Origin of the sequence: Nocardiopsis sp. NPDC006832 (assembly GCF_040635885.1) — a bacterium.
Classification (GTDB): Bacteria; Actinomycetota; Actinomycetes; order Streptosporangiales; family Streptosporangiaceae; genus Nocardiopsis.
Window position 1 is genome coordinate 1 of record NZ_JBEYLC010000023.1, and the last position, 86,713, is coordinate 86,713.

General features: G+C 70.0%; 66 protein-coding genes and 1 pseudogene. 20 read left to right on the plus strand and 47 right to left on the minus strand.

What is annotated here, in order from left to right; translation table 11 throughout:
- Positions 1-784 precede the first annotated feature (784 nt).
- The gene (locus tag ABZ717_RS13245; protein WP_358509005.1) at positions 785-2,635 is read left to right on the plus strand and encodes a calcineurin-like phosphoesterase family protein; all 1,851 of its coding nucleotides are present in this window, start codon (positions 785-787) and stop codon (positions 2,633-2,635) included.
- A 239-nt stretch (positions 2,636-2,874) separates the two neighbouring features.
- Positions 2,875-4,719, plus strand: coding sequence for a translation initiation factor IF-2 (locus tag ABZ717_RS13250; protein ID WP_358509007.1), 1,845 nt, complete (start codon positions 2,875-2,877; stop codon positions 4,717-4,719).
- A 1,240-nt stretch (positions 4,720-5,959) separates the two neighbouring features.
- Here the strand turns inward: ABZ717_RS13250 and ABZ717_RS13255 are convergent.
- The 3 genes and pseudogenes from ABZ717_RS13255 to ABZ717_RS13265 all read right to left on the minus strand — a co-directional run.
- Positions 5,960-6,646: pseudogene (locus tag ABZ717_RS13255) on the minus strand (NB-ARC domain-containing protein); the annotation flags it as partial.
- A 204-nt stretch (positions 6,647-6,850) separates the two neighbouring features.
- Positions 6,851-8,260, minus strand: coding sequence for a sodium:solute symporter family protein (locus tag ABZ717_RS13260; RefSeq protein ID WP_358509009.1), 1,410 nt, complete (start codon positions 8,258-8,260; stop codon positions 6,851-6,853).
- A 104-nt stretch (positions 8,261-8,364) separates the two neighbouring features.
- Positions 8,365-9,198, minus strand: a complete 834-nt coding sequence (locus ABZ717_RS13265; protein WP_358509011.1) for a MurR/RpiR family transcriptional regulator — start codon at positions 9,196-9,198, stop codon at positions 8,365-8,367.
- Between the two features lie 164 nt (positions 9,199-9,362).
- On the opposite strand from ABZ717_RS13265, the gene ABZ717_RS13270 reads away from it, so the two are divergent.
- Positions 9,363-10,610, plus strand: a complete 1,248-nt coding sequence (locus ABZ717_RS13270) for an amidohydrolase family protein (RefSeq protein WP_358509013.1) — start codon at positions 9,363-9,365, stop codon at positions 10,608-10,610.
- A gap of 95 nt (positions 10,611-10,705) precedes the next feature.
- On the opposite strand, the gene ABZ717_RS13275 is transcribed toward ABZ717_RS13270, so the two are convergent.
- The 5 genes from ABZ717_RS13275 to ABZ717_RS13295 all read right to left on the minus strand — a co-directional run bounded on the left by ABZ717_RS13275 (position 10,706) and on the right by ABZ717_RS13295 (position 16,468).
- Positions 10,706-11,602: a GAF domain-containing protein gene (locus ABZ717_RS13275; RefSeq protein WP_358509014.1), complete on the minus strand. Its 897-nt coding sequence runs from the start codon at positions 11,600-11,602 to the stop codon at positions 10,706-10,708.
- A 96-nt stretch (positions 11,603-11,698) separates the two neighbouring features.
- Positions 11,699-14,227: an MMPL family transporter gene (locus ABZ717_RS13280; protein WP_358509016.1), complete on the minus strand. Its 2,529-nt coding sequence runs from the start codon at positions 14,225-14,227 to the stop codon at positions 11,699-11,701.
- Positions 14,228-14,268: 41 nt separating this feature from the next.
- On the minus strand, positions 14,269-14,964 hold the full coding sequence (locus ABZ717_RS13285; RefSeq protein ID WP_358509018.1) for a TetR/AcrR family transcriptional regulator: 696 nt from the start codon (positions 14,962-14,964) through the stop codon (positions 14,269-14,271).
- Positions 14,965-15,021: 57 nt separating this feature from the next.
- Positions 15,022-15,492 (minus strand): hypothetical protein, encoded by a 471-nt coding sequence (locus tag ABZ717_RS13290; RefSeq protein WP_358509019.1) that lies wholly within the window; start codon positions 15,490-15,492, stop codon positions 15,022-15,024.
- A 145-nt stretch (positions 15,493-15,637) separates the two neighbouring features.
- Complete coding sequence (locus ABZ717_RS13295; RefSeq protein ID WP_358509021.1) at positions 15,638-16,468, minus strand: siderophore-interacting protein; 831 nt, start codon at positions 16,466-16,468, stop codon at positions 15,638-15,640.
- A gap of 435 nt (positions 16,469-16,903) precedes the next feature.
- On the opposite strand from ABZ717_RS13295, the gene ABZ717_RS13300 reads away from it, so the two are divergent.
- Complete coding sequence (locus ABZ717_RS13300; protein ID WP_358509023.1) at positions 16,904-22,372, plus strand: carboxyl transferase domain-containing protein; 5,469 nt, start codon at positions 16,904-16,906, stop codon at positions 22,370-22,372.
- A 295-nt stretch (positions 22,373-22,667) separates the two neighbouring features.
- Positions 22,668-23,372 (plus strand): VOC family protein, encoded by a 705-nt coding sequence (locus ABZ717_RS13305; protein WP_358509025.1) that lies wholly within the window; start codon positions 22,668-22,670, stop codon positions 23,370-23,372.
- A gap of 6 nt (positions 23,373-23,378) precedes the next feature.
- On the opposite strand, the gene ABZ717_RS13310 is transcribed toward ABZ717_RS13305, so the two are convergent.
- A complete protein-coding gene (locus ABZ717_RS13310) occupies positions 23,379-24,182 on the minus strand; it encodes a siderophore-interacting protein (protein ID WP_358509027.1) in 804 nt (267 codons plus the stop codon).
- A 284-nt stretch (positions 24,183-24,466) separates the two neighbouring features.
- Between ABZ717_RS13310 and ABZ717_RS13315 the strand changes: the two genes are divergently transcribed.
- The 5 genes from ABZ717_RS13315 (at position 24,467) to ABZ717_RS13335 (ending at position 28,702) form a co-directional block, all read left to right on the plus strand.
- Positions 24,467-24,814 (plus strand): DUF3817 domain-containing protein, encoded by a 348-nt coding sequence (locus ABZ717_RS13315; protein ID WP_358509029.1) that lies wholly within the window; start codon positions 24,467-24,469, stop codon positions 24,812-24,814.
- Between the two features lie 278 nt (positions 24,815-25,092).
- Positions 25,093-25,896 carry a peptidoglycan recognition family protein gene (locus tag ABZ717_RS13320; protein WP_358509031.1) on the plus strand — a complete coding sequence of 268 codons (804 nt, stop codon included), beginning with the start codon at positions 25,093-25,095 and terminating at the stop codon, positions 25,894-25,896.
- Between the two features lie 159 nt (positions 25,897-26,055).
- Entirely contained in the window at positions 26,056-26,877 is an 822-nt protein-coding gene (locus tag ABZ717_RS13325) for an alpha/beta hydrolase (protein ID WP_358509033.1), read from the plus strand.
- A gap of 110 nt (positions 26,878-26,987) precedes the next feature.
- Positions 26,988-28,073, plus strand: coding sequence for an S-(hydroxymethyl)mycothiol dehydrogenase (locus ABZ717_RS13330; RefSeq protein ID WP_358509035.1), 1,086 nt, complete (start codon positions 26,988-26,990; stop codon positions 28,071-28,073).
- Complete coding sequence (locus ABZ717_RS13335; protein ID WP_358509037.1) at positions 28,070-28,702, plus strand: MBL fold metallo-hydrolase; 633 nt, start codon at positions 28,070-28,072, stop codon at positions 28,700-28,702. Before ABZ717_RS13330 ends, ABZ717_RS13335 begins: the two co-directional genes overlap by 4 nt.
- Positions 28,703-28,789: 87 nt before the next feature.
- Here the strand turns inward: ABZ717_RS13335 and ABZ717_RS13340 are convergent, their stop codons facing one another.
- The 7 genes from ABZ717_RS13340 to ABZ717_RS13370 all read right to left on the minus strand — a co-directional run bounded on the left by ABZ717_RS13340 (position 28,790) and on the right by ABZ717_RS13370 (position 35,857).
- Positions 28,790-30,328 carry a protein kinase gene (locus tag ABZ717_RS13340; protein WP_358509039.1) on the minus strand — a complete coding sequence of 513 codons (1,539 nt, stop codon included), beginning with the start codon at positions 30,326-30,328 and terminating at the stop codon, positions 28,790-28,792.
- Complete coding sequence (locus ABZ717_RS13345) at positions 30,325-32,604, minus strand: transglutaminase domain-containing protein (protein ID WP_358509041.1); 2,280 nt, start codon at positions 32,602-32,604, stop codon at positions 30,325-30,327. Before ABZ717_RS13345 ends, ABZ717_RS13340 begins: the two co-directional genes overlap by 4 nt.
- Positions 32,592-33,722 (minus strand): DUF58 domain-containing protein, encoded by a 1,131-nt coding sequence (locus ABZ717_RS13350; protein WP_358509042.1) that lies wholly within the window; start codon positions 33,720-33,722, stop codon positions 32,592-32,594. Before ABZ717_RS13350 ends, ABZ717_RS13345 begins: the two co-directional genes overlap by 13 nt.
- Positions 33,722-34,726, minus strand: coding sequence for a MoxR family ATPase (locus ABZ717_RS13355; protein WP_358509044.1), 1,005 nt, complete (start codon positions 34,724-34,726; stop codon positions 33,722-33,724). The genes ABZ717_RS13350 and ABZ717_RS13355 overlap by 1 nt, the downstream gene beginning before the upstream one ends.
- Positions 34,727-34,756: 30 nt before the next feature.
- Positions 34,757-35,137: an ABC transporter permease gene (locus ABZ717_RS13360; RefSeq protein ID WP_358509046.1), complete on the minus strand. Its 381-nt coding sequence runs from the start codon at positions 35,135-35,137 to the stop codon at positions 34,757-34,759.
- A 23-nt stretch (positions 35,138-35,160) separates the two neighbouring features.
- Positions 35,161-35,457, minus strand: a complete 297-nt coding sequence (locus tag ABZ717_RS13365; protein ID WP_358509048.1) for a hypothetical protein — start codon at positions 35,455-35,457, stop codon at positions 35,161-35,163.
- A 67-nt stretch (positions 35,458-35,524) separates the two neighbouring features.
- Entirely contained in the window at positions 35,525-35,857 is a 333-nt protein-coding gene (locus ABZ717_RS13370) for a hypothetical protein (RefSeq protein ID WP_358509050.1), read from the minus strand.
- A gap of 393 nt (positions 35,858-36,250) precedes the next feature.
- On the opposite strand from ABZ717_RS13370, the gene ABZ717_RS13375 reads away from it, so the two are divergent.
- Complete coding sequence (locus ABZ717_RS13375; RefSeq protein ID WP_358509052.1) at positions 36,251-36,679, plus strand: hypothetical protein; 429 nt, start codon at positions 36,251-36,253, stop codon at positions 36,677-36,679.
- 66 nt (positions 36,680-36,745) lie between these two features.
- A complete protein-coding gene (locus ABZ717_RS13380; protein WP_358509054.1) occupies positions 36,746-39,475 on the plus strand; it encodes a hypothetical protein in 2,730 nt (909 codons plus the stop codon).
- 61 nt (positions 39,476-39,536) lie between these two features.
- Here ABZ717_RS13380 and eccD read toward each other — a convergent pair whose 3' ends face one another.
- Positions 39,537-40,883 (minus strand): type VII secretion integral membrane protein EccD, encoded by a 1,347-nt coding sequence (gene eccD, locus ABZ717_RS13385; protein WP_358509056.1) that lies wholly within the window; start codon positions 40,881-40,883, stop codon positions 39,537-39,539.
- A 358-nt stretch (positions 40,884-41,241) separates the two neighbouring features.
- Here eccD and eccCa point away from each other — a divergent pair, with 358 nt between their 5' ends.
- Complete coding sequence (gene eccCa, locus ABZ717_RS13390) at positions 41,242-45,129, plus strand: type VII secretion protein EccCa (RefSeq protein WP_358509147.1); 3,888 nt, start codon at positions 41,242-41,244, stop codon at positions 45,127-45,129.
- Between the two features lie 51 nt (positions 45,130-45,180).
- On the opposite strand, the gene ABZ717_RS13395 is transcribed toward eccCa, so the two are convergent.
- The 5 genes from ABZ717_RS13395 to ABZ717_RS13415 all read right to left on the minus strand — a co-directional run bounded on the left by ABZ717_RS13395 (position 45,181) and on the right by ABZ717_RS13415 (position 52,383).
- Positions 45,181-45,636 carry a hypothetical protein gene (locus ABZ717_RS13395; RefSeq protein ID WP_358509058.1) on the minus strand — a complete coding sequence of 152 codons (456 nt, stop codon included), beginning with the start codon at positions 45,634-45,636 and terminating at the stop codon, positions 45,181-45,183.
- Between the two features lie 37 nt (positions 45,637-45,673).
- Positions 45,674-47,809 (minus strand): fibronectin type III domain-containing protein, encoded by a 2,136-nt coding sequence (locus ABZ717_RS13400; RefSeq protein WP_358509060.1) that lies wholly within the window; start codon positions 47,807-47,809, stop codon positions 45,674-45,676.
- A gap of 355 nt (positions 47,810-48,164) precedes the next feature.
- Positions 48,165-48,887: a DUF4352 domain-containing protein gene (locus tag ABZ717_RS13405; protein WP_358509062.1), complete on the minus strand. Its 723-nt coding sequence runs from the start codon at positions 48,885-48,887 to the stop codon at positions 48,165-48,167.
- 369 nt (positions 48,888-49,256) lie between these two features.
- A complete protein-coding gene (locus ABZ717_RS13410; protein WP_358509064.1) occupies positions 49,257-49,718 on the minus strand; it encodes a GNAT family N-acetyltransferase in 462 nt (153 codons plus the stop codon).
- A 109-nt stretch (positions 49,719-49,827) separates the two neighbouring features.
- A complete protein-coding gene (locus tag ABZ717_RS13415; protein WP_358509065.1) occupies positions 49,828-52,383 on the minus strand; it encodes a M14 family zinc carboxypeptidase in 2,556 nt (851 codons plus the stop codon).
- Between the two features lie 131 nt (positions 52,384-52,514).
- On the opposite strand from ABZ717_RS13415, the gene ABZ717_RS13420 reads away from it, so the two are divergent.
- From ABZ717_RS13420 to ABZ717_RS13440, 5 genes are all read left to right on the plus strand, one after another.
- Complete coding sequence (locus ABZ717_RS13420; RefSeq protein WP_358509067.1) at positions 52,515-53,030, plus strand: pyridoxamine 5'-phosphate oxidase family protein; 516 nt, start codon at positions 52,515-52,517, stop codon at positions 53,028-53,030.
- A gap of 105 nt (positions 53,031-53,135) precedes the next feature.
- The gene (locus tag ABZ717_RS13425; RefSeq protein ID WP_358509069.1) at positions 53,136-53,345 is read left to right on the plus strand and encodes a hypothetical protein; all 210 of its coding nucleotides are present in this window, start codon (positions 53,136-53,138) and stop codon (positions 53,343-53,345) included.
- Between the two features lie 88 nt (positions 53,346-53,433).
- Positions 53,434-53,826 (plus strand): VOC family protein, encoded by a 393-nt coding sequence (locus tag ABZ717_RS13430; protein WP_067604217.1) that lies wholly within the window; start codon positions 53,434-53,436, stop codon positions 53,824-53,826.
- A 293-nt stretch (positions 53,827-54,119) separates the two neighbouring features.
- Positions 54,120-55,370: an AI-2E family transporter gene (locus ABZ717_RS13435; RefSeq protein WP_358509071.1), complete on the plus strand. Its 1,251-nt coding sequence runs from the start codon at positions 54,120-54,122 to the stop codon at positions 55,368-55,370.
- 42 nt (positions 55,371-55,412) lie between these two features.
- Positions 55,413-56,510, plus strand: coding sequence for a M20 family metallopeptidase (locus ABZ717_RS13440; protein WP_358509074.1), 1,098 nt, complete (start codon positions 55,413-55,415; stop codon positions 56,508-56,510).
- A 17-nt stretch (positions 56,511-56,527) separates the two neighbouring features.
- Here the strand turns inward: ABZ717_RS13440 and ABZ717_RS13445 are convergent, their stop codons facing one another.
- The 24 genes from ABZ717_RS13445 to ABZ717_RS13560 form a co-directional block, all read right to left on the minus strand.
- Complete coding sequence (locus ABZ717_RS13445) at positions 56,528-57,124, minus strand: bifunctional 4-hydroxy-2-oxoglutarate aldolase/2-dehydro-3-deoxy-phosphogluconate aldolase (RefSeq protein ID WP_358509077.1); 597 nt, start codon at positions 57,122-57,124, stop codon at positions 56,528-56,530.
- On the minus strand, positions 57,117-58,097 hold the full coding sequence (locus ABZ717_RS13450; RefSeq protein WP_358509080.1) for a sugar kinase: 981 nt from the start codon (positions 58,095-58,097) through the stop codon (positions 57,117-57,119). The genes ABZ717_RS13445 and ABZ717_RS13450 overlap by 8 nt, the downstream gene beginning before the upstream one ends.
- Positions 58,094-58,954, minus strand: a complete 861-nt coding sequence (locus ABZ717_RS13455; protein ID WP_358509083.1) for an SMP-30/gluconolactonase/LRE family protein — start codon at positions 58,952-58,954, stop codon at positions 58,094-58,096. Before ABZ717_RS13455 ends, ABZ717_RS13450 begins: the two co-directional genes overlap by 4 nt.
- A gap of 16 nt (positions 58,955-58,970) precedes the next feature.
- Positions 58,971-60,116: a galactonate dehydratase gene (gene dgoD, locus ABZ717_RS13460; protein ID WP_358509086.1), complete on the minus strand. Its 1,146-nt coding sequence runs from the start codon at positions 60,114-60,116 to the stop codon at positions 58,971-58,973.
- Entirely contained in the window at positions 60,113-60,844 is a 732-nt protein-coding gene (locus ABZ717_RS13465) for an FCD domain-containing protein (protein ID WP_358509089.1), read from the minus strand. The genes dgoD and ABZ717_RS13465 overlap by 4 nt, the downstream gene beginning before the upstream one ends.
- A 25-nt stretch (positions 60,845-60,869) precedes the next feature.
- Entirely contained in the window at positions 60,870-61,625 is a 756-nt protein-coding gene (locus tag ABZ717_RS13470; RefSeq protein WP_358509091.1) for an SDR family NAD(P)-dependent oxidoreductase, read from the minus strand.
- Between the two features lie 9 nt (positions 61,626-61,634).
- Positions 61,635-62,837 carry a hypothetical protein gene (locus ABZ717_RS13475; protein ID WP_358509094.1) on the minus strand — a complete coding sequence of 401 codons (1,203 nt, stop codon included), beginning with the start codon at positions 62,835-62,837 and terminating at the stop codon, positions 61,635-61,637.
- Complete coding sequence (locus ABZ717_RS13480) at positions 62,834-63,922, minus strand: zinc-binding dehydrogenase (RefSeq protein ID WP_358509097.1); 1,089 nt, start codon at positions 63,920-63,922, stop codon at positions 62,834-62,836. Before ABZ717_RS13480 ends, ABZ717_RS13475 begins: the two co-directional genes overlap by 4 nt.
- 21 nt (positions 63,923-63,943) lie before the next feature.
- Complete coding sequence (locus tag ABZ717_RS13485) at positions 63,944-64,954, minus strand: ABC transporter permease (protein ID WP_358509099.1); 1,011 nt, start codon at positions 64,952-64,954, stop codon at positions 63,944-63,946.
- A 14-nt stretch (positions 64,955-64,968) separates the two neighbouring features.
- Positions 64,969-66,489 (minus strand): sugar ABC transporter ATP-binding protein, encoded by a 1,521-nt coding sequence (locus ABZ717_RS13490; RefSeq protein WP_358509102.1) that lies wholly within the window; start codon positions 66,487-66,489, stop codon positions 64,969-64,971.
- Positions 66,490-66,540: 51 nt separating this feature from the next.
- Positions 66,541-67,539, minus strand: a complete 999-nt coding sequence (locus ABZ717_RS13495) for a substrate-binding domain-containing protein (protein WP_358509105.1) — start codon at positions 67,537-67,539, stop codon at positions 66,541-66,543.
- A 202-nt stretch (positions 67,540-67,741) separates the two neighbouring features.
- Positions 67,742-68,539, minus strand: coding sequence for a carbohydrate ABC transporter permease (locus ABZ717_RS13500; protein ID WP_358509108.1), 798 nt, complete (start codon positions 68,537-68,539; stop codon positions 67,742-67,744).
- A gap of 34 nt (positions 68,540-68,573) precedes the next feature.
- Positions 68,574-69,539, minus strand: coding sequence for a sugar ABC transporter permease (locus ABZ717_RS13505; RefSeq protein WP_358509111.1), 966 nt, complete (start codon positions 69,537-69,539; stop codon positions 68,574-68,576).
- A 25-nt stretch (positions 69,540-69,564) separates the two neighbouring features.
- Positions 69,565-70,881 (minus strand): extracellular solute-binding protein, encoded by a 1,317-nt coding sequence (locus tag ABZ717_RS13510; RefSeq protein ID WP_358509114.1) that lies wholly within the window; start codon positions 70,879-70,881, stop codon positions 69,565-69,567.
- A gap of 175 nt (positions 70,882-71,056) precedes the next feature.
- Complete coding sequence (locus ABZ717_RS13515) at positions 71,057-72,109, minus strand: LacI family DNA-binding transcriptional regulator (protein ID WP_358509117.1); 1,053 nt, start codon at positions 72,107-72,109, stop codon at positions 71,057-71,059.
- Positions 72,110-72,175: 66 nt separating this feature from the next.
- Positions 72,176-73,006: an ATP-binding cassette domain-containing protein gene (locus tag ABZ717_RS13520; protein ID WP_358509120.1), complete on the minus strand. Its 831-nt coding sequence runs from the start codon at positions 73,004-73,006 to the stop codon at positions 72,176-72,178.
- 2 nt (positions 73,007-73,008) lie between these two features.
- Positions 73,009-74,073: an ABC transporter permease gene (locus ABZ717_RS13525; RefSeq protein WP_358509123.1), complete on the minus strand. Its 1,065-nt coding sequence runs from the start codon at positions 74,071-74,073 to the stop codon at positions 73,009-73,011.
- Between the two features lie 2 nt (positions 74,074-74,075).
- Positions 74,076-75,053, minus strand: a complete 978-nt coding sequence (locus ABZ717_RS13530) for a substrate-binding domain-containing protein (protein ID WP_358509126.1) — start codon at positions 75,051-75,053, stop codon at positions 74,076-74,078.
- 43 nt (positions 75,054-75,096) lie between these two features.
- Positions 75,097-76,047 (minus strand): TIM barrel protein, encoded by a 951-nt coding sequence (locus ABZ717_RS13535; RefSeq protein WP_358509129.1) that lies wholly within the window; start codon positions 76,045-76,047, stop codon positions 75,097-75,099.
- Positions 76,048-76,067: 20 nt separating this feature from the next.
- Complete coding sequence (iolD, locus tag ABZ717_RS13540) at positions 76,068-77,975, minus strand: 3D-(3,5/4)-trihydroxycyclohexane-1,2-dione acylhydrolase (decyclizing) (RefSeq protein WP_358509131.1); 1,908 nt, start codon at positions 77,973-77,975, stop codon at positions 76,068-76,070.
- A complete protein-coding gene (iolB, locus tag ABZ717_RS13545; protein WP_358509134.1) occupies positions 77,972-78,859 on the minus strand; it encodes a 5-deoxy-glucuronate isomerase in 888 nt (295 codons plus the stop codon). Before iolB ends, iolD begins: the two co-directional genes overlap by 4 nt.
- Complete coding sequence (locus ABZ717_RS13550; RefSeq protein WP_358509150.1) at positions 78,856-79,740, minus strand: aldolase; 885 nt, start codon at positions 79,738-79,740, stop codon at positions 78,856-78,858. Before ABZ717_RS13550 ends, iolB begins: the two co-directional genes overlap by 4 nt.
- A 25-nt stretch (positions 79,741-79,765) precedes the next feature.
- Complete coding sequence (iolC, locus tag ABZ717_RS13555) at positions 79,766-80,707, minus strand: 5-dehydro-2-deoxygluconokinase (RefSeq protein ID WP_358509153.1); 942 nt, start codon at positions 80,705-80,707, stop codon at positions 79,766-79,768.
- A 41-nt stretch (positions 80,708-80,748) separates the two neighbouring features.
- Complete coding sequence (locus ABZ717_RS13560) at positions 80,749-81,750, minus strand: Gfo/Idh/MocA family oxidoreductase (protein WP_358509136.1); 1,002 nt, start codon at positions 81,748-81,750, stop codon at positions 80,749-80,751.
- A gap of 137 nt (positions 81,751-81,887) precedes the next feature.
- On the opposite strand from ABZ717_RS13560, the gene ABZ717_RS13565 reads away from it, so the two are divergent.
- Together ABZ717_RS13565 and ABZ717_RS13570 are read left to right on the plus strand one after the other, a co-directional pair.
- On the plus strand, positions 81,888-82,628 hold the full coding sequence (locus tag ABZ717_RS13565) for a GntR family transcriptional regulator (RefSeq protein WP_358509139.1): 741 nt from the start codon (positions 81,888-81,890) through the stop codon (positions 82,626-82,628).
- 85 nt (positions 82,629-82,713) lie between these two features.
- Positions 82,714-83,169, plus strand: coding sequence for a hypothetical protein (locus tag ABZ717_RS13570; protein ID WP_358509142.1), 456 nt, complete (start codon positions 82,714-82,716; stop codon positions 83,167-83,169).
- 1,065 nt (positions 83,170-84,234) lie between these two features.
- Here ABZ717_RS13570 and ABZ717_RS13575 read toward each other — a convergent pair.
- Positions 84,235-85,602 carry a DUF222 domain-containing protein gene (locus ABZ717_RS13575; protein WP_358509144.1) on the minus strand — a complete coding sequence of 456 codons (1,368 nt, stop codon included), beginning with the start codon at positions 85,600-85,602 and terminating at the stop codon, positions 84,235-84,237.
- Positions 85,603-86,713 lie beyond the last annotated feature (1,111 nt).

Below are 86,713 nucleotides of genomic sequence, written 5' to 3' on the forward strand. Positions count from 1 at the left end.
AAGACCAGAGCCGGCCACCGCAGGGACGCGGCCCGCCCTGTGTCCGGCCTGTAGCGGGCCCTTCGTGACCGGACCCGTCACGTAGTGGCGACGCGCCCCACGAGGACACCAGAGGGAAGGGAAGGGATCCGGCCGGCCACGGCCGGACCGGGCCCCCGGGGCCCGAAGGGCCCTGGGCCGTTAGGACCCCAACCACTCTCCCCCCTTCCCCGATAGCCGCCAAACCGCCGCCCGTGCCGTACGGGTCAAGGCCACCAACCCCGCTGATGAGCAACTCAACATTGCCTTGACGCGTACGGTGCGGGCGGCAACAATCACGCGGCGGGGAAGGAGGGAGAACCCACCCCCACCCCGCCCAACCACCCCAAGGTTCTCCATCTCAGGCGCCCCACCAACCCACCCCCACCCCGCCCAACCACCCCAAGGAACTCGACCCCAGGCGCCCCACGTACCCGCCCGAGCAACGCCCAACAACCCCCACCCCCACCACCGGCAGCACGAAACCAGACGCCCCTCTCCAAGACTCCAAACCCCCAGACCCCAAGCCCCCAAGCCTCCAACATCTAACGATGAGTGAACAACACGTCACCGACCGATAATCGGCTGTTGGTCGGCAACTAGGTCCGTGTTCAGCCCCATCGACGAAGGTTGCTTTCCGTCGGTCCCCCGACCGGCTTCACCCCCGAGGCGACGGAGAGCAATCCGCATGCTCACGAAACGTTCCCAACATGCTCGAAACCCCTTCCCTCCGCAGGCACGCCGCTGTTCTCGTGCCCTTATCGCCGTGTCGACGGCGGCGGTCGTCGTCGGTGCCCTCACCTTGGTGCCCGCCACGGCCGCGCCGACCCAGCCCCAGGACCAGCCCCAGGCCCAGCACCAGAACTGGGACGACATCGCCTACCGTGGCGCGATCGAGGTCGTTCAGGCCGAGGACACTCCCGAGGACGACTCGGTGCTGACCGGCAAGGTGTTCATCGACCAGGACCGGGACAGCGCCAGTGACGACGAGGCCGGGCTGGCCGGGGTCACGGTGACCAACGGCCGCGACGTGGTGCGGACCGATGACGAGGGTCGGTACGAACTGCCCGTCTTCGACAACATGACGGTGTCGATCACCCAGCCGTCCGGCTACCAGGTGCCGGTGGACGAGTACAACGTTCCGCAGTTCCACTACAACCACCTGCCCGAGGGCTCCCCCGAGCTGCGTTACGGGGGCATCGAGCCGACCGGTCCACTGCCCGGCGCGATCAACTTCCCCCTGGTGGAGAGCGAGCTGACCGCCGAGGCGGCGCAGAGCTGCGTCATCGCCGGTGACCTGCAGACCTATGACAAGCAGGAGGTCGAGTACGCCCGGGCCGGCGCCATCAAGGACCTGTCCGAGCGTGACGACTACGCGGGTTGCGGCACTCTGTTCGTCGGCGACGTCGTGGGTGACGACCTGTCGCTCTACCCCGACATCAAGGAACTGACCGCCGAGACCAACGGTCCCGCCCGTTTCCTGCCCGGCAACCACGACCTCGACTTCGATGCCCCGAGCGCCGCGCACTCCTTCGACACCTTCCGCGAGCAGCTCGCCCCCGCCTACTACTCCTACGACGTGGGCGACATGCACGTGGTCGCGCTGAACACCGTCGACTACCCGTGCACGGCGGCCGAGGACAGCCCGGAGGGCATCGAGGAGCACTGCGCCGACCCGGAGGGCAGCCCGTCGTACAACGGCCGGATCAGCGACGAGCAGCTGGCCTGGTTGGAGAGCGACCTGGAGAACGTGTCCGACGACAAGTTGATCGTGGTCGCCGGGCACATCGGTCTGCTCAACTACGCCGACGAGAGCTCTCCGGTGCACCAGGTCGACCAGGTCGTCCGGGTGCACGAGCTGTTGGAGGGCCGTGAGGCCGTCACGGTGGCCGGGCACAGCCACAGCATCGAGAACCTCAAGACCGGCGACGACGTCGAGGGCTGGCGTGACCTCTTCGGCATCGAGGGAATCCCGTTCCCGCACATCACCGCGGGCGCGATCTCCGGTGACTGGTACTCCGGCGAGGTCGGCGAGGACGGCTACCCCACCGCGATCGGCCGTGACGGTGGCCGCCCCGGCGTGGTGACGTTGGACGTGGAGGGCAACGAGTTCCAGGAGCGTTACACCGTCACGGGCGAGTCCGACGAGGTGCAGACGCAGCTGAGCCTGAACAGCCCCACCTTCCGCGAGTGGTTCGACGAGCGCCAGGAGTGGAACGACGACCCCGCCGGAGAGGCCCCCGAGCTGGACGAGCCGCTGGTGCTCGACCGGGCCGACCTGGCCGACGGCACCTGGCTGACGACCAACTTCTTCATGGGTTCCACAGGTTCGACCGTCGAGGTCGCCGTCGACGGAGCCCCCGCGCAGGAGGCCACCCGCACCCAGCAGATGGAGGGTGAGGACGTCAACGTCGGTGTCGAGTACTCCGACCCGTACGCGATCGCCCAGCAGTTGGTGCACGGCGGCAGCCTCGCCGACCGGAGCATGCACCTGTGGCGGTTCGACCTGCCCGGCGACCTCGAAGCCGGCGCCCACACCGCCGAGGTGACCGCGACCGACTCCTACGGCCGCGAGTTCACCGACGTCCTCGAATTCGAGGTCGTCGAGGAGGGGTAGACCTGCCCCCACGACAAGGGTCGTCGCCGGTGTTCGATCACCGGCGACGGCCCTTCGTCGTGGCCGGGAAGCATCACTGCGCGCAGCACGGTCGTCGTCCGTGGTCTCGCGTATGGCCTCTGTCGCACCTGGGGTCGGACCCCGGGTCGATCGCGCGCCCTGACCGGAGCTCCCGTAAGCTGACCTGCCGAACCGGGACGAACCGGACCGGCGATCCAGAGAGCTCCGAGAACCGCAACGTGAAGCGTCGAGCGCCCGAATGGGCGACCCTCTCCCCCAGGCGCGAGGTCCTCGCCGTCGTGCGCAGCGTCCCCGCCGCCGGGCGGCTGCTGGACGTCACCTCGCTGCTGGCCGACGAGCGGGTCGGGGTCACCTTCACCATCACCCCCGGTTCGGCCTCCGAGTCCGGGATCGAATCCCTACTGCACACCGCCGGTGTCGACGAGGTCCTGCCCTGGGAAGAAGCCCTGCGCAGCCCGCACGACCTGGCGTTGGCCGCCAGCGCCAAGGGCGCCCCTCACCGGGTGCCGGCCCCACTGGTACTCATGCCGCACGGGGTCGGACACAACCGACGGGTGGGCGCCGCCCCGGGTTCGTTGGCAAGGGCCTCCGGGCTGGATCCGAGCGAACTCCTCCACGAGGGCGAACCCATCGCGACGCGATTCCTGTACTCGCACCGTGAGCAGCTCGAACGTCTCCATCGAGTGCTCCCGGAGGCCCGGGGCCGTGGTGTGGTGGTGGGCGACCCGGCCTTTGATCGGATGCTCGCCGCCGGCGGGCGCCGCGACCGGTACCGGGAAGCCCTGAACGTGGACGCTCGTCGACTGGTGGTGGTCTCCTCCACCTGGAATCGGGGGTCGTTGTTGGGCGCGCGCCGCGACCTGGTGCGGGCCCTGCTCGCCGAGCTGCCCCACGACGAGTACCGGGTAGCGCTCATCGCCCACCCCAACGTGTGGCGATCGCGCGGGCGGGCCCAGTTGGAGCTGTGGTTGGCCGACGAGATCGAGGCGGGTCTGGCCCTGATCCCGCCGGAGGAAGGATGGCGCGCCGCCCTGATCGCCTCGGACGTGGTGGTGGGCGACGTGGGTTCGGTGACCTACTACGCGGCCGCCCTGGGCCGGCCGGTGCTGCTCGCGGCCTTCGACATCGCCGACATCGATCCGGCCTCGCCCCTGTTGGAGTTCGGTTCCCTGTTGCCGCGTCTGGGTTCGGGGCGCCTGGTCGAACAGGTGGACCTGGCCACACGGTCCCCCGTGGTGCCGGTGGCCGATCTACTCATCGAACACCACGGCGACTCGGCGTCCCGGCTCCGTACGGTGCTGTATTCACTGCTGGATCTGACCGAACCCGAACGCCCCGCCTACTTCCCGCCCTTGCCCGACCTGGAACCTCAGGTCGACGACGTCACCGCCTGGCGGATCGACTCGGAGGCCGTTGAGGGGCCGGATGGGACAGAGCTGTCTCTGCGACGCCACCCTTCGGCCGTGCCCATCGGGTCGCCGGAGGAGGCCGCCACCCGCCCGTTGGTGGTGGACGCCGAGGACACCGCCCTCCCTCGCCGGGACGCCGCCGACGCCTGGTCGCGTCGGCGGGTACGGAGTGAGGCGGACTCGGTCTCCTGGGTGAAGGAGCGGATCGCCTCCTATCCGCGTGCCCGGTCGGCGGTCGCCGCCCTGGACCGGAACTCCACACTGTTGTTGGACCGTTCCGGTGCGGCGATGCGGGTGCACGACGTACACGGCGACCACCCCCTGGACGCCTCCATGGTGGCGGCCGCCGCCGTGGCCTGGTCACGCCGTGCCCACCCGTGGCGGGCCTGGCACCATGGGTTGCCCCTTCGCGTGGGTGAACGAACCCTGCGTCTGAAAGGCACCCCCCCCCCCCGCCGGAATTCGCTTTTCTGGGGGATGTCGAGGAGGTCCGGGGCTATCGGTAGAGTTCGCGCCGGATCTGCGCCGATTCGGTTTCCAGGTGGTAATGTCCGGCCACCTTCCCAGCCCACTCCAACCGCTTGCGTGACAGGTCGTGTTCGCCCCGTGTGCGGTCCAGTTCGGCCAGGAACCGCGCGCCCCGCACCTGTTTGACGGGGTCGGCCACCTGGACGAAGACCTCCAGGGCCGCCTCGGCCTTGCGCGCGGCCTCGTGGGTGCGGTCGATCCCGGCCAGGCCCCGCGCCAGGAGCAGTCGGATCCGGGCCCGAAGCTGTTTCCAGTCGTCCACGACCCACCGTGCCCACCGGTCCGGGCTCTCCCTGTCGAGCTCGGCGATACGCCGGTCGGCGATGTCCTCCGCGTGGGTGAGCTCGTGGAGCGCCTCGGTGAGATCGCCTCGGCGCAGGGCCTGACCACCCAGCTGGTAGGTCTGCATCGCCTCACCGCGCGGACGTCCCGCCTCGCGGTGGATCCGACGGCAGCGGGTGAGCAGTTCGCTCGGAGAGTCCTGGGGCGACCCGGGCAGGTCGGGGTCGCGTTCCTTGAGCAGCGCCTGTGTCTCCAAAACCACCGCGCGGTCGAGCTCGTGGTCGGTACGGTCGGCCTCGCGTTCCGCCTCGGCGACAAGGGGAAGCGCCTGCTCCGTCATGTCGAGCTCGATGTACAGACGGGCGAGGTAGTTGGCGCAGCGGGCGACGGCACCGTGGTGTTCCGACCGCCGTGCCACTTCCAGGGCACGTTGATAGATACGAACGCCGGTCTTGAGACGACGACGGCCGTAACAGGTCGGCCAGACCGCGTCGGCCAGTACCGGCACCGCCAGGGGGCGGTCGAGTTCCAGGGCCAGGGACATCAGTTCGGGGACACGCTCGATCTGACGGTCCTGCCACTCCGCGGCCTCCCGCCGGCCGTCGAAGGGGACCAGGTGGTCTCCGGGCGGAACGGTGAGTTCGGCGGTGGGCAGGTCGTCGGTGAGCCGGTGTCGTTCCCCGAGCGCCGCGCGATCGGCCAGGTGGTGGGTGACGGTGTGGTAGCGCAGCACGGCGAACGCGTCGGAGGCCCAGTTCTCACCCGCCTCCTCCCGGACCCGTTCGCGGACCAGTTCCACCATCCCGCGACCGCCGCCCTCGCCGCGATGCAGCATCCCGGCCTCGGCCAGTCCGTTCAGCACTTCGTCGGCCCGCTCCCCCAGCACGAGATGGGCCAGTTCCCGGTCGAAGCCGCGGCCCGGGTCCGTGGCGAGGACGTCGAGGACTCGGCGCCGATCGGGTGCCAGACCGGAGACCGCGAGGTCGACCACGACCTCGGCGCCGCTCCTTGGCGGAAAAGTGGAGCGTTGCCGTTCCCGGATCGCGCTCACCAGTTCGGCCACGCCCAGTTCCTGGGCCTCGATGTGCCCGGCGGCCATCCTCAGTGCCGCGGGCAGGCCCCCACAGAGTTCGACGAGCCGTTCGGCGGCGGCCCATTCGTCACGGCCCCTCAGACGTCGGTCGACACCGTGGAAGGAGCGTAGGAGCGCGAGCGAGTCGTCCCCGCCCAACGCCGTGAGGGTGACGGCTTCGGCGCCACCGGCCACCAGCTCCGCGGTCGAGGTGAACCCGAAGGCGCAGGCGGCCACGACCAGGTGCGGTCCGGTGCCCAGGGACAGGGCGCGAAGATCCCTCTCGTCGGCGACCCCGTCCAGGAGCAGCAGGAGCGGCTTTCCCGTGGTGGTCCTGCGCAGCCGGCCGTGCAGGACCGACGCGTCGGTCTCCTCGCCCACGTCCCCCACCTGGAGTTCGGCGAGCATCCTGCGCAGCACCGCCGCCACGTCGAGCACACCTTCCCCGTCGCGCCAGTCGCGCAGGTCGAAGTAGAGGTCGCGGGCCTCGAACCCGCGTCCCACACGGTGGGCCACCTCCGCGAGGGTGACGCTCTTGCCGACCCCTCGTTCCCCGGTGAGCAGGGCGAGCGCGCCACGTCGTTCCCGTAGGACCTGCGCGGCCACACTCTCCAGCCGGGCGAGTTCATCGACGCGGTTGGTGTACTTGCGATCGGCGTTGGGCGCCTGGTGCGGCGGCGCGGGCGGCCTCGGCTCCATGAAGGTGACGGAGACCCGGTCTCCTTGGATGGACGTGCCGTGGTTGTCCCGCAGCTGGTAGTGGTGTCGGGGGTCGGACACCTTCGGCCTCCTAAGGGTGTGTTCGCACGCGTGCGCCGAGTGGTCACGGCCACCGCCGATCCTAGGCCCCGGGCCGGGCCCGGGGCCTAGGACGCCCCCATCTGTCCGTTTCCGGTCTCGGGTTCAGTCCACGCCGGCGGCCTCAAGGGTGCTCGCGTCCGGGGCCTTGCTGAGCAGGCTGGCGATCACCAGTGCCAACACGGCCGCGGGCAGCGCCACGATCACGCCGTTGAAGCCGCCGGGCGCCCCCGCGACCTCCCAGCCGATGGTGACGGCGGACCCGGTGATCAGGGCCGCCACGGCACCGGCGGTGGTGGCGCGTTTCCAGAACAGGACCGCCAGGACTGCCGGGGTGATGGCCGCGCCGTAGACCGTGTAGGAGTACATCTGCAGGTCCAACACGGTGGGGAAGTACAGGCCCAGGGCGATGGCGACCAGGGCGATGGCCACGACCGAGGTGCGCTGCACCACCAGGGTGCCCCGTTCTCCGATCTTGTCGCCGGCGAACCTGGCGAACAGGTCGTAGGCGACGTTGGAGGCGCCCGACAGCATGAAGGACGATCCGGTGGTGACGACGAACGCGACCGCGCCGGCCAGCAGCAGGCCGCCGATGATGGTGGGCAGGTGGCCGTCGGATGCCAACCGCAGCACGGACTCGTCGCCGTTGATGCCGGGCATGAGCACGGCGGCGGAGGTGGCCAGCATGATCACGGGGACGAACACGAAGAAGCTGGCGATGAGCATGCCCAGGGTGGAGTTGCGGGCGGCGCGTTCGTCCTTGGCCGCGGCCAGTCGCTGGTAGAGGTTCTGGTCGGCGAGCAGGAGCAGGAACAGCGGCAGGAAGTAGCCGAGCAGCTGCAGCGGGCCGAGTCCGCCGGTGGGGGTGCGCGCGACCTCGGGCAGCCCTTCCCAGTAGGCGGGTAGTCCGCCGACGGCGACCAGGATGAGCGGTACCGCCACGATCAGCGCGCCGAAGACGAGGATGGCGGAGACGAAGTCGGTGTAGGCGACCGAGAACAGACCTCCGGTGACGGTGAGGATGGTGACGACCGCCGCGACGACCAGCGCGCCCTGGGTGGGGCTGAGCGGTGTGATGAGCGCGAGGACGTAGCCTCCGCCGACGAACTGGGAGGCGACCAGACCGATGTAGGCGATGGTGGTGACCACCGCGGCGACCGTACGGACCCCGGTGCCGAAGCGGGCTTCGAGTAGTTCGGGGACGGTGTGGCGAGCCGCCCTGCGGATGCGGCGTGCGGCCAGCAACAGGACGAGGATGCCCAGGGGTGTGCCGGCGAAGAAGACCATGCCCGCCATGGGGCCGTGGTTGTAGGCGAAGTTCGCGCCGCCGATGATGGTGCCCGATCCGACCCAGGTGACGACGAGGGTCGCGATCATGACGGGGGTGGACAGGCTCCGCCCGGCGAAGAGGAAGTCCTCGCCTGTGCGGACCTTCGAGGATCGGGTGTAGTACAGGCCGATCCCGACCATCACCACGAGGTAGAGGGTGATGAGGATCAGGTGCGTCGTTTGCATGGATGGCCTCTAGAGGGAGACGGAGGGGTTTGGCTGAGGCCCGATGTAACCAGCAACGACGACAGGAATGCAATAGATATTGCATCTTATGTGACCTGGATCACCTAGAAGAGTTCCGCCTGCTCCCACAGCCGTTCGGTGCGACGCACCGCGGCCAGGGCCGTCTCGCCCCCGACCCTGGCCAGATCGGCCAAGATCGCGTGCACGATCACCATCGCCGCGGTCAGCGAGGGGAACATGCCCACTCCCTCGCTGGGCACGACGACGACGTGGTCGGCCACGGCGACCAAGGGCGAGTCCCGACGGTCCGTGATCAGCGCGACCGGCACCGATTCGTCGGCGGCCATACGCGCCGCCCGACCCAGCGCGACGGGGAGCATCCACAGATCACAGACCACCAACAGGTCGCGCTCGTCCATCCGCGCCAGGGCGTTGACCAGTGAGGTGCCGCCGGAGTCATGGAGTCGCACGTCGTAGCCCATGATCTGGGCGGCGTGGGAGAGCTGGACCCCCGGCGCGGCGAAGGTGCCCGAGCCCAGGACCAGGGACCTGCGCGCCCGGTGCAGGGCGGCGGCCACCGCGCGGACCCGATCGGGTTCGAGGGTCCGCTCCAACAGACGCAGGTTCTCCCGGTCCGAACGCACCGCCGCCCGTACCGGATCGGCGTCGGAGCCGGCGTGTTCGGCCAGCACCTCCCCCGCGCTGAGCGAGGCCAGGTAGCGCGAACGCAACTCCACGCGCAGCGCCGGCCAGCCGGAGTAACCCAACTGTTGGCCGGCCCGCACCACCGTCGCGACGTTGACCTCGGCCCGTTCGGCCACTTCGGCGGCGGTCGCGTAGGAGGCGAACCTGGGCTCGTCCCGCAGCACCCTCAGCACCCTCTCGGTGGCCCTGCCCGCGCGCCCGCGCTCCAGTGTCTCCTCGATCCAGTCCGCCATCGCCCCGTCCGTTCTTCGTTCGAGCGATCCGGACCGCCCGGTTCGCGCCGAACCCAGCGATATCACCCCCGCTGGACAACGACACCCAGATGCAACGTATATTGCATTTCATCGTCGTGGCCCATCCTACGACCGACCGTGCACCCACGCCTTGGAGGTTCCCCGTGACCGACCACCCGCGCCCCATCGTGTACACGAACACCGCGCTGCTCGATCCCGAGACCGGAACCCGCGCGCCCGGGAGCTGGTTGCTCGTCGAGGACGGCGTCATCGCGGCCCGTGGTGCGGGTGAGGTCCCGTCGAGCGTCACCGACCGGTCCGAGACGGTCGACCTCGCCGGGGCCACGCTCATGCCCGGCCTCATCGACGCCCACGTGCACGCCACCGCGTTGAGCGCCGACCTGGGCGCCGTAGGCGACCACTCCCCCTCCTACGTGGCCGCCTACGCCGCGAACTCACTGTCCGACATGCTCGGCCGGGGGTTCACCACCGTTCGCGACGTCGGCGGCGCCGACTGGGGGCTCGCCGAGGCCGTGGACGACGGACTCATCGACGGGCCCCGCCTGATCTTCGGCGGCAAGGCCCTGTCCCAGACCGGCGGGCACGGAGACTTCCGTCCACGCGGCAGGCACGGCACCGACCAGCACGGATGCTGCCCGGGGGCGGGTCTGATCTGTGACGGACCGATCGAGTTCCGCCGCGCCGCCCGTGAACAGCTGCGCACCGGCGCCCACCACGTCAAGGTGATGCTCTCGGGCGGGGTGGCGTCGCCCACCGACCGGATCGACTCCACCCAGTCCGCCGAGGACGAGCTGCGCGCGGTCGTGGAGGAGGCCGAGGCCGCCAACCGCTACGTCACCGGGCACGCCTACACCGCCCGGGCGGTCAACCGCGGGTTGCGTCTGGGGGTGCGCTGCGTGGAGCACGGCAACCTCATCGACGAGAGCAGCGTGGAGCTGTTCGTGGAGCACGGCGCGTTCCTGGTCCCGACGCTGGTCACCTACCGCGAACTGTCCCGACAGGGAGCTCGCAACGGGCTTCCCGCCGAGAGTCAGGCGAAGGTGGACACGGTGCTGCACCGGGGTCTGGAGGCCCTGCGGATGGCACACGAGGGCGGGGTGCGCCTGGTGTTCGGCACGGACCTGCTCGGTGGCATGCAGGTCCACCAGAGCGCGGAGTTCGCCATTCGCGGCGAGGTCCAGCCCGCGGCCGACGTGGTGCGCGCGGCCACCAGTGAGGCGGCGGCCCTGCTGGATCTGGAGGGCGAGGTCGGCACGCTGCGCACGGGGGCGCGCGCCGACCTGGTCGTCGTGGACGGTGACCCGCTGACGGACCTGTCGGTGCTGGCCGAACCCGAGCGTGGCGTGCGGGCGGTGCTGCGCGGCGGTGTTCTACGCCGCGGGGGTCTTTGAGGGCACGGGTGCGCCCAAGGGATCAGGCGGGGCGGACCGCGCCGGTCGAGCGCAGCAGCGCCCGGTCGCGCTTGCGGCGTTCGCAGCGCACTTCCTCAAGAGCCCTCTTGAGCTTTTCCTCGGGCGTTTCCGTTTTCTCGGCCAGGTAGTTCTCGCGGGGGCTGGTCAGTTTGAACTTTCCCATCACGACCATTCCTCTTCTCGGGGTCGGGCCCTCCGGTCGCGCCTCGGGCCGCCTCCGCGAACAATATACCCAGTGCGGCGGCGAACAAAGCGATCGTGGATCCGTGCTGGTGGTCCAGGCTGCCCGGGTCCGGGGCGTCGATGGTGACCATTCCGAAGGCGTGTTCGGTGGAACGGATCGGCGCGGCGATGAAGGTGCTGTAGTGGGCGCCGGTGCCCGCCCAATAGGGGGTGTCGGCGCCCTCGGAGCGCAGGTCCTCGACGATGACGAAACGGCCGGGTAGTTCGTCGAGGATACGGAAGGCCTGGTCACCGCGTTCGGTGCCGCGGACGAAGTCGCGGGGGCGGTCGGGGCGCCCCGCGGGGAAGCGGGGTTCCATCCGTCGCCCGTCGTTGGAGACCACGAACACCACGGCTCGTACCCCCGGTACCGAGATGAAGGCGGCCCGCAGGTCGCCGGCCACCCGCATCGCCGCGGCCTCGGCGGTCTCCACCCTCTTGTCACGGGGGCGGAAGGTGACGGTCGCGGCCAGTTCCAACAGCGGCGCGAGCGCCTCCTCCAGGACCTTCTCCCGGGCGGTGGTGAGTTCGTTGTTGTTCTTGCTGCGCCGTTCCCACCAAAGGTCGAGGGCGGGGATGACCACGCCGACGACGATGGGCGGCACTCCCCACCAGATCACGATTCCGGAGACGATACCGCCGAAGGCGACCAGGAGCCCGGACAATGTCAGGGCCAGGGGTTTGTGACGGTGCGCGATGTAACCCAGCCACGAAAGCGTGCCCAGGAGGGGGTTCACGGGCTTTTTCACGCGGCTCACTGTAGCGGGGTCGGCGCCCTTGCGTGACGAAGGCCCGGTGGGCGGCACCGGCGTGATGCCGGGTGCTCCACCGGGCCCGAGTACGGATCAGTGACGACCGGAGGTGACATCCGATCCGGGTTCGATCTCCTCGGTCGGTTTCCGGTCCTCGTCGGTCTCGCCGGTCTCCTCGACGGTCTCGTCCTGGTGCAGGTGGGCGCGCTCCAGGGCCGATCCCTCCACGTCCACGTCGGGCAGCACACGCTCCAGCCACTTGGGCAGCCGCCAGGCGGCGTCACCGGCCAGGTGCATCACCGCGGGGATGAGCAGCATCCGGACCAGGAACGCGTCCAGCAGCACACCGAACGCGAGCCCGAAGCCCACGGAGCTGATCATCATCATCTCGGAGAAGATGAACCCGCCGAACACCGAGATCATGATGATCGCGGCGGCGGTGACCACCGAACGGCCGGCCCGGAAGCCCTGCACCACCGCGAGGCGGGCCGGGGCGCCGTGCACGTAGGCCTCGCGCATGCCGGTACCGATGAAGAGCATGTAGTCCATGGCCAGGCCGAACAGGATGCCCACCATGATCGTGGGCAGGAAGCTCAGCACCGGACCCGGGTTCTCCATCCCGAGCAGACCGCCGAGCCAACCCCACTGGTAGACGGCGACCACACCGCCCAGGGCCGCGAAGTAGGACAGGATGAACCCGAGCGTGGCCACCACCGGCACGAAGATCGACCGGAACACCAGCAGCAGGATGACCAGGGACAGGCCCACGACCACGGTCAGGTAGGTGGGCAGGGCACCGGCGATCTGCTCGGAGATGTCGATGTTGCCGCTGGCCATACCGGCGACGCCGAGCGGCGCCTCGCCGTGGATGGGTTCCATGCCGCGCAGCGTGTGGACGAGGTCCTCGGTGGACTCGCTGGAGGGACCCTCCACCGGTTCGACCTGGAAGATGGCCAGGGTCTGGTCGTCGGAGACACCGATGGGCGCCACCGCCTCGACGTCCTCCAGCGCGTAGATCGCGTCGGCGACCTCGTACTGGTATTGCTCGGCGTTGGCCTCGGCCTCGTCGTCGTTGGGGCCGCCGGGCAGATCGGCGGTGACCAGGAGCGGGCCGTTCTGGCCCTCGCCGAAGTTCTCCTCGATGGCGGTGTAGGCCTTGAACTGGGTGGAGTCGACCGACTGCGAGGAACCGTCCGGCAGGCCCTGACGCAGGTCCAGGACGGGCAGGGCGATGACGCCCAGGACGATGATCGCGATGGCGGCCCGGCCGAGTGCCCGAACGTTGGACATCGGCTTGACGTGGCCGGGCCTCTCAGGAGCCTGGCCGTTGACTGAGGCGGCGCCCAGGCGGGCGTGCTCACGCTTGGACAGGATGCGCTTGCCCACCAGTCCCAGCAGTGCCGGGATGAGGGTGATGGCGACGATCACCGCGATGGCGATGGCGATGGCGCCGACACTGCCCATGAGGCCGAGGAAGCCGATGCCGGTCAGGTTCAGGCCCAGCAGGGCGATGAGCACGGTGGCGCCGGCGAACACCACGGCGTTGCCCGCGGTGCCGTTGGCCAGACCCACGGACTCCTGGAGTTCCAGTCCCTGCTTGAGTTGGCGTCGGTGCCGGTTGACGATGAACAGGGCGTAGTCGATGCCCACCGCCAGGCCGAGCATGAGACCCAGGATCGGGGTGATGTCGGCGATGGCCAGGACACCGGACAGCGCCATGGTGATCAGGGTGGCGATGCCCACGCCGACGAGGGCGGTGAGGATCGGCAGGCCGGCTCCGATGAGGGTGCCGAGCATGACCACCAGGACGACGCCGGCGACAACCACGCCGATGATCTCGGCCTTGCTGACCAGGCTGGGCAGTTCCATGGCGATGTCGTCGGCGAACTCGACGGTGGCCCCGTCGACCGGTTCCGACTCGAAGACGGAGATGACGGCGTCGCGGGTCTCCTGGGAAACCTCCTCCTGCGCGTCGGTGAAGGAGACCATCACCATGGCGGCGTTGCCGTCCTCGGAGACGGTGCCGATGCCGTCGGCCATCTCCATCAGGGCCTCGCCCTGTTCGAGCTGCTCCTCCTCGGTCTCCAGGGTCTCCAGGCCCTGGTCGATCTCGTCCTGTCCGCCGTCGAGGGCCTCCTCCATCTGGTCGAGCATCCCGGCGGCCTCGGCCTGGGCGCGGTTCTCGTCCAGTTCCTCCTGGCCGGCCTCGATCTCGGCGCGGGCGTCGTCGATCTGTTCGCGCCCGTCCTGGAGGAGTTCGACCTGCTCGGCGCGCTCGTCCTCTGTGGCGAACGGGTCTACGACACCCTCGACCCCGTCGACCTCGGTGGCGAGGTCGACCCGCTCACCGATGGCCTCCTTCTGTTCGTCGCCGAAGGGCTCACCGTCATCGGTCTCGTAGATGATGGTGCCGGCGCCGCCGCCCATGCCCTCGAACTCGGTCTTGAGGCGCTGGTTCACCTGGTCGGTGGCGGTGCCGGGGATGGAGAAACCGTCCTCCAGCTCTCCCGAGAAGAGGAAGAAGGCACCGCCGGCGGCGACCAGCAGGGCCAGCCAGAGCGCGATGACGATGCGGGCGTGCCGTGCCGAGGCACGCCCTAGTCGGTAGAGAAGTTCAGCCATGGTTCTTCCGCAGGAGTGGTGGGTGTGGTGAGCGGATCCGCTCAGGTGGCCGCGGTGCCGGTGTCCAGGGTGCCGAGGCCGTCGCGGTAGGTGCCGATCATGCGGTCGAGCAGTTCGTTCCAGACACGGCGGGATTCGGCGGTGTCGGCCCCTTGGGTGGCCCTCTCCCAACGACGGACCACGACCAGGGCGCCCCCGATGAGGGCGCCGCACATCAGTTCGACCTCCATGGGGTCGGCCGAGGGGTGGTGACGCAGGGTGGTGGCCGCGATCCGGGTTCCCAGGTCGGTGAGGGCGCGCTCGAAGAGCACGGCCTGGCGCGGGTTCAGGGCCCGGTCACCGGTGGCGAGGACGTGGCCGGCGCCGCGGTCATCGGTCTGGAAGATGCGCGTGAGTTCGTTGATCGGGGTGACCAGGTCGGTGGCGCGCAGGGCGCCCGCGACCCGGTCGAACATCGATGTGCCCTCGTCGGTCGCGGCGAGGTTGGCGTCGACGCCGTCGAGGATGACCGCGAGCATCTCGCGGAACACTTCGAGGGTGATGTCGTCCACCGTCTTGAAGTGGTTGAAGACGGTGCGTCGGGAGACGTCGGCGCGCGCGGCGAGACGGTCGACGGTGAAGTCGGTGCCGCCGATCTCGGACATCAGCTCGGCCGCGGCGTCGACGATGGAGCGCCGGTGCCGTGCCTTGAGAGCCTCACGTCGATCGAGGGCGGGCGAGCGCCGCTGTTCTGCCATGGTGCAAGACTACGGAACTCGGTGCACTCAGTGCAACGACGCACTGAGTGCACCGGATCACATCGCTTCGGACGTGTCCACCCATGGGCCCACCGAACGGACATAGGACGCGGTCGTGGCGACCATGAGCACCAGCGCCGCGACGCCGAGCAGGCCGTGGTACCACTCCCATTCCGGGCCCGATCCGAGGAAGGCTCCACCCACCATCGCCACGGCGGCGGCGCCCACCCCGATCAGCGCACCGGCCAGGAGGAACAGCATCAGCAACCGTGGCACTCGGCGGCCGGCCTCGGTCACCGCGGCCAGGATCAGCAGGGCTCCGGCGAGCCCTGTGGCGGCCGCGAGCCACTGTTCGGCGGCCACACTCAACACCGCGCTTACGGGGCGTTCATAGGCCTGGGGCGGCACGTCCGGGCCGCCGGGAAAACCCAGACGGCCCTGGGAGGCGTAGTAGGCCTTACCGAGGGCGTAGCCGAGGAAGGCCACCACCAGTGGCGCGGCGAACCATCGTGGGCGGCGGTCGTTCACGAACGTTCCCCTGTCAGGCGCGGGCCGGCCGGTCGCCGGGCCCTCACACCCAGAATAGTCCCGTGAGGTCGGGTGGGGCCTCCCCCGTTGGAGGGAGCGGTGTCCCACGGTGGGGGGAGTCGTGGCGCGCGAGCGGGCCCCGATGTCACTTGCGCTTGGCGCGGCGGCCCACACGCCAGTAGGCGCAGAACTGGATCTCGTCCTTGGGCACCCCGCAGGTCCGGGCCAGGGAGCGAACGGCCAGGACGAAGGACGCCTCGCCCACCACGTACACGCGGGTGTCGGCGGCGATGCCGCGTGAGCGCAGGTGTTCCAGGGCCCGGTCGCCGGCGGACTCACCGTAGGTGCGCACGTTCCAGACCGGGTCGGCGCCGACCAGTTCACGACGGTCAGCGGCGTCGGGGATCTCCAGGACGTAGTCGCAGGGCGCGCCGTTCAGGGAACGGGCGATCCCCTCCACGCCCGGCAGTCCGCTCTCGTCGGCCACCACCAGGACCGGGCCCGTGTGGTCCTCGACGTTGAAGATGCGCCCCTGGTCCAGCATGCCGATGCGGTCACCGGGGCGGGCCTCCAGGGCCCAGCGGGCGGCCACACCCTCGACGTCGCCGGTGGTGACGCAGCGGTGGATGACGAAGTCCAGGTCCAGCTCCCAGACATCGCCCACCCGGCGGGCGTCACGGATGGTGTAGTTGCGCACCAGCGGACGGTGCGACTCCTCGATGTCCAGCAGGCGGGAGTACCACCCCTCCGCTCCGCCCAGGGGCAGGTCGAGGGTGCCGTCCGGGGCGGTCAGGAACAGTCGGAACCAGTGGTCGAAGCCCAGGTACTCGAAGTCGTCCTCGAACCCGTCGCCGGTGCTGCGCAGGGTGACGCGGGCGAAGCCGGGGAAGGGGCGGGAGGTGGCGTGCACGGCCAAGGAACGGACCGAGGCGGCGCGGGGGTGGACGGGGCGAAAGTCGGCGAGCTTCTCGGCCATGGGGGTGCCTCCTCAAGGTGCGGGTGATCGGGAGGGGGCGTCCTCGATCCGCGGTTCGGGCTGTTCGGGGTGGGTGCGGCCACGATTCCGGACGGGAACCCGAAGGACCTCACCTTGGCCAGGTTAGACTAACCTAACTAAATTATCGAGGCCGGGTCGGCATCGAATTTCCAAGCCGGCCGGGTCGGGGTTGTGGGAACCCCACAGAGCGCTCCGTGTCACGGTGTGGGCGGGAACACGCCCCCCGGAGGTCCGAGTGGTCCGCGGCGTCGGATCAAGGGCCGTTTTTGGTCGATCTCCACAACTCCACCCCCTCAAGATGCGTTGGGTGCGTCATGGCGCTCGGAGGCCCCCAGACGAGAAGGTGGAGAACGCCGGGGCCGTCTCTCATGTCGCCGCGCGCACATCATTGGTCTTACAGAAGGGCTCATTCGGGTGTTCAGTCGTGTCGCCATCGTGAACCGTGGTGAGGCCGCCATGCGGCTCATCCACGCCGTCCGTGACATCGCCGCGGAGAGCGGAACACCGATCGAGACCGTCGCCCTGCACACCGACGTCGACCGCACGGCCGCGTTCGTGCGCGAGGCCGACCTGGCCTACGACCTCGGTCCCGCCGCCTCCCGTCCCTACCTGGACATGGAGGTGTTGGAGCGCGCCCTGGTGGAGTCGGGCGCCGACGCCGCCTGGGTCGGGTGGGGTTTCGTCGCCGAGGACCCGGCCTTCGCCGAACTGTGCGAACGCGTCGGGGTCACCTTCGTCGGCCCCTCCCCGGAGGCCATGCGCAGGCTGGGCGACAAGATCGGCGCCAAGCTCATCGCCGAGGAGGTCGGGGTCCCGGTCGCCCCGTGGAGCCGTGGCGCCGTCGAGAGCCTCGAAGAGGCCCTGGCCGCGGGTGAGCGGATCGGTTACCCGTTGATGCTCAAGGCCACCGCCGGTGGTGGTGGGCGCGGCATCCGCGTCATCAACGACGGAGCGGAGCTCGCCGAGGCCTACGAGCGCACCAGTCAGGAGGCCGCCCGGGCCTTCGGCAGCGGCATCGTGTTCCTGGAGCGCCTGGTCACCGGCGCCCGCCACGTCGAGGTCCAGGTCATCGCCGACGGTCAGGGCACCGCCTGGGCACTGGGCGTGCGCGACTGCTCGGTGCAGCGTCGCAACCAGAAGGTCATCGAGGAGTCCGCCTCCCCGCTGCTGAGCCCGGAGCAGACCCGGGAGCTCAAGGAGTCCGCCGAGCGGTTGGCCGTGGCGGTGGACTACCGCGGCGCCGCCACCGTGGAGTTCCTCTACCACCCCGGTCAGAAGCTGTTCGCGTTCTTGGAGGTCAACACCCGCCTCCAGGTCGAGCACCCCATCACCGAGTCCACCACCGGGTTCGACCTGGTGCGCGGCCAGCTGCACGTGGCCGGCGGCGGGAGGCTGGAGGGCGAGGCCCCGACCGAGCGCGGGCACGCGGTGGAGGCCCGGCTCAACGCCGAGGACCCCGACCGCGACTTCGCCCCCTCCCCCGGGCGCATCGCCCGTCTGGACCTGCCCGCGGGCCCCGGCATCCGCGTGGACACCGGTGTGGCCGAGGGCGACACCATCCCCGCCGACTTCGACTCCATGATCGCCAAGATCATCGCCTACGGGAGCGACCGCGAACAGGCGATGGCGCGTCTGCGTCGGGCGATGCGCGAGACCACCGTGATCATCGAGGGTGGTGCCACCAACAAGAGCTTCGTGCTGGACCTGCTGGACCGACCCGAGGTGATCGACGCCTCCGTCGACACCGGGTGGATCGACCGGGTGCGCGCCGAGGGCGACCTGGTCTCACACCGGCACTCCGCGGTGGCCCTGTCGGCCGCCGCCATCGAGGCCTACGAGGAGGAGGAGCGGGTCGAGCGGCAGCGGCTGCTGTCCACCGCCTTCGGCGGGCGCCCCCAGGTACAGCACGAGAGCGGTCGCCCGCTCGACCTGAAGCTGCGCGGGGTCGGCTACCGGGTGCGGGTGGCGCGTCTGGGCGCCGACCGGTTCCGGGTGGTCGTGACCTCCGGTGAGGACACGCGCACCGCCGACGTGGAGCTGGAGCGCTTCGACCGGCACAGCGGTCGCATCACCGTCAACGGCTCCCGCCACCACCTGCTCATCGGCGCCCACGGCCCGGTCCACCTGGTGGAGGTCGACGGTGTGGCGCACCGTGTGAGCCTGGACGAGGGCGGCGTGCTGCGTTCGCCCACGCCCGCCCTGGTGGTGGCCACCCCGGTGGGGGTCGGCGCCGAGGTCGAGGCCGGCGCTCCGGTGTTGGTGCTGGAGAGCATGAAGATGGAGACGGTGCTGCGCGCGCCGTTCCGCGCACGCCTGAAGGAGTGCACGGTGATCGTGGGCGCCCAGGTGGAGACCGGCGCCCCACTGCTGCGTCTTGAGCCGCTGGCCGACACCGAGGAGGTCGAGGAGGCCGACACCACACCGGTCGAGCTCGATCTTCCCTCCCCTTCCGGGGACGTCCCCGTGGTCGAGCGCCTCGCGCGTGGCCGCGAGGACCTGCTCGGTCTGCTGTTGGGCTTCGACGTCGACCCGTTGGACGAGCGTCGGGTGTTCGACGAGTACCTGGCGGCCCGGCACGAGGCGGTCTCCGCCGGGCACCGTCCCCTGGCGGCCGAGCTGGACCTGCTGGACGTGTTCGCCGACCTGGCCGAGCTGAGCCGTAACCGGCCCGCCGGAGCGGACGACGTCGGCGACACCCACGTGCACAGCCCGCGCGAGTACCTGCACACCTACCTGCAGAGCCTGGACGTGGAGCGGGCCGGTCTGCCCGAGTCGTTCCAGACCAGGCTGTCCCGCGCCCTGGCGCACTACGGGGTCACCGACCTGGAGCGCACCTCCGAGCTGGAGGCCGCGGTCTTCCGCGTCTTCCTCGCCCAGCAGCGTTCCTCCACCGACGCGCGTCTGATCACCGGCCTGCTGCGCGCCTGGCTGCAGGACTCCCCGCCCGAGTCCGAACTGCACGAGCCCACCGGTCTGGCCCTGGAACGGCTCGTGGCCGCCACCCAGGTGCGCTTCCCGGCCGTGGCCGACCTGGCCCGAGGCGTGGTGTTCTCGTGGTTCGGCCAGCCCACGCTGCGCCGACACCGCGCCGAGGTCTACGCCGAGGTGCGCCGTCACCTGCGCCACCTGGACCAGAACCCGGACTCTCCCGAGCGCTCCGAGCGCGTGGCCGCCATGGTGCGCACCACCGAACCGCTGGTGCGGCTGCTCGGTCAGCGACTGGTCCGCGCCGACCTGGACAACTCGGTGCTGCTGGAGGTGCTGACCCGTCGTTACTACGGCAACAAGGGTCTGGCCGACGTGCGCACCACGCGTGGTTCGGGGTGCACGTACGTGGTGGCCGAACGCGCCGGGGTGCGCCTGGTGTCGGCCGCCGTCGGATTCGAGAACCTGGGCGACGCGGTCCGGGGCCTGGCCGAGCACACCGAGGGCGACCTTCCGGTGGACGCCGACCTGTACCTGGCGTGGGAGAAGCAGCCCGAGGACTTCGAGGCGACGGCCGCCGCCCTGCACCAGGCCGTCAACCTGCACCCGATGCCCGCGGGCGTGCGCCGCCTGACCACCACCGTCGCCGGTCGTGACGGCTCGGTCATGCACCACCACTTCACGTTCCGTCCCTCCGCCGCCGGGTTGGAGGAGGACCGGCTCATCCGCGGGCTGCACCCGCACATCGCCGAACGCATGCAAATGGAGCGCTGGAACCGGTTCGACCTGACCCGTCTGCCGTCCGCGGACGAGGAGGTGTACCTGTTCCGGGCCGTGGCGCGGGAGAACCCCTCCGACGACCGACTGGTCGCCTTCACCCAGATCCGCGACCTGACCGAGCTGCGCGACCACGAGGGTCGGCTCATCTCCCTGCCCACCGCCGAGAACACCATCGCCACCTGCCTGGACTCGATCCGTCGCGCCCAGGCCGGACGACCGAAGAAGAAGCGGTTCAACACCAACCGGATCGTCATGTACGTGTGGCCTCCGGTCGGCATCACCGACGAGGAGATCCAGGCGATCGGGCGGCGGGTCCTGCCCACCGTCGCCGGGGCCGGTCTGGAGGAGATCCTCTTCATCGCGCGCCGGCGCGACGCCGAGACCGGTGATCTGGTCAAGACGGCGGTACGGGTGCCCTTCGACGCCACCGGTGAACCGGGCCTGGCCATCGGCGGTCTGTCCACCGAGCCGGTCGAACCGATCGACGACTACCGCCAGAAGGTGCTGCGCGCCGGCAGCCGCAACACCGTCTACCCCTACGAGCTCACCGACCTGCTCGGCGACTTCGTCGAGCACGACCTGGACGAGCACCACACGCTGGTTCCGGTGGACCGCCCCAAGGGGCGCAACTCCGCGGCGATCGTCGCCGGTGTGATCACCACCCGCACCCGACGCCACCCCGAGGGCATGAGCCGGGTGGTGCTGCTGGGCGACCCCACCAAGTCGCTGGGCGCGCTGTCGGAGGCCGAGTGCCGCCGGGTCATCGCGGCCCTGGACCTGGCCGAGCGGATGGACGTGCCGCTGGAGTGGTACGCGTTGTCCGCGGGCGCCCGGATCTCCATGGACTCGGGCACCGAGAACATGGACTGGGTGGCCGCGGCGCTCAAGCGCATCGTGGAGTTCACCCAGGACGGCCGTGAGATCAACATCGTCGTGGCGGGCATCAACGTCGGCGCGCAGCCGTACTGGAACGCCGAGGCGACGATGCTCATGCACACCAAGGGCATCCTGGTGATGACCCCGGACTCGGCGATGGTGCTCACCGGAAAGCAGTCGCTGGACTTCTCCGGTGGTGTGTCGGCCGAGGACAACCACGGCATCGGCGGTTACGACCGGGTCATGGGCCCCAACGGTCAGGCCCAGTACTGGGCGCCCAACCTCATCGCCGCCCGCGACACCCTCATGGCGCACTACGACCACACCTACATCGCGCCGGGTGAGCAGGCTCCGCGACGGGCCGCGACCTCCGACCCCGCCGACCGGGACGTCTCGGACTTCCCGCACGTGGTGGAGGGCAGCGACTTCACCACCGTCGGGGAGATCTTCTCCAGTGCGGCCAACCCCGACCGCAAGAAGCCGTTCGACATCCGGACCGTGATGCGGGCGCTGTCGGACCAGGACCATCCGGTGCTGGAGCGTTGGGCCGGCATGGCCGACGCCGACACCGCGGCGGTGCAGGACGTGCACTTGGGCGGGGTCCCGGTGTGCCTGCTGGGCATCGAGTCGCGGTCGGTGCCGCGCCGCGGTTTCCCGCCGGCGGACGGCCCCGACACCTACACCGCGGGCACCCTGTTCCCGCAGTCGTCGAAGAAGGCGGCGCGGGCGATCAACACCGCCAGCGGCAACCGTCCGCTGGTGGTGCTGGCCAACCTGTCGGGTTTCGACGGGTCGCCGGAGTCCATGCGCAGGCTCCAGTTGGAGTACGGCGCGGAGATCGGCCGGGCGATCGTGAACTTCGAGGGCCCGATCGTGTTCTGCGTGATCTCCCGGTACCACGGTGGCGCGTTCGTGGTCTTCTCCAAGGCGCTCAACCCGAACATGACGGTGCTGGCCCTGGAGGGTTCGTTCGCGTCGGTGCTGGGTGGCGCCCCGGCCGCCGCGGTGGTCTTCTCCGGTGAGGTCAACGCCCGCACCGCGGCCGACCCGCGGGTGAGGGACCTGGAGGGACGTTTGGCCGAGTCCTCGGGAACGGGTCGGGCGACCCTGGCCGCCGAACTGGACGAGGCGCGCGCCTCGGTGCGTTCGGAGAAACTGGGCGAGGTGGCCGCGGAGTTCGACCGGGTGCACAGCATCCAGCGGGCCGTCGAGGTGGGTTCGGTGGACGCGGTGATCCGCGCCGCCGAGATGCGTCCGCGCATCATCGAGGCCATCGAGGCGCACCGGGACAAGGGCGCGTAGCGGCAAGCGAAAGGGGCCCACCGAGAGTTCTCGGTGGGCCCCTTCGCGCTGAAGTGGGCCGGCACGGCGGTCGCCTCACGGCGGATGGCACAACAGGGTTCCTGCCACCTGACGGTGCGGTATTCCCTGAAGGCTGTGTGTAGAGCCCGGGGGACACTTGATACCGCGCCGACCCACCAGCTGTAACGAGCCCACCCCCTCCCCTATTCCACCCTCGGCCTCATCGATGTCCGATCCAGGTCCGAGGTGTCGAGGATTCGGCGAGAATGTCGTACCAGCGCCCTAGGGTCGGGGCATGTATCTGGACGCCATCGCCTTCGAAGCCGAAGACCCATCGACCCTGGCCCGATTCTGGTCCCGTGCTTTGGCGGCCCCGGCGCTCGATCGCGGGCCGCTCGGTGTCGAGATCGCCACACCCGTGGTGCCCCTGCTCCTGGTTCCGACCGGGCCCTCCCCCTCCGACCGCGACGGGGATCGGATCACCCGAATCCACTTCGACCTCGACGGTGGCCCCGACCACCACGCCCACGCCGAACGGCTGGTGTCGCTGGGTGCGGAGCGCAGGGACGTCGGGCAGGGCGACGTCCCCTGGGAGGTGCTCGCCGACGTGGAGGGCAACCTGTTCTGTGTCATGCCCGGCCGCCGGTACGAGAACGTGGGCCCGGTCCTGGGTTCGCTGCCGGTGGACAGCGCCCGGCCCGAGGTCGACCGGGCCTTTTGGGCCGATCTCGTCGGTTGGTCCCCGGTCGACGAACAGGGGCCGGGACTGCGTCACCCCGGCGGCGGCGGGTTCGTGCTGCAGTACTGCGACGAACTCGCGCCCAAACCACCGGGCGTGCGCAACACGGTGACCCCGATCCTGCGCCCTGACCCGGACGAGGCCTATGCCCACACCCGGCTCACCGACCTGGGAGCGCGCCCGGTGGAATCGGACCCGGGTTCGCCCTGGCGGGTGTGGGCCGACCCCTCCGGCAACGAGTTCCGGCTGCCGGTGCGCTGACCTCGATCAGTCGTCCTCCTCGTGATGGTCGAGGTTGGTGATGCCCCGACGCCAGTAGCCGTCCACCTCGCTGGTCTCGTTGCGCACGAAGCCGCGCTCCTTGAGCAGCCGGCGGATGGGCTTGAGGGTGGTGGCCTCACCCGCTGCGTAGACGAACCCGTCGCCCTCGGGCAGCTCCAATGCCCTGAACGCCTCGAACAGCAGCTCGGTGGTGCCGGGCTCGGCCTCGCCCCGGTGCAGCCAGGTGATGCGGGCATCGTCGGGGGCCTGCAGCTTCTGTTCCTCGGCTGCGTCGACGACCTCGAAGAACGCGAACACCTTGGCGTCGGCGGGCAGGTCCTCCACGTATCGGGCGGCGGCCGGCAAAGCGGTCTCGTCGACCAGGAGCACGTGGTAGTCGAACTCGCCGGTGATGTAGGCGGTGCCGCGCGGGCCGAGCACACCGAGCTTGTGGCCGGGTTCGGCGTTGATCGCCCACCGCCCGGCCGGACCGTGGTCGTGGGCGACGAAGTCGACGCTCAGGCGTCCGGCCTCGGTGTCCAGGTAACGGACGGTGTAGTCGCGGAAGATCACCCCGTCGGCACGGAAGTTGAGGCAGCGGTCGTCCTCGACGATGGGCAGCACGTGCTCGCCCTCCTCGTTGGGGAACCACAGCTTGACGTGGTCGGCGAAGTGGTCGCTGCGCAGGCCCTCGATGTCGGAGCCCTCCAGATGGATCCGGATCATGCGCGGGGTGACGCGTTCGACCTCGGCCACCTCCAGGACGCGTGGCTTGAGCGGGTACATGTCGATACGGCGTTCGTGGGTCACTTGCTCTCCTCGTGGTTCGGGACTTCGTCGAGGTCGTGGGGGTGGGGCGGCGCACGCGGCCACCACGAAGGCGGGGGCCTTCCCGGTGTGGGTCGTGTTCCGTCCGAGGCCTGCCAGAACCCTGAAACATTTCTGAGGTTAGCCTTACCTTAACGTAGGCGTGTGCGCGAGGTTCGCCCTCCGGCCGCCCGAACCCGGGTCCGACCGGTCGGCAAGGGTGTCCTAACCTGGTGGAGGCCGCCCCCACAGCACGTCGCGCCTTGCCACGAACCCGAGGAACCACCTTGAACTTCAATTCCCTGTCCGCCCTGACCTTCCGCGTGGTGGCCGTATTCGAGGCCTTCACCTGGGTCGGACTCCTGATCGGCATGTACTTCAAGTACCTGGGCAACGGCAGCGAGCTCGGCGTACAGATCTTCGGCCCGCTGCACGGCGGGGCCTTCGTGGCGTACGGGCTGGTCGCCCTGGTGGCCGCCTACCGACTCCGGTGGGGCATCCGGCCGACCCTGGTGGCACTGGCCGCGTCGGTTCCTCCGTTGGGCACGCTCCTCGCGGACTGGTGGCTGCACCGGACCGGGCGTCTGACCCCCGAGCCCGCCAAGGACGACCGAACGCCCGAACCGGTGGCCTGACCCCACCGCTCGAAACGAACCCCCGAACGGGTCACGATTCCCTTCGTGACCCGTTCTTGTCGTTCGCGCCGAACACAGGGATCTCATCGGTCACTTCAGCCACAGGAGACCACTCCTCTACCGCAGAATGATCTTCCTGAGAAGGGGTGTAAAAGGTTTACCAACTGACCGGTAACGGACAACAGAAACTTTCATTGACCCCTTTGCGTGCGGACGGGGATCCGTGTTCAGTTGTGACCGGCAAGTAACCTCCCCGATCCGAGAAGGGCTCCCCCGCTATGTGTCAGCAAGATGGACCCGCACGTCGCACGGTCCTGCAGGGAGCGGCCGTCGCCTCCGGCGCCGCCCTCGTCGCAGGTGCCGGCGTGGCCACCGCGAACGCCGACACCCGGGCCGCCGCGGCCGAACCGGCGATGTACTTCCGCGCCGACTGGAACGCCCGACCCCCGTCGAGCCCCGTCCAGGTCCTGGCGGCCCCTCCCACCCACGTGGTCGTCCACCACACCGCGACCCCCAACAGCACCGACTACTCCGAGGCCCACGCCCTGGCGCTGTCCAGGTCGATCCAGAACTACCACATGGACTCCCAGGGCTGGATCGACGCGGGCCAGCAGTTCACCATCAGCCGTGGCGGTCACCTGATGGAGGGTCGCAACCTCGCCGTCGTGGCCGTCCGCGAGGGCACCCACTGCGTGGGCACCCACGTCGCCGACCACAACGGCACCACCGTGGGCATCGAGAACGAGGGCACCTACATGGAGGAGGGCCCCACCCAGGAGCTCACCGACAGGCTCATCGAGACCCTCGCCTGGCTGTGCGGCGCCTACGGCCTCGACCCGCAGCAGGCCATCGTGGGGCACCGCGACTTCAACTCCACCGCCTGCCCGGGCGACCGGCTCTACGCGATGCTGCCCGAGCTGCGCAACGCGGTGAGCGGTCTGATGGTCGCCCAGGGCATGGAGTTCGGTACCGCCGACGTGGCGGCCGAGGACCGTCCCACCTACCCGCCGGTCCCCGAGGACGAGCCCCGGCGCGAGTTCTTCCACGGCCCCGGTCGCGGAGCCGACGACTTCACCCGCTGACCACCCGATACGACGACTCCCCGCTCGTCGTCGACTGACAGGGGGCGGCGCCACCGGAGAGGCGCCGCCCCTTCCTCGTGCCCGAATCCGGCACCTCGTTTTCGTCGGAGGGCGCCGTTAGTCTCGGAGCGCTCGACGAACTTGGAGGGGGAACCGGGGATGGCGTTGACGGAACCGATGGAGGAGTTCGCGTCCACCGAGGGAACGGTGCGTTGGCGGGCGACCGGATCGGGAGAACCCGTGGTGCTGCTGCACGGCACCCCGTTCTCGTCCTACGTGTGGAGGGAGGTCGCCGGTGCCCTGTCCGACCGGTACCGGGTCCACACCTGGGACATGCCCGGGTACGGCGCCTCGGAGAAACGCGCCGGCCAGCGGGTCTCCCTGGCCGCGCAGGGACGGGTGTTCACCGAACTGCTCGCCCACTGGGGGCTGGAGCGGCCCCGTGTGGTGGCGCACGACTTCGGCGGGGCGGTGGCCCTGCGCGCCCACCTGTTGCACCACGCCTCCTACTCCCGGCTGGCCCTGGTCTCCCCGGTGGCGCTGGCCCCATGGGGATCGCCGTTCTTCCGCCTGGTGGGCGAGAACACCGAGGTGTTCGAGCAGCTGCCGCCGGCCCTGCACCGGGCCCTGGTCACCGAGTACGTGAGTTCGGCGAGCGCCGTCGGGCTGCGACCGGACGTGCTTCGAGCCCTGGTGGACCCCTGGACGGGCGCCGAGGGCCAGCCCGCGTTCTACAGACAGATCCAGCAGGCCGACCAGGCGCACACCGACGAGATCCAGGGCTCCTACCCCGAACTGGACCTGCCGGTGCTGCTGGCCTGGGGTGAGCAGGACACCTGGATCCCACCGGAGCGCGACCGCGAACTCGCACGGCTGATCCCGGGCGTGGTCACCCACCCCATCGACGGCGCCGGCCACCTGGTCCAATTGGACGCTCCCGCCCGACTCACCGCCGCCCTGCTCGACTTCCTCCGGGAGTGACCGACCCACGTCCGCCGGAGCCGGATACCGGTGGGGCGGGTGTGCAATGGTGTGCGGTGAGCGGCGCGCCACGCGCCGCGAACCGGCCACCACGGACGACAGGAGCTCACATGTCCCAACGAGTGCAAGGTGTCATCTCACGCGCCAAGGGGGCGCCGGTGGAACTCACCACCATCGTCGTCCCGGACCCCGGACCGGGCGAAGCGGTGGTGCGGATCCAGGCCTGTGGGGTCTGCCACACCGACCTGCACTACCGGGAGGGCGGAATCAACGACGAGTTCCCCTTCCTGCTCGGCCACGAGGCCGCCGGAACGGTGGAGTCGGTGGGCGAGGACGTCACCGGCCTCGAACCGGGCGACTACGTGATCCTGAACTGGCGGGCGGTGTGCGGGAAGTGTCGGGCGTGCGCCCGGGGCCGCCACCAGTACTGCTTCGACACCCACAACGCCACGCAGAAGATGACCCTGGAGGACGGTACCGAGCTCTCCCCCGCGTTGGGCATCGGCGCGTTCGCGGAGAAGACCCTGGTGGCCGCGGGCCAGTGCACCAAGGTCGACCCGGCCGCTTCGGCGGCCGCGGCGGGTCTGCTCGGCTGCGGGGTCATGGCCGGGATCGGCGCGGCCGTCAACACCGGCGGGGTCACCCGCGGCGACTCGGTGGCGGTCATCGGCTGCGGTGGGGTGGGCAGTGCCGCCGTGGCCGGGGCCCGCCTGGCCGGGGCGAACCGGATCATCGCCGTGGACCTGGAGGACCGAAAGCTGGACTGGGCGCGCGGCTTCGGCGCCACCCACACCGTCAACGCCTCCCGGACCGACCCGGTCGAGGCGATCCGGGAACTCACCGGCGGGTTCGGTGCGGACGTGGTGATCGACGCCGTCGGCAACCCCAAGACCTACGAGCAGGCGTTCTACGCCCGTGACCTGGCGGGCACCGTGGTGTTGGTGGGGGTGCCCACCCCGGAGATGAGACTGGAACTGCCGCTGTTGGACGTGTTCGGTCGCGGCGGGGCGCTCAAGTCGTCCTGGTACGGGGACTGTCTGCCCTCCCGTGACTTCCCGATGCTCATCGACCTCTACACCCAGGGCAGACTGGACCTGGACGGATTCGTCACCGAGGAGATCGGTATCGGTGACATCGAAGAGGCCTTCGCCCGCATGGAGCGCGGCGACGTACTGCGATCGGTGGTGCGACTGTGAGTGACGCGCGAGTGGAACACCTGACCACGTCCGGGGTCTTCACCCTGGACGGCGGCTCCTGGGAGGTGGACAACAACGTCTGGTTGATCGGTGACGACGAGGAGGTCGTGGTCATCGACGCCCCGCACGACGCCGACGCCATCGTCGGGGCGGTGAACGGACGCCGGGTGGTGGCGGTGGTGTGCACGCACGGCCACAACGACCACGTCAACGCCGCGCCCGCGCTGGCCGACATGGTGGACGCGCCCATCCTGCTGCACCCCGACGACCGGGTGTTGTGGGACATGACCCACCCCGACCGCGCCCCGGACGGGGAACTGTCCGATGGCCAGGTGGTGAAGGTGGCCGGCACCGAACTGCGGGTCGTCCACACCCCGGGGCACGCGCCGGGCGCGGTGTGCCTGTACGCGCCGGAGGCGGGCGTGCTGTTCAGCGGGGACACCCTGTTCCAGGGCGGACCGGGGGCGACGGGTCGGTCCTACTCGGACTTCCCGACCATCGTGGCCTCCATCCGGGACCGTTTGCTGTCCCTGCCGGAGGAGACCGTGGTCAACACCGGTCATGGTGACTCCACCACGATCGGCGCCGAGGCCCCGCACCTGCAGGAGTGGATCGACCGGGGGAACTGAGTCCCGGTCCGGCGTCCCCGGAGCCCCGCACCCGTTCCATCCGGGCGCGGGGCTCCCGTGCTCCCCTTGCGTTCGGTCCCCTTGCCCTCAGGTTCCGGACGAGCGCTCGGTACAGACCTCGTCCGACACGGCGATCTCGTCGACGCCGAGCACCGCGATGACGATGAAGCAGTACTCCTGGGCCGGTTCCAGGGCGTTGACCCGGACGGAGGCGGCCCCCGGTTCGGCGTCGGCGACGTTGCCCGGGTCCTGTCCGGCCACACCACCGATGACCTGATGGGGCGCCTCCACACCGGTGTTGTCGGTCCACGAAACCACCACCGTGTGGCCCTGGTCCGCCAATTCGACGTCCGTGGGGCGGGCCTCCTCGACCCGGCCGGCCGCAGGCGCCGGTGGGTCTTGGGCCTCGGACGGTGGTGCCCCGCTCTCGGGGGTCGCCCGGGTCTCGGTCGGGCTCTCCCGCACCCGTTCGACCAGCGTGTCGCCGGCGTCGGGGCGCAGAACGGCCACGGCTCCCAGCCCGAGGGCGAGGACCACGACCGCCGCGACCGTGATCATGACGGCCAGTGGGCGTCCCACCGATGGGGTGCCCGGTGACCCCGACCGGAGTGGTTCGGGGGGCCGCGGTGGTGTCGGAGCCTCGGCGCGCTCTTCGCCGCCTTCGGGTGTCTCCGGGGCCGATCGTCGTTCCTCTGACGCGGGGACCGGCGGGTTCGCTCCACCACTCCAGCCGGGGAGGGCGGCCCAGGCCACGTCGGGGTTCTGCCGAAGGAACTCATCGAAACCGGCGGGCTCGGGGTCGGCGGGCACCTCGTCATCGTGGTCCTGCGCCGCCAAGGCCTCGGCGAACGCGGACGCGTCGGGATACCGTTCGTCCGGTTCCCGGGCCACGGCGCGTTCCAGGACGGAGCGCAGTCCGGCCGACAGGTCGGCACGGGGCAGGCGTGGTGGATCGGAGGCCAACACCTTGTCGCGGTAGGCGAAGGGGTCGAGGGCGGGGTCGGGCCCCTGCGCGAAGGGCGGGTGTCCGGCCAGAAGCGTCCACAACGTGGTCCCGAGTCGATGGACGTCCGAGGCCGGTCCGCCCGGTTCTCCCCGCAGGATCTCCGGCGGGGTGTGGGCGATCGTCATCGGATCGGGGGCCACCGGTTCGGGTCGTTCCCCGATGGGCAGGACGCCTCCGGCGTCGGTGAGGGTCGCCCCGCCCGGGGTGCGCAGCAGGTTGGCCGGTTCCACCCCGTGGTGGAGCAGGCCGCGTTCGTGTAGTGCCCGCAAGGTGCCCGCGACCGAACGGGCCACCGCCAGCACCTCCGCCAGGGGCAGCGGACCACGGTCGGCGAGGGCCGCGGCGTAGTCGCCCTCCGGGTGGTGCTCCAACACGGCGAACGCGCGCCCGGACGAGGTCTCACCGGTCCCGGTCACCCGGATCATGCCCGGCAGGTCCGAGAGCCCACGTGCCCGCTCGACCTCGGCCCGGCCGTGCTCGTCACGGACGACCTTGAGCACCACCGTGATGTCGTCACCATCGCGTCCGGCCAGGTAGAGGGTGGAGGACACGCCGCGGTAGAGGATCTGTGGGGAGTGGTACCCGGGGGCGAGTCTGTCGTCGGATCCGCTCGTGCTCATCGGTGTCCTCTCCGCGTGTGCGCCCCATGGCCCCGATCCCGCCACAGCAGCGGCCGGGGGTCGAACCACCAGGTCAGTCTCTTGAGGCGGGGACGGGTCGCCCGCAGGCTCCGCAGGTGGGTGCGCACGGTGGTCGCGGCGCCACGGGCGACCGCCTCGTCCACGTCCCGTCCGACGCCGAAACCGACGCTGTTGACGGCTTGGGCGAGCCGATCGAGCCCGGGGGCGTGGGCCGAAACGGGCACCCGGTCTCGGGCGGCGGCCACGGTCGCGCTGACCGTGCTTCCGGGCGACAGCGGCACCGACGCCTGGCGCAGACCGTCGAGGAGTTCGCGCCAGGCGCCCAGGACGCGGGCGGTCGGTGGGCCGGACGCCAGACGGAGCCGGGCGCGCGCCATCCGTCCGAGTGGGATCGACAGGAGCAGCGCGAGGAGGCAGCCGCTCACGGTCAGGCCGATGGTCCACCCGCGGCGGTCGGGTTCGTCTCGTCTCGGCGCGGTGATGGCGTGGTCGTCGGAGGCCGAACCCTCGTAGTCCTCGGCCTCGGTGTCCTCGGAGTCTTGGACGTCCTGTTCCGCGGTGTCCTCGGTGCCGTGTTCGTCCTGCCCGCCGGGGGTGACGGCGAAGGGCACCCAACCGACCCCGTCGAAGTACACCTCGCCCCAGGCCACGGCGTCACCGGTACGGACCTCGTACTCCCCGCCGCCCTGGTCGGTGCCGGGCGCGAAGCCGACGGCGACCCGGCTGGGCAGTCCGGCGGCGCGGGCGAGCATGGCGAAGGCGCTGGAGAACTGCTCCGACGTGCCCCCGCCGCCCTGCCCTCCGGGGGCGGCCAGGAGTGCGTCGATGTGGGCGTAGCTGTGGCCACCCGGGGTGTGGGGGTCGAAGGAGTGGGACTCGCGCAGGTAGCGGGCCAGGGCGGTGGCGCGTTGGTAGTAGGAGCCTTCGGCCGCCACCGAGGCGACCACGTCGTTGAGGATGGCGGGGGCGCCCGGTGGAAGTTCCCGGTAGACGTCGTAGATGTCACCGGCGGGCGGGGAGGCCCGGGTCAGGTCCGTCGATTCCCAGTCCGCGACCTCCCCGACGACCTCGTAGTCCTGCTCGGCGATGGGTCCGTCCATGGTGGCGACGGTGCCCGTACGGGCGTCGTATCCGGGGTCGTCGAGTCCGACCCGTCGGGGGACTCCGATGACCGGGGCCCAGGCACCGGGCAGATCCTTTCCCACCCGCACGTGCCCGGAGACGGGGGTGGCCCCGGGCGGAGGCGGCACCGGCGCGGGAAGGACGCTGTCGGCCTTGCGGTACCCGGACTCGGGCAACCAGGTGGTCCCGGTGAAGTCGGCGAGGGCGACCCAGCGCAGCTCCACCGGCCGGTCCGACTCGACGGTGAGCAGGTACTCGTCGGGTTCTGTGGCCCAACCCGCCAGGTATCCCAGGGGGTTGAGGGCCCGCGAGGAGTCCATGGGCGGGGTGAGGACGGTGCGCGGGTCGCCGGGTTCGGTCTCCCACCCGGCGAGCAGGCGGGGCCCGCCGACCACCGCGATGGTGGCGGTGAGGACGCAGATGGATCCGACGACCACGGCCCGGCGAAGCCTTGACGGGACCGAGGGACGCGCGTCCACCTGGATGCTCAGCGCGGCCGATCCCGTGGGGCCGGCCGTCCCGGGTCCCGAACGCAGGGACATGACCAGGACCGCGGCCACCCCGGTCAGAGCGATCGCGGGGAAGCCCGGTGGGGCCACGGGCCCGTTGATGATCACGGCGCCGACGAGGAGCAGCAGGCCCGGCATCAGGACGATCCCTCGGCGTCCGGCGCGCCAGGCCAGGGCGGTGGCGGCACCGGTCAGCCAGGTGGCCAGCAGCGGCAGGGTGAGGGTGTCGACGCTGAGCGGTGTGGGCGCGGTGCTGGTGAGGATGCGCGCCCCCGAGTGCAGGAGCGCTTCACCCGCGCCCCGAAACGCCCCCTCCCCCTCACCCGGAATCCACACCGCGCACACCGGCACGGCGAGCAGGGGCACCGGCACGCCCAGGAGCACCGTCCGAAGCGCGCTGAACCGGGAACGCAGGACCAGGGTGAGCACGACGGAGACGATCGCGCAGGCGACCAGGATCGCGCCGACCTGCCAAGGGGAGGCGTAGGAGGGCGCCAGGGCGACACCGCCCGCGGTCGTGGCGAGGATCGGTCCGACGTGGGCGAGCGGGGTTCGTGGCGAGGACGAGGGGAACCACGACCGTCGCACCGGTGCGGTGGGGGCGGGGGTCGTCACCGTGGCCATGGTGCCTCGTTCCAACGGTCGGCGAACGACACGGCGTCGCCGGCGGTGATGAGTGTGACGGAGGCCGGCGCGGCCGGGCGTTCACGCCCGCCCAGGGCCACCGCGTACAACCCGGGGTAGCGGTCCCCGAGCTGCGCGAAGAGGCCGAGGTCGGCCGCGTCCAGGTGGCCACTGACCAGGATGGCGGTGTCGCCCTCGCCGTGGGTTCGGGCCAGGTGGAGGGCGTCGGCCAGGTTCGCGTCGGGGTCGGGTGCGGCCTCGGCCAACAGGTCGAGCAGGGGCGGCAGACCACCGCCGCTGTCCCTGCCGCGCCCGCCGACCAACCGGAGTTCGCAGTGCAGGGCGGCGCGCACCCCGGTGGCCAGGAGGGAGGCCGCGGCTCCGGCGACCTCGTCCATTCGGTCGACGCCGTCCGGTGCGGGGCGGTCGTCGACGAGAAGGCACAGTCGGGCCTGGGAGGTGTCGACGTATTCGCGGACCACGAGCCGGTCCAGGCGTGCCGAGCTGCGCCAGTGGACGTGGCGCAGGTCGTCTCCGGGTGCGTAGTCGCGCAGGGTGTGGAAGGTGAGGGTCCCGGACCGGGCCCCGTCGACCTCACCGTCGGGGTCGGCCACGTCGCCGACCGGGATGGCCCGCAGGTACCGCCACGGAGGATGCACCCACACTCGGTCCACGGCGCCCTGGGATCGGCCGCTCGCGGCAAGGCCCAAGGGGTCGGAACGTCCCGCCCACAACGGACCGAGTTCGATCATTCCGCGGCGGAGGGGTTGGACCCAGTAGTCCGAACCACCGGTGCCGCCCCCGGACAGGGGCGCCAGGGGGACGTCGTGTTCACCGTCGGGACCCAGGACCCGTTCGGCGATCCGCACGGATCGACGTCCGATGTTGCGGGCCTCCATCCTTACCCGCACCGACCGGCCGGGGATGGTACGGGTTCCGGTCGGCAGGGATCGGCGCACCGTCACGTCGGCCACACGGCCCACGGTCAGTGCGGCCGCGACCACGGTGATGAGGGCGAGCCCGCCGAGCAGGGCGAGTTCCTGGTACTGGGAGAGGATGCCCAAGGTCAGTAGCAGCGCCCCCACGGCCGCCACCGACCACCCCCTTGTGGTCGGCATCAGCGGTTCGCCGTCGCCCCCGGTCCGCCCGGCTGTGGGGCCGGGGTCGCGTCGAGGATCTCGTTGAGCACGTCGACGCCGGTGCGACCGCCGACCGAGGCCTCGGGTGAGAGCACCAGGCGATGCGCCCAGACGGGGCGGGCCAGGGTCTGGACGTCCTCCGGGGTGACGTAGGGACGACCGCTGGTGAGGGCGAGCATGCGCATCGTGTCGGCCATGGCGACCGTGGCCCGGGTTGACAGCCCCACGCTCAAGGCGTCGTGTCCGCGCGTGGCGTGCGCCAGACGCAGGACGTACTCGTAGACCGTGTCGTCCACATGGGCCCTGCGGGCGGCGGCGCGCGAGCGGGCGATCCTCTCGGCGTCGGTGTGCGCGGTCAGGGACTCCGGTGCGACGAGACGGTCGCCGCGGATGATGGCGAGTTCGGCGGCGGGGTCCGCGTATCCGACGGTGAGTCTCATCAGGAAGCGGTCCAGCTGGGCCTCCGGCAACCGGTAGGTGCCCGACATCTCCACCGGGTTCTGGGTGGCGACCACCAGGAAGGGCGCGTCCACGCGGTGTCGGTGCCCGTCGACCGTGACCGCGCCCTCCTCCATGACCTCCAACAGCGCGGACTGCGTCTTGGGTGAGGCCCGGTTGATCTCGTCCGCCACGACGACGTTGGCGAAGATCGGTCCCTGATGGAACTCGAACTCCCGGGTGGCCTGGTTGAAGACGGTGACGCCGGTCACGTCGGAGGGCAGCAGGTCCGGGGTGAACTGGATCCGACGCCACCGGCCCTCGACCCCGGCGGCCAGGGCCCGAGCCAGGGTGGTCTTGCCGGTGCCGGGGACGTCCTCCAGCAGGATGTGCCCCTCACAGAGCAGCGCGACCAGGGCGAGCCGGACCACCTCGGTCTTGCCGAGCAGGGCGGTCCCCACGGAGGAGACCATGGAGTCGAACGCGTCCGCTTCGAGAGCCGCTTCGTCCGCGGAGAGGGGCTCGGCGGGACCTTGGAGGTTCACTGATGTCTTTCGATGTTCGTGGGTGGACGATCAGGGGTTCTGATCGGTTCCCTGGGCATCCCTCTCCTGTGGGGTCAGGGGGGTCAGGGGGTTCTGGGTCTGGTCCTGACGGCGTTCCTCGTTGAGGTCGCGTTGGGTCTGGAAGGCGCCGAACACCACGAGTGCCGCGGCGACCAGGGCGGCCAGGATCAGACCGACGATCACCGAGGGCCACACGCGTTGTCGGGTGCGCCAGTAGCGGCTGGACCCGTACAGTATGGCCGCGCGCAACTGTCGACGGCGCAGGGCGTCGGCCTGGAGGACGTAGCGCTCGCTGTCGGGCGTGCTCTGGAAGGCCTCGGGGAGCCGTGCGGGGGGCGGCGGAACCGGTGCCCCCGGTTCCGCCGCCGTCGCCTTGGGTGGGTGGGACATGTGTGTCCGGGACCGTGCCGCGGTCAGTCGAACAGGTCGTCGAGGTAGCGCTTGGTGGTCTGGTAACCGTCCACGGCGCCGTCCACCGCGTCGACCATCTTCGAGAAGCCGCGGTTGGTCATGTCGAAGGCGTTGTTGAACTCGGCGGCGCGGGCCTGGAACTTCTCGTCGCCGCCCTCCCACTTGGTGACGAGGTCCTTGGCCTGCCCGTCGATCTCCTGCATGATCGACCGGAAGTAGCCCAGGTACTGGCGTTGGTCGATGTTCAGCTCGGTGAGCTGGTCGATGTCGCCACCGACCTCGTATCGGTTCAGGCTCATGTGGTGGTCTCGCTCTCTGGTGCGCTGAGGCCCGGCCGCTGCGAAGAGCCGGGCGCGAGGGGCCCGCTCAGTTGATCGGCTTCATGAAGGAGAGCTCGTTCTGAGCCCGGGCGAAGTCTTCCTCGCTGTCGAGGTCGGTCGAGTTGACGCGTTCCTGACCGAGGTTGAGGTTGACGCCGTACTTGTCGCACCAGGCGAGCAGGGAGTTGAACCCGGTCACCAGTTCGCTCTGGCCTTCCCGGTAGGCCCTGAGAGCACCGCCCTGGAGCGCCTGCCCGTCCTGTTCCAGCGCGCCCAGCAACGACTGCAGGCGTTCCCTGAGCCCCTGGCTCTCCTCGTCGAGACGCGACCCACCTCGGGAAAGGGAGGTGGTCTCCTCTGTTCCGATCCTCTGACTCATCTACCGGTCCTTTCCTCACCGACCCCCCTGAACTGCGTTCATCGCCGGTTCAGGGGCGTTCCCACTCCGTGGAGTTCCGGGAGGTCGCCCGGTTCGGTTGTGAAACCACTCGAAAAGGGAAGGTAGTGAACCTTCGAGCCCTCTGTCAACGCGATTGGAATCGCGCCGAGCACCGTCCGATGCCCTGCGCCCCAGGGCATCCGGATGACCGTGGGTTATCCCCCAAGGCGTGACCGCCATCACCACCGCCCGGGAGGAACCCACTGGAAGGTGTCGGAGGAATTCCCTAGTCTCATAGGGCTCGTGCCCCGTGGCACCAGCCGGCCCCTCGTGCTCCCGGGTCCCCTGGCCGTACCGGTACATCCAGCGAAGCGGAAATGAGGAGGGTCGGCCATGGGCGAAGCGTCGATGATCGCGGGCAACACCGGTGAGGGGGCCTCTGGCGGGCGCGACAGCGAGCGGACGCACGAACTCCTGGCCGGGGTCTCCAAGGCCTTCGAGACCGCGATGGACGCCCTGGACGAGGAGTCGGTCGAGGCGAAGATCAACGGCGCCTTCGCCACCTACTTCGCCGACCACAAGGGCCCGGTGGAGAAGGTCGAGAGCAACGGGATCACCATCTCCAGGAACATCGTCTCCGCCGCCGGACTCATCGAACGGACCGATGGAGAGGCCGAGGGGGAGCAACGCGCCGCCATCCCGTACCTGAACCCGCGGCTCACCTCCCCGAACCAGGCGCCCCCGGGCATCGCCGCCCCGGCGTCCGACGGCCCGGTCGGTCCCGTCGCGCCCACCCACCTCCGGCTCGACGTGAACCGCTAGGTCCGGGTGTTCCCGCCCCCTCGACCACCCCACGCCCACCTCTCCGTGTCATGGAAGGCACCGAGCATGACCTCGACCCCGGAACCCTCGGTTCCCCTACTCCCCTCCGCCCCCTCGCCCCTGACCCCACCCGCCGAGAGGATCCCCGAGTTCGATCCGCCGGACACCAAGGTGCGGACGGACTCCCTCAAGGAGAGGTGCGACGACGCCTGGAAACTGACCGGACGGGTCATGGGCGACGCGGGAACGGGGCGCGCGGCCATCACCAGGTCCGCCAAGGAGTTCAGCGATCTGATCGACGGCGACATCAGCTCCGCGGGGGCCTTCAACGAGAAGGAGTGGCGCAAGGCCTGCCTCGCCCTCACCTACGCCGCGTCGATCGCCGACAGGTGGCGCGAGGACGTCGAGGAGTTCAGGCGTGAGCGCAAGAAGCTGATCGATCGGTACTCGACCGCGATCGTCATGGCGGGGCTCGCCAACGAGGGGAACCCGATGTACCGGGGAACGGGTCCGCTCCAGAGCCCACCGACGTACGGGCCCCACGTGCCCAGTCCGCGCCAGCTCGCCTACTACGAGGTGCACCGCGAGTACATGGCCAAGGGGCGAAAGCTCAAGGACGGTTTGGAGGAGACCGCGGCGGAACGGGCCACCCTGCTCAAGGAGGGCCCCGAACCGAGCAACCTGAAGGTCCTCGTGGAGGCCGGGGTGCTGGGCTGGGGCGCGTACAACATCCTGGGCGCGGAGCGGGACGTACCACTCCCGGTCTCCTCGAAGGAGGCCAAGGAAATGGCCCGGGAGATGAAGTCCTACCTGGACGGGGACAAGGAGCCGGACGCGCGCTTCCACGAGATCATCGCGGCGCTCGGCGCCGTGTCGGCGAAGGCGAAGAAACTCCAAGAGGCCGGTCGGTCCACCCTGGGGCAGCCCTACCAGGCCACGATGCACCGGCCGACCCTGGGCGAGGAGGAGCTCGACTTCCTCGAAACCTTCTACGAAGAACTCGATGAGATGTCCCCGACCGGCATCGTGCACATGATGCCCTGGTTGGAAGGAAGTTCCGGTCCGGGATGGAGCTCCTCGGAACGGGACGCCTTCGCGACCGGGGTCGCCAACGGTCTGCTCATCCTCTCCGACGAGAAGGTCGGTGGTGGCCAGTACCGCCTGCCCGATGGTGTCCAGGACTTCGCCCACGGTCTCCCCTTCAACGACTGGAGGGCGAACGGGATGTCGGAAGGACGGGCCGAGGGCGTGCGTTCGCACAACTGGCTCGCCGACGCCGAGGACTTCAGTCTCCTGCTCAAGAACGCGGACTCGGGGTTGCGGGGTGGTCTGGAGTTCTCTACCAACGTCACCCTGAGCCTGGGGCACCACCTCGACAACACCGACCTCGCGATCACCCGGGAGCGCAACGAAGCGCTTTCCTCCCTCTTGGACGTGAGCACCCGGAACGTGGAGGCCAACCACAGCATCCTCACCGGGAACGCCGAGCATCCGGCCGGCCACGTGGAGGATGCGCGCTACTCCTCCGAGTACATGCCCGACTTCAAGAACACCACCGACGCGCTCGTGGGGTTGTACGCCTTCGACTGGGCGGACGACGGCGAGGCCGCCGCCGGGCTCACCGACTGGATTCCGCGCGCCTCCGAATCGGAGTCCGGTTCCCAGCGCCGAATGGCTCGTGAAGCGGCCGAAGGGTTGATCCGAACGACGGTGAGCGACAAGGACGTGTTCGACTCACTGACCAACACCGGGATCACGGTCAAGGAGACGGTCGAGGTCGACGGTAAAAAGGTCGACGTTGAGTATCCGGACGCGGTTTTCAGTCGAGTGAACCCAAAGCTGTCCAACACCTTCGCCGACATCGCACTGGCCTACCTGGAAGATTTCAGCATCCCCGGGAACAAGAACGAACCCGAGGGCGGCGACAAAATGAAACTCGGGTACGAGGAGCGCCAGCGGTTCCTCCAGTTCGCGGCGGCCGACGACGCCACGGTGCGGAAGCTGTATCAAACCGCGGAGCTGCTCGATCTGAACAGCACGAACCAGCTCCTGGGTGAGGACGAACAGAAGGACATCGCCTACCGCAACTCCACGTTCCGCGCCCTCCTGGACGCCGCCGTGCGCGGCGACACCCTCGACCGCAGCATCGACATGGACAACGCGGAGGCCCAGGCCGCGGTGGACAAGAAACGCAAAATCGCCATGGTGAGCGGCCTTGCCTTCGGCGGAGCCAACCTCCTGTCCCCCGCAGGAGGTGGAGCGGCGATCTCCGGTATCACCACGTCGGTATTCGAGTTGAACGACCGGGTCGACCAATCGGTCAAGAGCGACAACTATCTGACAGCCGTGGACGCCGGAATCGGAGACGACTCCACCCACGCTTTCGGAGCGAACGACTACGGCCGGACCTATTCGCAGATGAACCACGACTACAAGACCAAGCTGGATCTGCTCGACGCCATGGTCCGCGATGGCCGGATCGACACCCGACAGGTGGAGGCCGTCAGCCCCCAACTCCTCACCGATGACGGGAAGGTCGTGGACTACTACGAGTTCAGCACGGACGACCGGACCGGGGCACGGGACGACAAGACCAAGATCAGCCCCGATACCGCGCTCGACCGTCTACTCAAGAGCGAGGAAGCGACTATCACCTACCCGGACAAGACGAGTCGTGAGGCCCACGAGGTAGCCGCTCAGTACTCGCAGGCCTACCACACCGGCTACTACGAGGTGATCGAAAAACTCAGTGCCGACATCGACAAGGAGGACTACAAGGAGAACACGAGTCGGTAGTCGACGCCTCTTCGCAAAGCACACCGCCCGATCCCCGTGTGGGAGCGGGCGGTTCCTCGTGTCAGAAGGGCAGGCGGATCGAGGTCACGGCCTCGTACACGCCCAGCGCCCACACGGCGGCCACGCACAGGGCGATGACGGCGACGACCTCCACACCGTTGAACAGGCGCCGGACGGAGGCGCGGGGCACGTCGGTCAGGCGCACCATGCTCAGGGCTCCGACGGCGGCGCCCGCGAGGAGACCCAGCGCGGGGAGCAGGGCCGACACCCCTCCAGAACCGGTCGAGGCGACCGCGGCCGTCACGACCAGGCCGAGCACCCCGCCCAGGCGGACCGCGAGCACGTGGGCGACCCGGTCGAAGAGCCGGGAACGCGACAGCAGGACCGTCGACACCAGGACCGCCAGCAGCCAGTCGCGCGCACCCGACCCGGTGAACGCCAACAGCACGACGGCGGCGACCGTGGCCACCACCAACCCCAGCAGGGAACCCAGCAACAACCGGTCGCCGGCGGCCAGACTCGTCTCGAACCGTTCGGTGTCGGTCCGGCCCACCTGACGCACCTCGTAGTCCAGTCCGGACAGCCCGCCCAGGGCCAGGGCGGCTCGCGGCAGGACCCCGATACCCAGCACCAGCAGGACCGCGAGCAGCCGTAGCGCCATGGGACCGTCCACGAACAGGCCCACGGCCACGAGCCCGCCCGCGGCCCCGGTGACCACGCTCAGCCCCGCCAGGTAGGGCAGCATCGCGTTGTCCAGTGCCCAACCCACGGCGGCGGGGGTGAGCGCCCCGACACAGGCGAACAGGCCCAGGGCCACGGGGGCGGGTGGCGCCGAACCCATGGCCGACACCGCCAGGGAGGCGGTCAGGGCGCCCCAGCCGCAGGCGGCGACCTGGAGCGCGTGCGCGGTTCCGGGCAGGGAACGGCGCTCGGCCACCCACAGCGCTCCCAGGGAGATCAGGAGTCCCATCGGTGCCACCGCGAGATCGACCGGTGCCGTGCGGACCATGGCCATCACCACGGCGAGCAGCAGGGGTCCGAGGGTGGCCAGGGCCAGTCCGAACCCGAGGGTGGTGGAGGGTCGCCACAACCACGCGGTCTCGTCCACCCGGTCCTCGACGGCGCCGCGTACGTCGTCGACGAAGGTCGGCCGTTCCGGAGCGGCCTCCTTGCGCAGGAGGAGGACGTCACCGTCGAGGACCCCGGCGTCGCGCAGGGAACCTCCGGAGGCCAAGGGGGTGCCGTCGACACGGGCCAGGCTCCACGCCGCGGCCTGCAGCCCCTCGGGGTCGGGTGAGCACACCCGCACGACCTGGGGCATCAGGGTCGCGACGGAAACGGTTCCGGGAAGGGCGAGATCCGCCCATTTATCCGGCCCGGTGACCGTGACCCTGCAGTATCCGCTCACGACACGCACTCCGTTCCGCAGGTGTTCAGGGGGTAGGTGATTCAAGGGGTGAGGAACGCCCGATTCCGCGGAACCGGAGGCCGTTGGATGGGATCCCACAAGATCGCGACCGGTTCTCCACAGGTCCGCACGGGCGGAGTTGTCCGTCGTCGGGCGAAGCGGAAGTATCACGTTAGCAATCGATGTGTTCCGGTGCGTCCGGCGCACACGAGCGGAAAGGCCCCCCTTGTCGACAACGTTGGTCCATCGGCCGGCGCGCCACGCGGTTCCCGACCCCGGAACCTCACCGCTGGTGATCGCCACACCACCGCAGTTGCCGGAGAGCCCTCCCGCGACGAGCTCCTCGGCGATGATCATGATGCCGATCATCACCGGCTCGGGTTCGCTGCTGATGACCATCACCCTGGGCAACCGGCCACTCTTCGCGGTGATCGGCGCGCTGGTCATGCTGGCCAGTGTCGCCGTGGGCATCGTCATGTTCGTGTCCCAACGCAACGGCCCCCGTCGGCGTATCCGCGAGCAGCGCGAACGGTATCTGGACTATCTCGACCACCTGAGGGAGACGGTGCGCGAGGTCGCCGGTCTACAGCGGGCCGCGGGCCTGTTCCGGCACCCGGCCCCGCACCTGCTCTTCGAGGCCGCACGGTTGCCCTCCCGGCGTTGGGAGCGGCGGGTGGGCGACCCCGACTTCCTACACGTTCGCATCGGCGAGGGCGTACGACCACTGACCCGAGGACTGAGCCTGAGCGTCGACAGGGCCAATCCGTTGGTCGTCTACGACCCCGTGTGTCAGGGCATCGCCGAGCAACTGGTCGACCTGTACGCGAACGTGTCGGAGCAACCCCTGGTCTTGCCCCTGCGCGAGTGCGGGGTCGTGTCCATCGTGGGAGAGCGGGCGATGACCCGGAACGTGGCGAGGGCCCTGGTCGCCCAGGTGGCCACCTTCTCCGCCCCGGAGGACGTACGCCTGGGCCTGGTGCGCCACCAGCGGCTCATCACCGAGTGGGACTCGGTGAAGTGGCTGCCGCACAACGACTTCGACGGGGTCCGGGACGGCCCGCTGCCCGCGCGTCTGGTCGCGGGCAACACCGTGGAGATGACCGAACTGCTGTCGGCGGAGATCGAACGACGCACCGTCGACATGCAGCGTCGACGCGGAGCCCCACCCGGACCGGGAACGCAGCGGCTGGTCCTGATCGTCGACGGCGAGTTCCAGGCCACCTTGTCGGGTCTGGCCGCCGAACCACCGGTGCGGTCCCTGGCGGACATCGGCATCCACCTGGTGTTCCTGGTGACCGATCGCAAGGAGGAACCCGAACACGTCGACACCCGCCTGTACGTGGGCGCCGACGGCTCACTCCGCGAGGATCGCGCGGGCCCGGGGCGCTCCCCCGGTCAGGCCGCGCCAGTGGAGGAGCATCCCCCGTTGTCGGGCCGGGCGGACCAGGCCGACCCGGAGCTGCTCACCACCTTGGCCCGAACCCTCTCACCCCTGCGGTTGGCGGCCACCGACGGCGGCGACGCCATGCACAGCACGATCGGTCTGCCGGAGATCCTCGGGGTGCCCGACGTGGCCCGGCTGGACACGACGCGGACCTGGGCCCCGCGCGGTACCGGTGACTTCCTGCGGGTGCCCGTCGGGGTGGGCCCGGAGGGGAACGCCGTCCTGCTCGACCTGAAGGAGTCGGCCATGGGCGGGATGGGCCCGCACGGGTTGGTGGTGGGTGCCACGGGTTCGGGCAAGTCGGAGATGCTGCGCACCCTGGTGGCCTCGCTGGTGATCAACCACGCCCCCGACCGGTTGGCGTTGCTCCTGGTGGACTTCAAGGGCGGCGCGACCTTCGCCGACACCGACCGTCTGCCGCACAGCGCCGGGCTCATCACCAACCTCGCCGACGACGACTCCCTGGTGGAGCGTTTCCGTGAGGCGATGTTCGGTGAACTCAACCGACGACAGCAGGCGCTCAAGGACGCGGGGAATCTGCCCAACCTGCACGCCTACGAGACCGCGCGGAGCAGACGCCCCGAGTTGGAACCCCTCCCCCACCTGATGGTGATCATCGACGAGTTCTCCGAGTTGCTCACCGCGCACCCGGACTTCGCCGAACTGTTCGTGGCCATCGGCCGGATCGGTCGTTCCATCGGCGTGCACCTGTTGCTGGCCACCCAACGGCTGGACTCGGGCAAGATCAGGGGCCTGGAGTCGCACCTGTCCTACCGGATCGGTCTGCGCACCTTCTCCGAGGCCGAGAGCCGCGAGGCCATCGGGGTCGGCGACGCCTACCACCTGCCACCCGAGCCGGGGTCCGGATACCTGAAGGTGGACACGACCGTCTTCGAGCGGTTCAAGGCCGCCATGGTCTCCCAGCCGTACGTGCCGCCGGGTCGGGACCACGAGGAGGAGGTTCCCCGGGTGCTGCCGGTGATCTCCTTCAACGGGTTGGCGGCGCTGACCCGGGCCGCCGAACCGACACGGGAGGAGGGCCTGGACGAGGAGGACCCGCGGGACGAGGTCCCCACCACCCTGCAGGTGACGGTGGACCGCCTGGTGGCCTCGGGCGCCGATCCCGTGCGGCCGGTCTGGCTGCCGCCACTACCCGCACGTATGACCATGGACGAGTTGTTGGAGCGGCTGGGTGAGGACCTGACCGGGCCCGACGGCTCCCCCGTGGAACCCGACCCGGCGGAAGTGCGGGCGATCATCGGCCTGGCGGACCTGCCCCGGGAACAGGCGCAGAGCGCGGCCGACCTCGACTTCACCGGTGGTGAGAGCAACGTCGTGGTGATGGGCGGCCCCCAGTCCGGCAAGTCGACCCTGCTGCGCACCCTCATCACCACGCTGGCCTGGCGTTATCCCCCCGGACGGGTCGCGGTCTACGCGATCGACTTCGGTGGCGGCTCGTTGACGCCGTTCGACGATCTACCGCACGTGGCGGGTGTGGCCGGGCGTTCGGACCTGGAACGGGTCCAACGGGTCCTGGCCGACGTACGCCTCCTTCTCGACCAGCGCGAGCGCGTGTTCCGACGCGCCCGGTTGGACTCCCCCGCCGACCTGCGTCAGGCCCGGGTCGACGGCCGGGTGCCCGAGGGGATCCACGGCGACGTGTTCTTGCTCATCGACGGCTGGGCCGGGGTTCGCGAGGCCCTGCAGGACGTGGACGACGTCCTCAACGACATCGTCTCGCGCGGCCCCGCCCTGGGCGTGCACACGGTGCTGACCGCTTCGGCCGGCAACCAGGTCAGGTCCAAGACGCAGTCCCTCTTCGGCGGCAGGTTCGAACTGCGCCTGACCGACCCCTACGACTCCCAGGCGGGACGCAAGGTCGCCGAGCGGATGCCCAAGGACGTCCCCGGCAGGGGTCTGCGTTCGGACGAGTCGTTCGTTCAGGTCGCCCTGCCCCGTTTGGACGGGGTCGGTGAGGACGCCGACCTGGGCGAGGCCGTGCGCGAGGCGGTGCGGGTGCTGGCGGACCGCTGGCCCCACGCTCCGGTGCCCCGGGTCCGGGTGCTACCGACCCAGGTCACCCTGGACGAACTCCTCCCCCGCCACCAGGGGCCCGAGCTGATCCTGGGGTTGGGCGAGAGCGACCTGGCCCCCGCCCTGTACCGGCCGGAGGAGGATCCGCACCTGGTGGTCTACGGCGATCCGCAGACCGGCAAGAGCACCCTGATCCGCTCCCTGGTGCGTCAGGTGATGCGACGCCCGGCCGGGGAGGTCGGCATCGTCATGGTCGACTATCGGCGGGCCCACCTGGGTCTGATCCCGGAGGAGTACCTGCTCGCCTACAGCACCAGCCCGCAGCACACCCAGGGGATGGCCAAAGAGCTGGCCGGGATGATCTGTCAACGGCTGCCCGGACCGGAGATCACCCCCCGGCAACTGCGGGAGCGCAGTTGGTGGGAGGGACTGGAGGTGTTCGTGTTCGTCGACGACCTGGACCTGGTGGCCGGCCGGAACAACCCGATGGAGCCGCTGGCGGAGTTCCTCACACAGGGCGCCGACCTGGGGCTGCACCTGATCACCGCGCGACGTACCGGTGGTGCCTCACGGTCGATGTTCGACCCTGTCACACAGACGATCGTGGACATGGCCACGCCGGGGCTGTTGTTCTCCGGGGATCGGATGGAGGGTCGGCTCGCCAACGGTGTGGCGTCCCGTCGCCTGCCGCAGGGGCGCGCCCTGTCGGCCCGCAGGGGCGTCCCGGCCGAACAGGTACAGGTGGCGTGGAGCGACCCGACCGACTAGGCGCCGGGTGGGCCCGGTGCCGGGCCCACCCCTTGGCTCACGGGTCCTACCTCACTCGTTGCAGTTGCCGCTCGGGAACAGTGTCGACCGCTCCCCCACCGCGGCGGTGACCTGGACGCACACACCGGGGGCATGGACCAGGACCGGTCCCGCGACCGTGCCGCTCTCGACGACGGAGGTCTGCGGGGCCACGCCATCGGCGCGGATACCGATGTCCATGCGGGCGGGACCGCCGTTGGAGACCACCACCGCGCAGTTGTACCCACCGGTGCTCTCGTAGAAGAGGTGCACCTGTCCCCCTGGATCTCCCGGAACGCCATCGGGCCAGCCATCGGCGACCTGGGTGTACCTGGGCACCTGGCCCACCTCGGGGTGGGCGTCGCTGCACAGGTCCGCGGGGTCGGCGCTCTGCACGGCGGTCGCCCCGCTCAGGAGCAGGCCGCCCACTCCCAGGGCGCAGGCGGCCGACCACAGTGCCCGGCGGCGCCATTTCCTCTGCGTTGTCATCGGTTCGGTTCCCTCCTGGAGGGGCTGGATTCGGTGGTCACTCGAAGGGGGCGAGGCAGCTCGACGCGCTGCGCACCGAACCCCCCTCGGTGTCACCGGGGCCCAGCGCGGTGACGGTGAAGGAGAAGCACCGGTGGGCTCCCACGGTTCGGGTGAAGGTCTGGGAGGTGGTCTGTTCCACCGTCGTCTCCGTGGCGAAGTCGACCGCGTCCCCCATGGGGGTGATCCGGTACCCCTCGGCGTTCTCCGCCGCCGCCCAGGTGACGGTCACGTCGGTACCCGAGACGCCGTGGGACACCTCGCCGGGATCGCCCACCTCGGCCTCGGGCATGGTGACCGGGTCGCTGGTGACCGACTCCCCGGTCACCCCGCCCGTCCCCCGTGAGGTCACGGTGAAGGTGTAGGTACCGCCCTCCGTCAACCCGGTGACGTCCAGGGAGGTCTGCGCTCCGGTGCGGTCGGCGGGGGCCGATCCCCCTCCGGTCTCGGTGGTGGACACCAGGTAGTCGGTGGCGTCGTCGGCCGCACCCCAGGAGACGGTGGCGGTCCGCGCGTCGATCACCTCCACCGAGACCTCCCCGGGCGCTCCCGGGGCCTCGGAGTCCGGGGTGACCTGGGACGACTGCGCGGCCGGTCCGGTGCCGTGTTCGTTGACCGCACGGACCCGGAACCGGTAGACGGTCCCGTTCTCCAGTCCGCTCACCTCGGTGTCCAGCTCGTCGCCGGCCACCGTGGTCTCCCCACCGTCCCAAGTGATCTCGTAGGAGGTGACGGGGGCGTCCGGTGAGTAGGCCTCGGTCCAGCTCAGTCGCACATCACCGTTCCCGGCCTCGGCGGTCACCGGGGTCGGGGCACCGGGCGGGCCACCGGTCTCCTCCGTCGGTTCCCCGGCCCCTCCCGCCGCGTTGGAGCCACCGCCGTCCTGCCCCGGATCGCCGCCCGCCTCGGGCAGGTTCTCCGGTCGTCCCGTCCCGGGGGCGTCGGAGGACGTGGGGCTCTCTCCTCGCAGTTCGCCCGGCCCGGGCGGGGGCTCAGCGAGGTCGACCAGGGTGGCCTGTCCGGAGGGGTCGATGACCGCGGCCGCACCGGTGTCGGGGGCGCTGACGAACAGGCTGCCCTCCCGGGCCTCCAGTTCGAGGGGTCCCTCGGCGTCGGGCAGGGTGACCGTGTCGAGTTCACGACCGTTGGGCGTGTAGGACCGCACGACGCCCTCGTCGTCGTAGGGCACGTACACACGCCCCTCGAAGGGAACGCCGAGGCCGCCCCCGGGATGGCCCAGAGGGAACTTCGAGGTCTGCGCGGCGCCGTAGGGGTGCAGGAGGGTGACGATCTCCCCGTCCTCGGTCTTGGTCACCGCGGCCATGTCCCCATGGGTGCGAGCGGGCATCTGTGAGCCCTCCAGCGTCACGGGCATGGTGACCATGACCGGTTCGTCGCCCTCTCGCATGGCGACCGCCCGGTCACCACCGCGGTCGAGCACCATGGCCCCGTCGTCGAACACCGTGACCCCGATGTCGGATCCGGGTGAGGAGACGGCCACGGTCTGTGTGATGGCGGCCTCGCCCTCGGTGACCTGGATACCGACCGCGTTGCCCTGGGCGGGCACACCCAACCACAGGGTGTCGGAGTCGTCGAAGCCCCCTCCCACCAGGGGGCCCTCCAGGGTGAGGGAGGCGCCGGTGGCCTGGAGCGTGGCCGGGTCGACCGCTCTGACCTCCCCGGCCGCGCGATCGACCACCACCGCCGCCGATTTTCCCAAGATGACGGCGAAGTCCCCTCCTCCGAGGTCCAGTCTCCCGGAGAAGCCCAGGTCATCGAGGTCGACCGAGGTGACCCGACCCGTCTCGGGATCGGTGAGCAACAGGTAGTCGTCGTTCTGCTCGACCTCGACCCGGCCGCCCTCGGATTCGGGCAGGGACGCCACCAGGTCGATCTCGGCGTTGTTGCCGTTGACGCGGATGGCCTCACCGACGGACGAGTTCCACAACCAGGCGGCGCCGTCGGAGACGTCGTCCTCCTGGCCGAGGGCACCGACCCCGAAGGCGGTACCGACCAGGGCCGTGGCCATGATCGTCAACACCAGCCCGGAGGAGCCCGCCCGGGTACGCCTGGCGAGTGTGCCGAGTAACCGTTTCGATCGCCCGAATCCAGCACGCGCCGACTGATGGCTCACGATCTCCACGCTCTCCTTCGACTGTCCACGCCGAACGCCTTCCGCCCTCCAGGCGGCAAGGGAGGTGGAATCGACCGCATCGGGGGGCGATACGGGCATCTGTACAAAACCAGACGCCCCGGAAGACGTCAACGCGAATCCCCCGCGACACCGCCGGGGATGACAGGTCGGTCCCCCTCGGGTTTCCCGACCATCGTGGCCGCCATCCGGGAGCGTTCACCGCCTCTACAAGAAGAGATCCTGGTCAACACCGGTCACGGTGACTCCACCGCCCTCAGTGCCGAGGCCCTGGCGCCCGATCATGCCCGGAGCCCCGCACCGGTTCATCCGTGTGCGGGGCTCCTGCGTTCTTCACTCAGCCCAGCCGAATCTCCAGCGGGTCCTCGAAGGAGAGCGTGTCCTCGACCTGCAGGGTGACCGGTTCGGTTCCCTCGGGAACGTCGAAGACCGCACGTCCGGAGGACTCGTTACCCGGGTTGATCTGTTCGAGGAAGAAGTCTTCCTCACCGGGGACGTATCCGGCGGAGTGCTCGTTACCGTCGGCATCGATCAAGGACAGCGCGGTCTCGTCGAAGTAGGTGGCTTCCGTACCGCTGTTCTCCACGGTCACGTCGACGATGACGAACTCGCCCTGAGCCTGTTCCTGGGAGTAACCGTCGCCGACGGCGCCTGCCGTCTCGGTTCCGTTCACGGTGACGAGCCAGCTGCCGACCTCCCCGGGTTCTCCGACACCGACCGTTTCGACGGACTCTTCCTCCGGGGCCGTTCCTCCTCCGCCTGCGGTGCTCTCGGTATCCTCCCCGCCACCTCCCGCGGTGCAGGCGTACACCAGCACGCAGAAGAGGAAGATCCCGAGCAGGATCCAGGGCCACTTGCGCCGCTTCTTCTTCGCGACCGGCGCCATCGGCGGTGGCCCGTAACCCTGCGGAGGCCCGTAACCCTGTGGTGGAGGGAACCCCTGGGGCGGCGTGTATCCCTGGGGCGGGGCCGCTCCGTGCGGGGGTACGTAGCCCTGGTTCGGGCCGGGCCCATACGGCTCGGGCTGTTCCGGATCTTGGCCGTGCTGCATGCCACCCATGGCGCTCCACCTCCGGGAGAGAAGGAACCAAACCCAGGTCGGGCGGGTTCAACCTCACTCACAAGATTGAGTGTTACGCCCGGGTAAGTAGCACAAATTCCTCAAAAATGTTCACTTGGAATGCGGCCGGGAATTCCCAATTCCCCGGAAAATTCAATTAGCCGAGGCAACCTCCGGATAGGGTTACCCGAAGAAACCAGGGATTTCTCCCTGAACCGGCCTCACACACCCCCTCCCATTCCGGGTTTTCACGCGCTCTAGATGGTGGAGGTGGCACGCGATACCCTTCCTTGGCTTCGACGCGACGTTCATGATCAAGGCCGAATTTTCGGTGATCCCGGGACGGCTCGGCTTGTCGGGGGCGGTGGGTCAGTCCAGGAACAGCTCCGCGACGACTTCACCGTCGAAGACCCGGCCGGTCTCGCGGAAGCCGAGTTTGCGATAGAACTCCGCCGGGCCACCTTCCCCCGGCACCCACATCACGGTGACCCGCTCGTTTCCACGACCGCGCGCCTCCGCGAGGAAGGACCGCACGGCGAAGCGCCCGTAGCCCTTGCCCTGCTCCCCCTCGGCGACGTTGAGCCGCCACAGGCCACAGCGGAAATCGGGGTCGTCCTCATCGGAGACGAAGTCGGCCATGACGAAGGCGACGGGGCGGTCGCCGTCCAGGATCAGGCGGGTCCACACGGTCTCGCGGGAGGCGTAGGCCTCGGCCAAGGAGGTGACGACGGGGGCGACGAAGGTGTTCTGGTCCTCACGGACCTTCACCTTGATGGCGGTGACGACGTTGTCGGGGGTGATCTCCACGGCGTGGAGAGAGGGGGTGCGCATCCGAACACCGTAGAGGTCCGCTTCCACGGTTCCCACCCGTTTTTCACGCCCGGACACGGGTGCGCCCCGGGACCGGGTGGTCTCGGGGCGCACCTCTTCGTGCCGAGGATCAGGCGGCGCCGTCGACGGCGGCCGACCAGTGCAGGGCCTGCCCGACCTGACCGAACAGGCCCTTGGGGTGGTTGCGGAACAGCGGTTCGGTACCGAACAGCACCACCGCGGCGCCGGGTTCGGCGACCCCGCTGACCACGGACGCCTGTCCGGCCGCGTCCTGCCGACCTCCCGTGCCATCGGCCCCGGGCCGCCAGTGCCCGGCGACCAAGGGGTTCTCGGCCGCGTAGGACTGTTCGACCGTGACGCCGTCGCCCAGGTCGGTGAACCACCCGGGCGAGTACACGAACCCGTACCCGCCGGTCCCACCCAGGACCCCGTCGCCGTCGTCCACACGCACCACACCGTTGGCGTCGGAACGGCCCGAGTCACGGGTGGCGTCCAACAGGCCGGCCGCCTCGTTGAACCGGGCCCCGGTCGCGCCGCGCGCCACGACCCCGCCCCGTTCCAGGAACGTGTCCAGGGCCGCCCTCGCGTCCTCGTTCAGGTCACCGTGGACCAGGCCACCGGCCACGTACAACACGTCGATGTCGGACCAGTCGAACCCGTCGTTGAGCACGGCGGTGGACACCGTGGTCACGTCGAATCCCAGCTCGCCCAGGGTGAAGACCTCGTCGGCGGCCCCGGCCACGGCCACCCGGACAGGCCCCAGGACGGGACCGTCCGGTGCGGTGTCGGCGGCGGTGAACACCGCTCCGTGGCGTTCGGCGACCTCGGCCACCGTGTCGGCGGCCTCGGCCGGCACCCACACCGTTCCCTGACCTGCCTGGACCGGCTCCACTCCGGCCTCGACCAGGTCGTTGAGCGCCGCGACGTCCGCGGCGTCGTCCAGTCGCAGGTTCCAGTCGCCCTCACCCTCGACCCTCCCGGTGGGATCGGCGACCGCCACCGCGGTGCCGGTGGGCGGCTCGGACTCGACGGCGGTCACGGTGGCGCCCCACAGGCGCCCGTGGCTCCACCCGGAGATGTCGTACATCGCCTCCACGTCGTCGCTGATGTCGCGTCCGTCCTCCAGCAGGACGTTGGCCATGCCGCGTTTGGGCTGATGCATGTCCACGACGTAGGACCCGGCCGGGTAGACGGCGCCGTCCAGCTCGAACCCCTCGTCGGCGCGTTGGACACGCACGTCGTTGGCGACGAGGAAGTCGACCAGGCGTGCGGCGGCCGGCACGGATCTCTGTCCCTCCCCGGCGGGGATCACGTAACCACGTGGGAAGTCGGTGGTGTACACGTCCTCGGGGCCGAAGCCCGGCACCCAATCCCGGGGCGGGACGACCTGTTCCTCACCGTTGGCCCCGCGACGGAACACCTCGATCTGGTCACCGACCAACTCTTCGTGGTTGTCCTGGGCGTAGTCCAGGGTGGCCTCGATCGTGGCGGCTGAGATGTCGGTGTTGATGGCGCTGCGCCGCCGCAGTTCCTCCTCCGGCAGGTCGTAGTCGGCGTTGTTGACCCGCATCGGAAACTCGATGGTGGCCGCGGCGACCGCGCCCTGGTAGGGGGCGTACATGGGGGTGAAGATGGGCGGCCAGTCGTCCCAGCCGTCCTCCTGGTCCCGGAAGGGGATCTGTGGCGGTTCCACCCCGTCCTCCTCGGGGGTGTACCCCAGGTCGAGGACGGCCTGCTCCATCTCTATGGCGTTCGCGTAGGTGTTCTTGATGAACAGGTCGTACTCGTAGTTCTGGCCGTGCGGCGGCGTGGTGGGTTCGATGAGGGTGCCGTTGACGTACCCGTGCTGGTCGATCATCACCACCGGCCGGGTGTCGATCATGACCTGACGGATCGCGGCCGACTCCGGTTGGGAGACGGTGACGAAGTCACGGTTGAGGTCGAACCCGGCGCTGTTGGCGCGGGTGCCCGCCACCCGACCGTCCGGGTTGGCGGTGACGGTGAAGTACAGACGTGAGGACTCCAGCAGTTCCTCGGTCCGTTCGTCCTCGGCGGTGGCCAGCTCCTCGATGACGCGCAGCGAGGCGTCGGTGCCCTCCCATTCATTGCCGTGGATGTTGGCGTTGACGTGCACCGGTGTCTTGTACCGGTCGATCAGGGTGTGGTCGCGGGCGGCCCGATCGGGGTTCTCGGAGATCAGCTCGCGCATGCGCCGCTGATGGCGGGCCTCGGCGCGCGTCTCGGGTTCGGTGAGGGTGACCAGGTACAGGTCGCGTCCCTGCACGGACTCACCGATGATCTCGGCGCTGACCCGGTCGGAGGTCTCCTGTAGGTCGTTGAGCGTCGGCGCGATGTCGTGGAAGGGGACCAGTCCGAGTTTGACGGAGTGGTCGTCGGGATCCTCGGGCGGGACGGGAAGCTCGTTCTGACGCGGGTAGGCGGCGTCCGCCTCGACCCCGGGCGCGGACGGGGGCTCGGCCAACGGTTCGGCGGTCAGGGACTCCGCACCGGCGGCGACCTCGTCGCGTTCGGGGCCGTTGGCGTCGTCGCGGGGTTCGGCGAGGGCGGGCGTGGGCGCGGCCATCAGGCACAGGGCCGCGAACGCGGCCGTGGCTCCGGCGAGTGCTACGGGACGGGCGGTGCGGCTATCGGGGGGATTGTGCACGAGGCTCCTCCTGTGGTCTTCGACGTTCCTACCTGTCCGGTGGGGCTGCCACAAGACGGCCAGGGTCGACTTTTCCGTGTCCACCCGCGACCTCTGCCGGAATGTCGGTGCCCCCGTTTAGGGTGCGCACCATGGACGAGCACCTCCCCACCGGTACCGAAGCACTGATCGACGCTCCGGCGGCGGCCTGGACCGCGATGTCGCGGGAGCTGTCGGAGACGACCGGCACCTACTGGCTGACCGTCACTCGCACCGGCTCGGCCCCGCACACGCGGCCGTTGCTCGCGGTGTGGTCGCGCGGACTGCCCCACTTCGCGTGCGGGCCGGACAGCGCGAAGGCGCGATCGCTGACCGAGGGGGCACCGGTGAGTCTGGCCGTGTCCACCGGCCGTTGGGACGTGGTGGTGGAGGGCCCCGCGGAACGGGTACGCGACCCCGAGAAGGTGCGCGTGGTCGCCGAGACCTACCCGGTGGTCTATGGGTGGGCCCCGCTATCCGAGGGAGATCTGCTGGTCGGCCCGGACGGAGCCCCCACCGCCGGTCCCCCGCCTTACGCGGTGTACGCGGTACGGCCGAGCACCGTGTACGCCTTTCCCACCGACACCACCGACCACGGCCCCACCCGCTGGCGGTTCGAGCGCCCATGACCACGGGGACGCGCTCGTAGGTGAGGATCGGGGATCGCGGGGTAGGTCTTCCCAAGAAATTCGAGACCCCGACGATCGCAACGGCTCCACCCCCGGGAGGCATTAGTGCGCATCAGTATCGTTCTCTCCGTCCTCGTCGTGCTGTGGTTGGTGATCGGTCTGGTAGCGGCCTTCCAACGCGGCTACTTCAGTCCAGCGGACACCAACTGTTCGACGCTGGGCAGCACCGTGGTGACCGTCTTCGTCGGCCCGCTCAACTACCTCGGGGTCAACCCGACCATCGAGTGCCCGACGCTCCCCCAGCCCTCGGAGTGAGCGGCGGCTCCGGGGCGGTTTCGCGACCGGGGGCACGAAACGGAGTGCCGTTTGGGCCCGCGCTTCCGTAACGGGCAGGATGTCGGGTATGGATGTTCTCAGCAGCCGCGTGATGATCCACCCCACCGATCCGACGCGTAGCCGTTCCTTCTACCGTGACGTGCTCGAACTCGGCGTGCACCGCGAGTTCGGGCCGCCCGACGCGCCAGGAACCGTGTTCTTCCTCGGCAACGGCCTGTTGGAGGTGTCCGGGCACGCAGAATCCTCCGGGGTGCCGTCGATGTCGCTGTGGTTGCAGGTGCGCGACGTGCGCGCCGAGTACGCCCGGGTGACCGCCCTGGGCGCCCGGGGGCTGCGTCCCCCGCAGAAGGAGTTCTGGGGGTTGGTCGAGGCGTGGGTCGCCGACCCGGACGGGGTGCGCATCGTCCTGGTGCAGGTTCCGGACGACCACCCGTTGCGCCGGGACCAGCGCGAGTTCTGACCACCGAACGAGCCTGACGCTCGCCCGCCCGACCCGTCGCCATCACGCGCCCGACGACCCCGCCGACCCCCACGGCGGGGTCTTCCTCGTTCGCGTCGTCTCCTCAACAGCGCCGGCCCCCACGTGGTGAGGGGCACCACTTCACGACGACACGCCGCGCCACGATCCGGCACCCTCCCGTGCGGCACGGGCAGACTCTTGACCATCCCGTGCCGCCCCAACGGCCCGGGCCACCTCCCCTCTCCCCCCGTATCCCCCATAGAAGACGACACCACCGAGAGAACGGAGTCCATGTGCGATCCGAGTGGCCGGGAGTAGGGGCACTTGCCAACAGGTGGAACGCGACCCGCCGGGCCCGTACCGAACAGGACCGACGGCGGGAGGCCGAGCGGGCGGAGAGCCTCCCCGTCGACGAGGGCACCGAGACGCGGGACGACACCGGCGCCGGTGACCTCCTGCGCGTGGTCAGCGACACGTGCTGGCGGCTGTTGATCATCGGCGTGTTCGCCGGCCTGTTGGTCTACGGACTGATCCACCTGTCCGTGGTCACGCTTCCGGTGATCATCGCGGTGTTCCTGACCGCGTTGCTGATGCCGCTGGCCAACCGGCTGCGTCGGCCCAACATGATCCGACGCGCGGGGTTCGGCCGGGGCGCGTCCACGACCATCACCCTGCTCGTGGCGTTGATCGTCTACAGCGTGGCCGTCACCCTGATCGTGACGCCCGCGGTCGCCGGCTTCGGTGGCCTGGTGGACAGCGTCAACCAGGCCATCGCCCGGATCGGGTCGATTCAGCTGCCGTTCGGGCTCGATCCGGCCCTGCTCACCGAGGCCATCGACAACGCCTGGGCCCAAGCCAGGTCCCTGATCTCGGACAACTCCGACCAGATCCTCAGTGGCGCGTGGACGGCGACCACCGCCGTGTCCCGGATCGTGCTCGGAATCGTGCTGATCCTCGTCCTGACGATCTACTTCCTGCACTCGGGCGACAAGCTCATGGAGTGGATCGCGCGGCTGTTTCCGCCCCGTTCTCGCCCGGTCCTGCACCGCTCCTCCCGAGTGACCTGGGACGTCATGGGTCACTACGTTCGGGGCGTGGCGCTGGTGGGCCTGTTCGACGCGGTGGGCGTCGGTATCGCGCTGCTCCTGTTGATCGACACCGGCCTGGCGGTCCCTCTGATCGTCCTCACCTTCGTCGGGGCGTTCCTGCCGGTCGTCGGCGCGTTCGTGAGCGGTCTTCTGGCCGTTCTGGTGGCCCTGGTGACCGAGGGCTGGATCGTGGCACTGATCATCCTCGGCGTCGTGCTGCTGGTGCAGCAGTTGGAGAGCAACGTCTTCGCGCCGCGCGTCTACGGCCGATCCCTCGACCTGCCCTCCGCCGTGGTGTTGATCGCGCTCACCGTCGGTGGTTTCCTCGGCGGCGTCGCGGGGTTGTTCCTGGCCACCCCGATCGCCGCGGTGCTGGCGGCGCTGCTGCGCGAACGCCCGGGGAGCGGGCCGGACACCGCGCCCCTCTCCGAGCCGGACGGTACACCTACGCCCTAGTACACCGAGGTGGCTCCGGTGCCGGGCCCGTAACCTGACTCCATGATCAAGCGCGAAGATACCGACCTCGACGTCGACGCCATGCTCCAAGACCTGCGGACGCTCGTGGAGGTCGAGTCCCCTTCCCGGGACCTCGCCGCTCTGCGAAGGTCGGCCGAGGCGGTGGCCGCGCTGGTCGAGCACCGCCTGGGCGGGCGCGCCACCCTCGTGGACGGGCCGGCCGGGACGCACGTGCGCTGGTCGGGCGGGGGTACGCCCCGGGTCCTGGTGCTCGGCCACCACGACACGGTCTTCCCCTTGGGCACCCTGGAGCACCGCCCGTTCCGGGTGGAGGGCGGTCACGCCACGGGCCCCGGTGTCTACGACATGTTGGGCGGCCTGGTGCAGGCGATCCACGGTCTGGCCACGTTGGAGAATCCCTCCGGGGTGGAGCTGTTGGTGACCGCCGACGAGGAGGTCGGCTCGCATTACTCGCGGGCGCTCATCGAGGAGCGGGCGCGGGCGTGCGACGCGGTGCTGGTGTTCGAGGGCGCCACCGCGGACGGGCACCTGAAGGTCGCCCGTAAGGGCTGCGGGACGTTCGAGGTGGCGGTGCGCGGCGTGGCCTCACACGCCGGGTTGGAACCCGAGGCGGGCGTGAACGCGCTGGTGGAAGCCGCCCACCAGGTCCTGGCGATCGCCGCGTTGGATCGCCCAGAGGTGGGCACGACGGTGACGCCGACCGTGGCCGCGGCGGGGACCACCGACAACGTGGTGCCGGCGGAGGCCACGATCGTGGTGGACGTGCGTGTGCCCTCCGCGGCGGAGAAGGACCGGGTGGAGACGGCGTTCGCGAATCTGAGCCCGGTCCTGGCGGGCGCGGAGCTCACGGTGACGGGTTCGGTGAACCGGCCGCCGATGCCGCCGGAGGGGGCGGCGGAGCTGCTGGCGAAGGCCCGGTGGTCGCTGCCGGGAATCGAGGGTGTAGCGGTGGGCGGTGGCAGCGACGGCAACTTCACCGCGGCGTCGGGCGTGCCCACGTTGGACGGGTTGGGCGCGGTCGGAGGCGGCGCGCACGCCGACCACGAGTACCTGGTGGTGGACTCCATGGTCGAGCGCGCGCGGCTGGCCGCCGACCTGGTGAGGGCGATCCGCACCTGACCCACGGAGTCACCGGATCAGAGGAGTTCGGCGAGGAGGGGGATCTGGTCGGGGTCGGCCAGTGCCGAGCCGACCGCCACCATCCGCGCCCCCGCGTCGAGGTACTCCCGCGCGTTGCGGGCGTCCATGCCGCCGGTGGCGACGATCCGCACGTCGGGGAAGGGCCCGCGCATGGCACGGAACCACTCCGTGCCCAGGGCCGTGGCGGGGAAGGCCTTCACCCAGTGCCCGCCCGCCTTCAGCACGCCCTGGACGTCGCTCGGGGTGGCCACCCCGGGCAGGTGTGGCAGGCCCGCGGCCTCCGAGGCGGCCATCACCTGGGCGTCGAAGCCCGGGGCGACGGTGAAGGCGGCGCCGGCCAGGGCCACGGCTCGGACCTGCTCGGTGGAGATCACGGTGCCCGCGCCGACGGGGTGGCCGCGTTCGGCCCCGGCCCGGACGGTCGCTCGCAACGCCTCCAGACCCGCTTCGTCCCGGGCGGGTACCTCGATCGCGGTGACACCCAGCTCCCAGGCGCGTTCGGCCAACGCGACGGTGGTGTCCACGGGCATGCCGCGCAGGATCGCCAGCACGCTGTGTCCGGTGAACAGGCCGTCCAGACCTTCGTCACTCATGGTCGTCTCCTCTCATCGCGGCCATCGCCGCGGAGGCTCGGTCGATCCACCGCTCGTCGGGGACCGACAACAGTTCATCCACCTGTTCCGGAGGGGGTGGGGCGGCGAGGTCGCCGGTCACCCGTAGGACACGCCCCGCGCACAGGTGCCCCAGTCGTAGGCGGCCCGTGGTGTCCAGGTCGCGCAGTTCACCGGCCAGGTACCCGGCGGCGAACGCGTCTCCGGCACCCACCGGTTCGACGACCTGCACCACCGGTGCGGGTACGTGGAGTTCCGTGTCACCGTCGAACGCGGTGGCCCCGTGTTCGGCGTCCTTGACCACCAGACGGTCCACGTCGGGCAGGAGTGAGCGCACCTCGCGGGCCGTGGTGGTACCCCACAGTTCCTCCGCCTCGTCCCTGCCGACGAAGACGAGGTCGGCGAGCCGGGCCAGTTCCAGCAGACGGGTGGCCGCCCGCCCGGGGCTCCACAGCCGGGGCCGGTGGTTGACGTCGAAGCTCACCCTCACGTCGGGGTCGGTGAGCAGGCGCTCGGCGAGGGCGTCGCACTCGGGTGAAAGGGCCGGGGTGACGCCCGACAGGTGCACCGTCCCGGCCGAGCGGACATGGGGGTGATCGGCGATCTCGGGCCCGAGCGCCGAGGCCGCCGATCCCGCCCGGTAGTAGTGGACCGTGCTCCCCGAGGGCGAGGGGTCCTTGGCGATCAGGCCCGTGGGCCGTTCGGGGTCGACTCGGACACCGGACACGTCCACGCCCCGATGTCCCACGCTCCGCGTGACCACCCGCCCGAAGGGGTCGTCGCCCACGGCGCTCAGCCAGGCGGACCGGTGGCCCAGTTCCGCCAGTCCGCAGGCGACGTTGGACTCGGCGCCGGCGACGCCCATCGCCAGGTGCGGTGCCCGGTCCAGGGGGACCGGTTCGGTCGCGGTGAGCAGCAGCATGGTCTCACCGACACAGGTCACTCGGTGCGTCACGGGTTCCCTCCGAAGTACCGGACCGGCGGGGCGCCGACGTCCACGGGCACTGCGAAGAGCGCGCCGTCGAAGGGGCCGGGGTGGCTCAGGCCCACCGTGGCGGAGGTGACGAACATCCGGGGTCGCGGCCCGTCCACGACGCACACGCTCGTGGGTTGGGCGGCGGGCAGGGTGACCACGCGTTCCAGGGTTCCGTCCGGGTCGTAGCGGTGCACCCGACCGGCTCCCCAGACGGCGACCCACAGGTGTCCTTCCGAGTCGACCTGCATCCCGTCGGGGCCACCCTCGTCGACGCGGGCGAAGACGGACGGGTTCGTGGGCTCCCCGGTCGCGGAGACCTCGTAGGTGTCGATTCTGCCCGCGGCGCTGTCTGCGAGGTACATGCGGGAGCCGTCGGCGGTGAAGGCCGGTCCGTTGGGGACCGTGTAGCCGTCCAGGACCCGGGTGACCCCGCCGTCGGGGTCGGCGCGGTAGAGCGCACCTGCGCCGGGTGTGCCGTCATAGGCCATCGACCCGGCCCAGAACCTCCCCTGGGGGTCGCAGCAGCCGTCGTTCATCCTCATCGGTGTGGCCGCCTCGTCCTCGGGCCTGGCCAGCCATCGGGGTCGGGCGCCCTCGGCGAGCAGCGCCACCCCGGTGCCCGCGGCCGCGACGTAGGTTCCCGGCCGGTCCCGTACGGGGGCGACCGCGCCCAAGGGCACGTCCAGGTCGACGAGCACCTGGGCCGATCCGGGCAGGCCGGGGTCGAGCCGCAGGAGCCTGCCGGTGAGGATGTCCACCATCAGCAGATCCGGTCCATGAAGGCGCAGGCCCTCCCCGAGTTCGAAGCGGTCCGTACTCCAAGGTTCGTGTCGCATCCGTGTCACCTCCTCCTCACCACTCCGCGAAGGAGCCGTCGTCGTGGGTCCACAGCGGGGGCCGCCAGCGGTGGCCCTTCCGGTCCGCCCTTCGCACCGCGTCCTCGTCCACGTCCACGCCCAGCCCCGGGGCGTCGGTCCTGTGGATGTGCCCGTCGGGGAAGGCGAAGACGTCGGCGTCCAGGACGTAGTCGAGCAGTTCGGCGTCCCGGTTGTAGTGGATGCCGATGCTCTGTTCCTGGATGAGGAAGTTGGGGGTGGCGAAGGCGACCTGGAGGCTCGCCGCCAAGGCCAGGGGGCCGAGCGGGCAGTGCGGTGCCAGAAGGACGTCGTAGGTCTCGGCCAGGGAGGCGATCCTGCGCACCTCGGAGATCCCTCCCGCGTGGGACAGGTCGGGTTGGGCGACCGCGATGCCGGCCTGGAGGGCGGGGAGGAAGTCGCCGCGGCCGAACAGGCGCTCTCCCGTGGCGATGGGCACCGGGCTGCACCGTACGACGTCGCCCAGCAGGTGCCCGTACTCGGGCAGCACGGGTTCCTCCACGAACATGGGGCGCAGGGGTTCCAGCAGGGGCAGGACCCGGCGTGCGGTGGCCGCGTTGAAGCGGCCGTGGAAGTCCACGGCCACGTCCCGGTCCGGGCCCAGTACCTCGCGTACCCCGGCCAGCCGCTCCACGACGCCGTCGAGCTCGCGGACGGTGGCCGAGCGGCCCATCACCCCCGAGGCGTTCATCTTCACGGCGGTCAGACCGGACTCCACGCGCGCGGCGACCGAGTCCGCCAGTTCCGCCGGGTCGTCACCGCCGACCCAGCCGTACACGCGCACCTTGTCTCGGACGGGGCCGCCGAGGAGTCGGTGCACGGGAACGCCCAGGGTCTTGCCCGCGATGTCCCACAACGCCTGGTCGAGCCCCGCGACCGCGCTGGACAGCACCGGCCCGCCCCGGTAGAAGGCGGCCTTGGTGAGTCGCTGCCAGTGGTATTCGATGGGGGCGGGGTCCTGGCCCAGGAGGAGATCGGACAGCTCCTCCACCGCGGCCCGCACGGTCTCGGCCCGGCCCTCCACCACGGGCTCGCCCCAGCCGACGATCCCGGCGTCGGTCTCCACCCGGCACATCAGCCACCGGGGCGGCACCAGGAAGGTCTCGATACGGGTGATTCTCACTGTGGTCTCTCCAGTCGATCTTCGGTCGCGTCGTACTCGGTGACGCGAAGCTGGTCCGCCCTGGCCTGGGCCAGCAGGGAACGCATGGCGGCCTCGGCCGCGAGGGGATCGCCGGCGACGACCGCCTCGGTGACCGCGCCGTGGCTGGGTACCGGATCGCCATGGTCGCCCCCGTGGACCAGGCGGTCGCGTTCGGACAGCCCCGCGGCGAAGAAGACGTCCGTGCGGGTGAACAGCTCGTTGTGCGTGGCGTCCAGCAGGGCCCTGTGCCAGCGCAGGTCGGCCCGCACGGCGGCTTCGGCCGGTCCCTGGACCGAGGCCGCGATGTCGGCGAGCGCGGCGCGCAGCTCGACGACGTCGGCGTCCTCACGGCGTCCGGCCGCCAGCCGGGCGGCGGCCGGTTCCAAGGCGTCACGCAGTTCGGCCAGCTCCTGGAAGAAGACGTCGCCCGCCCCGGCGGCGATCCGCCACCGGACCACGTCCGGGTCGAGCAGGTTCCAGTCCCCTCGCGGACGCACGAACGTCCCCTTCTTCTGCCGCGAGCCCACCAGGCCCTTGGCCGCCAGAACCTTGATCGCCTCGCGGAGCGCGGTCAGGCTCAGGTCGAGTTCCTCGCTGAGCGCGACCAGGTCGATCGTCTCCCCCTCACCGAACCCGCCGGAGAGCAGGCGCTCACCCAACAACCGCACCGTCTGGCCGTGCACACCGCGTCCCGAATAGGCCGCCATCACTTCCTCCGCTCCAGGCGTCCGGTCACGAGGACGCCTTGTAGATACTCCACCCTCCGTCGACCGGGACACTCGCCCCGGTGACGTAGGAGGCCTCGGCGGAGGCCAGGAAGGAGATGACGGAGGCGACCTCGTCGGGGTCCCCGAAGCGGCCCGCGGCGGTCTGGGCGACGCTGGCGCGACGTTCCTCCTCCCCCACCCCCTCCCAGGCGGCGGTGAGGACGGGCCCGGGCAGTACGCAGTTGACGCGCACCCGCGGACCGTATTCGACGGCGAGTTGGCGGGTCAGGGCGGTGAGGCCGCCCTTGCCGGTGGCGTAGGCCGGTCGGCCGGGCAGTCCGAACCAGGCGTGGACCGAGGAGGTGACGACCACGCTTCCCTCACGGGCGATCAGGTCGTCCAGGCAGGCGCGAACCCCGAGGAAGGCCCCGGTGAGGTTGACGGCCAGTTGGCGCTCCCAGGAGGCGAGTGTGGTCTCGTGGGCGGGCGCCTCCTCGAACGTGTAGGCGTTGGAGACGAGGACGTCCACCGGACCGAAGGCGCTTCGGGCCTGGGCCACGACCCGATCCCAGGAGGCTTCGTCGCTCACGTCCGCCCGCACGGCCAGCGCGCGTCCGCCCCGCGCACGGATGCGTTCGGCGGCCCCCTCCAGGCTCGGGGACAGGTCGGTCATCACCACCGCGGCCCCCTCGGCGGCGAGGCGGCGGGCGGTGGCCTCGCCGATGCCCCGTGCCGCTCCGGTGACCACGGCGGTCACTCCGTCGTGCCTGGTCTTGGTCATGTCTCTCCCTTACGGTACGAACTCGACGTCGGTCGCGGTGTGCTCGTCGGCTCCGGGGATCGGGGCGGCCCAGTGTGTCGGCTCTCCCGGCCGGGTCCGGGCCACGACGTGTCCGGATGCCCGGTGGAGGAGGTCGCCGGAACGCAGGGCGGTGAAGGTCCCGGCCAGCCGCCCTCCCCGGGCGTCGAACCCGGTCCAGTGCGGTGGCTCGCTCCAGAAGCCGTCGGGGACCACCTCGGAGACAGGTTCGGCCCCCGCACCGAAGCCGAACTCGATGCCCAGGGTCGTTCGTCCCCCCGGTGCGAGCTCGGTGCGCGGCCCCAGTGCCTCGACCTCGGTCACCCGGTCCACCGGGTACAGCCCGCCCAGGTGCTCCAACGGTCGCTCCACCGGCACTTCCAACCAGACCTCGGCCCGGGACCCGGAATCGGGGTAGTCGGCCCCCTCGTTCACGTCGAAGCGCTGGGTGAGCGTGCCCGAGGCGCCCACGTGGGCCAGCCATCCGGACGCCGTGGGGAAGCCGACCTTGCCGACGACCTCCTGCGAGGGCACCCGCATCACCCGGGGCGTGTGTTCCACCACGCGCGGGTGGCCGTTGCCGGCGATGAGCGCGACGACGTGGGGCCCGTCCCCTCGTACGCCCACGAAGACGCCACCGGCGTCCTCCCTCGTGGCGGGCGCGCCGTCGATCTGGGTCACGTTCCACAGCGCCCACCGGCGCACCGTGTCGGAGACGTTGACCGCCTCCAACTCCAGCCGGTAGCCGGCGACGCCCGGTTCCAGGGTCAGGCGACGGCGTAGGCGCAGGCCCGACCTCGGGTCGTCCCCACTGGTGAGGGTGAGCGTGACGGAGCCGTCCGGCGCGGAGGCGATCTCGACGGCGTAGTGGCCCGAGTCCAGGACGGAATCGGGCGGACCGGCCCACTCGTGGGGGCCGTCCCACCCCTGGGGCGCGGGCCAGGTCTTGTCGCCGCCGACGTTGTTCCAGGCGCTCATCGGCCCGTCCACCGGGCCGAGCACCACGCCTTCCACGGGGCGCAGGTCCTCGTCCAGCAGACGGGAGTTGCGGTACAGGTGTTCGTGTCCGCGATGGCGGACCGACAGGACGCGGCCGCCCAGTCCGGGCGCCGCGACCAGCCGGACCGGCCCGTTGTCGAGCACGATCAGCTCGCGCGCGCCCGAACCCTCATGGCGGACCTCGACGGGACTCATCCTTCCTCCCGATTCACCAGGCACACCTTGCCCCGGCTCTCGCCCGCGGCGAGCCGGTAGGCGGTGTCGGCCTCGGTGAGATCGAAACGGTCGGAGACCACGCGTTCCGGGGACAGCCCCCACCGGACCAGGTTCACCGACAACTCGGCCATGGCCGGTAGCGAGGTCACCCAGGAGGCGTACAGGGTGAGCTGCTTGTGCAGGAGGGTGTCGGACACCTCGGTCTCCAGCGTGCCGCCCTCGCCTACCAGCGAGACCCGTCCCCACTCGGCCGCGTTCTCAAGGGCCAGGGAGCGGCCCGGGCGCGAGCCCGAGCAGTCGATGACCGTCGCCGCGCCCCGGCCGGCGGTGGCCCGACCGATCGCCTCGGCCGCCTCCGCCGGTGCGGCGAGGGTGTCGAAGACGTCCAGGTCGGCGGCCCACGCGCGGCGCCGCTCGTTGGGTTCCACCCCGATGACCCGGGTGGCTCCCATGCCCCGGCCGATCATGCCGGCGGCCAGGCCGACCGGTCCCAGGCCGACGACGAGCAGGTCCCCGTCGCCGTCGACCCCGATGCGCCGCAGCCCTTCGTAGGCGGTGCCGAACCCGCAGGCGATGAGCGCCCCGTCCACGAAGGAGAGTTCGTCGGGCAGGGGGACGCAGGTCGATTCCTCGGCCAGCAGGTACTCGGCGTGGCCGCCGTCGCGCTGCCAGCCGTAGGAGGCCCGGTCGGGTGCCGTGCAGCTGATCATGTAGCCGCGCCGGCAGTTGTCGCACAGCCCGCATCCGGCGATGTGGTAGACGATGACCCGGTCTCCCGGGCCGAACCTTCGGCACCCCGGACCGGCCTGGACGATGGTCCCGGAGGGTTCGTGTCCCGCGACGACGCCGCGGTAGGCGGGCCCGTCGACGCCGCGGTGGGTCTTGTGCTCGTGGTAGATGTAGCCGATGTCGCTGCCGCAGATGCCCGAGGCCCCGACCCTCAACAGGACCTGGCCGGGTCCGGGCTCGGGCACGGGCAGGGTCTCCACGACCGCGGTGGAGTCGCCGGGCAGGCGTACCCCGCGCATGGTCGGGGGCGGGGTGTTCGGGTCCGTCACGTTCATGTCGATGTTCCCCCGTTCGGGTCAGGCGAGTCGGTTGGCGGCGCTGCGCCGGCTGATGACGACGTTGATCAGGACGGCCCCGACGATGATGAGGCCGCGCACCACGTCCTGGAAGAACGAGTTGACTCCGAGCAGCACCAGACCGTTGGCGATGACGGTGATGAAGACGACGCCGAGGAAGGTGCCCCCGAGCGAGCCGCGTCCACCGGCGAGCGCGGTGCCCCCGATGACGACGGCGGCGATGACGTCGAACTCCAGGCCCGCCGCGGCACCGCCGTTGCCCGAGCCCAGACGTGCGGCGAGCAGCACACCGGTGATGGCGGCGAGCAGCCCGGTGGTGGCGAACAGCAGGATGCGGACCCGGGCCACGTTGAGCCCGGCCAGTTGGGCGGCGGCCGCGTTGCCGCCGGTGGCGTACACGGACCGACCATAGGCGGTGTACTTGGCCACGTAGGCGAAGACCGCGAACAGCACGAGCATGACCAGCGCGGCCGTGGGCACACCCAGGACGGACCCGCCGAGCACGTCGAACAGGGCGCTCTCGGGCAGCGGCACGGGTAGCGCGTCGGTCATGTACAACGCCAGCCCGCCCAGCACGCTCCACAGGCCCAGCGTGGTGATGAAGGAGGGCACGTTGAACCGGGCTCTGAGCCACCCGGCGAGCGCGCCCCACAGCAGACCCATGGCCAGGGTGAGCAGGATGGCGCCGAGGACTCCCAGGTTCCACTCCGTGGCGCCCTTGGCGACGATGACCGAGGCGAAGGCCACGGCCGGGCCGATGCTGATGTCGATCTCCCCGGCGATGATCACCAGGGTGACGCCCCAGGCCGCGATGCCGATCGTCGCGGCGTTGCGCAGCAGGCCGAGTTGGTTGTCCATGCTCAGGAACCCGGAGGCGGAGAGCCCGAGGACGATGTAGAGGATGAGGATGGCGGCCAGGAGGCCGATCTCGTTGAGGCGGTGGCCGTAGCGGCCGATGAGGTCGCCACGGGCGGAGACCGCTTCGCCGGTGACCTTGGTCGTGGTGGTCATTGTTACCTCGCCCTTCACGCCGCCATCGCGGCGGCCATGATGTTGTCCAGGGTGATGTCTTCGCCGGTGAACTCGCCTTCCAGGCGGCCACCGCGCAGGGCCAGCACGCGGTCGCACACGAGCGGGAGTTCCTCCAGTTCGCTGGAGACGAAGAGGACCGCGGCACCCTGCTCCGCGAGTTCGCGGACGATCGCGTAGATCTGGGCCTTGGCCTCCACGTCCACGCCGCGGGTGGGCTCGTCCAGGAGCAGGATGCGGCTTCCGGCGTGCAGCCAACGGCCGATGACGGCCTTTTGCTGGTTGCCGCCGCTGAGGTTGACGATGGGGGTCTCGGGTGTGGCCGCCTTGATGGACAGCCGATCGATGAGGTCGCGTCCGATGGAGGAGACCCGTGAGGGAAGCACGGTCCCGGCCCGGGACGCCCCTCCGTACCAGGTCATGACCATGTTCTCGGAGACTCCGAGAAGGGGGACCACGCCTTCTCCCTTGCGGTCCTCGGGGGTGATGCCCACGCCCAGGCGCCGCATCGTGCGCGGGGTGGGGCGGGCCACCGGCCCGCCGTCCACCTCTACGGTGCCCTGGGACGGGGTGAACCCGGCCAGCGCGCGCAGGAGTTCGGTGCGCCCGGACCCCATGAGGCCGCCCAGGCCCAGGACCTCACCGGGGTGGAGGTCGAAGGAGACGCTCTCGACCTTGGGCGGGACCGCCAGGTCGCGGACCGACAGCAAGGGCGTGTCCGAGAGGGGACTCCGACGCCGTGGCACGGTCTCCGCCTCCTCGGCGCGTTCGCCGAGCATGAGGGAGACGATGCGCTCGGTGGTGGCGCCTTGGATCGGCACCGTCTCCACGATGGCGCCGTCGCGCATGACGGTGACGGTGTCGGCGACGCGGCGGATCTCGTCCAGGCGGTGACTGACGTAGATGACGCCCACTCCGCGTGCGGCCACGCGGGTGACGGCCTCCAGGACGGCCTCCGCCTCGGCCGCGGCCAGGGCGCTGGTGGGTTCGTCCAGGATGAGGAGTCGGGGCCGGGACCGGAAGGCGCGTGCGATCTCGACGAGCTGTTGTTGGGCCAGGGGCAGCTCTCCGACGCGGGTGCCGGGAGAGATGCGCACTCCGAGTTCGGTGAAGATCTCCTCGGCCCCGGACGTCATGGCGGCGTAGTCGATGCGTCCACGTCCCTTGGGCCAGGACCCGAGGTAGAGGTTCTCCGCCGCCGAGAGCTCCGGGACCAGGCTGAGTTCCTGGTAGACGGTGCCCACGCCGAGCTCGGCGGAACGGCGGATCCCACCCTCTCCGAGGGGGAGGTCACCGATCTCGATCTCGCCCTCGTCGGGGGTCTCCACCCCCGCCAGCAGCCGGATCAGGGTGGACTTGCCGGCTCCGTTGCGGCCGAGCAGGGCGCGGACCTCTCCGGCGTGGATCTCGAAGTCCGCGTGGTCCAGGGCGGTGACTCCGGGGTAACTCTTGGTCGCGCCGCGCACGCGGGCCACGACCTTCGTGGCGGGTGCCGCCTCGACGGGGTTGTCGCTCATGGGTGCTCCATGGATGGGACGAAGGATGGACGGGTGGTCGGGGAAGAACCGTCAGGGGATGCCCTCCGGATGGGTCTGGAGCCACTCCTCGCCGTCCTCGGGTGTGGTGTAGAGGTCGATGGGGGCCGGGGTGACGAACTCGTCGGACTCCTCACCCGCGATGACGCGCTCGACCGTCTCACCGGCCAGGAGTCCCACCTCGATGCCGGAGATGTCGACGTTGGCCTTGAGGATCGTGTGGTCCGACAGCGCGCGGGCGGCGTCGGTGGACATGTCGCTGCCGAAGACCACTACCTCGCCCTCCGCACCGCGGTTGCCCACGGCGCGGACCGCGCCCATGGTGGCTCCGCCGGCCTCGCCGTAGAAGGCGTCCAGGTCGGGGTGGGCGGTGAGGAGGCGCTCGCCCACGTCGACGGCCTCGTCGATGGTGGCGCCCTCCTGGTTGGCCACGATCCGCGCCTCGGGCAGGCGATCGAAGAGCGCTTCCTCGAACCCCTCGCGGCGCTGTACGCAGACCTCGACGAACTCGCAGTTGAGGACGGCGATCTGCGGATCCTCCACCCCTTCGCCCTCGAAGTGGTCCGCGGCGGAGTCGCCGAGCAGACGTCCGAACTCGTGGGGATCACCGAGGATGTAGGAGGTCACGTACTCCTGGGCGGCCTCGTCCTCGATGCAGGTGTTGTAACAGATCACCGGCACGCCGCTCTCGTGGGCCAGGCGCAGGGCCGGGACCGAGGCGGTGGCCGAGACCGGTGACAGGACCAGGGCGTCGACGTCGGCCGATGAGGCGACGTCGACGAAGGTGCTCTCCTCCGAGGCGTCGCCGCGGGCGTTGAGCTCCAGGAGTTGGAGTTCGCGTCCGGAGTTCTCGGCGTAGTCCTGCATGCCCTGGCGGACACCCGCGTAGAAACCCTGCGCGTCCATGTAGACCACGCCGATCCGGCCGTCCTCTCCGAGCCGGGCGCCGCATCCGGCGAGTGTCAGCACGCACAGGATGGCGGCGAGCGTGGCGAGCGCGCGGCCCGGGGGGCGTGGCGGTCGTCTGCCCATGGGGGTCCTCCTTGACGTAGGGCGTACCGCTCACCTGCGCGGACGCCTTTATCGACTGCGCCCGAGCATCGCAGAGTGACCTATGTAACGTCAAGAATAAATACTAATTAATTATTTTACGGATGGCGGTGCCGGCCCCTGACCCCGAACGCACGTCGGGGAGGCTCCCCGAACGGGAGCCTCCCCGGAGCACCGCCTCGCGCTACTTCACCGCCCCCGCCGACAGTCCGGACACGAGGTAGCGCTGGATCAGCATGAACGCGATGACCACCGGCAGGGAGATGGTCAGCGATGCCGCCAGGAGCTGGTTCCACAGCGTGTCGGTCTGGCTGGTGTAGAGCTTGAGCCCGATGGAGAGCGTGCGGGTCTCGGTGTCGGTCAGCACCGACGCGAACAGCACCTCGCCCCAAGCCGTGATGAACGCGAACACACCGACCGCGATGATGCCGGGCCTGGCCACCGGAAGGATGACACGGACCAAGGCGCCGACCCTGGTGGTGCCGTCGATCATCGCCGCCTCCTCCAACCCCTCGGGGATGGCGCTGAAGTACCCGGCCAGCATCCAGATCGAGAACGGCAGGGCGAAGGTCAGATAGGTGATGATCAGCCCGAGGTAGGAACCGGTGAGCTCGATACCGATGAGGTCCTCCACCCGCACGAAGATCAGGAAGAGCGGTAGCAGGAACAGGATGCCCGGGAACATCTGTGTCGAGAGCACCGTCATGCTGAACAATCGCTTGCCGCGAAAACGCAGTCGCGACAGCGGGTAGGCCGCGAGTACCGCCACCAGCAGCGCCAGGACCGTGGCCGTGGTCGTGACGATGAGGCTATTGACGAGATAGCTCGCCAAGGGGATCGTCGTCCACATGTCCACGAACGGTTGGAAGGTGATCCGGTCGGGGAACCACGTGAACGTCCCCCTGACGTTTTCCAATGGCTTCACCGAGGTCACCACCAACACATACAGCGGCAGCACGGTGAACACGGTGAGAAAGGTCAAGACGACCCTTCGAAACCAACGGAACCCCCTGGTCTCAATCATTGCCACTCCCCTTGGGCAGCACCATTCGGACGTACATCGCCGACGCGACGATCAACACGACCAGCAACATCACGCTCATCGCGGCGCCCAACCCGAAGTTCCAGTTGACGAAGGAATGCTCATAGATGAGTGGCGATATCAATCGTGCGCTCTCGGGCGAGGTATCGCCGAAGAGCAGATAGGGGATGTTGAACTCATTGAACGTCCACAACCCCATGACGAGCAGGACGACCAGGTTCGCCGATCGGACCATGGGCAGCGTGATGTCGGTGAACCGTTTCCATGTCGAGGCGCCGTCGATGGCGGCGGCCTCGTAGACGTCCGCGGGGATGCTCTGTAGCGCCGCCAACAACATCAGGAACGCGAACGGCCACAGGCGCCACACCGACACGATCACCAGCACCCAGAACGCGTTCTCACCGATGAGCCAGAAGGGACGTTCGTCCAACAGGCCCATGTCCTGCACCAGCACGCGGTTGACCATGCCGTCGCGCTGGTTGAACATGAACGCCCAGAGAATGGCGGCGACGTAGACCGGCAGCGCGTAGGGCACCAGGAACAGCGTGCGAAGCACGCCGCGCCCCCGGAACCTCGTGTTCAGCGCGACGGCCGCCGCCATGCCCAGCGCCCACGACAACCCCACCACCAGCACGGTGTAGACGATGGTGCGGATGAGGCTTTCGAACAGGGCGTTGCCCAGGGCGCTCCCGGGGTCGAGGCCGCGTACGAAGTTGTCGAACCAGACGAACGGTGCCGTCGTCCATCGCCGGATGGTCAGCTGCGTCAGCGAGGTGAACGCGATGTAGATCCCCAGAAGCATGGGGATGATGTGGACCAGCAACTCCAGCACCGCCGCCGGCAGGATCATGCCGTACGGCAGGAACCACCCGGGTCGGCGCGACCGTCGCCGGTCGGACCCGGGCGCGGCACCGGACCGCGGTTCTTCGGTGAACGACATCTGGTGCCCTCCAGGGGTACGCCGCTCAGTTCGCGGCGTCCATCTCGGCCTCGGCGTCCTCCATGGCCTGACGGACGTCGGCCTCGGTGATCTCGCTTCCGGTCGCTATGTCGGCGAAGATCCCACCGATCGCCGCACCGAGCACCGTCTCCATCTGTCCCTCTTCGGGGATCAACGGCATCGGTTCGGAGTGTTCGGTGAGGATCCGTTGGAAGGTGTCCATCGACTCGTCCTGGAGGTCTTCGTTGTCGTAGGACTCGGTGGCCACCGGCAGCGTCTGGAACTCCTGCGAGAGGTAGACCTGCTCCTGCGGGCTGGTCAGGTGCTCGACCAACCGCAACGCGCCCTCTTGGTCGTCGGTGTCGTTGAAGACACTGATGTTGATGCCGGCCGCGAGGCTCTGAATCGGATCCCCCGGAAGCGGGTCGAGCATGGGCACCTCGGCGATCTCGTAGTCGTCGAAATCGCGGGCGGCCATGGTGGTGCGGGCGCTGCCCTGCACGATGATCATGGCCGAGCGCCCGTCGACGAAGTCGCTGATGGCCTGGGTGCCGTCGCTGAACTCGGCGCTACTGGGGTCGACGACGTCCTCCACGGCCATCAGGTCCACCCACTGCTTGACCGCGGCGACCTGCTCGTCGGAGGAGAACGTGGGCCCCTGCTCCGCCCACAGGTGTCCGCCCTGCTGCCGACCGAGGATGAAGGCCATGTGGGAGTTCTGGCGCTCGTTGCCGCCCTCCAGCCCGAATCCGTACTGGTCGATCTCACCGTCGTCATCGGTGTCACGGGTCAACTCGTTCGCGGTGTCGACGAACTCCTCCCACGTCGCGGGCGGCTCCTCGATGCCCGCCTCCTCGAACATGGTGGGGTTGTAGAACAACGCGTAGGACAGGCCGTAGAGCGGCACCGACGTCGGGGGTTGTCCCTCGGCGCCACCGGTGGCGAAGCTGGTGGTGACGAAGCGTTCCTCTCCGCCCACCGCCTCCAGTTCCGCGCCCTCGAAAGGCACGAAGGCACCCGTCTCTTGAAGGCTGGCCGCCCAGGTGTTGCCGATGTTGAGCACATCGGGCGAATTGCCGCTACTGACCGCGGTGAGGATGCGGTTGTACAACTCACTCCAGGGGACGACCTCCAGTTCGACCTCGATTCCGGTCTCCTCCGTGAAGCGGTCGAGCGCGGGCTGAAGGACCTCCAGGTCCTCCTCCACACTCGCGCCCTGATTACTGGCCCAATAGGTCAGGGTCTCGCCCTCGGAACCTTCGTCGGGACCGCAGGCGGTCAGTGCGGCGACGAGTCCGAGCGCGGTCGAAGCGGACAACACCGCTCTGGCGGAAATCTTCACGACCGTCTCCGTTTCCCATTGGTCATGCGCACCCGCCCATCACCGACGGTTCGGAGCGCAATGGAATCGACCGGCCACGTGTTCTCCGATCGGCCTCCGACCAATCAGGTAAACCGGTTTACCGCGCAAGTGTAAGTGAGATCTCGCGGACATAGCAGAGGTGGTTGTGAAACCGTTACTCGGGCGGGTCCGGCCGCCCGGAGGACTCCCTCAGACAAAGCTCACCGGTCATCACGGTCGACAGCGGCGGTTCCTGTCCCTTGAGCATGTCCAACAGAATGCGCGCCCCGGCGCTGCCCAGCGCTCGATGCCTGCTACGGACGGTCGACAGCGGCGGCGAGACGAACGAGGCCAGGGGGATGTCATCGAATCCGGCCACCGCCATGTCGTCGGGGACGGCCAGTCCGGCCTTCCCCAATACCGAGTAGCCCCCTACGGCCATGATGTCGCTGCCGTAGAAGATGGCCGTGGGGCGTTCGTCGACGTGCAGGTCGATGAGGCGTTGTGTGGCCCGGGCCCCACCCTCGATGGTGTAACCCCCCTGTTCCTCGACCGGGCCCGGTTCCAGCCCGAACTCGCGGACCGCCCGCTCCCAGTGACGCCTGCGCTGGAAGGCGTGCAGCATGTCGGGGGCACCCTGGACATGGGCGATACGACGATGGCCCGCCTCCACGAAGCGCCGCACGAGACCGCGGATCGCCTCCTCGGAGTCGATGGTGACGGAGGGAAGGTCCGTGGAACCCTCGGGCACACCGACCACGACGGCGGGCGCGCCCATCCGGCGCAACAACTCGGGACGACCGTCGTCCACCCGCAGGTCGGTGACGAGGAAACCGTCGACGAAGCGGTCATTGAACAACCGCTCATAGGTCGCGGTCTCGGTCCGCGTGTCGGGCACGAAGCGGATGACGGTGGCGTGCTCCTCACCGGAGAGCACCGACTCGATACCCGACAGGACCGAGGGGAAGAACGCGTCGAAGTCGAGTATCTCGGGGGAACGACGCACCACCAGACCGATGGTGCCCAGCGGCTTGCCATTGAGCGCGCGTGCGGCGTAGCTCGGGCTCCAGCCCAGCTCCACCGCCGCCTGACGAATGCGCTCACGGGTTTCGGAGCTGGCCCCGGTGCCGCTGTTCAAAGCCCGCGACACCGCGCCCTTGGACACGCCCGCTCGTCTGGCGACGTCACTGATCGTGGGACGCTTTCGTCCCGGGTTCCCACTCGTCATAGGTGGGATGATAGTGGGACCGGGGTCCACGCCCCGATCGGCCATATCCGGGCGCGGATCCCCGACTCACCCCTGGGCACGGGGTTCGTCGTGCAACGGTTCCACGGGCGGGGCGGTGCCGCCCTGGAGTTCGTGCTCCAGGGCGTCGAGTTCGGCGCCCCCGGCCATGTGGTGGGCGAGTTCCTGCGGCGACAGGTTCTCGCGGGGCTCGTCCAGTTCCACCGCGCCCAGTTTGAGCACGGTGAAGTGGTCACCGACCAGGTGGGCGTGGTGGGGGTTGTGGGTGATGAACACGACGCCCAGTCCGGCCTCGCGTGCGGCGTTGACGTACTTGAGCACCACCCCGGACTGTTTGACCCCGAGCGCGGCGGTGGGCTCGTCCAGGATGAGCACCCGCGCCCCGAAGTAGATGGCGCGGGCGATCGCCACCACCTGGCGCTGTCCACCGGACAGGTGACCCACGGGCGCGTCGATGTCGGGCAGGTCGATGCCGATCTTGCGCAGTTCGGTGTCGGCGATGGAACGCATGCGCGCCACGTCCAGCATCGACAGCGGGCCCCGCCCTCGACGGAGTTCCGAACCGAGGAAGAAGTTGCGCCACACCGGCATCAGCGGCACCAACGCCAAGTCCTGGTAGACGGTGGCGATGCCCCGGTCCAGGGCCTGGCGCGGCGAGGTGAACGTCACCGGTTCGCCGTCCACCAGGTACTCCCCCGTCGTGGGCCCGTACAGGCCGGACAGGATCTTGATCAGCGTGGACTTGCCGGCGCCGTTGTCGCCGAGCACGCAGGTGACCCGTCGGGCGTGAACGCGCAGGTCCACACCGGTCAGGGCACGGATGTTGCCGAAGTGGCGATGCACGCCGCGCAGCTCCAGCAGGGGTGTGTCGTCGCCCATGCTCACCTCCGATCGGCCTGGGTGCGCACCCAGCCGTTGATCACGACGGCGGCGAGCAGCATCGCGCCGACGAAGAACATGACCAGGTTGTTGTCCCAACCCGCGTAGACGATGCCCTGTCGGGTCATCCCGTAGATGAACGCGCCGATGGCGGCGCCGATCACCGTTCCATAGCCGCCGGTGAGCAGGCATCCGCCCACGACGGCGGCCATGATGTACAGCAGCTCGTTGCCCACGCCCTCGCCGGACTGGACGGTGTTGAACGCGAAGAGCAGGTGCATGCCGGAGAACCAGGCGAAGAAGCCCACCGTCATGAACAGGCCGATCTTGACCCCGGCGACGGGAACGCCGACGGCACGTGCGCTTTCGGCGTCGCCGCCCACCGCGTAGATCCAGTTGCCCACGCGGGTGCGCACCAGCACCCAGGTGGCCAGGGCCACGAACAGCAGCCACCACAGGACGGTGATCCGCACCGACACCCCGCCCACGGGGATGGTGGAGGCGAACACGGTCCGGGCCGACTCGAAGCCGTCCATGTCGGAGATGTCGCGGGTGGACACTCCCCCGGTGACCAGGCGGGTGACCGCGATGTTGACGCCCTGCAGCATGAGGAACATCGACAGGGTCACCAGGAAGCTGGGCAGTTTGGTGCGGGTGAGGATCCATCCGTTGAGGAACCCCACCGCCAGGGCCACCGCGAGCGCGAACAGGGCGCCGACCCACACGTTCAGCGAGAACCACCAGGCGAACATGGACGCGCTCAGCGCGGAGGTGATGACGGCGACCCCCGCGGACAGGTCGAACTCGCCGCCGATCATCAGCAGGGCCACGCCCACCGCCATGATGCCGATGGTGGAGCCCGCGTAGAGCACGGTGGCCATGGCCGAACCGGTGCGGAAGGGTTCCGCGATGGCGAAGAACACCGCGAACACGACGACGGCGCCCAGCAACGACCCGACCTCGGGGCGGGTCAGGAAGCGACGCAACGGACCCCGTCGTCCCACGCGCAGTGTCTTCTCCCCGCCCTCGGCGGCGGGCGGCACCTTAGGTACCACTGTGCTGCCCATGGTCAGCGCGTTCCTCTCTCCGCGTACTCGGCGACCTCGTCGATGTTGGTCTCGTCGATGAACGCCGGTCCGGTCAGGACGGGTTCTCCGCCGCCCAGGGTGTTGCCGTTGGTGCGGTACAGCCACAGCGACTCCACCGCCATGTATCCCTGTAGGTAGGGCTGTTGGTCCACGGCCCACAGCACGTCGCCGTCCTGCAGGGCGGCGACGAGTTCGGCGTTCGTGTCGAAGGTGGCGATGGCCGCCTCGCTGCCGGCGTCGTCGACGGCGTCCAGCGCGGTGATGGCGATCGGGGCGCCCAGGGCGGCGACCAGATCGATGTCGGTGGACTCCTCCAGACGGGCGGCGATGGCCGAACGCGCCTCGGGCATGTTGGCGCTGTCGACGTAGAGCGTCTCGGAGTCGCCGTCGAACTCCTCGGTCAGACCCTCACAGCGCGACTCCAGGCCCACGTTGCCCTGTTCGTGGATGACGCAGACGACGTTCTCCAGGCCCTCCTCGTCGAGGCGTTCGCCGAACGCCTCACCGGCCAGATACTCGTCGGTGCCGAAGTACTGCTGCACGCCCAGGTCCTGCCATTGTTCGATACCGGAATTGAGGGCCACGACCGGGATGTCGGCGGCCTCCGCGGCGGCCAGCGCCCCCTCCATCGCCTCGGGGCTGGGCAGGGTGACGGCGATACCGTCGACGCCGCGGTCGACGGCGTTCTGCACCAGGCTCGCCTGTTCACCGGCCTCGGGGTCGGAGGCGTACTCCAGTTCGACGCCGCTCTTCTCGGCGGAGGCCTCGGCGCCGTTGCGCACGATGTCCCAGAAGGTGTCGCCCTGCACCTGGTGGGTGATCATGGCGATGGTCAGGTCGACGTTCTCGGTGTCCTGCGCGGACTGTTCCCTACCGCCCTCGGAACTACAGGCGGTGGCGAACAGGAGCGCGCCCGCGGCTCCCAGGGCCATGGCCCGAGTGGTGGGTGTACGTCGCATCGTTGGCCTCCGGGGGATCATGTCGAATGGATGTGGGGGTGGTTCAGGGCAGCCGTTGGTGGCGTGCGCCCAGACCGCACCCGTTCAGGTAGCGGCGAGTGCGTTCGGCGATCGGCCTGGGCACGTCGAAACCGCAGGGGTACAGGTCCTGCTCGACGATGACGAACACCCGGGCGTCCACCTCGGCGAGGGCGTCGACCACCGATGCGGGCGAGGGCACCCCGGCCGGGGGTTCCACGCACACCCCACGTCGGACCGCCTCGCCGAAACTCAGTCCCTCAGTATCCACCTGCCGCAGGACCTCGGGGTCCATCTGCTTGATGTGGACGTAGCCCACCCGCTCCCGGTAACGCCGGATGAGGTCGACGGCGTCACCGCCCCCGTAGGCGACGTGGCCGGTGTCCAGGCACAGCGACACCAGGTCGGGATCGGTGGCGTCCAGGAACCGTTCGATCTCGTCCTGGGTGCGCACGTGGGTGTCGGCGTGCGAGTGCAGGCACAGGCGCACGTCGTACTCGTCGATGAGGATCCGGCCGAGTTCGTCGGCGGTGCGGGTCAGGTGCCGCCACTGGTCGGCGTCCAGGGTGGGCGACTCGGTGTACTCGCCGGTGCGCTGGTCTCGGTACATGGGCGGGATGAACACCAGGTGGTGGGCGCCCACGGCCGCGGTGAGCGCGGCGACCGTGCGAGCGGTGGCGAAGGTCTCCTCGCGGTTGTGCGCGTTGTGCAGGTCTCCGAAGACGGTGCCGCCGCTGACGCGCAGGTCCCGGCGGCCGACCTCGTCGGCGAGCCGGGCCGGGTCGGTGGGCAGGTAGCCGTAGGGGCCCAGTTCGAGCCACCCGTAGCCGGAGTCGGCGAGTTCGTCGAGGAACCGGGGCCAGGGGATCTGGAGGGTGTCGTCGGGGAACCATACGCCCCAGGAGTCGGGGGCCGAGCCCAGGACGAGGTGGTCGTGGACGGTGCGGGGTCCGGTGGGTGCCGCTGTGTCGGTCATGGCTGCTCCTCGCGGGGGGCTCACAGGTGGTGGCGACGGGTGCGCCGGTGCCGCCGGTATTCGTCGTGGGCGTTCCTGGTGGTGTCGAGGGTGGACACCTCGGCCACGGGCACGTCCCACCAGGCGGTGGTGGGCGGTCCGGGCGCGTGGGGGTCGGTGCGCAGGTGGACGACGGTGGTGGTGCGGGCGGCGCGGGCCTCGCGCAGGGCGCCGGCCAGGTCGCCCGGCTCCTCGACCCGGATGACGTGCGCGCCGAGACTGGCCGCGTTCGCGGCCAGGTCCACGGGCAGTGGGGCCCCGTCCAGCAGTCCGGTGGTGGGGTCGCGGTAGCGGTAGCCGGTGCCGAAGCGTTGGGATCCCACGCTCTCGGACAGGGCGCCGATGGAGGCGAATCCCTGGTTGTCGACCACGACGATGACGATGGCGACGCGTTCGGCGACCAGGGTGGCGATCTCCTGGGCGAGCATGAGGTAGGAGCCGTCGCCCACCAGTACGAACACGGCCCGGTCGGGGGCGGCCAGTTTCACGCCGAGTCCGGCGGCGATCTCGTAGCCCATGCACGAGTAGGCGTACTCGACGTGGTAGCCCTTGGGGTCCCGGGCCCGCCAGAGTTTTTGCAGGTCGCCGGGCATGCTCCCGGCGGCGTTGACGACCACGTCACGGTCGTCGAGGACGTCGTTGAGGGTGCCGATGACGGCGCTCTGCGCGGGCAGGCCGCCGTGGGGTCCGGCGCGACGGAGGTGATCGCTCTCGGCGACCCAGTCGTCGGCCAGCGCGCGGGAGCGGTGTTCGTGGTCGGAATCCACCCGCCATCCGGCCAGCGCCTCGCGCAACGCGGTGAGGGTGGTGCGGGCGTCGGCGACGACCTCGGTCGCGGCGAGTTTGGCGGCGTCGAAGCGGGCGACGTTGACGTTGACCAGGCGCACGTGCGGGTGCTGGAAGAGCGTGCGGCTGGCGGTGGTGAAGTCGCCGTAGCGGGTACCGACGCCGATCACCAGGTCGGCCTCACGGGCGAGTTCATTGGCCGAACGCGCGCCGGTGGAGCCGAGCCCGCCCACGGCCCGCGGGTGGTCCCAGGGCAGGGCGCCCTTGCCGGCGTGGGTGTCGGCGACGGGGATACCGGTGGCCTCGACGAAGGCGCGCAGTTCGGCGGTGGCGCGCGAGTACACCACCCCTCCCCCGGCCACCAGCAGGGGACGGCGGGAGGCGCGGATCGCCGCCACGGCACGGGCCAGGGCGGCGGGTTCGGGTACGGGGCGGCCCACGTGCCAAAGACGTTCGCGGAAGAACTCCAGGGGCCAGTCGTGCGCCTGTGCCTGGACGTCCTGGGGCAGGCACAGGGTGACGGCGCCGGTCTCCACCGGGTCGGTGAGCACCCGCATCGCGGCCGGTGCGGCGGCGAGGAGCTGTTCGGGTCGGCTGAGGCGGTCCCAGTAGCGGGAGACGGGGCGCAGGGTGTCGTTGACGGAGACGTCGCCGGCGCGCGGATCCTCCAACTGTTGCAGGGCCGGATCGACGGCGCGGCTCGCGAACATGTCCGAGGGCAGCAGTAGGACGGGGACCCGGTTGGTGGTGGCCAGGGCGGCGCCGGTGACCATGTTGGTGGAACCGGGGCCGGTGGAGGCGGTGCAGGCGTAGGTGGAGAGCCGGTCGGTGGCCTTGGCGTACGCGGCGGCGGTGTGCACCATGGCCTGTTCGTTGCGGGCCAGACGGTAGGGCAGGTCCACCTGCGCGGTGACCGCGGCCTGGAGCAGGGCCTGGCCGATTCCGGCGACGTTGCCGTGGCCGAATATGCCCCACACGCCGGCGATGAGACGGTGGCGTTCGCCGTCGCGTTCGGTGTACTGGGCGGCCAGGAAGCGCACCAGGGCCTGGGCCGTGGTGAGCCGGACGGTATCGGTGGAATCGGTCGACCCGGGCCGGTTCACGTCCGACCTCCTCTGCCTCGGTGCGAGCTGAACGGCAGCCGGGAATCCATCGGCTGTCGGGCCCAGGTGTCCCGGACCCAGGCGTGGGAGGGGTGGTCGCTGATCCGCCAGGCGCGTTCGGTCCCGGGGCCGGCCATGACGTTGAGGTAGTACATGTCGTAGCCGGGCGCGGCCATGGACGGCCCGTGCCAGCCGTGCGGGATCAGGACCACGTCCTCGCTGCGCACCTCGGCCATGACCTCGATGGGTCGTCTCTCCGTGCCGTGCACCCGGTGGTAGCCCACCCCGTGTCCGTGCGGCCCATCGGAGATCTCGAAGTAGTAGATCTCCTCCAGCTCGGACTCGGTGGCGGTGACCTCGTCGTGTTTGTGCGGCGGGTAGGACGACCAGTTCGCCGAGGGGGTCAGGACCTCGCACACCAGGAGACGGTCGGCGGCGAAGGTGCCCGGCAGGCACAGGTTGTTGACCTGGCGGCTGCTCTGTCCGGCCCCGCGCAGTTCGACGGGGACGTCCTCGGCGGGTCCGTAGCGGGCGGGCAGGGCCCGGTCGCAGCGCGAGGCGGGCAGGGCGAACCGGCCTCCGTCCCGGCTGGTGATGGTGGCGCGGGCGTCTCGTGGCAGGTACACGAAGTCGCTCACCCGTGAGAACACGTCGTCGCGGCCCTCGACCTCGAAGACCATCGAGTCCAGGGCGACGGTGCAGCCGCCCTCCAGCGGTAGGACGAGGGCCTCGGAGTCCCCGGTGGTGATCCGAGCCGAATGCCCGGGTGCCAGTTCCAAAACCCGCAGGCCCGAATAGCCCCACCCCGCGGTGTCGGGGGTGACCACGGTGCGGAACGGCGGTTGGGCGGTGCTCAGCGCGGACAGGTGGTGTTCGGTGTTCACAGCAACCCCACAGCGGTGTCGACGGCGGCCTCGACGTCGTCGTCGGCCGGATACAGCAGGGACCGGCCGACGGCCAGCCCGATGACGGTCGGTGGCTCCAGCGCCTTGGCCCAGCGGGCGTAGGCGGCCTCGGGGTCGGCGGCGACCTCACCGCCAAGGATGACCGTGGGCAGTGTCGTGGCGGCGGCGACACGCTCCATGTCCTCGATCGCGGGGAGTTTGAGCCAGGTGCGCGCCGAGGAGGAGCCGAGACCGGCGGCGATCGTGGCGGCGCGGGTGACGGACTCGATGGACAGGTCGTTGCGCAGTCCCTGGCCGGGTCCGTCCGGCCGGCGGGACACGAAGGGTTCGACCATCGCGACCAGTCCGGTCTCGGCCAGGTCGGCCACGGCCCGGGCGCAGTGTTCCAGGGTGCGTGCGGTGCGGTCGTCGGCGTAGTCCAGGCGCAGCAGCATCTTGCCGCCCTCGAAGCCGGAGCGTGCCAGGCCGTGCGCTGTGTAGCCGGTGAACCGGTCGTCGACCTCCCAGTCGGCGCCGGCCAGACCTCCCCGGTTCATCGAACCGAACACCGCCTTGCCGTCCAGGGCGCCCAACAGGAGCAGGTCCTCCAGGACGTCGGCGGTGCCCAGGACCCCGGTCACCCCGGGGCGGGCCAGGGCGGCGCACAGGCGGGAGAGCAGGTCGGCGCGGTCCGCCATGGCCAGGGGGTGCGCTCCGGCGCGCAGGGCGCCGCGGGCGGGATGGTCGGCGGCGATGATGAGCGCCCGCCCCGAGGGGCCCACGGGGGTGGTGGGGCGTCTTCGTCGAGCGGCGGCGTCGGTGATGGCGGCGGGATGGAACAGACGGGCGCGGGTGAGTTCCCGGACCTGTTCGCGGGTGATGGCGGAAGCGGTTCGGTGGACCGCGTCATCGGGCATGGGGTGCCCCCGCTCCACCGGTCTCCAGGGCGGCCCGCACCTCGGCGGTCGTGGGCATGGCGTCCGAGCACGCCAACCGGGAGGCGACGATGGCGCCGGCGACGTTGGCGAAGCGCAGGATGCGTTCGGTGGGCCATCGAGAGAGCAGGCCGTGGCAGAGGGCACCTCCGAAGGCGTCCCCGGCGCCGAGCCCGTTGACCACCTCCACCGGTACCGGAGGCGCGCTGTGCGGACCGGTGTCGTCGACGGCCGACACTCCGTCCGGCCCCTGTTTAACCACGGCCAGGGTCAGGCCCAGTTCGCGGCCACGGCGGGCGGCCTCGACGGGGTCGCGGGTACCGACGGCCGCCTCCCACTCGTCGAGGTTTCCACAGGCCACGGTGGCCAGGGGTAACGCCTCGGCGACGTGACGCCGGGCCTGTTCCCGGGAGTCCCAGAACATGGGGCGGTGGTCCAGGTCCAGGACGGTGGGGTGGCGGCGCTCGCGTACGCGCAGCGCGGTCAGGGTGGCGGTGCGGCCGGGTTCGCGGCACAGCCCGGTGCCGGTGGCCCAGAACAGGTCGGCTCGGGCGATGGCCCCGGTGTCGAGTTCGTCGGCCTCGATGAGCAGGTCCGGCGCGGGGTCTCGGCCGTAGAAGTACAGCGGGAAGTCGTCCGGTGGGAAGAGTTCGCACAGGGTGACGGGAGTGGTGGTGCCCGGCACGGCGTCGACGAAGCGGTCGTCCACCCCGTAGCCGCGCAGGGCCCGGTGCACGAACCGGCCCAAGGGGTCGTCGCCGACGCGGGTGATGACGGCGGCGGCGCGCCCGTGGCGGGCCGCGGCCACCGCGACGTTGGTGGGGCTGCCGCCGAGGAACTTGCCGAAGGACTCCACCTCGTCCAGGCCGACCCCCACCTGGTGCGGGTAGATGTCGACACCGACCCTGCCCATGGTGATCACCTCGGGCGGGGTGGTCGACGGGTCCGGTTCGCTCACGGCCGCACCTCCGTGATCCGGACCGGACGGTGTTCCCTGCGCGACAGGTCCGCGGCCTCGGCGATCAGCACCGCCTCCAACGCGTCGGCGACCGTGCAGGGGCTGGGGGCGCCGTCGACGACCATGGCGACGAACGCGCCGATCTCGGCCTCGTAGGCGGCGGTGAAGCGAGGCCAGAACACCTCCCAGGGCTCGCCCGAGGGGAAGTCGATCCCGGGTTCGGCCGAGCGCAGCGGCACCCGGTCGTCCAGTCCGACGACCAGGGTGGAACGGGAGCCGGCGAGTTCCATGCGGACGTCGTACCCGGCCCCGTTGTACCGCGACCCTTGGAGCGTGGCCAGGGTGCCGTCGTCCAGGCGCAGCACCGCGGCGGAGGTGTCGACGTCGCCATGGTCGGTGAAGTAGGAATCGCCCCGGTTGGCGCCGTAGGCGAAGACCTCCTCGACCTCGCGTCCGGTGACCCAGCGCAGGATGTCGAAGTCGTGCACGTGGCAGTCCCGGAAGAGCCCGCCGGAGGCCGCGACGTAGCCGGCGGGCGGCGGCGCCATGTCACAGGTCAGGGCGTGGACGCGGTGCAGGTCGCCGAGTTCGCCCGCGCGGACGGCGCTGTGGGCGCGCAGGTATCCGGGGTCGAAGCGGCGCATGAATCCGATGTGCACGGCGGCCTCGGCGCGCCGCACCTCCTTCAGCAACCGGATGGTCTCGGCGACCGTGGGAGCGACCGGTTTCTCGCAGAAGACGGGGACCTTGGCGGCGATCCCCGCCCGGATCAACTCGGGGTGGGCGGGGGTGGCGGCGGCGATGACCAACGCGTCGACGGCGCCGGGAGCGAGGAGCGCGTCGACCTCGACCGGTCGGGCGCCGATCCGGTCGGCCACGGCGTGGGCGCTGTCGGTGTCGACGTCGGCGAGCAGGAGTTCGGCCACCTCGGGGCGGGCCCGAAGGGCGGCGGCGTGTGATCGTCCGATGCGTCCGGTTCCGACCAGGCCTATGCGCATGCGACTCCCTGGGGTGTAGCGCGTATCACATCCGGGGCCTCATGCTCACCCGTCGCTCTTCCCGCTGTCAATACTTTGTCCGGACATACTGATGTAGTAACCTCGTATTCCGTTCTCCCGTACACGAGGTAGCACCGGTGACCCACAGTCCTTTGTCCATCGACCTGGATCGCAGCAGCCCCGTGCCGCTCTACTTCCAGGTCGCCCAGGAACTGGAACGGCGGATCATGGCGGGCGAGATGCCCGCGGGCACCCGTTTGGAGAACGAACTCATGCTGGCCGAACGGCTGGGTCTGTCCCGGCCGACCCTGCGTCAGGCCATCGAGTACCTGGTGGACCGCGGCATGGTGGTGCGCAAACGCGGCGTGGGAACGCAGGTGATCCGCCCGCGCGTGCGTCGTCCAGTGGAGCTGTCCAGCCTCTACGACGACCTGGCCCGTGTGGGCGAGGAACCCGGCACCCGGGTGCTGCGCCTGGCCGTGGAGGTGCCGCCCGACCCGATCGCGGCACAGATGGAGCTGCCGCCCGGGAGCGAGGCGTACGTGCTCGAACGGCTGCGCCTGGCCAGGGGCGAACCCCTGGCCCTGATGCGCAACCACCTGCCCGTGAGCCTGGTGGAACTGCGTGAGGGCGAACTCCGCGAACAGGGGCTCTACCGGCTGCTGCGCGCCGCCGGCGTCACGTTGAAGATGGCCTCACAGAGCATCGGCGCCCGCAACGCCACCCCCGCCGAGGCAGAGGCCCTGGACGAGCCATCAGGCGCGCCGTTGCTCACCATGGAGCGGGTGGTCTACGACGACACCGGGCGAGTGGTGGAGGTGGGATCCCACGTCTACCGCGCCTCGCGCTACTCCTTCGAGCTCACCCTCACCGGCTGAGACGCCCTGAACCGGACACGCCTCGCGGCGCTTCCTCATGCCCGGATAGGCTCCTGCGATCTCCCATAGCGCAAGGACGTACCCCATGGCTCTCGCTCCCCGTAACACCGCGGGCACCAGATCGCTCTCGGATGTCCTCCGTGATCCCCGCCAGTGGTGGTGGGGGATCCAGGGCGGGGACCCCCGGGCCGCCGCGCAGGACCTGGACGACCTCCGGCAGGGCCTTCCGCTGCACTCGGTCGCCCACCTCCGCCACGGGCACGCCTTCTACCAAGGCCTGCTCGTCATGCACTTCGCCGCCCCCGAACGGGAACGGCTGAAGTGGCGCCAGTGGAGACCCTTCCGGACCTACGCGCAGCCCTTGTTGCTCCCCACCCCGACCGAGGTACTCGGCGTGCGTGAACCGTCGTCCTGGCGGGAACGCCGACTCGGGGACATGCGCATCGTCGACTTCCTCGCCGGCGGCCACCCCTGGGAGATGGCGGTGGTCCCCATCGACGTCGCGGTCGTCACCACCGCCCTCGACAAAGCCGGGTTCTGAGGCCAGGCCGGGGAAACCGCGTGGCTCGATGGATGTACGGGCACTCCGGGCGTACGGGGTGCGGGGTGCGGGGGTGCGGGGGTGCGGGGCACGGGGGTGCGCAAGGGGGTGGGTGCACAAGGGGGTGGCAAGGGGGTTGCATAGGCGGGGGCGTATCAGGGGTGCGGGGCGCCTCAGATCTCATGCCTTGGGGTTGTCGGGCGTCGCTCGGGTGGTTGGTGGGGCGCCTTAGGCCGGAGCCCTTGAAGTTGTTGGGCGTTGCTCGGGTGGTTGGTGGGGCGCCTCGGGTCGGGGTCCTGCGGGTGGTTGGGCGTTGCTCGGGTGTGTTGGGGGCGCCCCAGCTAGATAGCCGTTGGGTGGTTGGGCGGGGTGGGGTGGGTTCTCCCTCCTTCCCCGCCGCGTGATTGTTGCCGCCCGCACCGCACGCGTCAAGGCGATGTTGAGTGCTGTGACGCTGTGGTTGGTGGCCTTGACCCGTACGGTGCGGGCGGCGGTTTGGCGGCTATCGGGGAAGGGGGGAGAGTGGTTGGGGTCCCAACGGCCCTGTGGGCCTTCGGCCCACTCCGGCCACAGGCGGCCGGATCCCTTCCCCTCCGTCTGGTGTCCTCGTGGGGCGCGTCGCCACTACGTGACGGGTCCGGTCACGAAGGGCCCGCTACAGGTGGGACGGGTGGCGAGCCGCGTCCCCGCGGTGGCCGGCTCTGGTCTTCACAGCGATGATCTTGCTCGTAGCGCCATGTTGGGCGCCCAACATGGCGCTACGGACAAGATCATCATGGTGGAGAGACAGCACAGGGTTGCACGGGGTTGATGATGTCGGTGGGCCGGTACCTGTGGTGGCAGTGGCGCCGACACCCCCGATGGGAGCCACTCCGTGCCCGGGATATGACTCCGGGCGGGGGGTTCGCGGAGTTTCTGCCCCTGGGCATGCCGATATCCCCACAGGGCACAGGACCCTTGGGGTCTGACACCCAACCGGGGGTGGACTCGGGGTGGTCGCGGCGGGGTGGTCTCGGCGGGGTGGGGTTCCACCTGGCGGAAACGGGTGGTGGAAGTACGCGGTGGTTAGAGGGCGGTGGCTGGGGCTGGCTCGCCTTCCCCGTCCCCGGTCCCGCTGTCCTTTCCCGCTTCTTGGTGGTTCTGGGCGTGGTGGTGTTCCCAGATCTGCCGGTTCACCTTGGTCTGCAACCGGTGCTTAAGCCGGTTATGGGTCGAGCACAACACCTGCATGTTGTCCGCACTCGTGGCCCCGCCGTAAGAGAAGGGGACGATGTGGTCGTACTGCGACCAGCTACGCGGCACATCACAACCCTCGTGCCACTCACAGTAGGACTTCTTGAACCCGGCCGCTTGGCGCACCGGGTCGGGGGCGCACCGCTGCTTTCGCCCCACATCCAACAGAGTCCGACCCTGGGCATCGGTCACGAACCGGCGCAACCAACTCTGCGGGGTCAGGCGGGCCACCATCTGATCAGGCAACACCACACCATCCTCCGTGGTGGCCGGCTCTGCGGTGCCGTCTCCCAGGAACCGCTTCAGCGGCACGGTGATGTTCAACGTGGCCAACGGTTGGCGGCTCAGACTGGAGCAACCCCGATGACCCAAAGCGGTCTCGAAGATCCGCATCATCGCGTCATAGACCCGCTGATGCTTCGGCACGGCGGCGTTCTCCGGCCCATACGGCTCGGTGTAAGCCTGCAGAGCGGCGTGGATGAGTTCGTGGTCGGCCCCCGGCCCCCACATACGCAACAGAAACCCGGACTCGAACGTGGGCGAGAACTGCGCACCCCGGTTCTCGAACGTTTCATCGTAGTCCCGGTCTGCCTTATCCGGGTCCAGGCGGGCGACGAACCATTTCGCCGCGTCTCGCAACTGGCGCACCGAAGCCTGCGGGCACTCGGCCTTGAAACCGATCAACCCGAATTCCAACCGGGCCCGAAACCCCTCCACCGAAGGACGCTGGGCACGGAATTCCTCATCCGCCGTTTCCAGGACCTTCGCCCACTCGGCAGTGGCTTTTTCGGTGGAGGTCGCGATGGCGCACGCCTCACCCAACGACAGGGCGCTGGCCTGGAAGGCTTCTTCCACCAAAGGCAGCTGCTGCCGGTGTAGGGCGCGGGCGAGGGTGGCAAGGCTCTTGGCCTCGGCCGGAGAGGTCCCCCACTGATGAGTGATCCACGCCTGGATACTGCGCTGGCCACCCTCTTCCAACAAGGCGCCGGTGGCCTCCATCCGGGCCAGGGCGGGCAGCATCCCATAGCGGACCCGGTCTGTTTCCTGGTTGAGCCGGCCGAACTGGGCGAGCACATCGGCTTCACACCCGAACGGGATATCCCGTCCGGAGAATTCCACCGCCATCTCCCGCGCACCCGCCATCGCCTTATCGACCGGGGTGTTCCCGGTCGGGCGCGGTGCGTGGGGAGGAAAGCTCATACTCTGACTATATGCGAACACCCCAGGAAATGGCAGGCTTACCGGCGGGTATATTCTACCTATTTCCATGTCGGTGAATGTGCCTACCATAGATGGGGTGGCCATTCTGGGTTATCCACAACCCCTTCCCCTATGACCGGATCCACCTATCACGGAGATGCTCCTAGCGACTTCGTTGGAGGGGCTCTGAATGGAAACGATCTTGTCCGTAGCGCCATGTTGGGCGCCCAACTGGGCGCTACGAGCAAGATCATCGGGGAAAGAGCCTCACCGGTGCCGGCTACCGCAGGGACGCGCCCCACCCCGTGCCCCACCTGTAGCGGGCCCTTCGTGACCCGACCCGTCACGTAGTGGCGACGCGCTCAACGAGGACACCAGAGGGAAGGGAAGGGATCCGGCCGGCCACGGCCGGACCGGGCCCACAGGGCCGTAGGGACCTCAACCACTCTCCCCCCTTCCCCGATAGCCGCCAAACCGCCGCCCGCACCGTACGGGTCAAGGCCACCCACCACAGCGTCACAGCACTCAACATCGCCTTGACGCGTGCGGTGCGGGCGGCAACAATCACGCGGCGGGGAAGGAGGGAGAACCCACCCCCACCCCGCCCAACCACCCCAAGAGCAGAGACCTCAGGCGCCCCACCCACACACCTGAGTGACGCCCCGTAAACCGGTGGGTTCCCGACCCGAGGCGCCCCACCAACCACCCGAGCAACCCCCAACAACCCCAAGAACCAAAAACCTGAGGCACCCCACGCCCCACACCCCACCACACCCACCCCCCGGGCAGCACGAAACCGGCGAAACCAGCGGCTCCCCCAAGATCGATGGGATCATGTAGGCGGAACAGTTCGCCAGCCCAAAATCTCCCACCTGTGGATAACCCACCACAGGCAGCAGCCGCCCGTCCCGAACGGGCTTGGGCGCGCCGGCCCGGCGTACTGGGGCCCGACATACTGTGGCCTGGCGTACTGGACCAGTCCCCGGGGTGGCCCCACGCATCCCGTGCGTGACTAGTGCTGTGACCGGAAACGTTCACCCGGGTGTCCTCACGCTGCGATGGGTAGCGGTCGGCCTCCCCAACGAACACCTTTCTCGCTGCGTACCCGGGC

What these genes read in the sequence shown, in the direction of transcription:
- ABZ717_RS13405 (WP_358509062.1), bottom strand. Translation starts at nt 48,887, where the DNA reads ATGGGTGGCATGCAGCACGGCCAAGATCCGGAACAGCCCGAGCCGTAT.
- ABZ717_RS13525 (WP_358509123.1), bottom strand. Translation starts at nt 74,073, where the DNA reads ATGGGCAGCACAGTGGTACCTAAGGTGCCGCCCGCCGCCGAGGGCGGG.
- ABZ717_RS13305 (WP_358509025.1), top strand. Translation starts at nt 22,668, where the DNA reads ATGTATCTGGACGCCATCGCCTTCGAAGCCGAAGACCCATCGACCCTG.
- ABZ717_RS13320 (WP_358509031.1), top strand. Translation starts at nt 25,093, where the DNA reads ATGTGTCAGCAAGATGGACCCGCACGTCGCACGGTCCTGCAGGGAGCG.
- ABZ717_RS13535 (WP_358509129.1), bottom strand. Translation starts at nt 76,047, where the DNA reads ATGACCGACACAGCGGCACCCACCGGACCCCGCACCGTCCACGACCAC.
- ABZ717_RS13530 (WP_358509126.1), bottom strand. Translation starts at nt 75,053, where the DNA reads ATGCGACGTACACCCACCACTCGGGCCATGGCCCTGGGAGCCGCGGGC.
- ABZ717_RS13485 (WP_358509099.1), bottom strand. Translation starts at nt 64,954, where the DNA reads ATGACCACCACGACCAAGGTCACCGGCGAAGCGGTCTCCGCCCGTGGC.
- iolC (WP_358509153.1), bottom strand. Translation starts at nt 80,707, where the DNA reads ATGGGCAGGGTCGGTGTCGACATCTACCCGCACCAGGTGGGGGTCGGC.
- ABZ717_RS13445 (WP_358509077.1), bottom strand. Translation starts at nt 57,124, where the DNA reads ATGAGTGACGAAGGTCTGGACGGCCTGTTCACCGGACACAGCGTGCTG.
- ABZ717_RS13520 (WP_358509120.1), bottom strand. Translation starts at nt 73,006, where the DNA reads ATGGGCGACGACACACCCCTGCTGGAGCTGCGCGGCGTGCATCGCCAC.
- eccCa (WP_358509147.1), top strand. Translation starts at nt 41,242, where the DNA reads ATGCCGATCATCACCGGCTCGGGTTCGCTGCTGATGACCATCACCCTG.
- ABZ717_RS13285 (WP_358509018.1), bottom strand. Translation starts at nt 14,964, where the DNA reads ATGGCAGAACAGCGGCGCTCGCCCGCCCTCGATCGACGTGAGGCTCTC.
- ABZ717_RS13575 (WP_358509144.1), bottom strand. Translation starts at nt 85,602, where the DNA reads ATGAGCTTTCCTCCCCACGCACCGCGCCCGACCGGGAACACCCCGGTC.
- ABZ717_RS13365 (WP_358509048.1), bottom strand. Translation starts at nt 35,457, where the DNA reads ATGAGCCTGAACCGATACGAGGTCGGTGGCGACATCGACCAGCTCACC.
- ABZ717_RS13395 (WP_358509058.1), bottom strand. Translation starts at nt 45,636, where the DNA reads ATGACAACGCAGAGGAAATGGCGCCGCCGGGCACTGTGGTCGGCCGCC.
- ABZ717_RS13325 (WP_358509033.1), top strand. Translation starts at nt 26,056, where the DNA reads ATGGCGTTGACGGAACCGATGGAGGAGTTCGCGTCCACCGAGGGAACG.
- ABZ717_RS13420 (WP_358509067.1), top strand. Translation starts at nt 52,515, where the DNA reads ATGGACGAGCACCTCCCCACCGGTACCGAAGCACTGATCGACGCTCCG.
- ABZ717_RS13350 (WP_358509042.1), bottom strand. Translation starts at nt 33,722, where the DNA reads ATGCCGACCACAAGGGGGTGGTCGGTGGCGGCCGTGGGGGCGCTGCTA.
- ABZ717_RS13370 (WP_358509050.1), bottom strand. Translation starts at nt 35,857, where the DNA reads ATGAGTCAGAGGATCGGAACAGAGGAGACCACCTCCCTTTCCCGAGGT.
- ABZ717_RS13345 (WP_358509041.1), bottom strand. Translation starts at nt 32,604, where the DNA reads ATGGCCACGGTGACGACCCCCGCCCCCACCGCACCGGTGCGACGGTCG.
- ABZ717_RS13475 (WP_358509094.1), bottom strand. Translation starts at nt 62,837, where the DNA reads ATGAGTCCCGTCGAGGTCCGCCATGAGGGTTCGGGCGCGCGCGAGCTG.
- ABZ717_RS13410 (WP_358509064.1), bottom strand. Translation starts at nt 49,718, where the DNA reads ATGCGCACCCCCTCTCTCCACGCCGTGGAGATCACCCCCGACAACGTC.
- ABZ717_RS13495 (WP_358509105.1), bottom strand. Translation starts at nt 67,539, where the DNA reads ATGGGCAGACGACCGCCACGCCCCCCGGGCCGCGCGCTCGCCACGCTC.
- ABZ717_RS13515 (WP_358509117.1), bottom strand. Translation starts at nt 72,109, where the DNA reads ATGACGAGTGGGAACCCGGGACGAAAGCGTCCCACGATCAGTGACGTC.
- ABZ717_RS13570 (WP_358509142.1), top strand. Translation starts at nt 82,714, where the DNA reads ATGGCTCTCGCTCCCCGTAACACCGCGGGCACCAGATCGCTCTCGGAT.
- ABZ717_RS13465 (WP_358509089.1), bottom strand. Translation starts at nt 60,844, where the DNA reads ATGGCGGCCTATTCGGGACGCGGTGTGCACGGCCAGACGGTGCGGTTG.
- ABZ717_RS13430 (WP_067604217.1), top strand. Translation starts at nt 53,434, where the DNA reads ATGGATGTTCTCAGCAGCCGCGTGATGATCCACCCCACCGATCCGACG.
- ABZ717_RS13480 (WP_358509097.1), bottom strand. Translation starts at nt 63,922, where the DNA reads ATGAACGTGACGGACCCGAACACCCCGCCCCCGACCATGCGCGGGGTA.
- ABZ717_RS13280 (WP_358509016.1), bottom strand. Translation starts at nt 14,227, where the DNA reads ATGGCTGAACTTCTCTACCGACTAGGGCGTGCCTCGGCACGGCACGCC.
- ABZ717_RS13260 (WP_358509009.1), bottom strand. Translation starts at nt 8,260, where the DNA reads ATGCAAACGACGCACCTGATCCTCATCACCCTCTACCTCGTGGTGATG.
- ABZ717_RS13330 (WP_358509035.1), top strand. Translation starts at nt 26,988, where the DNA reads ATGTCCCAACGAGTGCAAGGTGTCATCTCACGCGCCAAGGGGGCGCCG.
- ABZ717_RS13440 (WP_358509074.1), top strand. Translation starts at nt 55,413, where the DNA reads ATGATCAAGCGCGAAGATACCGACCTCGACGTCGACGCCATGCTCCAA.
- ABZ717_RS13295 (WP_358509021.1), bottom strand. Translation starts at nt 16,468, where the DNA reads ATGGCCGAGAAGCTCGCCGACTTTCGCCCCGTCCACCCCCGCGCCGCC.
- ABZ717_RS13505 (WP_358509111.1), bottom strand. Translation starts at nt 69,539, where the DNA reads ATGTCGTTCACCGAAGAACCGCGGTCCGGTGCCGCGCCCGGGTCCGAC.
- ABZ717_RS13340 (WP_358509039.1), bottom strand. Translation starts at nt 30,328, where the DNA reads ATGAGCACGAGCGGATCCGACGACAGACTCGCCCCCGGGTACCACTCC.
- ABZ717_RS13490 (WP_358509102.1), bottom strand. Translation starts at nt 66,489, where the DNA reads ATGAGCGACAACCCCGTCGAGGCGGCACCCGCCACGAAGGTCGTGGCC.
- ABZ717_RS13380 (WP_358509054.1), top strand. Translation starts at nt 36,746, where the DNA reads ATGACCTCGACCCCGGAACCCTCGGTTCCCCTACTCCCCTCCGCCCCC.
- ABZ717_RS13560 (WP_358509136.1), bottom strand. Translation starts at nt 81,750, where the DNA reads ATGCGCATAGGCCTGGTCGGAACCGGACGCATCGGACGATCACACGCC.
- ABZ717_RS13375 (WP_358509052.1), top strand. Translation starts at nt 36,251, where the DNA reads ATGGGCGAAGCGTCGATGATCGCGGGCAACACCGGTGAGGGGGCCTCT.
- ABZ717_RS13470 (WP_358509091.1), bottom strand. Translation starts at nt 61,625, where the DNA reads ATGACCAAGACCAGGCACGACGGAGTGACCGCCGTGGTCACCGGAGCG.
- ABZ717_RS13265 (WP_358509011.1), bottom strand. Translation starts at nt 9,198, where the DNA reads ATGGCGGACTGGATCGAGGAGACACTGGAGCGCGGGCGCGCGGGCAGG.
- ABZ717_RS13455 (WP_358509083.1), bottom strand. Translation starts at nt 58,954, where the DNA reads ATGCGACACGAACCTTGGAGTACGGACCGCTTCGAACTCGGGGAGGGC.
- ABZ717_RS13360 (WP_358509046.1), bottom strand. Translation starts at nt 35,137, where the DNA reads ATGTCCCACCCACCCAAGGCGACGGCGGCGGAACCGGGGGCACCGGTT.